Origin of the sequence: Tenacibaculum tangerinum (assembly GCF_029853675.1) — a bacterium.
GTDB classification, from domain to species: Bacteria; Bacteroidota; Bacteroidia; order Flavobacteriales; family Flavobacteriaceae; genus Polaribacter; species Polaribacter tangerinum_A.
Genome location: NZ_CP122539.1, coordinates 2,793,087 through 2,908,429, shown reverse-complemented (window position 1 = coordinate 2,908,429; position 115,343 = coordinate 2,793,087). Strand labels below are relative to the sequence as shown.

Below are 115,343 nucleotides of genomic sequence, written 5' to 3'. Positions count from 1 at the left end.
TAGTTCTAACGTAGTTTCAACGTGATTTACCGACAATCTGTAGGATTTTGGAGACTTTTTACCTAAGGATATCTTTAAGATGTTCGATCCCATTCCTCGAATATGCTTGGCAATTTCGATCAATTTAGATTCATTCGTGAATTGATATTTTCCCGCTATACCATTGGTTCCTAAGACAAAATTATAAGGCTCTAACGGAACTATGCTGTCGTATTCAACTTGTTGGCTAAAAACCGAGTTTACAGCAAACAAAAACACTATGAAACAATACTTTCTCATCTTAGTATGTGGGGTTTAAACTTTTAAAATCTAATGCTTTTTTTCTAAACGTATCAAAAGAAGGCAACTCCTTATTTGTTACGGAATACTCTTTTAAAAACTGTTTAGCTTCTTTATAAAAATTATGATGTGTGTGCCAAATAGGTTGTTTCGTTCCTTTATCGTCAATCAGCCAATACCCTACTTGTTCTCCAGTTTCTTTTTTAATTTCATTGTTGTACATCTCCCAATACAAGATAAATGGTGTACCCCATTCTAAAGCCGTTTTAATGGTCCAGATAGACCTTAAGTTTTGCATGTCATCATCATAATGTATACTTGGGCTCCCATATTCTCCAATCCATACTCGTTTTCCTACGGGCAATCCTTGTTTAGGAGATAATTGTGACTCTAAATAATCGAGTGCTATTTTAAGGTTTTTATTTAAAGATGCTTCTTCTTTATAAGGGTTGGTAGCATCGTAAGAAGAATACGACACATAATCGGGGTTTACTTTCGTAACAATACTGTTCGCTACTACTTTTGAGTCCGGTTCGTTTAACGCTTTGGCTACCAAATTTACTTCTATATAATGATACACTTCTACATTATCGTACTCCATATCTCTTTTCGCATCATCAATCGCTTTTTGTCTTGTGTGCGCCCACTGCGTCATTCCTTCAAGCGTTTTTACATTAACGGGTTTTGTTCTATCGTAATCAGATCTTAAATGCCAATCGCCTTCCCAGTTTCCTAAATAGAAAATCTTTCCTGTTCCTTCGTAGGTCTTTAACAAATGCTTTGTGAAATTGTATACTTCTTTATACAAAGCCTCTTTGTATTGTTCAGGATATCCGTTGATGAATTTTATTTGGGTGGTATCATCTTTTTTACCCATTGGCTCTGGTGTGTATTGAGAAAAACCATAAATCCAAATATGATAATACTTAAAGTCCATGTCCAATACCTCTTTTACAGAAGGTTCAAGGGTAGCCAATTTTGTTAAGGAGGTAATTTTATCGTTCTTGGGTAAGCCATAATTTTCTGTACAATATCTGGGATGCATAGAAAATTTTAAAAGGTTCGAACCCATGTTCTTAATCTCTTTCGCTGTTTCTACCAACATGGTTTCCTCTGTAAACTGATATTTTGAACCTACCGTTTGAGTACCTAGGGCAAAATTATAAGACAAAATATTTTTTTCTATATCGCTATTTTGATTGGTTTTGCTTTTATTAAATGCATTTATTGACAGGTAAACTAAACCTATTGCTACAACCAGAACTGGAACATAAAATGCTTTTGATGTTTTCATCCTTCTTTTTGATAAATTTTAATACTGCAAATTCTAAAAAAAGGAACGAAAACAAGTAGAAAAGCAATTCAACTAGGTTTAAATAGTAGTCAAAATTCAAATTGACATTCTTTTTAAACACTAATGATTCCTATAAAGCTGCACATCGCATTAAAAATTAAAATTAGAACAACCTAAAGTCTGTATATGGTTAAAAGCCTTATCAATGTACTAAATAGTATGATAGAATTAGCTCTAAAAAAGGGAACGCTATTGGTCTTCTATAAACTCTTTTGGCGTTTTTCCATAATGCTTTTTGAAGAGCGTGCTAAAGTACTTTGGATCGTGAAATCCAGACTCATAAGCAATGTCTGAAATTCTACTGTGCACTTTCTTTTTCATCAACTCCTCTGCGTGTCCTAATTTAATTTTTATAATTAAATCTGAAGGAGACATTTGAATTAGACCTTTCAATTTTCTAAACAGATTGGATCTACTGAGTCCCATTTTTTCACATAAAACATCTATTGAAAAATCTTTTTCTGTTAAATTCTCCTTAATAATAGTGATGACATTAGATAAAAAACTTTCATCTGGAGTTAGTTGCTTTTTTACTTTTTTGTCATCTAGCAAACGATTTACATTTTCTCTAGATTTTAGTAAATTATTAATAGTGGCTTTAAGAATAGATACGTTAAATGGTTTTTCTACATAAGCATCGGCACCAGTTTCTAATCCTTGTATTTTATCGTCAACATCAGCCAATGCAGTAAGCATTATTATGGGTATATGGCTTGTTTTAAAATTAGTTTTTAGCAACTTACAAAGCTCTTTGCCATCCATTTTTGGCATCATAATATCGGTAATAATAAGATCAGGATTTTTTGAAAGGGCCAACAACAAACCTTCTTTACCGTTTGAAGCTTCAATTACAGTATAGTTTTTTACCAGTTCGTTTTTGACCGCTGCTCGCAGGTCTTCATTATCTTCTACCAGTAGTATGAGTTTATTTTTAGTAATAAAGTCATAAATATTAGCGTTCGATTCTTCTTGATCATTTTCGTCTATAACATGCTTCTGACCATAATGTTCTGTGCCACTCGGTAAAATAATGGTAAATTTAGAACCGATATTCTCTTTACTTTCTAAGAGAATTTCACCTCCATGTAATTCAACTATTTTTTTAGATAGTAACAAGCCTATACCCGTACCTGGAATTCCTTTATTCGATACATTTGTACCTCTAGTGAAGCGTTTAAATATTAGTTCTTGTTGTTTTTCTGGTATACCAACACCGTTATCTATGAATTTTATTTTTAGATTTTTATCATCCAAATGAGCTTCTATGGTTATGGTACCTCCTTCATTACTGTACTTTATCGCATTAGATATCAAATTATAAAAAATTCTATTCATCTTCGCCTTATCAAACCATACTGGTATGTGTTTAACTTTTAGCGATACATCTAATGATTTTTCTTGCATAATAGGTGTAAAATCTTCAATAATTTTTGCCAAACAATCTTTTAAATCTACTTTGCTGATAAATAGTTCTAACTGGTTTTGGTCAATTTTTTGAAAATCTAACAATTGAGTAACATACTCATTTAGGTTTTGTGTATTTCTTTGAATAAGCTCAATTGATTTTTCTGTATTTTCTTGATTGGCAAGTTGCTTTACCAGCAATTGTATTAATGATACTGGGGTTCTAATATCATGGGCCACTTCAACAAAAAACTTGATTCTATTTTCATCAAATCTATTGCGAACATTGGCTCTAAAAATTCTAAAAACTAAATATCCAAAAAGAAGAAACAGTAGTATGTAAAGAGCGAATGCCCAGATGGTTTTCCAAAATGGTTTTTTTACTACGATTTCTAAAGTATAATCATTTTTACCTTTTACACCGTCTGCATTATAGCCTTTTACGTTCAGCTTATAGGTTCCTGGGGTAAGATTTGAATAATTAATTTTCTCATCGCCATAGTTTATTTGATAGTCTTTTTCATAACCAGAGAGCTTCACTTTAAATTCATTTCTTTTAGAGCCGTGGAACTTAATAGTTCCTAAATTAAAAGAGAGGGTGTTTTGATCGTAATCTAACACTAATTTCTTGGTATAATTAATGTTTTTAGAAAGCGTTAAACTATCTGGTTCTTTTCCGTTTATTTGAAAATTGGAGATGTAAATCTCTGAGATTGGCTTATCTTCTACTAAGTCTATTGGGTTAAAAATAACAGCGCCTTTTGCCCCACCAAATGCCAATCTTCCATCTTTAAACTTGGCAGAAGGTCCTATTCCAAATTTTTCTATGAACATTCCATCCTGCACACCATACTTTCTAAAAAAACCTTGTTTAATATTATACTTCCATAAACCTGAGATGGAGGCAAAATACAGGTTTTGTCGGTTGTCTTTTTTAATCGAAAAAACCGTTCCTATCGTTTTTTTAGAGTTATTACCTATATTTTCTAGTTCCTCTGTACTAAGATTGTACTTATGCAATCCATTTTTACTTCCTATCCAAATGCAGTTGTTTACATAGTCTAAATTTAAATCGTAAATTTGGTTGGAGGAATTGAAAACATCTTCTTCAATTTTTCGAACACTTGCATTGCGCTTATTGAGTTCAAAAAAACCAGAGTTAGTCCCCACGTAATTGATATTATCATACCCTTGAATTAACGATCTGACCAACCCTACAGAATAGGTGTTGATAAATTTGTTATTTCTAAAATGTGTTAGAGGAGCATCACTCGCTCCAATCCATAAATTATCATTATAGGTTTTGATTTTAAAAATAAAATTCGGAGATTTTTTAGATTCTAACGTAAAATTAGAAACTTTACCGCTGCTTTGATTTAAGGTCAATATCCCTTCTCCATACGTACCAAAGATTAATTTTTTTTGATATTCATTAATGGCCAAAACGGCGGTGTTAAATAATTTTGGGTCTTTATTGTAGTTCGTCCATCTCTTATTTTCGTATTTGCTAATGCCGTTTTCGGTACCAAACCAAAGAGCTCCAGAAGCAGATTCGTAAATAGACCTAATATTGTTATTTTGAATGCTGTTTTCATCGTTCTGTATGTGCCTAATATTGGTAAACACATTCTCTTTATCGTAAATAATGTTTATTCCATCTTCTCGAAACCCGAGCCAATACGCATTCGAATCATCTACAAAGATTTCATAAATACTATTCTGATTTATAGAGTTGTTATCGTCGGTATCGTGATTGAAGGATTTGACAGTTTCAAATTTGTCATTCAAGATAAATAAGCCCAATCTATCTATGGCTATTAAAGCATTGTTATTCTTATCAAAATCTATTTGACGAATAGCGTATGTTTTATTAGAAATTTGACTAACGGGTATATTTTTAATCTCCTGTTTATTGATAATATACAGCCCGCCTATTTCTGTACCAACCCAAATCCGTTCTTCGGCGTCAAAAGCAAAATCAATAATATCTTGATTTGATAAGTATCGTTGTTCTAAGGTTAGTGTTTTAGTGTTTTGTTGGTACTTAAATACAGAAAGGCCTTTTGATGTAGCTGAGTAAACTTTATTATTATAGAATGTTACTTTTCTGTTATTAATAAAGTTTTTGAGCTGAACATCTGTTGCCTCATGTGTTTCTAGATCATAAATTATAAAGCCCTCTGTGAGTCCGATGAGTATTTGAGAATTGTTTAGACTTGTTATTGATAAAAATTGATTTCTTTTTTCACTATATAATTCTTCAAAACTGTCGTAATCATAATGGTATTTGATTAAAATACCATTGGTACTTATTGCATACAGTTTTCCTTGAACGTTAAGAATGTCTGCAATTTCTATCCCTTTAAGTTTTTTACTATCGTTAAGGTTGTAATTTTTAATCTCTACCCCAGAATATCTGTTTATACCTTGATCTGTACCAATCCACATATAACCTAAACTATCGCGTTCAAAGGCATTTATGGTTCCGTTAATTAGACCATCTTTACTATCTAAACGAATAATTTGCTGCCCAAAAAAATTTTGAAAACAGCAAAAAAAGAAACCAAATACTAGGATATATATTCTCATTGTAAAACTTATTGTGATAAAAATAAAAATTAATTTAAACACATAAAAACTCAATGACTAATCATTGAGTTTTTAGCACTAGTAAGGTACATCTTTAAAAACGAATTACAACAATACCTTTTTTTAAGACTCTTTATCTTTTTTTGTTGGTACTTGACTTCGCAACCACCAGTCTCTATCAGTATTATATTTATACTTTAATTTTAATTTTTCTAATTCTTGCCTTAATTCCTTCTCTACTACATCGTAGTTTGCATCGTTAATTAAATTGTGCATTTCTCCTGGATCTTTTTCTAAGTCATAAAGCTCATCGATATCATTTTCTAAAAAGGCATCGACCAATTTATACTTACCAGCTCTAAGCGCTAACATATTTGGTCCTGCATAAGGGTACGCATCATCTACATAATACTCGAACATGAATGATTTTCGCCAGTCCTCATGCTCTTTACTTTCATCTAATATATTCACCATTGATTCACCTTGCATATAATTTGGTTTTTCTACTCCTGCTAACTCTAAAATAGTTGGTGCCAAATCGATATTCAAGGCATATTGATTAATAACAGTACCTGATTTAATTTTTTTAGGATATCTAATTAACATTGGGATTTTCATGGAATTTTCATAGGCAATTCTCTTATCCCAATACCCATGTTCTCCCATAAAATAGCCATTATCGCTACTGTAAATAATTACGGTATTTTCTAATTCACCAATTTCTTCAAGGGTCTGGAGTACCTTGCCAAGAGATTCATCGACCGCCAACAAAGTTTCTAACAGACTCTTAAATTTGTATCCTTTAATTGGCCAAGGTTTTGGCGCTAAAGTATCTGAGTGTACATACTCTTTCCATTTAGAATCCCAAGCCTTAATTCGCTGCCACTCCGGCTTTCCTGCGAAATTTTCTAAATGTGTATCGTACGGAGGTGTTGGCAGACTATCTTCCTTAAATATTTTGTTGTGCCTAGGAGCAGGAGAATGATTTTCATGCACCGCCTTATGCCATAGGTTTAAACTAAAAGGCTTGTTCGCGTCTCTTTTTTCTTTTAACCAGTTAACAGCTTTGTCGGTTAAAATATCTGTAATATATCCTTTTTCTTGATATTCTTTTCCATTATCATTTACTTTCGGATCGAAATAATCACCTTGTCCAATAAAGCTATACCAATAGTCAAAACCAGGTCGTATGTGTTTTTCATTTCTATAATGCGCCATGTGTATTTTACCTACATGAGCTGTTTGATAACCCGCCTTTTGCAGATGTGCATTATAGGGTTGGTAGGTTTCCCAGTCTGGGTCGACGTGTTTGTTATTTTGATTAACTCCATGTATGTGTGGATATGTTCCTGTTAAAAAACTTGCTCTAGAGGGAGAACAAATAGATTGGGTAACATAAAAATTTTCAAAAATTGCCCCTTCATCCTGCAATCGTTGCATGTTTGGCGTCTTTAAAAACGGATACCTTCCACTAGACTCTAAGGCATCAAACGGTTGGTCATCTACCAAAACAAACAAAAAATTCGGTTTTTTCTGTTCTTCTTTTTGTTTACATGATGAAAAACTTATTATTGAAACAAGCAACAGAAAAATAGTTTTATACGTACTAAATAAATTCATAATATGTTAATTGTTTTTTACCAGAATAAAATTAAAATGATGAAACAAAATGCGATGAGCATGTAAGACCAAAACCTGTAACTTTTGTAGATTGATTGTTCCTTTAAACTACTAGTTTCGCGTCTAAACTCGTCTAATGTAAATGTTAAGTTTTCTGTTTTTTCAAGTGGTGGTTTTTTAGTTGTTAAACTAACGACCACCATCACTAACATACTCCAAAAGAAATAATAAGGTACTGTGAGTAAAAAGTGAATATCTCCAAAAATTGAATGCCCATTATTTACAGTAAATATAATATTAGCGATTCCTAATAAAATTCCAGCTATCAGTCCAGAAAAAGCACCTGTTGCATTGGTTCTTTTCCAAAAAATACCTAAGATAAAAGCCGCTACAATTGGAGGTGCCATGATGGACAACATTTCTTGATAATATTTTAAGAGCGTTCCAAATTGTTTTCCAATCTGTGGTGCCCACATTACAGCAATTATTAATACTGTAATAGAAGCCATTTTACCAACTCTTACCTTTTGTTTTGAGGTACTTTCTGGTTTTATTTTACTGTAAAAATCCATTGTAAAAAGTGTGGCAACTGAGTTTAACAATCCACTTAAAGAAGAAGTTAGTGCAGCCACCATCGCAGCAATCATAAACCCTATAAGAATATTTGGTAAAAGCTCCATAATAAGATGAGGGTATACCATATCTGGTTTTGGTAAATCTGGAAATAGCTTGATAGCCATAACTCCGGGAATAATGATTAAGAACAAGGTTAGCATGGTTAAAAAACCTACTAATAATACCCCTTTTCGCCCTTCATCAACAGATTTAGCTGTGAGCACACGCTGTACCAATTGTTGGTTATTACCCCAAAAGAACATCCCTAGAATGGGAATCCCCACAATCATTCCTAACCAAGGTACCGAAGAATCGTCGTTAGGTCTCACTAAACTCATTAATATATCTCCTTCTGCAAGTAGCTCTTTTACATATTCTGCGCCTCCATTATAAGTGGCATATAACGTTAAAACAACCGAACCAATTAACAAGAAAATCCCCTGCATTAAATCAACTCTAATTGCTGCTGATAGCCCACCTGGAATCGTATACACCGCAACTACGATAGCAAATATGATTGAAAGTGTGAGTATTGATGCTTCTGGGAATACCAATTTCATAACCATGGCAGCAGCATATAAAGAGCCTGCTGCATCTAAAAAAATATTCACAATAATGGTAATTGCTGAAAAATAGTATCTAGAAGCTGTATTAAATCGTTTCTCAAGAAATTCAGGAATGGTAAATATTTTTGATTTGATATAGAAGGGCAAAATAAACCACGCAAAAAATATCATAACCAACACCGAAATCAGGTTATAATTAAACACCGCTATACCCGTACTGTAGGCATCACCTGCTTGTCCTATTAATGTAGAGCTAGAGATACTTGCTGCAAAAAGTGAAAACCCAATAACAGACCAACTCATACCACGACCTGCTAAAAAATAAGATTTCTCATCTTTACTTTTACTATACTTTATACCCAAGTACACGACAAAAAGAAAATAGAGTATAATGATTATAATATCTGCCCATGAAAGGCCATTTACCCATGCAGGGCCGTTGGTAATAAAACTATTTGCCAGCATATCTTAAGAATTTTGTTCTTCACTCAATGTGAAGCTAATTAACTCATTTACATCACAAGTTGCTAACCCAATGTACTTATCAGCACCACCATAATACACATATAATGTATCTCCAACAATCATATTTCCTGTAGGAAATACACAACCTTTATAATATCCTTCAATTTCATAATCAAATTCAGGTTCCATAATGTAATCTTTAGTTCTACCAATTACTTTCGTAGGATCATCCAAGTCTAACATCACTGCACCAACTCTATAATATCCTAGCCCCCCGTTCTCTACGCCGTGATAAAGCACTAACCAACCTTTATCTGTTTTAAGAGGAGGTGTACTACCCCCTACTTTTTCTTCCCATCCACCATCGATACCACCAATAATCATGGTGCTTGGTTCATTCCATACGAGCATATCATCACTAAAACGAATCCATACTGCAGGATTTGTAACCCCATATGCTTCACCAATCCACTCTTTCGGTCTGTGTAACATCGCATACTTTCCATTAATTTTCTCTGGAAATAAGATAACATCGCGATCATCTAAATTCGAATCTGTAATACGCCCAAGTTTTATCCACTCTTTAAAATCTTTCGTCATTGCTAGGGCAGAGTTTGCCATATTGTGTTTAATAAAATGAGGAGCGTGTTTTCCATGATCTTCAGTTAACACCTCATCATGCGCAAATTTCCAATATTGACCTGGAGGAAAAGGTCTGAATGCATACGTTACATAATAATAGTCATCAAACTTAACAATACGTGCATCTTCTATACATCCCATATCTGGTCCTTCTGCACTCGGTCCTAAGACTGGATTGTTCGATACGCGTTCAAAAACATAACCATCTTTACTTTCGGCAAGACCGAAACGAATGATATGCTCTTCATCGTCACCTGCCGCTCTGTAAAGCATGTAAAATTTATCACTGTCATAATACACCCCTGGATTGCATACTACAAGACTCTCCCAAGAATTTTCAGGATTTGGAGTTAGTATTGGATTTCCTTCAAATTTTTTAAGTTTCATATCTTAAATTATAGTAAAAATTAATTCATCTCTCACAATATTAAAATTCTGAAGACGACCAAAGGTTTTGATTCAGGTCATAGATATTGAATAAATGGTCATTATTTAAAATTGGCGCAATTCTCTGCGAAATCGTAAAGATGTATACTTATGAACAGGTAAAAAACTTATTTGCTCAATATATAAACCACAGCGAATATTTTTAGTTATATTTTTACTGCCAAATTAGTTGTTCATTTATGGAGAAATTATTTATCATAACCTGTATTCTTTTCATGTCTTGTCAAAAACCAGAAGAGAAAAATATAGCAAAACCAAATATCATTTTCATCTTATCAGACGATCACGCAACAAATGCAATTTCTGCATATAATGATAGATTTAAAGACATTGCTCCTACACCAAATATTGATAAGATCGCTAATGAAGGTGCTGTTTTAACTAATATATTTAGTACAAATGCAATATGTGGTCCAAGTAGGGCATCCATCATCACAGGAACATACAGTCACGTTAATCAGTATTATAAAAATTACAAAGGTGGTTATTTTGATGGCAATCAATGGACGTATCCAAAGGCTCTTCAAGCATCTGATTACCAAACTGCCTTGGTTGGAAAATGGCATTTAGCGTCGGAACCTCAAGGCTTTGATTATTATAAATATCATATCGACCACGGAGAGCAAGGAGTATACTGGAATCCGACTTATAGTGAAAATGGAACAAAGGTAAAAGAACAAGGCTATGCCACCAATATTACTACTGCATCTGCTTTGTCTTGGTTAAGTAAAAGAGATAAAAAAAAGCCCTTTGCTTTGTTGCTACAATTCAAAGCTCCTCACAGAGAATGGTCGCCAGACACGCAATACAAAGACTTGTGGGAAAATGAAGAAATTCCTCTACCAAAAACTTTTTATGATGACTACACAGGCAGAGAAAATACCGCTGGAGATACACATATGACCATGGACTTTTTTAACCGTAGAGATATGAAATTGACTCCTCCAGACAGTCTTACTAAAAAGCAAGTAAAAAAGTGGTTAGACTATGGTAATAAACCTGGACAGAATGTTACTCCGCATGACACCCTTTCTGGAAACAAGTTGAAAGAGTGGAAATACCAACGATATATAAAAGACTATTTGGCAACAATAAAATCGGTAGATGACAATATTGGAAAAGTTCTTAATTACCTAAAGGAAGAAGGACTGGATGAAAATACGATTATAGTATACGCATCTGATCAAGGTTTCTTTTTAGGTGAACACGGATGGTTTGATAAACGTTTTATGTATGAAGAATCAATGAGAATGCCATTTGTTATCAGGTACCCGAAAAAAATTAAACCAAATACAAACGTAAAAGATGTCATTGCGAATATCGATATTGCTCCAACCATTTTAGAAATGGCAGGAGTTGAAATTCCAAAAGAAATACAAGGAAAAAGTTTTTATTCGCAGTTGAAAGGAGAAAATAACACAGATTGGAGACAATCCATGTATTACCATTATTATGAGTATCCGTTTTGGCATCATGTTCAACCTCATTATGGCATAAGAACTGACAGATACAAATTAATTCATTTTTATTACGATGTAGATGTATGGGAATTTTATGATTTGCAAAATGATCCGAACGAATTAAACAATTTGATTAAAGACGAGTCATATCAACAACTCATTTCTAATCTTAAGGAAGAATTACATATGCTAAAAAAGGAATATGGAAACAACCTTAGTTTAACCGAATTGCGTAACATTTCAGATACTGATTTTGGCGGATTAGAATCGGGCAATAAAAAACAAGAACTAAAATAGTAAGTTTTTTCATGAAAACATATACATCTCTTTTCGCAATAGTACTCTTTAGTTTTCAAGTGGTGTTTTCTCAAAGTAACGCACCTAACATTCTTATTATTACTTTAGATGATATGAATTGGGATTCTGCAGGTATTTACGGAAATAAAATCCCTGAAATCACCCCTAATATTGACAACTTGGGTGCTACAGGATTGGTTTTTGAATACGGATATGTTCAAGCACCAAATTGTTCTCCTTCAAGAAGTGTTATTCAAACGGGTTTGTATCCTCATCAAAGTGGTGTGCGAGGTTTTTTTTATGTACAACCAAAATACGAAACGCTGCCTGAAATTCTTATGAAAAACGGATTTTACACTGGCGTTATAAATAAAGTAGCAGACTCTAGTTTAAGTCCAGATTTTGATGCTTTCTGGAATACCACCCTAGGATTTAAAGGTGCAGAAAAAAGATCTGCTAATGCCTACAGCAAATTAATGTCTGATTTTTTCGATACTACTAAAAAATCGAACAAACCATTTTACTGTGTTGTAAACATTGCCGATCCACATAAACCTTTTTTTAATGATAAGGCTTCGAGAAAAAAAGGATTTGATGTGTTTAAGCCATCTAGAATCTATACAAAAAAGGAGGTGGAAATACCTGAGTTCTTGCCAAAACACCCAAACATAAAACAAGAAGTACTCAATTATTATAATTCTGTAAGGAGAGGCGATGATTGTGTGGGAGCTGTTTTAAAAACGTTAAATGAAAGTATTTATAAAGAAAATACTATCGTAATACTTTTATCAGATCACGGAATGCCTTTGCCTTATGCCAAATCGACAACCTATCAAAACGGATTACGTGTTCCGTTTATAATGCAATGGGCGAATACCATTAAACCGGGCAACAGAAATACAAAAAATTTAGTTTCGGCGATAGACATAGCACCCACCATTTTAGATATATTGAACATAACAATTCCATCTTATTTTGAAGGGAATTCGTTTAACCCAACAACAGAGAATACCTCACCAGATTATGTTTTTGGTCAGTTTGATGAGAATGCAGGAGGAGTTCCAAGACCTTCAAGAACCGTTTTTAACAAAAAATACGGTTACATATTCAACCCTTGGGCTACTGGAAAATACGCGTTCAAATCTGCTTCAAATTCGTACACTTCCTACAAAACAATGGTAAAATTAGCTGAAACCGACTCTGAGGTGAAAAAACGTTTTAATCATTGGAAATATAGAGAAATAGAAGAATTGTACGATTATGAGAAAGACCCGAACGCATTGAACAACCTCATTAACAATCCCGAATATAAAGAGGTTGCCGCAAATCTTAAAAAAACTTTAGAAAACCAAATGAAAGCTACTGATGATTATGTTTTAGAAGCTTTCAAACAAAAAGACAACATACCATTTTTAAATACTTGGATGGAATGTCAAATTAAGGAAGCTAATCATAGAAACAAGACCCTTCAATGGAAACGATTTAAAAATAATAGCGGTCCTACAAAAAACAACTCAAAACTCTATTCCGTAAAATGAATTTATACCCACTAAAATTTAATCCTATTCCAAAGACAAAGCTTTGGGGAGGAAACAAATTAAAAAACGTATTAAATAAACCGTTCTCAGGAGAACATATCGGAGAGTCTTGGGAAATTTCAGACGTAAAAGGTGATGAAACTACCGTTGCTGAAGGTGCCATGGCAGGAAAAACTCTTAGAGAACTGATAGTAGAATTTAAGGATGAGTTTGTTGGAAATCGCGTATATGAAGAATTTGGCACTACGTTTCCGCTTTTAATCAAATTTATTGATGCAAAAACACCACTATCTATTCAGGTACATCCTCATGATGAAATTGCGAGAGAATTACACGATTCTTTCGGAAAAAATGAAATGTGGTATATTATGGATGCCGATGAAGATGCAGAAATCATTGTAGGATTCAACAAGCAATTAACTCAAGAAACGTATATAGAAGCTTTAGACGGCGGTAGCATTATGGACGTGTTAAATACCGTAAAATCGAAATCGGGAGATGCTTTTCATATTCCTACCGGAAGAGTTCATGCTATCGGGGGGGAGTTTTATTAGCCGAAATTCAACAAACTTCAGACATCACTTATCGCATTTACGATTTTGACCGAGTAGATGCAACTACTGGAAAAAAAGAGAGTTGCACAATGATTTGGCAAAAAAATCACTTGATTTTACCTTACATAACCAATACAAAACTTCCTACGAAACAAAAGAGAATATTTCTAACAAATTAATACACACCCCATATTTTACAACAAATTTTATCCCTCTTACTTCGAAAATTCACAAAGATTATAGCGCGATAGATTCCTTTATAATATATATATGTACTGAAGGGAGCTTGGAAATAACATCAAAAGAATCGAATTATTCTTTAGTAAAAGGAGAAACTATTTTAATTCCCAACTGCATCCATGAAGTTATCTTAACTCCCAATGAAAAATCTGAATTGTTAGAGGTATACTATTAAAAGTTATTGTTTTAAATTAGTTGACACAGCAAGAGACTATTTCATAATTTCTCATGAATTAAAGCTCCTATAATTGTACAACCATGGTGAAAAAATCAATTTTCTTAATTATTATAATTTTCAGTGTTTCAATATATTTTACTAATTGTAAAAACAAACCCACAAAAGTTACCAAAAGCAAAACTCCAAAAGGAATGGTTTGGGTGGAAGGAAAAGTTTTTTTACAAGGAGCAAAAGAAGCAGATACTTATGCAATGCCGAGAGAGAAACCGGCGCATAAAGTTGCTGTAGATGGTTTTTTTATAGATATCACAGAAGTAACGAATAAGCAGTTTAAAGAGTTTGTGAATGCGACCAATTATATTACCGTTGCTGAGAGAAAAACGGATTGGGAAGAGTTAAAAAAACAAGTTCCTGCAGGTACCCCGAAACCTCACGATTCTATCTTACAACCCGGAAGTTTACTATTTAATAAAAACGTAAATGCCGTTGCTAACATGCACAATTATACGCAATGGTGGACCTGGAAAGTTGGCGCAAATTGGAAACACCCAGAAGGCCCCAATTCTACTATCAATGGAAAAGAGAATTACCCTGTTGTTCATGTAGCCTTAGAAGACGCTTTAGCATATTGCAAGTGGGCAAATAGACGTTTACCTACAGAAGCCGAATGGGAATCTGCCGCTCAAGGCACAAATTACGATGCTATTTTTACATGGGGAAATAATGCAGAAGTTTTAAACTCAAAAGCGAATACTTGGCAAGGAATTTTTCCTGTTACAAATGAATCTAAGGATGGATTTGAATTTATATCTCCTGTAAAATCTTACGAACCTAATAGCATTGGTTTGTACGACATTACTGGAAATGTTTGGGAAATGACCAGCGATTTATTTCATGAACATTATTACAAACAGCTAGATATTTCCAAAACTATAGTAAATCCAAAAGGAGCCGCTAAATCGTATAGCCTTAGCAATCCGTATCAAACAGAATATGTGATAAAAGGAGGTTCTTTTCTATGTCATGCTTCTTATTGTGCAAGTTTTAGAATTTCTGCAAAAATGGGGGTTACGAAAGATTCGAGTTCCGATCATATGGGGTTTAGAACAGTTGCCACAGTAGAAATGTTATCTTCAAAATAATTTTTTCTCTAATAAACTTTAATTGTTATTGTTAGTTACAATTAAGAAGTGTAACTTTTATAACAGTTGCTGTTTGAAATTACAAACGGTATTTTTCTTTTCTTTGTATAAATAGCATATATACTTCCTGAATGACAAACCTTTCATTGTTCGTGATTCTGAAGATAAAAAATAATTTCCATGGAAATTATTTTTTACTATATTTGCGCTTGACCAACAATCATTATTAAAAACAAAAAAAAATGAAAAAAACAATTTTAGCTATTGCTTTTATGGCAATCGGAGCAGTTTCTTGTAAAACTGAAAAAAATAAAGCAGCTGTTAGCGACGAAATTAAAGAAGTTGCAAAAGCAGAGAATATCATCAATTCATACAAAGCAAATGTTGCTGAGTCAGTTGTTACATGGACAGGAAGCAAGCCTACAGGTTCTCATAACGGAGTAGTAAGTTTAGAAAAAGGAACTTTAGATATTGAAGACGGAAACGTAAAATCTGGAGAGTTTATTATTGATATGACTAGTATTACTTGCAAAGATTTAGAAGCAGGAGATGGTAAAGAAGATTTGGAGAATCACTTAAAATCAGGTGATTTCTTTGATATTGAAAAATTTCCAAGAGCTAAATTCGAAGTAACAAGCTCTGAAGTAAAAGATGGTAAAGTACACGTTACTGGTAACTTAACTCTTAGAGACGTGACTAAAAGTATAACTATTCCTGCTACTGTTACAGAAGCTGATGGTATGGCTACTTTTAAAAGTGATGTTTTTAGTATTGATAGAACAGACTTTGGTGTTACTTATAAGTCTAAAAAAATTGACGCTGCTTTAAAAGACAAGTTTATCAATGATTTAATGGACATTTCATTTGATATCAAAGCTAAAAAATAATTTTAGTTTTTAAGATTAAAATATAAAAGGGATGATTGTAGTCATCCCTTTTTTTATGCTGTTATCATTTTTTCTACTTCAAATAGTTTTTTAAAATGTTTTATAATTTTTTCTTTCACTTCTTCTTCTGGTACTTTTCTTCCTAATTCAGCTTCCATCGATGTTACTGCCTTCCCTCTAATTCCACAGGGAATTATATTATCAAAATATCCTAAATTTACATTTACATTCAACGCAAATCCATGCATGGTTACCCACCTGCTTGCTCGAATACCCATAGCGCATATTTTTCTAGCAAATGGAGTACCTACATCTAACCAAACTCCTGTTTCTCCTTCACTTCTTTCGCCTTTTAGCCCATACTCACTAATTGTTAAAATAATTGATTCTTCTAACAAACGTAAATACTTATGAATATCAGTAAAAAAATTTTCTAAATCTAAAATTGGATATCCTACAATTTGTCCTGGTCCATGGTAGGTAATATCTCCTCCTCTATTTATCTTATAAAAAGTTGCCTCTTTCTCTTTTAGCTTCTCTTCATTCAACAAAAGGTTGTTGATATCTCCTGATTTTCCTAGTGTGTACACATGAGGATGCTCTACAAACAAAAAGTAATTTGGTGTTTCAATACCGCTCTTTCCATTCCTTTTTTCTTTTTTCAATGCTATTATTTCATTTAAAAGAGTTGTTTGATAATCCCATGTTTCTTTGTAATCTTTTCTTCCTAGATCACTAATTCTTATTTTTTTATTCATAAATTGTACCGCTAAACTGCCCTACAAAGGTAGGGAAATTTAGAATTTGACTGTTATAAACCATACATACCAATTATAAAATCATGTTAAAAAAAAGTACCCTTTCTTTTTTCTTTATTTTATTCTTATCGATAGCTAGTGTATATTCACAAGAATTATGGACTAAAACTGATAAGAGTGTAATTGCTCAACAAAAAAAAGAGATCTTCAATACAGATACCACTCCTAAACAATACGTTTTGATGAGTCTAGATTTAGATGGTTTTAAACAAACATTGCCAAATTCACAATCTAAAAGCACCTCTAGCTCGAAAATCATACAGCTTCCAAATGCAAATGGAAGACTAGAGAAATTTTTAGTCAAAGAAACCTCATATTTAGCTCCTGATTTAGCTAAAAAATTTCCAATGATTACCTCTTTTTCTGCTCAAGGAATTGACACTCCTTCTTCATCTGCTAAAATAAGTATAGGAAAAGATGGCGTTCATGCAATGATTTTTTCTGAAAATGAAGGCACTCTATACATCAATCCTTACACTAAAGATTACCAAGAATACATTATTTACAAAAAAAGCAGTGTCCCAATTGTTAAAGATGAGTTTTTGTGCATGGTTGAAGATACCTTGCGAGAAAAAAATTCATCACCCAATCAGAAAAAAATGCTGATGATGGTAATTTACGAACTTACAGAATGGCTTTGGTTAGTACTGGGGAGTATGCACAGTTTCACATAAACAACCAAGGTGTTCCATCAGGAGCTAGTGATTCAGAAAAAAAAGCGGCTGTGTTATCTGCTATGAATACCACCATGACTAGAGTAAATGGTGTTTTTGAAAGAGATTTGGCTGTTAGAATGGTGCTTGTAAGTAATAACGATAATTTAATTTTCTTAGATCCTGGTACAGATGGTTTATCAAATAATAGTGCCAGCAACTTAATTGATGAAAGTCAAGAAAAATGTGATTCTGTTATTGGTAACGCTAATTACGATGTTGGTCATACATTTAGCACTGGAGTCGGAGGACTTGCGCAGCTAAGAACAGTTTGTGTAACAGGTTTTAAGGCACAGGGTGTAACTGGTCAAAGTCAACCCATTAATGACACTTTTGATATCGATTTTGTTGCTCATGAGCTTGGACATCAATTTGGAGCTAACCACACATTTAACAATTCTTGTAGTAGTAATAGAACGAATGCTACAGCTGTCGAGCCAGGAAGTGGTTCGACCATCATGGCGTATGCAGGTATTTGTTCTCCTAATGTACAGAATGTAAGTGATGCTTATTTTCACGCTGTGAGTATTGACCAAATGTGGAACCATGTTGTAGGAACTGGAAGTTGTGCTGCTTTATCAAGTACAGGCAATAATGCTCCTACAGTCAATGCTGGAAGCGATGTAAGTATTCCTAAATCTACTCCTTTCGTTTTGAAAGCGCAAAGTACTGACATCGACGGAACGGCTTCGTTGACCTATACTTGGGAACAAATTGATACTGAAATAGCCACTATGTCTCCTTTACCTACCAATACAGGTGGACCGATGTTTAGATCGATTTCTCCTTCTTCTTCTCCTACTCGATATATGCCTGCACTTTCAACAGTTTTAAGTGGCTCTAATTCTACAACTTGGGAGGTGTTACCCTCGGTAGCAAGAGAATTGAATTTTGCGGTTACGGTAAGAGATAATCATTCAGGTGGAGGAAGCTCGGCTAGAGATGATATAAAAATAACTGTGACAGATGCAGCACCTTTTATTGTTACAAACCCCAGTTCTTCTGTATCTTGGGGAACAAATTCAACTCAAACCATAACTTGGAATAAAGGCACTACAGACCAAGCACCTATTAACTGTGCTACTGTAAACATAAAACTTTCAACAGACGGAGGTCTTACCTTTCCGTTTACTCTAAAAAGTAACACCCCAAATGACGGTTCAGAAGATATTATTGTACCCGATACAAATACTACCAATGCTAGAATATTAATAGAAGCCGCAGACAATATTTTTTACAATGTAAACAACGCTAACTTTACTATTGTTCCTGCAGCTCCTACCTATTCAATAGTTAATAATACAGGCGATGTTTCTGTATGTAATATTGCTACAAATGACCTTGTTTTTGACTTTGATTACAATACTTTGTATGGGTTTGATGAAACAGTAAATATATCGTATTCAGGAATTCCTGCAAATGCAACCGCCAGCTTAAGTAATTCTTCATTGAGTAGCAGTGGAAAGTTTACATTAAATCTTTCAAACCTTACCAATGTTGTTAAAGACGATTATATCATAACAGTTACCGCTACCTCAAGTTCAATCACAAAATCAGTAGACATACTTTTAAACGTAAATGATGGTCTTTGTAACTCTTCAGGTAGTATTGCTTCACAGTTAAGTATTACTAATGTTACCTTTAACGAAATTAACAATAGCTCTACCAAAACAACAGGATATTCAGACTTTACTAACCAAAGTACCGAAGTAGTTAGAGGAGATAGTTACAATTTAACTATTACAGTTAATACCGATGGAAATAGCAATGTAAAAACAGTTGCATGGATAGACTGGAATCAAGACTGTACTTTTGACGCAAGTGAAACTTACGACTTAAGTTCATCTACTATTCCTGTCGCCGTTCCTTTAGGCATCCCTAGAGGTTCGACTACGATGAGGGTATCGACAAGATTAGATAACGACCCAAATTCTTGTGGATTGAATTTTAATGGGGAAGTAGAAGATTATACTATCGTGATTTTAGAGCCAACTTTTTCAATTTCAAACACAACGGGAGATTTGTCGGTTTGTAATAAGGCTACCAACGAGGTAACTTTCATCCTTGATTATATGGCTCTTTATGGCTTTACTGAAACTGTTAGCTTATCTTATTCAGGAATTCCTGCAAATTCAACCGCTATGCTCAATTCTGAAACAATAAGTACAAACGGTAACTTTAGCCTAACGGTAACAAACTTAAACAATGTTGCTACAGGAGATTATACAATTACGATTACCGCCAGTTCTAGTACCACTACAAAATCGATAAATATACTTTTAAATGTAAACGACACTCTTTGTAATGCCTCTGGAAATACCCTATCGCAGTTAAGCATTACTAATGTTACGTTTAATAGTATTGATAACAGTTCTACTAAAACAACAGGATACTCAGATTTCACCTCAGAAAGCACACAAGTAGTGAGAGGTGAAACCTATAACCTTACCACTACGATTAATACGGATGGAAACGATGATGCAAAAACAGTTGCTTGGATAGACTGGAATCAAGACTGTGCCTTTGACTCAAGCGAAGCCTATAACTTAACCTTATCGAATACTGTTTCTATTACGGTTCCTGAAGGAACACCCCTAGGTTCTACAATTATGAGAGTAGCAACAAAATCAAATTTAGACCCCAACTCATGTGGGTTAAATTTTAATGGTGAAGTGGAAGACTATACCATTACTATTGAAGAAAGCTTTGCTACAGACAATACTTTGTTTGATGATTTACTAACATACCCTATCCCTTCTGACGGAAAATTTACGGTAAGCTTTACCGTAAAAGACAAAGAATCTACCTTTATTAGACTTTTTGATTTTAGAGGACGATTACTTGAGACGCAAAAATTCTCAACTATTTCTAGTCAATTTAATAAAGAGGTGCAGTTGGACAAAACAGCCAGCGGACTTTACCTTTTACAAATTGAAAATGCGGGCAAACAAATAACAAGAAAAATAGTTATCAAATAAAAAATGACACTCCAAAAACAAAAAGCAACCAATTTGGTTGCTTTTTTGCTTTTACAAATTATACTTCACGGTAAACGTAGCTATTCTGGGCTGAATTACATACGAAGAATTACTCACATAAATATCATTACTACTATTTTGATTCAATCTTGTTGAATTTAACAGATTTGTTACCCCAACTTTATATTCCCATTTACTATCTTTTTTCTGATACGTAAGGTCTGCTCTTAAGAACCCATAACTATCAATCGTTTCTCCATTATTTAGCACTCTATTATACGTGTAGTTTGATGTAAATATAAATTCCTTTAAGAAAAAAGCATCAAAATTTATATAAGGACTATGCGTTGTAAAAGTATTTTCTACTCCACCAATATTCGAATTATTAATAGACACATTGTAACCAACATCAAAGTTTGGTGCCTCTCTAAAATTCGTGCTAAATTTTGAGGTATAGTTTTGGGCAAACGTTGTTGCCAATCGATTTCTTGTTTCACCTGTTTGACGATTCGTAAGTAAACTATTCGATTTTCCATAAGAAACATTTCCTCCTAATCGTAACTTAAATTTTCTAAAACTTTTTTGAAAATTAGCTCTTGCAGAGATAGACTCATCTGGAAACGCAGAGTTTATTGAACTTCTTACTTGATTTATGTCAATAAACGCTGTATTGCTCTTAATTTCATCAATTCGCTTACTGTAATTAACAGAACCAAAAACATTCGTATAGTTAAACATATTAAAGCTAAAATAATTCAGATTTATAGTGTGATATAGTGAATTTTCTAATTCTCTATTTCCTGAATACAAGCTACTGTAGTTATTAAAAACATACCCCTCTGCTAATTGATTCACATCGGTAAAACTAGTTTGCATGGTATAACTTAATCGTAAAGTCTCTGATTTTTTTAAGTTAACTTTTACAAAAGCATTTGGTAAAAGTTTGGTGAAATTATTTTCAAAAACAGACCCTAATTGTGTATTTCTTGAAACATAATTGTGAAATGTAAAACCTTGGTTAAAGGTAAAAATACCCGTTACAAACTTATAATGTACGCCTACATATAAATCATCAAAAGAAAAATCAACGTTATTTATTGTTGATGGTTCAGATATTTTATTTTTATTACCATCTAGAATTTCAAAAATACTTGAGTTAAATCGCTGATTACTAAAAGTAGACCCTAGCGTAACATTCAAATTACTTTTAGCGTTTAACACATAATAATAATCTAACTTTGCATCAAGTTTATTTGTTTTTATCCTTTTATTTTGACTTACATTAAATAAATTATCATCTCCTGGATTAGGGTTTACATTTGTTAGTGACAGTAAATTATAGAATGATAATTTTTCTAACTCTGCATTGTAAAACGGATCTTCATTTTGCCATAAATGCTGTGCTTCAAAAGCAAAAATATGGTTATCGTTTAGTGTGTAATAATAGTTTAGGTTTTGGTTAATTGAAAACGGACTTTGCTCTGAAACTTGATTAATTGGCACAATCTCATCATTAGCATTCAAATACGTTCTTAACGACACTGTTGTTTGCATCTGTTGTTGCTTAGATACTTTAGCAAAAACATCGTAATCAAATTGATTGTTAGCATTAGGCTTGTAACTAGAACTCAACTTAAACAACCCTAAATCACTTATTTGATTTGTTTGATCTTTTGTTTCTTCTGTATTAATATATTTTGTTGAAGATGGATTGTTTTGATCATATACAGGTAAATTATTTTCATTAATTACCGCATTTGAATATAAACGCTCTGTGGTTTCTTCCATATCTGTTTCATTCCCTGAATAAATGGCAAATCCACTAATATCCCACGATTTTCTTGGAGAGTAACTAAAGTTTAAAGCCCCAAATTTTGATTCTATTTCTTTCGCTCTATTATTACGTAAGGTTAAAAAAGCAATGTCATTAGACCCTACATTAAAATTTGTTCCATTATTATTTCCAAACTGTCTAAAACCTCCTGTAAACTTAAAGTAGTCTCTCATTGTAAAAGGCACTTCCCCTATATTATTTAAATCTGTGATACTATTTAAACTGTATTTAGGGCTGTAATAGAATAGTTTTGGGCGTGCTAAGTACCTATTATCTTCCATTAACATTCCCATACCTGCAGAGACTTCACCGAACCAAAAATTTTTCTTACCTTCTTTTAGTTTAACATTAATTACTACGTTGTCTTCATTATCTGTTACACTACTCATCTGCCCCACTTCGCTATGATTTTTTAATACTTGAACTTTATCAACAGCATTAGCAGGAATGTTTTTTGTGGCTAGTTTAGAATCTCCGTCGAAAAAGTCTTTTCCCTCAACCATTACTTTTTTGACTGTTTTCCCTTCTACCTCAATTTCACCGTCATCGTTTACCTCAACTCCTGGCAACTTTTGAAGTACATCTCCTAACTTTTTTTCGGTTCCACTTTTAAAGCTATCAGCATCATATACGATAGTATCTCCTTTAACTGTTACAGGCATTTTATAGGTAATATTTACTTCTTCCAAGCTATCATCACCTTCTAAAACAATATCTTTAAGTAAATTATCTTCTTTAGTTTCTAAATTAACTTCAGCAGTTTTTAACCCAATGTAACTTACTTTTATACTATAAATTGAATTTTTAGTGAGATTTAACTTATAATTTCCTTTCGCATCTGTAAAACCGTAGGAATCTAGTTTTTTAGTCGCTTTGTTAATAGCAATTACATTTGCCATTTCGAGGGGTGTTCCTACACTGTCTTTAACAACTCCTTTAAGTGTAATTTGAGCATTCGAAGTCCAAGTAGCTATGCAAATAGCTATGAATAGTATTTTTTTCATTGTGTGATTTTAGTATTGAGTAAGCTGCTTTTTAAACTATAATTAGCTCCTAGTACAAATAAGAAATAGAATGTACGTTTGATACAATGATGACTATCCTTGTATTTCTATATGAAGAGAATTACCGTCTTTGCTTTTACGTCTGTTTTTAAATCGCTCCATCATTTCTTTAGTATGCTCTTCCATTATTTTATCAAATTTTTCTTGGGTTACTTTCTTCCCTTTTTTTGGTGCTACTATTTCTATTTTTTCTGAAGGATTTAATACAATTTCTGTACAAACAATAGTTTGTTTTCCGTCTTGAACTTCTAAAATTAACCCAGGAAGCCCCCAAAACAACTTTGGTCCGTTACTAACAGGAATGTCAGGTGTGTACCACGCCACAGTTTCAATGGTAACTTCTTCTTCTTTTTCTTCGGTTTCTCCATCTGTCATAGACGTTAAAGTTCTAATTTCTTTTCTCGTTTTAATTGCTTTATAACACGTATAGTTTCCTATATTTTTTGTTTCTCCAGTCAGGTTCCAATCAAAATTTTCTAAGGTGTCTTTAATCAAAAAGCGTTTTCCGCTCACCTCTGTTTTATTGATGTATTCTTTATCGGCTACATTTTTATACAAAACATCGGTTCCACCCCCACTTCCTCCAATTCGAATTTGTATACCATCTGTTTGTACTTGCGGAGAAGACAATTCTTGATTTTGTTTGTAAGTAGATGCTGATTTATTAAAGTACAAGGTATATGTTTTTTGAAAGTGCTTCATTAATTGGGCATGTAGCTTTTTTTGAATATCTGAATTCGGAGCTCCTTTACTAGTGCTCACCTTTAAATCTAATTTTTGATGCGTTTTATAGGTAGCTTTTCCTGTAAAATTTTGTGAAAACATTGAGGTACTTAACAACAATGTTAGTAGTATGATTTTTTTCATTTGTTTCTTTTTTAATGTTCAACACTACAAATATGCTTCACCATAGCATCTTTTTGAGTTAATGAGTGTTAACGAGTGTTAACCGATATTTTTTATTCGCCTTAACACTTTATCTTTGAAAACATGAACACAAAAAAACATCGTTGGATATTATATTTAATTAGCGCTACAATTGTTATTACCATTCTAATACAGTTTTATTGGAATTATAAAAACTATCAACAAAACAAGCAACGTGTTATCAATGAAATTCAATTAAGTTTAGATAATGCTGTTGAAGAGTATTATGCCGCTTTAACTAAGCAAAACTTTTTTGCAATAGTAGAATCTGGTAAAGAATCTGACAAAGCAACTTCTAAAAACAACGTTAAAGACAAAAACATTTGGGAAAAAGTTTTCTCTTCAAAAGTTGAAAATAAAAACGACAGTATACAATTTGAAATTTCTTCTTTAAATATTAAAACTGACAACCCAAAAGAGTTTAAAGAGATGAACTCTTATTTTGGTGAATCTTTCGTTAACGATATAAGGCATGAGATTAACGACTCTACTAAAAAGATTTCTAAAATTACTCAATTTAACAAAGATCATACGTCTGGTATTCATCTTGATTCTTCAGGAATTAAAAAAGTAAAAGTTTTTAAAGGTAAGAAAGCTACTGATAGTTTAAAATTAATAAAAGGACTACAAACCATTTTTATTTCTGTTCAAAATGATTCTTTAGATCATGTGAAGCTAGATTCGATTATGAAAAAGCAATTAACAACGAAAGGCATTTCAACTCCATTTTACGTAAATCATTTTAAAAAGGACACCCTTTTTTACTCCTCAAAAAAAGAAGGAGCACCTACACTACACCTACAAAGCGATGCTAAATCTACGTATGTTAAAAGTGATGAAAAGCTAACCCTATTATATGAGAACCCCTCAAGTGAAATTCTTAAAAGAAGTTCGACAGGAATTATACTATCTCTTTTGCTTTCGTTAGCAGTTATAACAAGTCTATTTTACTTATTAAAAATTATCAATCAACAAAAAGAGCTTGCTGAAATTAAAAATGATTTAATTAGCAACATTACGCACGAATTCAAAACACCAATAACTACCGTTTCAACTGCGCTAGAAGCTATTCATAATTTTAATGCCATTGATGACAAAGAAAAAACTAAAAAATATATTTCGATTTCATCTGTACAGATAGAAAAACTACACATAATGGTAGAAAAGTTATTAGAAACAGCTACACTTGATAGTGAAAAATTACTGTTAAAGAAAGAACCTGTCAATTTAGTTGAATTGATAGAAAACAACACCAAAAAACATCAGTTTACCAATTCAGAAAAAACACTTCTATTCTCATCAAACAAGCCTGAAATAGTTACGAATGTAGATGTATTTCATTTTGAGAATGCCATTTCAAATTTATTAGATAATGCTATTAAATATGGTGGAAATAAAATAGCCATAAACATTAACCAAGTATTACATGTTATTGAAATAACGATTACTGATAATGGTAAGGGAATTGACAAAAATCAACAAGAAAAAATATTCGATAAGTTTTATCGCATTCCCAAAGGAAACACCCATGACGTGAAAGGTTTTGGAATTGGCTTATATTATACTAAAAAGATTATTGAAAAACATGGTGGTGTTATATCGCTAACTTCAAAACCAAACAACACCGTTTTTAAAATTGTTTTAAATGATGCGTAAAATTATTAAAGTGCTGTTGGCTGAAGACGAACCTAGTTTAGGGCAAATTGTAAAAGAAAGTTTGGAAACTAGAAATTTTGAAGTATTTCACGCACTCAATGGTGAAGAAGCTTATAAAATTTATCACGCCAACTCTCCTGATATTTTAGTTCTGGATGTAATGATGCCAAAAAAAGATGGTTTTACACTTGCCAAAGAAATACGACAAGAAAACAAGCATCTTCCTATTATTTTTTTAACTGCAAAATCACAAGCCAAAGATGTTGTTGAAGGTTTTGAACACGGTGGAAACGACTATCTTAAAAAACCCTTCTCTATGGAAGAATTGATTGTTCGTATTCATGCACTATTGGATAGAGTTGAATTGAAAAGGAACTACGACGCAATTCACATTGGTAATTACATTTTTAATTACACTAAACAGGTTTTGTCTTTTAATAATGATATTAAAAAATTAACTCATCGAGAATCAGAATTACTCTTTCATTTATCACAAAAGAAAAATGAAATTTTAGACAGGTCTTTTATATTGAAAAAACTATGGGGAGATGACGATTTTTTTAATGCTCGAAGTATGGATGTCTTTATTTCTAAATTACGAAAGAAATTAAAATACGACGAAAACATACAAATTGTAAATGTTAGAGGTTATGGGTATAAATTGATCTGTTAAATTGTTTATGAATTCCTTTTTTTGTGTAATTTTACCATCCTTGATTTGGCAATGCCAGCAAGATTAAAATACATTACACAGACAATTATGCACGTAGCAATTGCCGGAAACATTGGCGCAGGTAAAACCACTTTAACAAAATTATTAGCAAAACACTACAATTGGGAAGCTCATTTTGAATCGGTTGAGAAAAACCCTTATTTAGATGATTTTTATGCCGAAATGGAGCGTTGGTCGTTTAATTTACAAGTTTATTTTTTAAATAGTCGTTTCCGTCAAATACTGGAACTCCGTAAATCTGGTAAAAAAATTATTCAAGACCGAACCATTTATGAAGATGCTCATATTTTCGCACCCAACTTACACGCCATGGGTTTGATGACTAACCGAGATTTTAGCAATTACTCTTCCTTATTTGAACTGATGGAAAATCTGGTAACTCCACCCGACTTATTAATTTATTTACGTGCAGATATTTCTACGCTGGTTGGTCAAATTCACAAGCGAGGCAGAGAATATGAAAACTCTATTAGCATAGACTATTTAAGTAGGCTAAATGAACGTTACGAAGCTTGGATTAGTCAATACAACAAAGGTAAATTACTAATTATTAACGTTGATAATTTAGATTTTGTAGACAATCAAGAAGATTTAGGCTACGTAATTGATAGAATTGACGCACAAATAAACGGGTTATTTTAACTTTAAAAGACTAAAACTATAATAAAAAGCCTTTGTTTCTTATAAAGAAGTAAAGGCTTTTCATATAATTACGTTACACCTTAAGAATGCAATTTACTCTTTAAACTTAAAGAATACTTCTCTAATTTTCCTTCTCTTTAAATAAACGCATTGCTACTTTTAGAGCATACCATCATTTTAAAATAGTACCTCCCTTTTTTATAAATAGTTACACACACACCTTATTTTTTTGTGTCAAATAACCAATATTTGTGTCAAATGTTCTTAAAAATTGAACTCATTAGTTTAACAATTTACAGGAAGCTGAAAATGTAATTTTTAATTAAAAAAATAGAGTAAGCATTTAACTTAAAACTAACAACATGAAAAAATCATTTTTTTTATCTAAAGGGTTGGAAAAATTCTCAGACTTACAAATTAACAATTTAGACCTTGTAAAGGGAGGAGCTGTTTATGTTCCAGAAGAAATTTACTACCCTACGAGTGGAGGAGGTAAGCGATGTCCAGATGGGCAAATCTGGAGCGACAAACTGCAAAAATGTGTGTCGTTTATTGAAGTTGAAGAAGAAGACGCTTTGTACACAAAACTGTAGTTTTAAAAGCATTTAGTAAGGAAATTATGCACTTGTGTAATTTCCTTGTTCTAATCAATATCTAGCAATCATGAATTTCAATTCTTTAGTCTTAAAAATAGCCAGCAGATGCAATTTGAATTGCTCGTACTGTTTTATGTATAACCTTGGAGATACTACCTATAAAAAGCAACCTAAATTCATGTCACCAGAAGTGGTGGATAATCTCATTGAAAAAACTAAAGAGTATATTGAAAAATACAACAAAAAGCAATTCTCTTTTATATTTCACGGTGGTGAGCCTTTGCTTGCTTCAAAAGACTTTTTTATAGAATTTGTGAGTAAAGTAAAAAAAAATCAACACGATCTTACAAATGTTTCCTTCTCTTTTGATATACAAACTAACGGAGTTCTTTTAGACAAAAGTTGGATAAAACTATTCAAAGAATTAAATATTTCACCAAGTATTAGTGTTGATGGGACTAAAAAAGCACACGATATGTACCGTGTTGATCATAAAGGAAATGGAAGCTACGATAGCGTTTTTAAAAGTGTTAAGCTATTAAAAAGTGAAATGAATTTTGCTGATATTGCTTGTGTAGTTAACATTAATGAAAGTCCCGAAGAAATTTATAAGAGCTTTAAAGAAATGAACGCTAGCTATGTGAATTTCCTAATTCCAGATTACACACACGATAATTTTCCCTTCGACAAAAACAAAACCTTAATGGCAGATTGGTTAATCGATTTGTTTGAAATCTGGATTCGCGATTCGAAACGATTTAAAATTCCGTTATTTTTAGGCTTACTAAATTCTTTCATGAGAATTAATGAAAACGCAAAAAACGAATCTACGGTGCTGGTCATAGAAACTAATGGAGAAATTGAAGCTATTGATTCTTTAAAAGCCTGTGGACAGGGTTTTACAAAAACTGGACTCAATATCAAGGATAACAGTTTTCAAGATATAGAAAATACTTCTTTAGGTAAATTGTATTTTAATGATTTGAACACCAAACTATGTAAGCAATGTTTAGAGTGCCCTTTAAATGAAATTTGTAAAGGTGGTAGGCTCGTTCACCGTCATAGCAAAGTTAATGGATTTAACAACCCTTCTGTATATTGTAACGATTTAATTAAATTAATAGCACACCTTCAAAAGTTTTTTATTTCCTGTTATCCTGAACTACATGAAAAAGAAAATATAGAACCCATCAACCCTATTGATATTATAAACTATCTTTCAAGTTTTACCGACAATAGCAATAGCCCTTATAAAAAAGAATTGGAATTTTTTTCTGAAGAAAGTCTTGTCGCTACAGTTTAATAAATAAACGACTCCGATGTAAAGGTTAACTAATTCGTTGACAGTTTTAGTTAAAAATCTTAAAATCAATACAATGACATCCCTAAATCACGTTATTTAAGAATTTCGAAGTAAGCCTCTGGGAATTCCCTTGACTATCAAACTGCATTAAAGCAACTTTCTTTTAAATTCACTCAACAAAATTCCTGTTGCTGTCGCTACATTTAAACTTTCGGTTTGTTGTAAGTTTCCAAACCTTGGTATCGTTAAATTATTACTTACAATGTCAGCTATTTCAGGAGAAATACCATTCGCCTCATTACCCATTACTAAAATAGCTTCTTTTGGCAAGCTAGCTTTATATACGTTTTCTCCATGCATGTCTGCAGCATATACTGGTAAAGAAGACTGCTTTAAAAACTCAGGCAAATCTACATACGTAATTTTAACTCTTGTTAACGACCCCATCGTAGATTGTACGACTTTTTGATTGTAACAATCAACGGTATTTTTAGAACATATTAATTCAGAAACACCAAACCAATCGCACAAACGAATGATGGTTCCTAAATTACCAGGGTCATTAACTCCATCTAAAGCTACGATAAAACTACTTTTATCAGTTGCACTTTCTTTCGGAATTCTAAACACCCCCAATACTTTATTAGGTGTTTTGAGTGTACTAATCTTTTTGAGTTCTTTTTCAGAGATTATCGTAGCACTGATATTCTTTTCAGCAATGCAAAACTCTTCTATTGCATACAGTTGCTCTAATTCCAAAGAAGATGAAAGCAACTCACTAACTACTTTTACACCTTCTGCTACAAATAATTGATGCTTTTGCCGATACTTTTTTTGCTGTAAACTAGTTATTAATTTTATATTGTTTTTAGATAAACTCATTAAATTATTTTTAACACTCTAAAACCACTAAAAAATAGTATTTTTGGTTCTTAATACGAGGCGTAAAGTTAATGAAAAAACTTTCTTTCTTCTTTTTGTTAGTAGTCTTATTCAGCTCATGTAGCACAATTAAATACGTTAAAGAAAATGAGTTATTACTCACCAAAAACACAGTATATATTGATAGTGTAAAAAACTCAAGTGAAAACATTACCGAGCTGTTGATGCAACGCCCCAATGCCAAAGCTTTGGGTATGCCATTATCATTATACTTTTACAACTTTGGTAATCCAGAAGCACCTAAAACCCCAAGTGAATGGGGCAAAGAAAATCCAAAAACCTATAATTTTTTTAAAGATATATTTTCTGAAAAGCAAAGTATTTCTGTTGCCAAAACAGCTATTGGGTTCAATAACTGGTTTTTAAATAGTGGGCAGCCTCCAATTATTGTCGATGATACAAAAACAAAAAAAACAGTCGATAATTTAAAAGCTTACTTTCAAACCGAAGGATATTTTAGAGCAAACGTTTCTTCAAAAAAAGACACGGTTGGTAAAAAGAAAGGTGAAATAAATTACTATATCACCAAAGGAAATCCCTCTTATTTAGATACCATTAAAACTTTTATTACCTCTCCCATTCTAGATTCTTTATATCAGCTTACCAAAGACAAAAGTTACTTAAAGTCAGGAGACCACTACAAGAACGAAAATTTTATAAAGGAGGCTAATAGACTTGTAAAGTTTTTTAGAAATGAAGGTGTATTTCATTTCAACGAAAATTACATTTCGTTTGAAAATGATACGCTAACCAACTATGAAAAAACAGATGTAGATATTACCATTTCTGATAGAACGGTTCCTTTTCAAATTCAAAAAATAAAAAAGGTCAACGTCTTTACCGATTATACGTATAGCAAGCGAAACGCTGAGCATAAAGATACCGCTAGCTATGGTGGAATTGACTTTTATGCACATCGCAAGTTAAAATACAATCCGAAATATTTATCACAATCTTTGTTTATAAAACCCAATACTGTTTATAGCGATTCCCTTAGAAACCTTACCCGTACCCATTTAAGAGGTTTGAAAAATTTTAAAGCAACATCTATTCGATATAGCGAGTTAAGTGAAAACGAATTAGAAGCCAATGTATTCTTGACTCCTATCGAAAAATACACGCTAGGTTTTGAAACTGAATTATCGCGTTCTAACATTCGTAACTTTGATATTTCATTAAAATTTTCGTTAACAAATAGAAATACTTTTAAGGGTGCCGAACTTTTCAAATTCTCAACATTTGGCTCTTACTTTAGTTCAAACAACGGCCCTGGTTGGGAAATAGGTTCTGATATTTCGTTAGAAGTACCTCGCTTTATGGCCCCATTCGGTCTGCATAAATTAGTTCCTAAAAGAATGTTTCCTAGAACTAAATTCTATTCAGGTGTCGGAATTCAAAGAAACATAGGTTTAGATAAGCAAAACATATCTGTTGGTGTTGATTATAAATGGGATTACGACCAGAAAAAATCAATTCAATTAGAATTATTAAATGCACAGTACATTCGAAATTTAAATGTGACCAATTATTTTTCTATATACAATTCAGAATATCGAAAACTGAATGAAGTTGCCGAAGTTTTCAATCCTTCTTACACATTACCAAAAAACGAAGTAAGTAATTTTAATGAAATTGTAGGTTTTATGAGAAGTGTAATCGACGATACTTCTTTTGAGAACTCGAATCCAGATGAATATCAAAGTGTACTGAACATAGCTAACAGGTTTAATATTGTGACTACCGACTTTTTAATTCCTGAAATTGCTTACGGTTATACCTATAATACCCAAGAAAATATTAAAGATGCTAGCTTTTCTTTTCTCAAGATTAGAATCGCCAATTCAGGAAATATCTTGGGATTTTTATCAAACACCACCAATAGTTTAGGACAAAAAACTGTTTTTAAAATACCTGTTGCCCAGTACTTTAAAACCGACATTGAATATAAAAAATACTGGAATTTAGGCGACAACAATATATTGGCTCACAGAACTTTTCTCGGAGCAATTTTTACGTATAACAATTCAGATGTGCCCTTCTCTAGAAGTTATTTTGCTGGAGGATCTAATGATATTAGAGCTTGGAGAACCTACGATTTAGGCCCAGGTACTCGTACCCCTGTTTTAGAATATAATATCGGAAGCTTAAAATTTTTAACCAGTTTCGAATATCGCTTTGATGTTTTTGGATCGCTAGAATCTGCTTTGTTTATAGATGCTGGAAATATTTGGGATATAACAAATTCAGAACTTGTTGATAATCCTTCTAAGTTCAAAGGATTTGAATCGTTGCAAGATATGGCTATTGGAGCTGGTTTTGGACTTCGCTATGACTTTAAGTTTTTAATTGCTCGGCTCGATTTAGGTTTCAAAGCACACGAACCCTATTTGAAAGAAAATAAGTGGTTTCAAAACTTCAATTTTTCTCGTTCAATCTTAAATATTGGTATTAATTATCCGTTTTAATAAAACACTTTCTACTAAAAATTTATCGCAACTTATATAAAAAAGTGTAGATTTGTTCTTTAATTTTTGTAACACACTTCTAAATACATAAAAAATGATTACACCTGGAGTTGCCACCGGAAAACAAGTTCAAGAAATTTTTGACCTAGCAAAGCAAAAAGGCTTTGCGCTACCAGCCGTTAATGTTGTAGGGTCTAATACGATTAATGCTGTTTTAGAAACTGCTAAAGAACTTAACTCACCTGTAATAATTCAGTTTTCTAACGGAGGTGCTCAGTTCAATGCAGGTAAAGGATTATCAAACGAAAACGAAAAAGCTGCTATTGCTGGTGCAGTAGCTGGAGCTAAACACGTACATTTATTAGCCGAAGCTTACGGTATTCCTGTTATTTTACATACCGACCATGCTGCTAAAAAATTATTGCCTTGGATAGACGGTTTGTTAGATGCGAGCGAGCAATTTTACAAAGAAACAGGAAAGCCTTTGTACAGTTCTCACATGATTGATTTGAGTGAAGAACCTCTTGAAGAAAATATTGAAATTTGTAAAAAGTACCTTGCTCGTATGAGTAAAATGGGAATGACTTTAGAAATTGAGTTAGGAATTACAGGAGGTGAAGAAGACGGAGTCGACAATACTGATGTAGACAGTTCTAAGTTATACACACAACCAGAAGAAGTAGCTTATGCATACGAAGAATTAATGAAAGTTAGTCCGCAATTTACCATTGCTGCCGCTTTTGGAAATGTACATGGAGTATACAAGCCAGGTAATGTAAAATTAACACCTAAAATTTTACAAAACTCACAAGAATATATTTCAAAAACATACAACGTTCCTCATAACACGATTGACTTTGTGTTCCACGGAGGTTCAGGTTCTACTTTAGAGGAAATTCGTGAAGCTATCGGTTACGGAGTTATTAAAATGAATATTGATACCGATTTACAATATGCATTTACCGAAGGTATTCGTGATTATATGCAAGAAAAATCTGCATATTTGCAAACGCAAATTGGTAACCCAGAAGGAGACGATGTTCCAAACAAAAAATATTACGATCCTCGTAAATGGTTACGTGAAGGAGAACAAACTTTTAAAGCTCGATTAAAGAAAGCTTTTGAAGACTTAAATAATGTAAACACATTATAAATTCTTTGAAAAAGAAAACCAAACAACTAAAGATTAAACACTAAATTATGGCTTGGTTTAAACGTACAGACAAAGGAATTCAAACCCCTACAGAAGAAAAAAAGACACTCCGAAAGGCTTGTGGTATAAAACCCCAAGTGGAAAAATAATTGATACCGACGAATTAAAAAAGAATTTATACGTAAGCCCTGAAGACGGATATCATGTACGCATAGGAAGTAAAGAATATTTCGAAATCTTTTTCGACGATAATAAATTCAAAGAATTAGATGCGAAGCTATCTGCTAAAGACCCTTTAAAATTCGAGGATACTAAAAAGTACCCAGAACGTTTAAAACAAGCGCAAAAGAAAACAGGATTAAAAGATGCCGTTCGTACTGCTGTTGGAAAGTCGATGGGCAAAGACATCGTTATTGCCTGTATGGATTTTGCCTTTATCGGTGGTTCGATGGGAAGTGTTGTTGGAGAAAAAATAGCAAGAGCTATCGATTACTCAATTGAACACAAAATTCCGTTTTTAATGATTTCTAAATCGGGAGGAGCTCGTATGATGGAAGCTTCGCTTTCTCTAATGCAATTAGCAAAGACCTCAGCTAAACTAGCGCAGTTGGCAGATGCTAAAGTACCTTATGTATCTTTATGTACCGACCCCACTACAGGTGGAACAACCGCTTCTTTTGCCATGTTAGGAGACATTAACATTGCCGAGCCCAATGCTCTAATTGCCTTTGCAGGACCTCGTGTAGTAAAAGATACCACAGGTAAAGACTTACCTGAAGGTTTCCAACGTTCAGAATTTCTATTAGAACACGGTTTCTTAGATGCTATTTACGAACGAAAAGACCTAAAAAAACAGGTAAACTTGTATTTAGATTTAATACAAAATCAACCTATAAGAGCCTAACAAAAAAGCTAGCAAATGCTAGCTTTTTTGTTGCTGTTATTTTCAGTACTCACAAAGTGCCATTCCAAAAAATAATTGTACATTTGCAACTTCAATGTAAAAACATTGAGTACATAATAATCATTTAAATAATATTGGCATGTATTTAACAAAAGAAGTTAAAGAACAAATCTTCGCAAAACACGGTAAGGGAGCAAATGATACTGGTACTGCTGAAGGACAAATCGCATTATTCACGCACAGAATTAACCACTTAACTGAGCACTTAAAAAGAAATCGTAAAGATTTTAACACCGAGCGTTCGTTAGTAAGAATGGTAGGAAAGCGTAGAAGTTTGTTAGACTATCTAAAGAAAAAAGATATTAACAGATATCGTGCAATTATTAAAGAATTAGGAATTAGAAAATAATTCTACCAAAAAGAGGCGCTATAAATGTGCCTCTTTTTTATTTAAAACAACAATACATTTCTGACTAACAACCAGAAATCTACTTATAAAAAGCTCAAAATTACTAACAACAATTTTGATTTTCCATTGGAGCAACAACAACACAACAACAAACAAAAACAAATTAAAATTTACAAGAATTAATCTATGATTCCAAAAGTATTTAGCCAAGTAATAGAACTTGGAGATGGAAGAACCATCACATTAGAAACAGGAAAATTAGCAAAACAAGCAGATGGTTCTGTTGTTGTAAGAATGGGAGATACAATGTTACTAGCAACCGTTGTATCAGCAAGAACGGCAAACCCTGGTATTGACTTTTTACCGTTAACAGTAGACTACCGTGAAAAATTTGCCGCCGCAGGTCGTTATCCTGGTGGATTTATGAAGCGTGAAGCACGTCCTTCAAATGAAGAAATCTTAACCATGCGTTTAGTAGACCGCGTGTTGCGCCCGTTGTTCCCTAAAGATTATCACGCAGAAACTCAGGTGATGATTCAATTAATGTCTCATGACGAAGAGGTAATGCCAGACGCTTTGGCTGGTTTAGCTGCTTCTGCTGCCATTCAATTATCAGACATTCCTTTTGAAACACCAATTTCTGAAGTACGTGTTGCAAGAATTAACGGAGAGTTCGTTATCAATCCTAGTTATAGTCAGTTACAAGAAGCCGACATCGACATGATGATTGGTGCTTCTGCTGATTCTGTGGCTATGGTAGAAGGTGAAATGAAAGAAATTTCAGAAGAAGAAATGGCTGATGCAATTAAGTTTGCACATGAAGCAATTAAAATACAATGTGCTGCTCAGGTTGCTTTAGCTGAAGCAGTAGGTAAAAAAGAAACTCGTGAGTACGAAGGAGAAAGAGAAGATGAAGAATTGGCTCAAAAAATTCACGATGCAGCCTACCAAAAGTGTTATGATATTGCTAAAAAAGGAACTTCTAAACAAGAAAGAGGTTTGGCTTTTTCTGAAGTAAAAGAAGAAGTTACTGCCATGTTCACAGAAGAAGAATTAGAAGACTTCGGAGACTTAGTTGGAAAGTACTTTGGTAAAGCACAAAAAGCAGCAGTTAGAGACTTAACTTTAAATGAAGGTTTACGTTTAGATGGACGAAAGACCACTGATATTAGACCTATTTGGTGTGAAGTAGATTACTTACCAAGAACGCATGGTTCGTCTATCTTTACCCGTGGTGAAACTCAGGCATTAGCTACCGTAACTTTAGGTACTTCTAGAGATGCAAATATGGTTGATTCACCTACATTACAAGGCGAAGAAAAATTCTATTTACACTATAACTTCCCTCCATTTTCGACAGGAGAAGCGCGTCCTTTAAGAGGGACTTCTCGTCGTGAAATTGGTCACGGAAACTTGGCACAAAGAGCCTTAAAAGGCATGATTCCTGAAGATTGTCCGTATACGGTTCGTGTAGTTTCTGAAGTATTAGAATCAAATGGTTCTTCTTCAATGGCTACCGTTTGTTCAGGTACTATGGCATTAATGGATGCTGGTGTTCAAATGAAAAAACCCGTGTCTGGTATTGCCATGGGATTGATTTCTGACGGTGATCGCTATGCAGTATTATCAGATATTTTAGGAGACGAAGACCACTTAGGTGATATGGACTTTAAAGTAACGGGTACTGCAGATGGTATTACAGCGTGTCAGATGGATATTAAGATTAAAGGATTGTCTTATGAAATCTTAGTAAATGCCTTAAAACAAGCGCGTGATGGTCGTTTACATATCTTAGAAAAATTAACCGACACAATTGCTGTTCCAAATGCAGATGTAAAAGCTCATGCTCCTAAAATGGTGAATAGAGTAATTCCTAATGATTTAATTGGTGCTTTTATCGGACCACAAGGAAAACACATTCAAGAGTTACAAAAAGAGACGGAAACTACCATCGTTATTAACGAAGACCCTGTTACAGAAGAAGGAATTGTTGAAATTCTGGGAACCAACCAAGAGGGAATTGATAAAGTTATCGCTCGAATTGAATCGATGATGTTTAAACCTGAAAAAGGTGGTGTTTACGAAGTAAAAGTAATAAAATTATTAGATTTTGGTGCGGTTGTAGAATATACTGAAGCTCCAGGAAACGAGGTATTGTTGCACGTTAGCGAGTTAGCTTGGGAACGTACCAACAATGTAACAGATGTGGTTAATTTAGGTGATGTTTTAGAGGTGAAGTACTTCGGAATCGACCCTAAAACACGTAAAGAAAAAGTATCTCGTAAGGCTTTATTACCAAAGCCAGAAGGGTATGTGGCAAGACCACCGAGAGATAATAAAGGAAGAGACAATCGTAATCGCGATAACCGCCGAGACGATAGAAAACCAAGACAGGATAAGAGAGATAGTTAATAATTATGCTTTCTATACAATAAAAAATCGCCAAAATATTTTGGCGATTTTTTTATTTCAAACGCAACCTTTTTTGTTTTCATAGACTAAAAATTAAAAACCATTAAAATCCGTGCTATGAAAACAACATTTTTTCCAACAACTATATTTTTTCTATTCATCACAATTTTATTCAGTAGTTGTAATGATGAAGAGAACTTATCTAAAGAACTTGTTAAAGTCTCCATTTTAAATAATAAAGAGGTAACATTCACATCAATGGAAATTGATGTTACGATAACTTACCAAAGTGAAAATGAAATTATAGAACGTGGAATCGCATGGAGTACCACTCCAAATCCAACAATTGATAATAATACACTTACTGAAACAGCGAATACATTTACCTCTTTTATTACTGACTTAACTGTTAATACCGCTTATTTTTTTAGAGCATATATAACCAATAGTAACGGAACGGTATATAGTGAAGAAAAATCATTTAAAACTTTGTCTTTTGATAATACAAGATGGAAAATAACCACCGTTTATCCTGACAGTAATGATTATGAAATTGTTTCACAAGTAGATTTTTTTGAAGATGGCACCACCAAGTTCGATGAGTTAGGCACTCCGGGTGTTTACATTACTTATGGCTCTTGGTCTTTAAATGGTAACAATCTCACATATATATGGGAAGGAGAAGACGCAAATAGTTCTACTCAAGTATATACAGGTGTTATATCTGACTTACGTATTCAAGGAACTTATACCCATATACACCGTTCAGATGGTCCTTGGAGTGCTACTCCTATGTAATATTGGTGTTTTTTTCCTTTTACAACGCAACCTTTTACATTTAACTAGACTATAAAGTAAAGAGTAAAAAATTTATACGATGAAAAGACTATTATATCTATTAACAATCCTTTGTATTACTGTCTTTATTAACTCATGTTCCAACAATGATGATATCTTAGAGAAAGATGACAATCTTATAGCAGAAAACGCTTGTAAAGATTGCGAGACATATGCTGAAAGTAAAAATAATGGTGGTGGGGTATGCCTAAGTGGCGAGCGAGAAGTAGTTAAAGGAGTTTCATATCAATATGTTTTCACTATAGGAAAATCTAATCTTCCAGTAAATATAAATGAAGTGGTAGACTGGGAAATAACTTCTGGAGAAATGGAAATTTTAAATATAGTAACAATCTTAAGAGAAAATTACACCATATCTTACTGTATAGTTAAAATAGGACAAGGTTTTACAAAGGGAAGTATTAAAGCTAAATCTGATCTACATAATGTTGGTACGATAGATCGTATTAGTCATGTTCAAATGAGTATTGATTCCAAAAAATAGCTAAATATTTGTTCTATAATAAGTCCAAAATTAATTTTACTATTAATAAACTATCATTAAAAAAATTTGAAGCTAGAGAAAGTCATGAAAAATTGTACGAAAGAAAACATAGAATCTCAAAGTGTTTATTGTACAAAAGATACAAAGACACTTTATTTTCTATGTGATTAAAACACGTTCAAAAACCTCAACAAACATCCATTAAAGAGATACCATATGAAACATACATTTCTTATAAGATTGGTAATAGTAATGTTGTTATTTGGCAATTGTCAAGAACCATATCTTAAATTCAATCCACTAGCTGAGGAAGATATTATAGAAGTACCAGCCGTTATAGAGCCACAACAATCTATTAATGACCCTCAAAAATGTGGGCTTTGCAGTTCTGATCTTGAAAGTAAAAAAACAGCAACACAAATAGACGTAATTGAAATACCTGATGATTTACCTGACAACTATGATTTATCAGATGATATGCCTCCTGTTAGAAGCCAGGGGTACCAAGGAAGTTGTAGTGCTTGGGCTACTACTTATTACTTAAAAAGTTATCAAGAAAAAATACAGTATGAATATGACTACGAATCGTACAAAGATGTAATGAGTCCGGCTTTTGTATACAATCAAGCAAATGCCGATACTTGTTGTTGTGACTCTGGGTCTAGTATTTCAAAAATACTAGAAATTCTAAAAACCAAGGGGGTAAACAGCTGGGAAGAATTCCCATATTCTGATTCTCAATGTACTAATTTACCTAATGAAACACAATTAGAGCTTGCTATTAAAAATAAAATTGAGGACTATTTTTCTCTTGGAATTCCCGATACCAATACCAATCCTGAGTATACTTTAATAAACCTTATTAAAACCTTAATTTACGATCAAAAGCCTATTGTTATAGGATTAGATTGGCCCAATCTTATTTTTAAAAACCATGATACAGAAATCATTGCCTATTCTTATAGCGAAAATCCAATAGTAGATTGTGGTCATGCAGTTCTAATAGTAGGTTATGACAATGAAATGAATGCTTTTAAATTTGTGAACTCTTGGGGAACCGACTGGGGCAATGAAGGGTATGGCTGGATTCACTTTGATTTTTTCTTGCCTATAGATGATAATAGTTTTAAAAATGGTTTAACTCAAGCATTTGTAGCTTATGATGTAATAGAGGAAACTGAAGACATAGAAAGTAAGTAAGAATACTTATTTTGCATAGAAAAGCAAAATGTAGAAATAAAACAACTCACTAAAATTTGGATTTAGAAAGGTTAATTTATTTATGTAAAAAAAGAGATCTCAAGGCTCAAGCCATTCTTTACAAAGAATATAAAGACTTTCTTTTTGTGCTATCATTAAAATATTGCAAAAATCGTGAAGAAGCACAAGATAATATCCAAGATGCATTTATAGAAATTTTTAAAAGCATCCATAAATTTAAAGATAAAGGATCTTTTGAAGGATGGATGAAAAGAATTACAATTAACAAAGCTATTGACAAGTACAAGAAAAGTATTAAAACTAATACTATTATTCATGAACACAATCTATCCGAAGATATTGAAGTAACGAATATTGATGAAACTCCGCTACCTACAATATTAAAATTTATTCAAGAATTACCTAACCAGTATAGACTCGTTTTTAATTTATATGAACTCGATGATTATTCTCATAAAGAAATATCAAAATTATTATTGATTTCTGTTGGAACTTCAAAATCAAACCTTTTTAGAGCCAAGCAAATTTTAAAAAGTAAAATCGAGGAGTATAGAAAACTGCAATAAGATGGATGCGAAAAAAGATATAGGCATATTGTTAAAAGATAAGTTAAGAGAATTAAAAGATTCTCCTGATGAAATTGTTTGGGTTCATATAGAAAAAGAATTAGTTAAAGAAAAAAGAAAAAAAGGGAGAAAAGAGTTATTGGTCTTTTAATTCTCTTTTTAATCTCTTCAACCTTACTCTTTTATTATAAAAAAAACTATTGTACTTCTAAACAAAACAAGAAAACAATCATTAAAAACCAAAACATCAACTCTAACAAAGACCCTCAAACCAAAGTAAATACTCATACAATTGATAAAAAAACAGATAAGAACAATAGTAAATCGAATTCTTTTAAGAAGAAAGATACCGATATAAAATTCAGCCCATCTTTAAATTTTCAAAAGAAAAATAGCTCAAAGGTTCAGAAAAAAAGGTATTCTTCAGTTTCAAAAACTAATATGAATAACAAAGAAAACAGTACTGCTCTTGAAGAACATAAAAAAGAAATTTTCTTAAAATCGAATACTCATTTTAATTCAACCAAGAAAGAAGATACCGCTACTGTTTCTATCTCGAAAAAAAGAAAAACAGAGTTGAAAGCACCATCAAAAAAGATACTTTAATAAAAGAAGAAAGTAAAAACAAATGGAATTTAAGTGTAGTGGGCGGAATTAATTATCTAAACTCTATTACAAAAGGAAGTTCAATTGATAAAAATCTAGAAAACAATTCGATCGATCATAATTTTTCATACAACTTTGGTGTGTATTTAAACTATGATGCAAATGAAAAATTTAGTTTTCGTGTTGGAATTCATAAGCTACAAATGAATTATAGAACTACTCGTATTCTGATTGAAGAGCCTCAAATACAGCTAGGATCTCTCACCCAAATTAATGGTATTTCTACCCAATATACGGGTACTATTAATTCAATATTTAACAATGACTCTCATATAAATATTACTCAAAAAATTATTTATATAGAAGTACCAACTGAATTAAAATACAGACTTAAAAACAATCATAACTATAAATTAGATTTAATCGCTGGTTATAGCACCCTGTTTTTACAAAACAATTCAATTTATGGTGATTCTAACAACACTAAAAAATTTAAAATTGGTACTACTGATAATGTTAGTAAAGTTAATCTCTCTATGAATTTAGGTATTTCAAATCAATTTGAATTAAGTAATAATCTATTTCTTAACTTAGAACTTAATTACAAACAATACCTTAACACCTATAATAAAAACAACATGAACTTAGCTCCTTTTATGATTAACTTACAAACAGGGTTAACTTATAAAGTTCAATAATAAAACGATTGTAAACTATTACATACTGTGAAAGAAGAAAGGCTGCTAAAATATTAGCAGCCTTTAATTTAGAGTTGTTTAAGATCATTCCCCAATAATCATATAAAAATCTTACTCTATAAAGAAATCCACTACTATAACAGTTGAAAAACAAAATACCCTACTTTTTTTTCAAAAAAATTAAATAAATAAAAATATTTTTTTGCTTTTCTTTTTTTAGTTTTAGTTTTCTTTGCATTCCATTCATGAAAATACAACGAATTACATATATTTCTATAGGAACCAATCAAGGAAATAAACTTGAAAACATACAACAAGCAATTAACTTAATTGCCAATAAAGTGGGTAGTGTTTTAAAGGTAGCATCTGTATACGAAACTGCCTCATGGGGATTTCACAGTGATAACTTTTACAATACCTGTATTCGAGTTTCAACCTATTTGCCTCCAGAACAATTAATAGTTAGATTGCTTTCTATAGAAAAAGAACTTGGAAGAACTCGAAAAAACACTGATGGATATTCTGATAGATTAATTGATTTAGATATTTTATTATTTGATGACGAAATTATCTTCTCTAAAACCTTAATCGTACCGCATCCACGAATGTTAGAGCGTAAGTTTGCACTGGTTCCTTTGGTTGAAATTGCACGCAATGTAATTCATCCGATTGAAAAAAAGCATTTATATAGTTGTTTAGAAAATTGTACAGATACTTCTGAAATCAAGAAATTAGATATACAATTAAAACGACCAATTCCAATTACCGAAAAGTATAATTATATAGCTATTGAAGGTAATATTGGTGCGGGTAAAACTTCATTAGCCAAGATGATGTCTGACGAGTTTAATGCAAAAGTTGTGTTAGAACGCTTTGCCGACAATCCGTTTTTACCAAAATTTTACAACGACAATGAACGCTATGCATTTCCTTTAGAAATGAGTTTTTTAGCAGATCGTTATCAACAATTATCAGACGATTTGGCTCAATTCGATTTGTTTAAAAACTTTATTGTTTCTGATTACTATATTTTTAAATCACTAATTTTTGCTCAAATTACGTTGCATAGCGATGAGTACAAGTTATATAGAAAAATGTTTGATTTGATGTACCGGGAAATTACCAAACCCGATTTGTACGTATACCTATATCAAAATACAGAGCGTTTATTAGAAAATATTAAAAAACGTGGGCGTGATTACGAACAAAATATAGAAGCAAGTTACTTACAAAAAATTCACGATGGGTATACCAACTTTATCAAAACACAACCTGATTTAAACATTCTAATTATTGATGTTTCTAATTTAGATTTTGTAAATAATCATGATGATTACGAAACCATTATTACCAAGATTAAAAACCACAATACATAAAAGAGATGGCTTTGTAAATTACATGATTTAAAGAACAAGTTTTCTCGTACAAATAATCGCATCATTTACTACAAAAGGCATCGGCATCATTATTTCGCTTCTTGGTCTTACCTTAAATTTTGGATGCGATAACAAGTCGTTTGATATTTCGTTAATAATAATATCAGGTTTTGTATTTTTATCAATAGTAAATGAAATAGTCAAGTTTTTATCTGTATTAGCCATTTGATAAATTAATAAAGTCCCTTTAGTGGTCATAAAAGCGTTCCCATTATCATACAAAGCACCGTTTACGATAAAATTGCTTAGTTCTATAGCTGTATTTGTAAAAAATTCATAAGTATTAATAGTACGAGTAGGTGTAATCGTTAGAGATACATTTCTTTTATTATTAACTACAGTATCTTGATTTATAGAGATGTTAGAGATACGAATATTTTTATTTTCAACTTTCTTGTAATAATTAAAAGACGTATTGTACTTACTTTTTCCAGCAATCAAACCAGTACCTCCTTGTAGAGAATTTTCATTAAAATATTGTTTCGTATAACCATCTAATGTTTTATTATGACTCGCCCAATACGACGTGTTGGTATCTGAATTTTGAATAAAAACCAAACTGTTAGGTTTCTTATTTTCTTTAGAAAAACCACTATTAAAGGTGGCAAGTGCAAAAAATACAAGTGAAACGAAACCAGTGAAGGTTTGCCATCCATTTTTAGTATTTTCTCGATAAAATACAGGAAGCATATATCCAAAAAGCAATACAAGAAGAATTGCAGAGACAAACAATGTTTTTAAACCTAGTGCAATAGGAAATAATTGAATCATCGGAGCAATCATGTATATAGTAGGAACAGAAATAATTGCAAAAAGTGTCGCTTTTGATTTCTGATTTACATTCAAAAAAAGAAGAATTGCCAAAATTAGTAAAGAAGCAAAAACAGGTACAATAAAAAAACCAGCACCTGGAAGATTCTTATAAATTAAAAGATTTACAATCAATCCAACTGCTATGGGTGCAATTAGTAAGTCTTGTGCTTTTACATTCTTTACTTTATTGTACACTTTGAAAATAATCCAAATATTTAAGAAAATAAAAGCGATAATATAGTGATGTCCATTATACGTAAAGCCATGAAGCATATCGTTATATTGTGGGTGAATAATTAACAATAATTGCCACAGTCCGTATGAAATTCCTGTACAAAGAAGTAAAGATATTGAGTAAGGAATAAAACCTTTTAGCATGGCAATAGCAGAAATTTTGCCTTTGAATAAGCCTACAGAAATTAAAGCTATAAATAATAAAAAAGCAATAATTAGCATTGGCAATACCCAAGAAAAAGGATAGGTTAAAATTTTGGTTAATGGAAAATTCACGTAAATTTGGTCTGTAGCACTATCTAAGTTGGTTAAATCGGCATTTGCAAAATAGTTTAACGAACTTATAAAATAATCTGCTTGGTGCAATAACGTTCCTCTATCGAGTCTTTCGTACGAATCTTGTTCAGTATGATAATCAAAATGATCGTCGATAAAAGCAAAATTAAATCCGTTTATATTCCCTTTTTCTCTAAAAACAGTTAAATCGGTATCGTTAGGTAACTTTTTGTACACACCATACATTAGTGAATTAGCTGCAGGATAATTGGAATTTGCTTTTAAAAACTCGGTTAGCAGTGTTTTATTTTTTCCGTTAGTTTCCATTAACATATAGCTAGAACCGCCACTACCGCGAGCTTCAAAGTTTAAAACCAATCCAACATCTTTTGCCCAAGGATGTTTTTCAACAAAAGCTTGTGCCCCTAAAAGCCCTAACTCTTCAGCATCTGAAAAGAGTATAATAACATCGTTTTTAGGAACTTTATTTGCAGCTAAGTAGGCTCTTACCCCTTCTAAAATAGTGGCAACACCAGAAGCTGCATCACTTGCTCCTAGAGAAGAGTGTCCTTTAGAGTCGTAATGAGTTAATAGCAGCAGCGCTTTAGTACTGTCGGTTCCCTTAATTCTTGCAATGATATTTTCTACTGTAGTAGCAGCCCTCCACTTTTTATTAATAGCCGTTTGATATTGAATTTCAGGTTCTAGGTTTAGTTTTTTTAATTCTTGAACTAGGTATTCTTGTACTTTTTTATGTTCCGAAGAACCTGTGTAATGTGGTTTTTGAGAAATATTTTTTACATGAAATAGCGCATTATTAATTGAAAATTCTGAGGGTTTTATTTCTGTTTTAGAAGATGTTACACTAGGCAGAATATCGTTAAAACTCCAGTATACAGTTACAATAATGATGAGAACTGCAAGGTAATTTCTTGATGATTTCATAGATGGATTTTAATATTCATAAAAGTACGTAATTTATTTTGTTCAGCAGGTAAATTATAATTATCTAAAAATCAGTATATTTAGGTCTAATCAAAACGAAGTATCATGGGAATAATAAACTTTCAAGGTAAACGAAACAATCGGCCTATAAAAAAAAGAGAGCCAATTTTAGTATCAGACTATATGACTAAAAAGTTAATTACATTTCGAGAAGACCAGCCAATTGAAGATGTAATAGAGGTATTAATTAAAAATAAAATTTCTGGCGGTCCTGTTGTAAATAATAATAATGAATTGATTGGAATTATTTCTGAAGGAGACTGCATGAAGCAGATTTCAGAGAGTAGGTATTATAACTTACCGATTGATCGCAATAATACAGTAGGAAAGGCTATGGTGAGAGAGGTGGAAACCATAGATGGCAATATGAACATATTAGATGCTACGAATAAGTTTTTAGAATCTCGTAGAAGACGCTTCCCTATTGTAGAAAATGGTAAGTTAGTGGGCCAGATTAGTCAAAAAGATGTGCTTATAGCCGCAATGAAACTCAAAGGAAATACATGGAAATAGTTAATCTTGCTTAACCAACAAGTACATTTCATTTTCTAATATCAAGTAGCCTTGGTCATAGACATAAAAATACGTATTGCCTGTTTTTGTGGTGTAGATTGACGTGATAAATTTAAAATCAAAACCTTTATCAAAAAGCTTTCGTCTGGTTACTTTGGTTTTACCAGAGCTGTTGAGTTCTGACAGAATTTTGTAGTTTTTTCGCAAACGATTGTTCGTGTTTCTAATTAAATTTTTACTTTCTTTATTCACTTTGTTATTATAGGCATTGCGACAGTAATCTGAACAGAATTTTTTATCAACTCTACCCATTACCTTGTCGCCACATTCCAAACACTTTTTATCGCTCATACCCTGTTCTTTTTAGTTCATACCAGTTTACATCTACTCCCTCATGCACAAATTCATTTACAAATTCGAGTCCTATTTTTTGCAAAACTTTATTCGAACCAATATTTGCTACATCGGCAGCCCCATAAATGATGTCATAATGTAGTTTATTGAACCCAAAATCTAAGCAAGCAAAGGCAGATTCTGAGGCATAGCCTTTATTCCAATAGCGTGGAATAAACCGATAGCCAATATCAATAAAATTAGTAAAACCGTTTAGCGATTCTTTTTTTCCTTGATTCAGTTTTAAACCAGACCAACCTATAAAGTCACCAGAAACCTTTTCTATACAGGCAAATCTACCAACGCCCCTTTTTTTATACTGCTCTTTTATAAATGCTATGTTGTCTTTCGCTTGTTTACGTGTTGTAATCGGTTTGTTGCCTAGGTATTTATGAACCTCTGGGTTCGAGTCTAACTCAAACATCCCTTCCAAATCACTTTCTTGAAGCTCTCGTAAAATTAATCGTTCAGTTTGTAAATAAAATTTCATGATGTAAGTATTTGATTTCAAATATATTAAAAATAATTAAACAATTACATTCATTTACAAACGAAAACAAATGATTACTAACCGATTTTAAGTTGCATGCTGTTTCATCTTTGCAATGTCAATTCGATAGAATGACAAAGTCTTAACTGTTTAACATTAAAACAAATATTATGAATGCACTAAAAAACAGAGTACAGTTAATTGGGAATTTAGGAAATACTCCAGAAATTATCACGCTAGAGAGTGGAAAAAAACTAGCAAAATTCGCAATTGCTACCAATGAAACGTATAAAAATAGTCAAGGAGAAAGAGTTACAGATACGCAATGGCATAATGTGGTGGCTTGGAATAAAACAGCCGAAATTATAGAAAAGTACTTAGAAAAAGGAAAAGAAGTGATGATAGAGGGGAAACTTACTTCTCGCTCTTTTGAAGATAAAGAAGGGAATAAACGTTATATAACAGAAGTAGTTTGTAATGAACTTTTAATGTTAGGAAACAAGTAGTGGGAGAATTGCAATTACCATTGAAAAGAAATTGAAAAAGAAAAATTAAAACCAGTAGCGTAAATAGTTGCTGGTTTTTTTGATTCAAGGCAAAATAAAACGCTGTAAAAGCTAATTTATTTTAGTGTTGTAATAATTAATGAGATTTCAGTTTAAGGATTATTCAATTCTTTGCAAGGTGTCAATATTTAGATTTGGTTTTGTTGAATGATGTTTTAAAATGTGTGTAGTTTTCTAATTCAATTAAATGGGTATCGCCTCGTTTAATCAAAGAAATTTTTGTTTGTCCTGTAGATTACCGCTACCCTTTCTCTAGGATAAGAAATTAATTCTGAACTACCACCTTTAGCGAAGTCGAAAGGTCTTTCTAGAATACTGACATGAACTAAAAACAACCTTTTTGGTTGCTGAGCGTAGCCTAAGTAAGGTTGTTTTTTTATTGGTTAATAACTACGGGATAAACTTAAATAATTAAAAAAGAAAAACAGTACAAGCACATATAGTTTTAAGAAGTGATTACCAGACTTTTTGAACAGTTTATTTTTTAGATTGATTATTTACTTCATTTAAACTAACTTGGTTACCGTTAAATATAAATTATTAAAACTGATTTATATTTGTAGAAAGAAGTTATGTGTAATATAAAATAAACCGAAAAATTTGCCAATAGTATGAAAATAAACTCAAGAGAAAAATCATATAGCTCTAATCCACAAGCTTTATCATTTATAAATCATATCAAATCGAATGAAAGTAAACTTGAGTTTGTCGAGTCAAGTTTATATTATGATTTTCCAATATTTAAGGATTTTGACGGTGATATACTAATATCACAACTGCTAATAATTTCCAAAAGTCACGGAATAATCTTAGTATCATTCGATGATTCGAAAGATACCATAAATAGTGTTGATGGAGAATTTTTAATCCAAGAAATAGAACAACTACATTCTGTAATTTTTAGTCGATTATTAAGAAACCGAAATTTAAGAAAATCTAAAACTGAACTTCTTTTCCCTATCACCTCCTTTATTTTCAACACCAACCTAATCGAAGATAGTCAATTAGAAGATTTACATTGTATATCGAATTTCACAAGTCTTGAAACTTTTCTTGAAGACCTAAACCATTATTTTATTGATAATCAAGAATATATAGAATTAATTGCAACTATTGAAGGAGCAAATGGGCTTCTAAAACCTAAAGAAAGACCTAATCTTACAGAAAATAAAATCAAAGGCTTAACCGCTACAGAAATAGAGAAAGAAATAAACACTTTTGATGAATTTCAAAAAAAAGCTTTCATGAATGAGATCATTGGACCTGAAAGAATTCGCGGATTAGCTGGTTCTGGAAAAACTGTAGTTTTAGCTTTAAAAGCAGCCATCACTCATTTAAGAAAACCAGATGCCAATATTGTTTACACTTTTTATACAAAAAGTTTATACCAGCATATTCAGAGATTAATAACTAGATTTTATAGACAGTATGATGATAAGGATCCTGATTGGAGTAAATTAAAAATTGTACATGCTTGGGGTAATGCTACAAATACTGGGATTTATTATGAAACTTGTGAAAAGAATCAAGTTCCTTTCTTCTCTTTTTCAAAAGCTGCTGCTCAAGACCCCTCACATCCTTTTGATTATGCATGTAAGACTTTATTAAAATTAGAACAATTAGAAAAAGTTTATGATTATATGTTTATTGATGAAGGTCAAGATTTTCCAGAGTCCTTTATTAAATTATGTTTAAGAATCTGTAATGAAGGTAGAATAGTATGGGCATATGATGAGTTACAAACAATTTTTCAGGTAAAAACACCTGGTATAGAAACAGTTCTTGAAGGAACTGAATATAAAGGGCTTGAAGAAGATATAATTCTTTATAAATGTTACAGAAACCCCAGAGAAGTCTTAGTTACTGCTCATTCAGTTGGTTTTGGTATATATGGAGATATTGTGCAAATGCTTGATGAAAAAGACTATTGGAACGATATAGGGTATAAGCTAATTCAAGGTGAATTTAAAGAAGGTCAAAAAATAATTATTAAACGCCCTAAAGAGAATTCTTTAGAAACCATTTCAAAATATTTTACAAAAGAAGAAATAGTTAAATTTAATTACTATGAAGATTTTCCATCAGAATTAACAGAATGTGTCAATAATATTAAAGATGATTTAAATAAAGGTTTATTACCAGACGATATTTTGGTGATAGTAGTAGATGATAGAAATGCAAAATCATATCTCAATAATATTCAGCAATTACTTGCAGCAGAAAAAATAAAATCCAATAACATTCATGCTGACAAATTCAGTATTAAAGATTTTGCTATTCCAAACCATGTAACACTAAGCACAATTCATAAAGCAAAAGGGAATGAAGCTTATTCAGTTCATGTAGTAGGTATTGATTCTTTGTACTCCCTAAAACCCTCTATTCGTGAAAGAAACCTTATGTTTACAGCAATGACTAGAACAAAGGGATGGTTATCACTTAGCGGTGTTGGGAAAGCTGCAGAAAACTGGACAAAAGAGTTAAATATAGCTTTAGATAAACTACCTAACATAGAATTCATCTATCCTAGCCAAAAAGCTCTGAGTATAATGAAGAGAGACATAGAAGCCAAGGCAACCCGAAAAAGTAAACAAGCTAAAATGCTAGATGATTTATTATCTGAAATGTCTCCCGAAGAAATAAAACAATTTTTAGAACAAAGAGAGGTTAATAAAAATAATAAGTAAGAGATGTCGTTTGCACAAGGAAAATTTGAAGCAGAGCTTAACGATATCGAAAAATTATTCAGAAAAATTGATTTTTTTGAAGAAAGAAATTTTTACCCCAACGATGATTTTGATCCTTCTATATATAGAAAGAAAAGTTATATAGATAATTGGAAATCTTTAATTGCTGATAATATTTACAGCTTTATGCTAACAGATAATTCAATTTTAAATTTTAAATTGAATGCTGATAAAAGACATATTAGTTTTACCTTTTATGAATGTCCTTTTGAATGTTTATCTTACAAGGAATATTTAGTAGATAATGATATTGAGATTACTTATGAAAATAAAACCTTCATTGACTATTATGAGGTATACTTACATCAGTGTGAGAGAAAAGAAAATCCGTTAATGGTAAGATATGACTTTGATGAGAAATCTTATTATCAAGGGCTACATCCAGTTTCTCATTTACACATTGGTCATAAAAATCAAGTAAGAATAGGGCTAAATAAAATTCTTACCCCAAAGGCATTCACTAGCATTATATTGAGACAAAATTATCCTGCTTATTGGAAAACAATCTTAAAAAGCAAAAATGACTGGAAAAATTCTTTTATCCAGGAAAAATTGAGATTAGTTGATATAAATCAAGATAACTGGCAAACTTTAGACTCATCTGAATTTCATTTATCGTAAATCTTCTTTCCAATTTCAAAATAACAAATAAGAAAGATTAACGAAAAACCCAAAAATAGATACTATTTTTGGGCTTTTATATTCAATTACCCTAACTCAACCTTCATGTTTAAATACAACCATTTGGTAGGAACATCTAACGATTTTCCGTTTACCAGTTTGTCATAATCAATACCCCAATCGAATAAGTTTACTTGCCCTTGTAATACCAGTTCAGTAGACATACTCTCGTAAGCATTTCGAATTCCAGTGGCAAATAACTTCACTTCTTTTTCAACTCCTTTAATCGATAACATACCATTGATTTGATACCAATCTACTCCCATCACAAAAACATTGGTGGTTCTAAAGGTTATGTTTTCGTTGCCATCACCAATAAATACTCCTTTGGTTTTGATTCTTGCCGTTAAATCAGCCTCATCACCTCTACATGCTCTGAATGAGTTTGGGTCTACGGCAAAGGAAATACGCATGCCTTCTAACGGATTTCCAGCATCCATCCTTACAGGAATAGCTACTTCTAAATCGGTTACTTTTCCTCCAAACGGCGTACTGCAATGTCCGTGTGTTACAAACATATTGATCGTCTGATTTTCTACAGCTTTGGTTTCCTCCTTTTTTTCTTTTGTCGTAGCTGTTGAAGCACTAGTAGCAAAACCGCTAATTAAAAGTACAGTTAATAAGGCCACAACTAACAAAATTCTATTTTTCATGGTGTTCATAATATTCGTATTTTAAAGTTTTTATCAAAACTATTAGAACCTGCTGTTAACAATGTCAATCAATTGTCAAAAAAGTGTAAAAAAGCTTTAATCAGTATACTTTTATTTAAATTTACATTCAAAAACTACTTAAAGTCTATTTTTCTAACACGTAAAAATGTCACAAAAAACTCAACTTAAAGAAGTCGCCAAATTATTTTTCAAACTAGGTTGTATCGCTTTTGGTGGACCTGCAGCACATATTGCCATGATGGAAGATGAGGTTGTTAAAAAAAGAAAATGGATGACTCAGCAACATTTTCTAGATTTAATGGGAGCTACTAATTTAATACCAGGACCCAACTCTACGGAAATGACCATGCATTGTGGACATGAAAGAGCTGGTTGGAAAGGCTTAATTGTAGCCGGATGTTGTTTTATTTTTCCTGCCGTAATAATTACTTTAATAGTAGCGTGGTTATACCAAGAGTATGGTCAGCTTCCTAAAGTTGAGCCTTTTATTTACGGAATAAAACCCGCAGTAATCGCAATTATTGTTATGGCTGCTTATCGACTAGGTAAAAAAGCAGTAAAAAATACATCTCTAGCTATTTTAGGCTTAGTTACCTTAGTTGCCTGCCTTATAGGCGTGAACGAAATAGCCGCTTTGTTTGGCTGTGGTTTACTTGGTGCATTGCACTATTTTTTCAACCAAAACCGTAATAATCTAACTAGTGTACTTCCGTTTTTTGTATTTCAAGCTGGTGAAGCGCTTCAAACCAACAATCTGAAAATTTTATTGACCTTTTTAAAAGTTGGTGCCATTTTATATGGAAGCGGTTATGTGTTATTTGCCTTTTTAGATGCAGAATTGGTGGCTAACGGATGGCTTTCAAGACAGGTGCTAATAGATGCGGTTGCTGTAGGACAAATAACGCCAGGTCCTGTTTTATCTACCGCTACCTTTATTGGCTGGCAAATGAATGGAATAACTGGTGCACTTGCAGCGACGGTCGGAATATTTTTACCATCTTTCTTTTTTGTTTTAGTTTTAAATCCGTTGATTCCTAAAATGAGAAAATCGAAGCTTATAGGCGCTATTTTAGATGCGGTAAATGTAGCTGCCGTTGCCTTGATAATTGCTGTATGTATTGAAATGGCAAAAGATACCGTAACTGATTGGCGTACTATTGTTATTGCGTTTATAAGCCTAGTAGCCGTTTTCTATTTAAAAAAATTAAACAGTGCTTTTATCGTTATCGGAGGTGCGCTGTTAGGATATATTTTAACTTATTGGTAAACCTTATAATATGATTCCTTTTAACTTACCTTTGTCAAAAATAATTTGATGCAGTTTTCAGACCTACAACTTAGCAAATCTATCGTAAAAGCACTTTCCGAAGAAAGACACCATACGCCCACCTTAGTACAACAAAAAGTAATTCCTTTGGTACTCGACAAAAAAGATGTAATTGTAGCTGCGCAAACAGGTACAGGTAAAACCGCTGCATTTGCCCTGCCTATCATTCAAGAGCTTTCTAAAGAAGAAGATGTTGAGAAAAGAGCAAAAAAAATAAAAGCACTGGTTGTAAGCCCTACTCGCGAATTGGCAATTCAAATTCAAGAAAATTTTAAAGCATACAGCAAATACACTAACCTAAGAACCACGGTTATTTATGGTGGTGTAGCTACACAACCGCAAAAAGACGTGTTAGAAAAAGGCGTGGATATTTTAATCGCTACCCCAGGTCGTTTTATCGACTTACACCAACAAGGAAGTATTGATATCCGTCAGCTAAAAACATTGGTACTCGATGAAGCCGATTTAATGCTCGATATGGGGTTTATTGAGGATGTGCAAAAGATTGAAGAACTATGTCCGCGCAAAAAACAAACCCTATTGTTTTCGGCAACGATGCCAGAAAAAGTGAGTGACCTAGCTAAATCGATGCTACGCAATCCTGAAAAGGTCGATATTTCACCTGCGGAAACTACCGCAACAAACATAGGCCAATTACTATATTACACTCCTAAAAAACATAAGGTCGATTTGTGTTTGCACCTGCTACGCAATACCATAAAAGGTCGTATTATTATCTTTCGTCGTACCAAATTTGGAGTTGATAAACTCGAAAAAACATTGCAAAAAAATGGCTACAAAGTAACCAGTGTACATGGCGACAAATCGCAAAACTTACGCAATCAGGCTATCGAGGACTTTAAAAACAATAAAGCCAACATTTTAATTGCTACCGATGTGGCTGCTCGTGGTATCGACGTTAGTAAAGTAGATGCGGTGATTAATGTTGACTTACCCAACATTCCTGAAACCTATGTACACAGAATTGGTAGAACCGGTAGAGCAGGCAAATCTGGAATTGCCTTTTCGTTGTGTAGCGCCGATGAAACTTCGTACATTAAAGCTATTCAAGAATATATAAATCGTTCTATAAAAATTATAGAAGACCATCCGTTTCCATTAGCCAAACCGAAGCCTAAAAAGCAACCCAACACCATTAGTAAACACAAGAAAGGAAGAAAATCAGAAGCCTCTAAAAAGAAGAAAAAACGCTGGTATTAAAATTTTTTATAAAAAAAGTACTACAAAATAGTGCTTCATTTATTTATTAATCGTAATATTGCAATATAATAATGAATTAATGGGGCTTACCAAATCAGAAATATTTACAGAAGAGCAAAATCAGTTAGCTAGTATTGCCAAAGTACTTGGGCATCCTGCACGTATTGCTATTTTGCAGTACCTGTTTAAATTGAATTCTTGCGTGTGCGGCGATTTGGTAACTGAAATCGGTTTGGCACAACCCACTATTTCACAGCATTTAAAAGAATTAAAAAAGATGGATATGATTAAAGGGACTATTGAAGGAACCAGTGTTTGCTATTGCATCAATCCAGAGAAATGGAAAGAAATTAAAACCTTGCTATCTTCTTTTTTAAATCTTGACAGCAATAATCAAAGCTGTTGCTAAAAAAAATTTGAATCTATTAATCGCAATATTACAATAAACAACAAAAACCATGAAACTATCAGAAATCAAACAACATTTAAGTACGTTAAAAACCATCGCTTTTCAATTACCTGACGGAAGTTTAGTTCCGAATCATTTTCACGTAACAGAAGTAGGAAAAATTACAAAAAACTTTATTGATTGTGGGGGTACTATTCGAAATGAAGAAGTGGTAAACTTTCAATTATGGAATGCCAATGACTACGATCATCGTTTACATCCAGAAAAATTAATCCATATTATTGAGCTGTCAGAAAAAGTATTAAACATTCCTGATTTAGAAATTGAAGTAGAATATCAAGGAGGTACTATTGGCAAATACGGATTGGATTTTGATGGCACGAACTTTTTACTAACAACCAAACAAACGGATTGTTTAGCCAAAGATAATTGCGGAATTCCTACTGAAAAACCCAGAGTGCGTTTATCAGATTTACAAAAACAACCAGAAGCTTGTTGTACACCAAACTCAGGATGCTGCTAATATGAAAACACGAACCTCACCCCTATTCTCTGAACTAACACAGACAGTATCGAATTTGCCTGCTGTTTCAGAAGCGCGAAAAAAGGTTTTACAACCGCTGGTAAACTATATTCAAGATAAATTAAAGAACAATCAAGCCATACATTTAAACTTTATTTGTACACACAATTCTAGGCGCAGTCATTTATCACAAGTATGGGCACAAACTATGGCGTATCACTATAAAATACCCCATGTAAACACCTATTCCGGTGGAACAGAAGCTACCGCTATGAATGCTAACGTTGTAACTACTTTAATTGAAAACGGATTTCAAATTCAGCAATTATCGAAGAAGCCCAATCCTATTTATGCCGTAAAATACTCTGAAAATCTACCTGCAATCATAGGTTTTTCAAAAAAATATGATGATGCTTTTAATCCAACCTCAGCGTTTTGTGCTATCATGACGTGCTCGCAAGCAGATGAAGGGTGTCCTTTTATAGCTGGCGCTGACACTAGAGTTCCTGTTACGTATGAAGATCCTAAATTGTTCGACGGAACTTCTTCTGAAAAAGAAAAATACTTAGAACGTAGTTTACAAATTGCTGCTGAAATGCAGTATGTGTTTTCTTCTTTACTACACTAGTCGTATAAAGGGGTATAAAAAAATCTGTGATGCTGTTTGAAAAGATTCCTCCTTTAAGTTGAAACTCCAACCAAAGGGAGGGTTCTTACTCGAATAGCCAAGGTAACCTCAATAGAGATTAACCTTTATATTTCATGGGTACATGCACCACTTTTTTGGTTTCAAAGAAATTTTCTTCAAAAAAGTCTGGTAAATCATAAATAGTGGCTTTCGGAAAGTTCGCAAGTTCTTCCGTAAGATCACCTCCTTTTAAGTATAAGATTCCGTTTTTAAGCACATGGTTTTGCTTTTTATGCACTTTATTTTTCACCCAACGATGAAAGGTTTCCATTTGTGCCACTGCTCTACTTACAATAAAATCATATGTATCATCTACTTCTTCCACACGTCCGTGCGTAGTTTTTACGTTTTCTAGCCCTAAACCTTCAGCAACTTCATTTACTACTTTAATTTTTTTTCCGATCGAATCAACCAAGTGAAAGTGCGTTTCAGGAAATAAAATAGCCAATGGAATTCCTGGAAAACCACCACCTGTACCTACATCCATTACCTTGGCTCCGGCTTTAAAATCCATAACTTTAGCAATTCCTAACGAGTGGAGTACATGACGTAAATACAACTCATCAATATCTTTACGAGAAACGACGTTAATTTTTAAGTTCCAATCTTGATACAATTCTTGCAACTTAGAAAATTGTTCTAATTGTGTTTCCGATAAATTATTAAAGTATTTTTTTATAAGTTCCATGAAGTGATTTTTTCCGTTGCAAAAATAAAAAACTAATTGGTATTGTTAATTTTTATACAAAAGATATTAATCTGATTAAAAAGTTAACCTTTAGCTGTAACTATGAACCAAAAACGCTTATTTTTGTCATATAAACAAACAATAAATGAAGACAATAAACTTCTCAAGAATAGACAAAGCTAAGTTTTTTAGAACTTTAAATAAAAGAGTAAACAACTACTTTAAAGAAAATGACATTAAACGTACAGGTAACTGGAAACTATATTCAAAAGCTATCATTATGCTAGCAATGTTTATTGTTCCGTTTGTACTAATTTTAACCGTTGATATGTCGCAATGGATAAAGTTAGCTCTTGCCGTTTTAATGGGTGTTGGAATGGCTGGAGTAGGAATGAATGTAATGCACGATGCCAACCACGAATCTTTTTCTAGCAAAAAATGGGTAAACAAACTTTTTGGAAGCAGTATTTATATTTTAGCAGGTAATGTGTATAACTGGAAAGTGCAACACAATGTATTACACCATACATACACAAACATTCAAGACCATGATGAGGATATGGATGCAGGTAGAATTATCCGTTTTTCAAAACACACACAATGGTTATGGATACACAAATTCCAAAAATATTACTCTATCTTTTTATACGGATTGCTGACTATTAATTGGGCTATTACTACCGATTTTAAACAAATGCGCAGCTATTTAAAGCGTAAATTATCCTACGGTGAGTTTCCAAATCCAGCCAAGGAGTGGACTAAATTAGTCGTTTCAAAAGTAATTTATTATGCACTATGGGTCGTATTACCCATCGCAGTAATGAATATCGCTTGGTGGAAAGTATTGATTGGCTTTTTTGTAATGCATTATACGGCAGGAATTATTCTAAGTGTCGTTTTTCAATTAGCACACATCGTTCCTAAAACAGAAACTCCTTTACCAGATGAAGACGGTAACATGAAAAATACTTGGGCTATTCACCAATTGTATACCACAGCAAACTTTGCTCCTAGAAATTGGTTTATCAACTTTTATACAGGTGGATTGAATCATCAAGTAGAACATCATATTTTTCCTAACATTTCTCATATTCACTATGATAAGTTAGCTAAAATCGTAAAAGAAACTGCTAAGGAATTCAATCTTCCTTATAATGAGTATAAAACGACACGCAGAGCAGTTATTGAGCACTTTAAACACTTAGCTGAATTAGGAAAAAAACCGCAACTAGCATAAATCAACAAACAACATAACAACACAATGTCAAACGCACTATCAAACAGAATTCAAAGTTTACCAGTATCGCAAACTTTAGCCATGGCTGCGAAAGCAAGAGAGTTAAAAGCTGAAGGTAAAGACATCATTAGTTTAAGTTTAGGAGAACCCGATTTTAATACTCCCGATTTTATTAAAGATGCTGCTATTGAAGCTATTCAACAAAATTACAACTCATACACCCCAGTTGATGGATATGTAGAGTTGAAAGAGGCTATTTGCGAAAAGTTTCAACGCGATAATAACTTGGTTTATGCTCCAAATCAGATAGTAGTTTCTACAGGAGCAAAACAATCTATTGCCAATGTTGCTCAGGTATTGTTAAACCCAGGTGATGAAGTGTTGTTACCCGCACCTTATTGGGTGAGCTATTCTGCCATTGCCACGTTGTGTGAAGCCAAATTTGTCGAAATTCCTTCTACTATCGAAAATGATTTTAAAATCACTCCAGCACAATTAGAAGCGGCTATTTCACCAAAAACGAAGATGATTTTCTTTAACTCGCCGAACAATCCGAGTGGAACGATTTATAACGAAGAAGAATATCGTGCCTTGGCTAAGGTCTTAGAAAAGTATCCAAATATTTACATTTTATCAGACGAAATATACGAGCACATTAACTACGGAACAAAGCCGTTTAGTTTTGCGGCTATCGAAAGCATGTATGACCGTACCATTACGGTGAACGGTTTGGCCAAAGCATTTGCCATGACCGGATGGAGAATTGGATACCTTGGTGCGCCTGCATGGATTGCCAAAGCCTGTACAAAAATGCAAGGTCAAATTACGTCGGGAACCAACTGTATTGCCCAACGCGCTGCCATTACAGCTGTAAAAGCATCGCCTGAAAAAGTACAGTATATGGTTGATGAATTTAAAAAACGTAGGGACTTAGTGTTGCAATTATTAGGAGAAATTGACGGATTCAAATTGAATGTGCCTGAAGGTGCTTTTTATGTATTTCCTGACATTTCTGATTTCTTCGGAAAAACCATTAAAGGAAAAACAATTGAAAATGCCAACGATTTTTCTATGTTATTGCTAGAAGAGGCAAACGTAGCCACTGTTACTGGTGAAGCTTTTGGTGCACCGAACTGTGTTCGTTTATCGTATGCAGCTTCTGAATTACAATTACGAGAAGCTATTCGAAGAATAAAAGAAGTGTTGAGTTAGGTAACTTCAATAATTAATCATAAAAAAATCCGTAAGACTTTCTTGCGGATTTTTTATGTTCTAGAATGGAACTTTTAATTTTCGAACTTTTTTCTTTTTAGGTTTCTTTAAATACAATGCTTTCTTGTTATAATCAATAAAGGCTTTTCCGGCTTCTAAAATATCTGCTCCTATAATTCCATCTACCTCATCAGCATCGTGTTGTTGTAAAGCCGTATTTACATGCGTTAAATCAAACAACACCAAATCACATTGAGCGGTTTTCCACTTTCCTATTTTTAGCAAGTTATTTTCTGATTTTTGTGTTTCCATATCAGTAGCACCTGCACCTGCGGCTTTTACTTCACTTTCTTCAGAAATAAGCTTAAAACGCTCTATCAAATCGAGCCCAACACACGAATTAGAAGCACCCGTATCTAAAATAAATCTGCCTCTTACTCCATTAATTTCTCCGTCTAACTCCAAATGATTCGTCACCATTTTTTTAAGTTTTATTTTAATGTATTTCTTTTTTCGTAATACTTTTTTCAAACTTGCCATTTCTTGTACTTTTGTCATCGCAAAGATACAATAATACAATGTCACCTTCAGCCTTAGCGAAAGGTCTTTCTTTAAAAAAATATGATAACAGACACTCATACACACCTATATTCTAGTCAGTTTGATGAAGACAGAAAAGAAATGATGCAACGTGCCAAAGAAGCAGGAGTTTCTCGTTTCTTTATCCCTGCTATTGATAGTTCGTATACCGAACGTATGCTTGATTTAGAAAAAAACTATCCAAACGATGTGTTTTTAATGATGGGCTTGCATCCTACTTCGGTAAAAGAAAATTACCAAGAGGAATTGGCGCATGTAAAGGAATGGTTAGACAAGCGTGATTTTTATGCGATTGGTGAAATTGGTATCGATTTGTATTGGGATACATCGTTTTTACCCCAACAACAAGAAGCTTTTCGCACCCAAATTCAATGGGCAAAAGAAAAAAAGTTACCAATTGCGATTCACTGTCGTGATGCTTTTGATGAAATTTTTGAAGTGTTAGAAACAGAAAAAGGAAGTGATTTATTCGGAATTTTTCACTGTTTTACAGGAACTCTTGAACAAGCTGAAAAAGCAATTTCATACAACATGAAATTAGGAATTGGTGGGGTAGCTACTTTTAAAAACGGAAAAATTGACCAGTTTTTGCATGAAATAGACATCAAACATATTGTGTTAGAAACAGATTCTCCGTACTTAGCTCCTACTCCATACCGAGGAAAGCGCAATGAAAGCAGCTACATTACCCAAGTTGTGGATAAGTTAGTAGATATTTACGGGGTAACTTTCGATGAAATTTCGGAAATTACCACACAGAACTCTAAGGATGTTTTTAGTGTTTAAAAAAATAGATATGAAAAAAATCGTACACATTTTAGTGCTATTGATAGTAGCTGAATCATTTTCTCAAGAATACAGAAAAAACTGGTCTGACGGACAATTAACATGGGATGATTTTAGAGCACTACCCTCTAATGAAAAAACCTCTTCTTTATTTTATACTCTTAATTATGCTTCAGATGTGAAAGTGATTGATAATGTAAAATATATGGGTGTTTTTGCGAATGCCTACATAAACAAGTCTTTGTCTTTTGTTAAAAATGATTTTAAAGACACCTTTCATTTAGACTATAACCAAGTAATTTTTAACTTACTTGAACTTAACAAAAGAAAATTTCAACTAGAAATTTTCAACGTAAAAAACATTTATCAAATCAACTCTTTATTAAATGATGCTAGTGACATGCTAAATGAAGAAGTTGCACATTTTCAAAAAGAAAGTAACTACGGTATCTCTTATGATGTCACAAAAAAGTGGCTCTTGAAAACTGAAGAAGAGCTGAGAAAAACTAGCAACTATATAATTCCAAATTATAGAAGAAGTCATTGGTCCTATGGCATGTATCTTGGTGTTGATTTTGGAGCTTATAATAATCCGTTTAAAGAATCTTTAAACAATACCCTTGCTTTTGCTATGGGATTAGAGGGAGCTTATAAAAAAGTTACACTAGGCTTAAATCTCTCTTTAACCAACAGTAAAGTTAAAAAAGACATTATAACTAATAATTTGTCAATACCTCAAGGTGATAGAGTCTCAATTATTAATTTGAATGCTACATTAGGATACCCAGCCTATGAAAACGAAAAGATAAGAGTCTTTCCTTTTATTGGTTATGGTGTCACTACTTTTGGTGAAACAGGTGATAAAAAAAGCAAAGAAGAAACCACAAGTGCTAGTAGTATTTTTGGTATAAACTTAGATTTCAAGGAAAGAAAAAAAGTAAACTTTACTCCTTCATTTCTTAATCTCAGAGAAGAAGGAAATGGCTTTATAAGAACCCGTTTTTTTATAAGCAATACGAACGTTAATCCTGATTTAAAAGGCTATAGTATTAATGTTGGAGTAGCCTATGGTTTTGAAGCTCGATCGATATCTATTAAACAATAACTAAAATTGAACCTACAAACTGCATACTATAAAACTCCTATCGGTATTGCTAAAATAGATGGCGATGATAACGGAATCCAATCGATTTCTGTATTAGACGAGGATGCTTTGACTTTAGTTAATACTCAAAAAGAAATTCCACCTAGTTTACAAAATTGTGTTCGACAATTGGATGAATATTTTGCTGGAAAAAGAACAGTTTTTGACGTGCAATTGAATCCGCAAGGAACAACCTTTCAACAATCGGTTTGGAAAGAGCTATTAAACATTCCTTTTGGAAGCACCAGAACGTATTTAGAACAAACCAAACAGTTAGGTGATGTAAAAGCCATTCGTGCGGTAGCTTCAGCGAATGGTAAAAATCCTATTTGGATACTTATTCCGTGCCACAGAGTCGTAGGTTCTGATGGCTCGTTAACAGGATATGCAGGCGGTATTTGGCGTAAAAAATGGTTGTTAGAGCACGAAAGTGGAACAAAACAGCAAACCTTGTTTTAAGTTCTTTAGTTTAACTTACTTTCAATTTCTCTTAATGAGATTCCGAAACAAGTTCAGAGTGACTATCATAAATTCAAATTCCGTTTTTCGATAAAAAATTTCTTTAACAAAAAACTGCACTCTTCTTCTAAAACACCCGATATTACTTTTGTTTTTGGGTGTAATTTTGTTTGTAAAACACGAAACCCTAATTTTGGTTCACTAGCTCCGTACACTATTTTACCAATTTGTGTCCAGTAGCTTGCTCCCGCACACATTTGGCAGGGTTCTAAGGTAACATACAACGTACAATCCTTTAAATACTTTCCACCTAAAAAATCTGCCGCAGCAGTGAATGCCTGCATTTCGGCGTGTGCTGTTACATCATTTAATCGCTCTGTTAAATTATGCGCCCTCGCAATAATTTGATTGTTAAAAACGATTACGGCACCTACCGGAACTTCTCCTTTATCGAAAGCTACCTCAGCTTCTTGCAAGGCTTTTTTCATAAAATAAGTATCGTCAAACGGATTCATGAGGATAAGTTAATGTTAGCTTTTAAACAAATGTAGCTAAAATTTGTTTGTACGAACTCACAGTAAAATACTTATTTTTACCAAAATTTACGATTTGATTTCAATCCATACTTCTGAAAACAAAAAAGTCTACTTTGCTTCCGACCAGCATTTCGGAGCTCCTACCTCTGATGCTAGTTTTCCTCGTGAACAAAAGTTTGTTGCATGGTTAAACGAAGTTCAAAAAGATGCAGCGGCTGTTTTTATTTTGGGTGATTTATTCGACTTTTGGTTCGAGTATAAAACGGTGGTTCCGAAAGGGTTTGTTCGTGTTTTGGGCAAACTTGCTGAGCTAAAAGACAGCGGTATTCCGATTTACTTTTTTGTTGGAAACCACGATTTATGGATGCGTGATTATTTTGAAAAGGAATTAAACATTCCTGTATATCATTCTCCTCAAGAATTTAAAATCAACAATAAATTGTTTTTAATTGGTCATGGCGATGGATTAGGTCCAGGAGACAAGGGATATAAGCGCATGAAAAAAGTCTTTACATTTCCTTTATTCAAATGGCTATTCCGATGGTTACACCCCGATTTAGGCATGCGATTAGGACAGTATATGTCGGTTAAAAACAAACTGATTTCGGGTGATGAAGACGCTAAATTTTTAGGAGAAGACAACGAGTGGTTAGTTCAATATTGCAAACGAAAACTAGAAACCAAACACTACGATTTTTTTGTATTTGGGCATCGACATCTTCCATTAAAAATTCAACTTAAAGAAAACAGCACTTATATAAATACTGGAGACTGGATACAGTATTTTACCTATGCTGCTTTTGAAAACGATGAATTAACTTTAAAAGAATATCGTAAATCGTCTTAAAATAGACTGGTTATTAGTACTATTAGCAAATAGTAGTGGGTAAATCGATACAAAGACATGAAAAATATGTGTACATATATATAATTTATAAATATCTTCTGCGTTTTTACCTTTAACCATACTTTAACATCTGTTATTTTCTTATTATTGTAGCTTTGTTTCATAAAAATTCTAACTTATTTCAATTACTATGGATATAGATGTAAGAGCCATCAATGAAAAAATAGAGAGAGAGAGTGCTTTTGTAGACTTATTGACTACAGAAATGAATAAAGTAATTGTAGGTCAGAAACACATGATTGAACGATTACTGATTGGACTTTTAGGAAACGGACATATACTGTTAGAAGGTGTTCCTGGACTTGCAAAAACATTAGCAATTAACACACTTTCGAAAGCAGTTGATGGTAGTTTTAGCCGTGTTCAATTTACTCCTGACTTACTACCAGCCGATGTGGTAGGTACTATGATATACAATGTAAAAGAAAATGATTTCTCTATTAAAAAAGGACCCATTTTTGCCAACTTTGTATTAGCCGATGAAATTAACCGTGCCCCTGCCAAAGTACAATCTGCTTTGTTAGAGGCCATGCAAGAACGCCAAATTACTATCGGTGATGAAACTTTTAAATTAGATGAGCCTTTCTTAGTAATGGCTACACAAAACCCCGTAGAACAAGAAGGAACTTATCCGTTGCCAGAAGCACAAGTAGACCGTTTTATGCTAAAGACTGTAATTGATTATCCAAAATTACAAGATGAGCAACTTATCATGCGTCAAAACTTAAACGGAAATTTTCAAAAAATAAACCCTGTTATTTCCATCGACCAAATTATCAAAGCACGCAGTGTGGTTAATGAGGTGTATATGGATGAAAAAATTGAAAAGTATATTTTAGATATTATTTTTGCAACACGTTATCCTGAAAAATACAATCTAGAAAAATTACAACCCCTAATTAGCTTTGGCTCTTCTCCTCGTGGAAGTATTGCCTTGGCAAAAGCTGCAAAATGTTATGCTTTTATTAAAAGAAGGGGCTATGTAATTCCAGAAGACGTGAGAGCCATCGTTAACGATGTGTTACGCCACAGAATAGGTATTACCTACGAAGCTGAGGCCGAAAACATTACATCAATAGATATTATTAACTCAATAATAAACGAAGTCCAAGTCCCCTAAGAGAAAAAATTTTTCAGATAGCTAACTACTACTACTTTAATCAATACGAATAACCCCCAATTAGCTATATATGAAATTCAAATTAACAACGTACAAAACATTAAAAGGAACAAAAAAGATTTTAGAATTAAAGAAGAGAAAAAACACAGAAGCTATTATTTATCAAGACGATAAACCTAGTTATTACGTAAACTGCTTTGATTTAAAAACCGAATCAAATGTAATAATGAATAGTTTGGTGTTATGCCAGCAAAGAAAAATGCAAGAAGTTATTAAAGAAATTGGCGAAAAAAACAACGTGAATTTATCAATACAAGAAGCACCTTTTTTAGCTTTTGAAAAAAGTGTAGAATATACAGAAATGGACTTACCTCCATTGCCTGAATCTTGGTTAAATTAATGGAAACAAAAGAATTATTAAAAAAAGTTCGGAAAATTGAAATAAAGACACGGAAACTGTCTAATCATATTTTTGGAGGAGAATACCATTCTACTTTTAAAGGTAGAGGTATGACTTTTTCAGAAGTGCGTCAATATCAATACGGAGACGATATTAGATCTATAGATTGGAACGTTACTGCTCGTTACAACGAACCGTATGTAAAGGTTTTTGAAGAAGAACGAGAACTTACCATGATGTTAGTAGTCGATATTTCTGGTTCCGAATTTTTTGGTACTTCTGAACAATTTAAGAAAGATACTATTACAGAAATTGCTGCTACATTGGCGTTTTCTGCAATTCAAAATAACGATAAAGTTGGTTTAATCTTATTTTCAGATCAAGTCGAACTATACATTCCTCCTAAAAAAGGAAAAAGTCATGTATTACGAATTATACGAGAGCTTATTGAGTTTCAACCTAAAAGCAAACAGACGAATATTAGTGAAGCTTTAAAGTTTTTATCGAATATCATGAAAAAGAAAGCTATTGTTTTTATGCTTTCTGACTTTATGGATGACGGGTATGAACGTACCTTAAAAATTGTTGGAAACAAACACGATGTAACAGGTATTCGAGTATACGATAAGCACGACGAAGAAATTCCTAATTTAGGAATGGTTTCTATGATCGATGCCGAAACTGGAAATACACAATTGGTAAACACGAGCGCTAAGTCGGTTAGAACACATTACAGAGCCAATGCTTTGCGCTTAACCGATTATTTTGAAACTACGTTTACCAAAAGTGGTGCAGGAACTATTCATACCAGAGTCGACGAAAGTTACGTACGAAAATTACTAGGTTATTTTAAACGAAAAGGATAAAAGCAAACCATGAAACACAAACTACTTTATATCTGCTTGTTTTTAACTTCTTTTACCTTTGCTCAACAACCTCAGGTAAAAGCGGCAATTGATACTACCAATATTAGAATTGGCGAACAGTTTCAATATAAAATATCTGTTAATGAAACCGAAAATGTGATTATTCCTGCATTAGAAAACCTAAAAGGATTAGAAGTTGTAGATTCATTAAAGATAGATACTATTGAAAACAAACTCGTTAAAAAATATATTCTTACTGGTTTTGATAGCGGAGCATTTTATATTCCCAGACAGCAAATATTTATTAGAAATCAAGCCTATTTAACCGATAGTTTATTGGTTAACGTCGCTACAGTTCCTATCGATACTACTAAAGTTAAAAAATTCCCTATTAAAGGAATTAAGGGAGAACCCTATCAGTTTGATGACTTCAAACAGTATTTATGGTGGATAGTAGTAGGCGTAGTGATTATTGCATTACTGCTCTACTTCTTTGTTTTCAAGAAGAAAAAAGAAGCAATAGAAGAAGTTTTCGTTCCTGCACTGGCTCCTTACGAAGAAGCAATGCTGAAATTAGATGAGTTAGATAAAAAATTACTTTGGCAGAATAACCAAGTTAAAAAATATTACAGTGAGTTAACCGATATTATCAGAAGTTATATTGAGCGAGAATTACATATTCCTGCTCTAGAAAGCACAACCGATGAACTAATAAACGTGCTAAAAGATTTTAATGATATTGATTCAATTGATACTTCTAAAGAAATTATTGACAAATTAAAAGGATTGTTACAAGAATCTGATTTAGTAAAATTTGCAAAATCAAAACCTTTAGCTCACGAAATAGAGGAAGATCGAAAAGACGCAAAATTAATAATTGATAATTTAAAACCTAAAAAACAAGTCGAAGAAGATGAAGTGGAATAATTTTGAGTTTCATAATCCTGAATTTTTATGGTTGCTAATTATAATTCCACTATTAGCATTCTGGAGTTTTTATACCCGAAAAAAAGATAGTGCACAGCTCAAAATACCCAGTACCAAGGGTTTTAAAATAAAAGGTTCTATACTACCAAAACTCAAACCTTTACTATACCTCTTAAGATTATTGGCACTAACTTGTTTAATAATTGCGTTAGCACGTCCTAGAAATGTAGCCGTTAGTAAAAAAACGAAAACGAACCGAGGAATCGATATCGTAATGGCTGTTGATGTTTCTGCCAGTATGCTAGCAAAAGACCTTAAACCAAATCGATTAGAAGCTTTAAAAAGAGTAGCAACCGATTTTATTAATCGACGCCCTAACGATCGTATCGGTATTGTTGTGTATGCTGGAGAGAGTTTTACCCAAACACCTATTACTAGCGATAAATCTATCGTAAAAAGAACCATTTCAGAAATTAAATGGGGACAGTTGGATGATGGTACGGCTATTGGTATGGGACTCGGTTCTGCTGTGAATCGATTGAAAGATAGCAAAGCCAAAAGTAAAGTCATTATTTTATTAACCGACGGAGTAAACAACACTGGTTTTGTAGACCCAAAAACAGCGACAGAACTGGCTAAAGGTAGCGGAATTAAAGTGTATACTATAGGAATTGGAACTAATGGAATGGCACCTTTCCCGTGGGCAAGAGACCCTAGAACTGGAAAAATTTCCTTTAAAAACCAACAGGTTGAAATTGATGAAGACTTGTTAAAACACATTGCTAAAGAAACCAATGGAAAATATTTTAGAGCAACGAACAACACTACGTTAAAAGAAATTTATGACGAAATTGACAAGCTAGAAAAAACAAAAATAGAAGAATTCAAATATTATAATTATTCAGAAAAGTATCGCTTTTTAGTATTCTTAGCTGGCATCTTTTTGCTCTTGGAGTTCACTCTAAAAAATACAGTATTTAAAAGCTTTATTTAAGGTAAGTTGTAAAGTTACCAAGTAAAAAGTTAAAAAGTTCTCTAAGCAATTATAGCTTTCAAACTTTTTAAACTTTAAACTTTTAAACTAGAAAAAATGTACAAACTAGAAGAACCAAATTATTTTTATCTCTTTGCAATTATTCCTGTAATAGTTGTGGTTTTCCTATTCGTTTTATGGTGGAAAAAGCGAACTCAAAAAAAGTTTGCTAATCCTGTTCTTTTAGCTAAAATAGCACCTAATACCTCAACCTTTAAATCGGTATTAAAACTTGTTTTTTTCTTGTTAGGATTGTCTTTTTTAATTATATCTTTAATGAATCCTAAAATGGGAACGAAACTAAAGACCGTAAAAAGAGAAGGTGTTGATGTAGTATTTGCTTTAGATGTTTCCAAAAGTATGCTGGCAGAAGATATTGCTCCGAACAGATTAGAAAAAGCAAAACAAATTATTTCAAAGACTATCGATAAACTAGGAAGTGATAGAGTGGGAATTATTATTTATGCAGGTAATGCCTATCCACTACTTCCTATTACCACCGACCATGCGGCAGCTAATATGTTTTTACAAAATGCAAATCCCGACATGGTTTCGAGTCAAGGTACTGCAATTAACGAAGCGTTAAACTTGGCAAACACCTATTATGATAACGACGAGCAAACCAATCGCTTTTTAATTATTATTTCAGATGGTGAAGACCATCAAGAAGAAACCAAACAGGTTGCTCAAAACATCGCTAACGAAGGAGTGAAAGTATATACTGTTGGTGTAGGAACTGAAAAGGGAGGGCCTATTCCAATCAAACTAAATGGCGCACTTATTGGTTATAAAAAAGATAGAATGGGAGAAACCGTAATTACCCAAAGAAAACCCGATGTGTTACAAGGAATTGCGGATGCTTCTGATGGACAATATTTTGATGGTAATAAAACAGAAAATCCAGTAGAAGCTATTGAAAAAATTATTGGAAACGCACAAAAAAGTGAGTTTGAAACAAAACAATTTTCTGATTATAAAGACCAATTTCAGTGGTTTGTAGGCATTGGACTATTGTTTTTAATTATCGATATGTTTTTGTTCGATAAAAAAACCAAGTGGTTAAAGAAAGTAGATTTATTTAATGAGGAGTCATAGACTCTGTTAAGTAGTAATGTGGTATAGAATGAAAAGTTTACAAAATTTAGTGTTCATTATAGTTATGGCAGCTTCTGCACTAGCCAATGCGCAGCAAGACTCGCTTAAATTACAGCGTGAAGCACGTGCTTTACTAAGAGAAGGAAACAAACTATACAATAAGCAACAATTTAGCGATGCTGCTATTGCATATCGAAAAGCTTTGGGTAAAAATAGCAAATATGAAAAAGCAAGCTATAATTACGGAAACACCTTATATCAAGATAAGAAATACAAAGAAGCCGTAGAACAGTTTAAAGTAACTACCGAAACATCAAAAGATAAAATGGCTCAGGCGGAAGCTTACCATAATATTGGCAATGCCATGATGGAACAAAAACAATACGAACAAGCGGTTGAAGCCTTTAAAAATTCCTTACGTAGAAATCCGAATGACGATGAAACTCGTTATAATTTAGCTGTTGCTCAAAAAGAAGCTAAGAAGCAACAACAAAATCAGAAGGATAACAAGGATAAAAATAAAAATCAGAAAGACCAACAAAAACAAAACGAAGAAGACAAAAAGAACGACCAAAATAAAGATAAAAAAGGCGACGATAAGGATAAGAAAGACGATCAACAAGATCAGAAAAATGACGATCAAAAAAATCAACAAAAACCAAATCAAGACCAAAAAGACAAACAAAATCAACAACCAAAACCTCAGCAAGGAAAAATGACTCCAGAACAAATGAAGCAGTTATTAGAGAGTTTAAATAATGAGGAAAACAAAACGCAAAAGAAAATGAATACCGAAAAATCAAAAGGAAGAAAAGTAAAACAAGAAAAAGACTGGTAATTTTATCATTTTTAAAATCTTACTTATTTTTAGACATTTTTTGAAAATTAACATGAAGTTGAAAACATACATATCAGTACTAGTTATTTTAATAACCTCTGCCATTAACGCACAAGATGCTGCGTTAACGGCTACCGTTAGCAAAAACAAATTAGGTGTAAATCAACGATTGCGTATTGAATTTTCAATTAACAAACAAGGAGCTGACAATTTTAAAGCACCTAATTTCACTAACTTTAAAATAGTAGGCGGACCCAGTCAGTCGGTGAGTCAATCGTGGATAAACGGTAAAGTTTCTTTTAATCAATCGTACACTTACATACTGCAACCCAAAAGAAAAGGAGAGTTTACCATTCCTTCTGCCAGCATTGAAATTGAAGGAAAAACACTTAGCTCCAACCCTGTAAAGGTTATTGTATTAGATGCGGTAGATATTCCTAAAAACCCAAACGACCCAAGTTATATAGCAGAACAGAATATTCATTTAGTAGCCGAAATTTCTAAATCTCAACCGTATATTGGAGAAGGAATTTATGTAGAATACCGTTTATACTTTAGCGACAATGTTGGTATTTACGACAATGCTATTACAGAGGCACCACAGTACAACGGATTTTGGAATCAAGAAATTAAACGAAACGGAATGCCTGTTAAAACGGGCACCTATAACGGAGAGAATTATCGTTATGCTGTTTTACACAAAGCCTTGTTAATTCCTACAACTTCAGGCAAACTTACTATCGACCCTATGAAAATGGATATTGTGGTAGCAGTTCCTACTGGTAGAGCCGATTTCTTCGGAAATGTGATTACACGTCAAGTTCGTAAGGAGTTCTCTTCTGCAAAAAAAATTATCAACGCAAAATCCTTACCTCTTAAAAACAAACCTGAAGATTTTACAGGAGCAGTTGGTGAATTTTCTTTTGATGTTTCTTTAAGCAAAAACACCTTAAAAGCGAATGAATCATCACAAATCAAAGTCTCAGTAAGTGGAAAAGGAAACTTAAAACTATTTGAACTTCCAAAAATTGAAACGCCTAAAGAACTCGAAGTTTATCAACCAGAAAGAAAAGAAAACGTTCGCATTACTGGCACTGGTTTATCTGGTTCTGTTACCGATAATTACACGGTTGTTCCTGAATTTAAAGGAAAGTATAAAATTCCAAGTACCAGTTTCTCGTACTTCAATCCGAAAGAAAACGTATACCAAACCATTAGCACCGATGACTTATATGTAGATGTTTTAGAAGGAAAAGAAATTCCGACGAATTCAGATCTTAACGCAGTAGCAAAACAAGCTGTAAAAGTTACTGGAAATGACTTTAGATACATTCAAACAACTACCGATTTACAAGCTGTAAAAACGGATGATTTCTTTAAATCTATCTTATTTTACATTCTTCTATTGCTACCCATTTTAGCAATTCCAATAGGAATATTCATAAAAAAGAAAAAAGAAGAACGTGAGGGTGACGTGTTGGGCAACAAGCTGCGAAAAGCCGATAAACTGGCTAAAAAATACTTATCAGAAGCACAAAAACAATTGGGTAACAAAGAGGCTTTTTACGAAGCTTTAGAAAGAGCCTTACACAACTACTTAAAAGCTAAATTAAGAGTTGAAACTTCAGATATAAGTCGTGAAAAGATTACTGATTTGTTATTAGATAAAAATATTGATAAAGAAGTAATTCATCAGTTTATTGAAGTATTAAATCATTGTGATTTTGCTCGATATACTCCAATAACCAATGTGCAAATGAAAGAGGAGTACGAAAAAGCGAAACAAGTAATAACGCAATTAGACAGACAATTATAATGAGAACAATCACTATACTTTTATTCTTATTTGTGTCAACTATTACGTTAGCACAAAATGCCAACGACCTTTTTGTAAGTGCAAATTCTTTATACAAAGACGGAAAATATGAAGAAGCTGTACAACTATACGAACAAATAGAAAGCAAAAAACTAGTTTCGACAGAACTGTATTACAATTTGGCAAACTGTTACTACAAACTAAATAAAGTAGCACCTGCCATTTACAACTACGAAAAGGCACTGCAACTAAATCCTTTAAATGAAGATGCTAAAAACAACTTAATTATTGCAAAACGTTTAACTCTTGATAGAATTGAAGCCTTGCCGAAATCGGTCTTTCAAAAACTAAACGAAAACTATTTACAAAAATTTACATACAATACGTGGGCTGTAATCGCCGTTGTATTTTCCTTAATTGCATCTATCTTATTTTTAATATTCTATTTTTCCTACACTCCAACCAAAAAAAGAATCTTCTTTACTGCCAGTATGATTTCTTTTTTTCTATTAACAACCTCTTTAGTAATTACCTACACGCAGTATAATTATACTCAAAATATTATTGAAGCTATTATTTTTGACGAAGAAGTATCTGTTAAAAATGAACCTACAGAAAATGCTAACGAAATTTTCACCTTACATGAAGGAGTTAAAGTAAATGTGTTAGATGCTGTAGATAATTGGAAAAAAATAAAACTTATAGACGGGAAATTAGGTTGGGTTAATGCTGAAAGTTTACGGGAATTATAACAATTAATACCTATTTTTTTCTTTAACTATATCGTAAAAACAGGCGATCAGACAATAGCATTTATATTTTAAGAAATTTTTCTGTATTGATAATTAGAACACAAGGTTTTTAAACGCTACTTCTGAAGCAATCGATATAGAATTTTTACCTATTACCTGTTTTTTCTCTTATTAATAATTATATTTAGCAATTATTAAAATAAAGTTCATGAAAAATTTGTTTTCAAATATAAAAGGAGATTTATTTGGTGGTATTACCGCAGGTATTGTTGCGCTACCGCTAGCGTTGGCCTTTGGTGTTTCATCAGGGCTAGGGCCAAGTGCTGGTTTGTACGGAGCCATTTTTATCGCCTTTTTTGCAGCTCTCTTTGGTGGTACTAATACTCAAATATCAGGACCTACTGCACCAATGACCGCTGTGAGTATGGTGGTAATTGCTAGTATTTTAGCTGTAAATGACGGAGATGTTAACAAAGCTTTACCCGCTATACTAACTGTTTTCTTATTAGCTGGTTTAATTCAAATAGGTTTAGGATTATTAGGATTGGGTAAATACATTCGTTATATCCCCTACCCTGTAGTATCTGGGTTCATGACAGCCATTGGGGTAATTATACTGGTTACTCAAATACTACCTTCGCTAGGATACTACCCTAAGGAAGACAAGCAATTTGTAGAACAATTCAAACCTCAAGCAGAGGAGCTAATCTTAGAAAATATTTTAAAAGAAGAAGCTGGAGAAGGCATTTTGGTTTTAGAAGATTTTAAGGAAACTATAGATCGTGCTGAGGGAATTACAAAAGCAGATATTTTAAAAGAAAGCAAGACCCTTGCCGGAAAAGAAGCTTCAGGTGTATTAGGTACGCTCAAAGTACTTCCTAGAGCACTAAAAAATATTAACTGGTTAGAACTTCTATTGGCATTGGGTACCATTCTAATTATTTATGGTTTTAAGCGTATAACCACTGCGGTACCCAGTACATTAGTTGCTTTGGTGGTAATGACAGGTATTTCTATAGGTTTTGGATTGAATTACCGCCCTATCGAAGAGATACCTGGTGGTTTTCCGGTTCCAAATATGGAAATTTTTACCCGATTTAGCATCTCAGGCATTGCTCCTTATATATTTACTGCACTCACCTTGGCACTGTTGGGGGCTATTGACTCTTTACTTACTTCGGTAGTGGCAGATAACATGACCAAAACAAAACACAAGCCCAACAAAGAGCTGGTAGGTCAGGGAATAGGAAATAGCATTGCTGCAATCTTTGGAGGAATTCCTGGTGCAGGAGCAACGATTCGTACGGTAGTAAATATTAATTCTGGCGGAAAAACAAAATTATCGGGAATGATATCTGGGGTAATGCTATTAATAATTTTATTAGGATTAGGTCCCATTGCCTCAAAAATTCCTGCAGCTGTATTAGCAGGTATCTTAATTACTGTTGGTATTGGTGTTATGGATTATAAAGGTTTAAAAGCCATTCCTAATTTACCGAAAGACATGAAATTAGGCCCTTTAAAAGTAAGTTCTGAAGTAATTATAATGCTGGTTGTTTTAGTATTATCAACTTTTTGGAACTTGGTTTATGCTGTAGGAATAGGTTTGGTAATCGCTTCGCTAATGTTTATGAAAAAAATTGGTGATTTAACTGCTCATCACTCTGATGTAAAGTCACTAAAAGAAGAACAATGGGCAGACGAAAAAGATTTTCCGAAGGAATTAATCGAAGAAGTATTCATTAAACACTTAAAAGGTCCGTTATTTTTTGGTTCAACGAGTGATTTTTTAGCCTTGTCCAAGCAAATTCCAACTACGGCATCTCATGTAATTATTCGTGTAGACAGAATGCAATATATAGATCAATCAGGTTTATATGCTTTGGAAGATGTCCTGGTAGATTTGGAAAAAAATGGAATAACTGTTTTATTAGTAGATGTGCTTGATCAACCTCGATATATGATGGAACGCATTGATATTATTCCTGATTTGATTCCTGAAGAGCATATTTTCGATACCTTTCAGGAATGTCTTGAATGGGTTAAACAAAATGTTAAAGACAAAAATTAAAAATTTCAATTATGAAAAACACGTATTACCATCAGCTTTTAGTCAATAACAAAGAATGGGTTAAAGAAATGACTGATAAAGACGAAAATTATTTCGAAAATTTATCAAAAGGTCAAAAACCACCCGTTTTGTGGATTGGTTGTGCAGACAGTAGAGTGCCCGCAAATGAAATTACAGGAACGCATCCTGGCGAACTATTTGTGCATCGTAACATAGCCAATATGGTTGTGCATACAGACATGAACATGTTGAGTGTTTTAGATTATGCCGTAAATCATTTGAAAGTAAAACACGTTATTGTATGTGGTCACTACGGTTGTGGTGGGGTACAAGCAGCTATGCAAAATAAATCGTTGGGCTTAATCAATAAATGGGTTCGAAATATTAAAGAAGTATATAAAGACAACTACACTGAACTTAAGAAAATTGACGACGATAAAAAACGTTTCGATAGGCTTGTAGAATTGAATGTAAAAGCACAAGTATACGACTTAGCAAAAACCTCAATCATACAACAAGCATGGAAAGACGATACTGGATTGGAAATACACGGTTGGGTATACGACTTGAAAGACGGGGTTATTAAAGACCTAAAGGTTTCTATGGACAGTGCAGCTCATTTAGATGATATCTTTACCTTAGATTTAGACTAAGTTACACAGAAATATAAAAAACTAAAGTGTGAACTTTAGTTTTTTATATTTCTGAATGTTCTGTATTTTGCTCTTCATCTTTAATTATAGAAGGAAAGATGGTTGGAGCAATTTTTTTTACCGGTTTATATAAAATAGATTTATCTAAGGTTTCTTGCTTCACAAAAGGAATAGTGTCGTTCATTTTTCCGAAAAAAATAAAAATCACGCTCAAAATCAGTCCTATTTTTAAGGCACCAAATACACCACCTAAAATCTTATTGAGTATTCCTAGCGAAGCAAAATCAGCAATTTTGGTCAAAATTTTACCCAAGAGTGCTATAATGACAATTATCACTACAAAAGTTATAGCAAAAGCTGCTAAAGAAACATATTTTTCATCCCATGTTACACTGTTTTTTAACCAATCTCCTATAAAGTAAGAGAAATGAATGGCTCCATAAACCCCAGCTACAAGAGCTACCAAAGAAGCTACCTCAACAAACAAACCCTTCATAAGGCCGCGAACAAATCCAAAAAGTAATAAGGCTGCAATAATAATATCAAATGTATTCATATAACTTGTAGTAAATAATGATATAGCACAAAAACAAAAACCGTGATTATGTTTGTAGATGTAACACAAATATACACAACTCATTCATATCTTTGCAATCTCAAAAAGTAAATAAATGACCCAGACAGCTAACTTAAAAGAAAAATGGAATTTCGTAATTACTGAGCTATCACAGCAATTTGCAGATGGCGACGAACTAAATATCGATGCTATTATTTACTTAATTGGCGTGCAAGAATTAGGACAAGGACATCGGAAATTTAAAAAAGATGAGAAAGTTAACCTTATGCATATTGCCATTTGCAAACTACTAGAACCTTATGGGTATTATGAGTTTGATTTTTTTGATAAAGACGGTTGGCCTCATTATAAAACAGTTACCGAACTACCTAATTTAAAACCCGGAGAACAGTCTGTTCTAATGAAAGAAGCCATTATTAATTATTTTGAAGAGATTGACTTTTTTAATTAGGTAACACTCAGTTTTCGAATCATTTTTGACAATAGTTTTGGAAAAAAACGTTTAACATACACTCCCAATTTTTCTTTTGCCCCAGCAATATATACTTCTTGCTTTCTATTTTTTATTGCTTTTAACATTAATTCGGCAAATCTATCTGGATGAATTCCGTTGGCAGTAGCTGTATCCATTTTATTTTGAGGTGTTCCACTTCCTGTCAACGCATTTTTAGATACGTTCGTGGTTACAAAACCCGGACAAACTAAAGTAACAGCAACATTATCTTTATGATGCTCTGCTCTTAAACTGTCAAAAAAACCATGCAAAGCATGTTTACTTGCTGCATAAGTAGAGCGCAAAGGAGTTCCTATTTTACCTACAATACTAGTAGTTACTACAAAATGACCCGACTTATTTTTAATGAAATGAGGCAACACTGCCTTTGTTAAAGCTACCGTTCCTAAATAGTTGATATCTATCAAACGTTTATCTACAAAAATAGAAGTATCTTTTACCAAAGAGCGTTGACTTATACCTCCATTGTTTACTAAAACATCAATTCTACCAAAAAATGAAATTGCTTGCTTGGCTTTACTTTCAAGTTTCGTATACTCTTCTAAATCTAATGGTAAAACCTTTACTTTTTCAGGAAATTTACATTTCTCTTTTACTTCATTTAAAACGTGTTCATTTCTCGAAGATATGATTAGTTTTGCTCCATAATCAGAGAGTGCTATTGCCAATGACTTCCCTATTCCAGAGGAAGCACCTGTTATCCAGAATATTTGCTCTTTTAAATTCATATAATTCATACAGTTATAAAAACATTTCTAAAGTACATAAGAAAAAATAAAAGTGGTACACTTCTTGGATAGAAGTTTGTAAATGACTAGTTTTAAAACCTTATTAATAATCCTTTTAAAATATTATGATGAAAAAATTACTGGCTCTATTAATATTTACCACATCCCTTGTAAATGCACAATACACTGTTAAAGGTACGATGACCCCACCTGATAAAGGAGACTGGGTTATTTTATATAAAATCGAAGGAGCAAAGCAAAAATTTATTTTAAATACCACCATCGAATTAGACACGGTTGTTGTAGGTGGCCAGGAGCAAGTTTTAGGAAAATTTAGTTTCAAATTACCAAATACAGCTACCCCTGGAGCCTATCGAGCTACTTATAGAAATTCTGGTGCAGGTTTTATTGATTTTTTATTCAACAAAGAAAATGTCGAATTCGTTTTTAATCCGAAATATCCCGAACAATCTGTACTTTTTACTAGCTCTAGAGAAAATAAGGTTTATAGAGAATATCTTCAAGCATATAATGCTGTACAAAGAAAAGTAGACTCTTTACAAGCTGCATATATACAAACAGGTTCAAAAGACATTAAAAAAGAATATAGAAAAGAATACAAAGAAGTTGAAGAGGTGCAAGAAAATTATGAAAAAAAGTCACAAGGAATGTTGGCCAATAATTTCATAAGAGCCTCTCGCAGATACAATTCATATAACCCTCATGACAATATAGAAGATTACTTATCTGCAACTACCGACAACTTTTTTGAATACATCGATTTGAAAAGTGACGAATTGTACAACTCTTCTTTTTTAATTGATAAGGTTAACGACTACGTTTTTTATCTAAGTTTTGCAGAAGATAAAGGAATTCAACAAAAACTCATGAGAAAAGCGATTGTGAATGTAATGGATAAAATTTCTTCTAAAAGATTACGAAAAGCAGTTATCGAATATTTAATTACTGCACTTACCGACAAGCGCAACGGTCCTGCAGTTGACTGGATGTTTTCAGAGTATTACGACAAACTTCCTTCTGAAGATCAAAATGCTGATTTTAAGAAAGAAAAATTAGATGTATTACTTGCCACTGTAGGTAGAATTGCTCCTGATTTTTCTTGGAAAGAAGATGATTTAAACTATAAACTATCTACACTGGATGACGGTGATAAGTACTTGTTAGTTTTTTGGAGTACTGGTTGTCCTCACTGTACAAAAGAAGTTCCTGAGTTGTATGAATTCATGCAAGATCATGAAGAAGTTTCTGTAGTCTCTTTTGGTATAGAGAGCGATGAAAATAAATGGGCTGAATTTGTAAAAGCCCTGCCTAACTGGCATCATGCAGTAGGTACGCATCCAGAAAATAAATGGGAAAATGAAACAGTAAGAAAATACAACTTATTAGGTACACCTACGTATTTTGTATTAAACAAAGAAAAAAGAATTATTGCCATGCCAGATCATGTAGAAGATGTTGAAAAATATTTTAATCAAGAAGAGTAATTCCTAAACAAAAATATAGCATTGTAAAACTCGGCAATTAGTGTCGAGTTTTTTTATTCCTAAAAATATAAAAAAGCATCTTTAATATGCTCAATAGTAAATTTATGCTGCTCTTTAATAATGGCGATAATATCAAATCGTATTTCTACATCTAAATTACGTTTTGTTACATAAGCATCTACTGCTGTAACTAATAATTTTATTTTTTTTGGATTTACAAAATCTTGCGGATTACCGAAATATGCAGTCGATCGTGTTTTAACCTCAACAATAGCGAGTACACTTCCTTTCTTAGCCATAATGTCAACCTCTGCCTTTTGAAATCGATAGTTTTTTTCAACGATAACATATCCATTTTCAATGAGATAGTCAATCGCCAACTGTTCACCTTTTTTACCTAGTTCATTGTGTTGTGCCATTTAAAAACTTATATTTGAGTAACCTTAAATGTATTACCATGAAAAAAAACATTGGAAAAATGGATAAAAGTATTAGAACTTTTATCGCATTAATCATCGCCGTGCTTTCTTATTTTGACATTATTACTGGAGTTACTGGTACTATTTTACTTGTTGTAGCTATTGTAATTTTAATAACGAGCTTTATAGATTTTTGTCCGCTGTATACCACATTAGGTATAAACACCTGCAAGACTAAAAACGATTAATGAAACAGCACTGAACATTGTTTACTAGTGCTAATGGATAGTTTTACTCTCCTACCAATTATCAATGCTCTATTATCAGCCTCATGACCCGCAGGAAAATCAAAAAGTACAGGAATATGTTTCGGAACAACCTCTAAAATTAAATTTTCTACAGAATCCCCCCATAAAGTTGTATTTTTTTTAATTTTAGTCATATTACCCACTACAACCGCCTTTACTTTTGTAAAATATCCTGCGCGCTTTAGGCTTTGCAGCATTCTATCTATTGAATATTTATACTCGCCTATTTCTTCAATAAATAAAATTTTTCCATTGGTAGAAATTTGACTATCTGAACCTAGCATAGATGCCAAAATAGCAATGTTGCCACCTACCAACTCACCCGAAACCTCACCTACTCTATTGTATTTTGAGGCAGGGATTTTGTACGCTAATTTTTCTCCAAACAATGCTTTTTTAAAAGTAGCAATGGTCTGTACAAGATTTTCTGGTTCTTCTTCCATACTCGTTCCCATCATTGCGTGCAAGGTTTCTATGCCTAAATTATGAATATGATTGTGAAAAGCGGTAATATCAGAATAACCAATAATCCATTTAGGGTGCTGTTTGAACTTCGTAAAATCTAGCCTATCTAAAATCCGCACCGAGCCATATCCCCCACGAGCAGCCCAAATTGCTTTAATGCTTGGATTATCAAGAGCCTCTTGAAAATCTTGACAACGTTCTTCGTCTGTGCCGGCAAAATGATGGTTTTGATTGAACAAGTGTTTACCATACACCACTTCTAATCCCCAACTTTCCAATAACTTTCTTGCTTTATCAATAGTATGCTTACGATTCTTTAAGATTCCTGCAGGAGCAACAATGGCTACTGTGTCTCCCTCTTGTAAATATGGTGGTGTAATTCGTTTCATAGTGTCATTCTGTGCATAAACCGATATTAGTATCAGTAAAAAAAATAAAGTCAACATTCTTTTTTCCATAAACAAGTGCCGTTTCTTGGTTTTAAAAGTATACATGCTACCAAATGTACCCATTTTAAAGCAGTATAAAAAATTGCTTTTTCGTACTTTTGCGGTTTAATTTTAGTAGAAAAACATGAGTACACCAAAAAGATATACCATTACAGCGGCATTACCTTATACAAACGGACCTATTCACATCGGTCATTTAGCAGGGGTATATGTTCCTGGAGATATTTATGCACGCTATTTACGCCAAAAAGGAAAAGATGTGGCGTACATCTGTGGTTCTGATGAACACGGAGTTGCCATACCGATGCGCGCCAAAAAAGAAGGTGTTACCCCTCAAGCTATTATTGATAAATATAACGGAATCATTAAAAAATCATTTGAAGATTTTGGAATTTCTTTTGATAATTATTCGCGTACTTCAGCAGAAATTCATCATAAAACAGCCTCAGATTTCTTTACGAAACTGTATAACGATGGAGAGTTTGTTGAAGAAGTTACCCAACAGCTATACGATAAAGAAGCAAATCAGTTTTTAGCCGATCGTTTTGTAATAGGTACTTGTCCTAAATGTGGAAATGAAGAAAGCTATGGAGATCAGTGTGAAAAATGTGGTACCAGTCATAATGCCACCGATTTAATCAACCCTAAATCGGCAATTACAGGAAATGTTCCAACACTAAAAGAAACCAAACACTGGTTTTTACCTTTAGATAAGCACGAAGCTTTTTTGCGTGATTGGATTTTAGAAAGTCATAAAAATGACTGGAAACCCAACGTATTAGGACAATGTAAATCGTGGATTGATGACGGATTGCGCCCTCGTGCCGTAACCCGAGATTTAGATTGGGGAATTCCGGTTCCTGTTGAAGGTGCTGAAGGAAAAGTGTTATACGTATGGTTTGATGCACCTATCGGATATATTTCTTCTACTAAAGAATGGGCTGAACGAGAAGGTAAAAACTGGGAAGACTATTGGAAAAAAGACGATACCAAATTGGTTCATTTTATTGGTAAAGATAATATTGTATTCCACTGCATCATTTTTCCAGCAATGCTCAAAGCACACGGTGATTTTATTTTACCAGAAAATGTACCAGCAAACGAGTTTTTAAACTTAGAAGGAAACAAACTATCTACTTCTAAAAACTGGGCAGTTTGGTTACACGAATATTTAGAAGAATTTCCAAATCAGCAAGACGTGTTGCGTTATACCCTAACAGCCAATGCACCCGAAACTAAAGACAATGATTTTACTTGGAAAGATTTTCAAGCAAAAAATAATAATGAATTAGTGGCAATTTTCGGAAACTTTATCAACCGTGTTGCTGTTTTAACAAACAAATACTACAATGGGCAGATACCAACTGCAGGAGAATTGTTAGAAGCAGATGAGCATGCTTTAGAGCAACTAAAACAATTTCCAGACATCATCGCCAAATCTATTGAGCGTTACCGTTTTAGAGAAGCCTCACAAGAGCTTATGAATTTAGCACGTTTAGGAAATAAGTATTTAGCCGATGAAGAACCTTGGAAAGTAATTAAAGTTGATGAAGAACGTACTAAAACCATCATGAATGTTGCCTTACAAATAGCAGCAGGATTAGCCGTGTTATCAGAACCTTTTTTACCTTTTACCTCAGCAAAATTAAAATCAATTTTAAACATTGACAACACACTTACTTGGAATGATATTTCAGAAAAAGAGCTGTTGTTACCAGCTAATCATCAAATTAATAAAGCGGAGTTATTGTTTTCTAAGATTGAAGATGCTACTATTCAGGCACAGTTAGATAAATTAGAAGCTACTAAAAAAGCCAATGAGGCTGAAAACAAAATAGTGGAACCTCAAAAGGAAACCATAGAGTTTGATGATTTTACCAAAATGGACATTCGAGTAGGAACTATTGTTGCCGCTGAAAAAGTAGCCAAAACCAAAAAATTACTAAAACTTACGGTAGATGTAGGCATCGATACTCGTACCATTGTTTCTGGAATAGCGGAAAGCTTTCAACCAGAAGACATTGTTGGTCAGCAAGTATCTGTGTTATGTAATTTAGCTCCGAGAAAACTTCGTGGTGTAGAAAGCCAGGGTATGATTTTAATGACCGATACTCCTGATGGTAAATTAGCCTTTGTCCAACCTTCAGAAAAAGTAAATAACGGAACGTTTATTGCCTAAATAAAACATTTATTATATTTGAAACCTCGCAATAGTATTGCGAGGTTTTTTTTAAAACTCTGAACAACAAAAAATGAAAAAGAATCGTATTCTCTTGCTACTTCTAGTATGCATATGTAGCTCTTTATTTTCCCAAGTAGAAATTGCTAGTTTTAATAACAGATTAAAAACCAATAGCTCATACATAAAAGATATTTACGCAATAGTAAACAAGCAAGATCATTCTTTTACTATTTTTTTTGCTGATGCTAAAAATGTATATACTTATAATTTTAATGATTTATTTTCTCTAAAAAATGAATTCATATTTGAAAATAAAAGAAGAAAATACAAAGATATAATTGGATATAGTTTTCTTAAAAATAGAGATTGTAAACTATATCTTAAAAATGAAAAAAATCATTTTTTAGAAATTTTATTTTCGTCGGAATACTCTATTGCCAAAGAGTTCAAACCTCTTACAGATTACGAAACCTATTTACAATCGATAAATTTAAACAATAAATTTTACCTTATCACGGGGTCAAAAGAAGTTAATGGATTGTATATCTACACTTTTGATGGAGATAAGCCTACGAGGCACAAAGTCAATTTAGAAAATATAAACCTACTATCATCTTCTGGAGGAAAAAAAGAATTAGTTCCAATTTTAATGAAATCATTACCTCTAATTAAATTAGATCAAGACACCCCTAATTCCATAGAAATTTCTTCAAAGCAACAAAAAATGTATGTTCAAGATGAAACCATTATTTTTACTCTAAACAACAACTCGGAGTTCACACAAATTGTCAAAATAGATTTAAAAGATTTTGCTGCCTCTTCTTTTAAAATAAAAAGCTCACAGGAAAAAATAAAAAGACATAAAAAAAAATCAAATTCGTATTTACTTAATGACAAGCTCATTTCTCTTACTTTCTCTAAAGAAAAACTTAGTTTCAATATTACTGATGTAACAAACAGAAAAATTATAAAAGAGTTTTCAGTGTTAAAAACAGATACTATTAAATTTAGAAATTCTCCTATTACAACAGATACTAACAATTACAAAAAATACAATGAGTTAAAAAAAACTGAGAAATTTTTTAATACCATGAGAAACGCGAATCCAGCTATCAGTGCCCTGTTCAGCAAGGGTAAATACTATATAACAATTGGAGGATCTTTAGGTCCTGTTTTGAAAAGTTACGGAGGAGGCAGTTTTGGTTCTAGCAGCACTTTCACATTACCCAATGGTTATTCCGTTTCTATTTCTAACAATATTGGCACCAGCTTTTATCATTACACAAATTCAGATGAATCTCAGTTTATAAAATTTTCAAGCATATTGGATGAAAACTTTTCTCACTTAAAAGATGAAAAAAATATGAATGCTTTTGAAAAAATCAACAATCATTTAGATTCGAAAAAATCTAATTCCCCTTTTTCAAATCTTTCATTAGTACCTTTTAAAGGTGACAAGTTTAATCCTATCAATGGAATATTTAAATACAAAGACTTTTATATTTTAATTGATTATAATCAAAAACAAAACAACTTTAAACTATTAAAATTCACAAATTAAAAAGTCAACTATTATACTTAAAAACTAACAATTCATAATTTAAAATAATATCACACATTCTTTAACCATCCCACAATACTTAAGCGAGGTCTTGTCAATGCTACTTTTACTTCATGCTCGGTTACATCGCTTTTAAAAAAAGCCACACGACCACCAACAGGCAAAATAGTTTCTGTATTTTCTTTAGCATACAATACCAACTCACCTCCATCGTTCATATTCCAATTTTCATTGAGGTACATAACAAATGAAAACAACCGTCCGTTATCACTTTTAAACTGATCGACATGACGTTTGTAAAAGCTGCCTACATCATAATAAGCATAGTGAAATTCAAAAGCATTGATACTTGTATAACAGGTTTTGTTGAGATATTCAGAAAACTCGTTTATTTTCTGAATAAACTTTTTCTCTAAATCATTTGTTGTTTTTTCATGAATCCAACAAATAACATCTCGTCGTATTGCTTTATCTTTTGTATAATCGGAATCTTTTCCAATACCCGCTCTGTACATAATTCCTTCCTCATAATGTTGTATCAAATTATTCCGAAGTCCTGCGATTATATCCGCAGAAAAAAAATCATCACAAACTCCAAATTCGTTGGAGATTAGGCCAGTAATCAATCGTTCATACTGTTGCCTATGCAATTCATTTAGCGTTGTTTGCATGCATAAAACTACTATTAAACCAACTGCGAAAGGTAGTCTAAAAACATATAGATTGTACACCCCCGAATAAAAATTTATATTTGCTTTATTTTATGAATATCGTATCCTTTATTGGTACCCATACCAACCTGACTTCTACTGCCATTCAAAACACCATTGAACTGCTAAATGAGGATTGCACCATTCCTTTTATTGCCCGTTATCGGAAAGAAAAAACAGGAAACTTAGATGAAGTTGAAATCGGTAAAATCGTACAATTTAAAGAGCAATTTGAAGCTTTAGAAAAACGAAAAGCAGCCATCTTAAAAGCTATTGAAGAGCAAGGTGCTTTAACCAACGAATTGAAGACTAAAATTGAAAAAACAAACGATTTAACCGTCTTAGAAGATTTATACCTTCCCTATAAAAAGAAACGTAAAACCAAAGCAGAAACGGCTCGTAAAAACGGATTAGAACCCTTGGCAAAAATGATTATGAGTCAACGGGTTAACGATTTGGAATACACCGCTTCAAAGTATATAAACGACGAAGTTGATTCTGAAGAAAAAGCCTTAGAAGGTGCGCGCCATATTATTGCGGAATGGATTAACGAGCGTACCGATATTCGAAACAATATTCGCTATCAGTTAGAACGTTTTGCCACCATTAGTACCAAAGTAGTTAAGACGAAAAAAGACGAGGAAGCGGCTCAAAAGTTTAAAGATTATTTTGATTGGGAAGAAAACCTAAATCGCATCCCTTCACATAGATTGTTAGCTATTTTACGTGCCGAAAAAGAAGGTTGTATTCGTGTAAAAATTAACATTGACCACGAACGAGCTTTGCAAAAAATGGAAGACAGAATTATACGTTCGCAAAACGAATGTGCCGAACAAATTGAATTCGCCATTGCCGATGCTTACAAACGCCTATTATTCCCGGCACTCTCAAACGAAGCTTTGACTATTGCCAAAGAAAAAGCCGACGAAAGCGCCATCACCGTTTTTGCCAAAAACCTACAACAATTACTCTTAGGCTCGCCATTGGGTGAAAAACGTATTTTAGCCATCGATCCAGGATTTAGAACAGGTTGTAAAGTGGTTTGTTTAAGTGCACAAGGAGATTTACTACATAACGAAACTATTTTTCCGCATGCACCGCAACATCAAGCTAAAGAAGCAATGCATAAAATCAGTTCTTTAACCGATGCTTATAAAATTGAAGCCATTGCCATTGGTAACGGTACAGCTTCAAGAGAAACGGAACGATTGGTAAAGCGCATTCATTTTAAAAACACGGTAGAAGTTTTTGTGGTAAGTGAAGCAGGAGCTTCGATATATTCTGCCTCAAAAATTGCACGTGATGAGTTTCCTAACTACGATGTAACTGTTCGTGGTGCCGTTTCTATCGGACGCCGATTAGCCGACCCGCTGGCTGAATTGGTGAAAATTGAAGCCAAATCGATTGGTGTGGGGCAATACCAACACGATGTAGACCAAGCACAACTCAAAAAATCGTTAGATACCGTAGTAGCGCATTGTGTAAATAAAGTAGGTGTTAATATTAATACCGCCAGTACTTCTTTATTGAGCTATGTTTCAGGTATTGGACCTAAATTGGCTGAGAATATTGTGAATTATAGAAATGAGCATGGCGCTTTTACCAGTAGAGCTGCCATTAAAAAAGTACCTCGATTAGGAGGAAAAGCGTTTGAGCAATCTGCTGGTTTTTTACGTGTTAAAAATGGAGATAATCCACTAGACGATTCTGCGGTTCACCCTGAACGGTATTCATTAGTAGAACAAATGGCTAAAGATGCTGGTAAAAAAGTACGTGATTTAATTGGTAATTCACCTGCTTTAAAACAGCTAAAACTACAGCAGTATGTAACCGATTCTTACGGATTACCAACACTGCAGGATATTGTAAAAGAGTTAGAAAAACCAGGCTTAGATCCTCGTGAAAAAGCTAAAGTATTTAGTTTTAATGAACATATTAAAACCATTGACGATGTACGAACGGGTATGATACTTCCGGGAATTGTAAATAATATTACCAATTTTGGTTGTTTTGTAGATATTGGTATTAAAGAAAGTGGTTTAGTACATGTATCTAACCTTTCTGATACCTTTGTAAAAGATATAAATGAGCATGTACGTTTGCATCAGCATGTTCAGGTAAAAGTTTTGGAAGTGGATGTCGCAAGAAAACGTATTCAGTTACAATTAATTAAATAAGAGTCAGCTAATGAATTAACTGACTCTTATCTTGAGAAAACTATATAAATACACAGGTGGGGAAATGTGTCACTTTTTATTTTTTGACAAAAATCAAGGTATCTGTTTCAGTTCCACTATTGCTCAATGCTTGTAGCTTTACTTGAGAAGCTGAGATAGAGATTACCTCCCATTGATCGTCGTTTAATTCTTGAAGTACTTCGTTAGAAGTAAACTCTAGATAAAATTTAGAACTACTGGTTAAAGATTTCCACATGCCAGCATCAGTTGTAGTACTGCTTATGGCTTTCACTATACCCGAAGTTTGGAAAAGAAAAGTATACCCTTCAAAATTCGTAGTTTCATCTATCGTATTATCGAGGTACTTCTCTATATACCATTCGCTATTTGTTGCTGTAAGTACTTCGCTTAAATCATCTCCAGTTGTTGTTGCATTATTACAAAAACTTTCAAAACGGAGGCGGTCATCACCTAAGCGTAAATCTACTTTTACCTCTCCTTCGTAATCACTAATTTCATGTAGGTACCATGTTTTATTGAACTTTTCGAAGTTTGGAATATTGATGGTAACTTTAATCTCATTTCCTTCTCCAGAAGTTTCCCAACTACCTTCAAAGATATCTCCGTTCTTAATTATCTTAACGGTATTATTCGATCTAAAGTAAACTGTAGTTCCCACATAATAATCTTCAAATTCTTGACCACCTATTTCAAGTTTGTCTATTCTCCATTCTTCACATTGCGCAAAAATATCTATTAGTTGATTTGTGGTACAGTCGTCACAATCATCATCGTTATAATCGTTATCATCATCTTCATCACAAGTGTTTTTTGCTGCTTCGATAGCCTCTTCTAGTTCTTGCATATTGTTAATATAAATGTATGTGTCTCCATTTAAAATTACCTTAAACGGAAAATCTATCGTAACTGCGGTGTAATCTTCTAAATCTTCGATTAACTCGTGCATTTCTTCATCATTATTTACGGTGATGGTAAGCACCACTTCATAATTTGCATTAAACACAGATGCGGTAAGGGGGTAATTGAAGTCTAAACATTCTATATCGTCATCTTCTTCATTTTCTCCTTTACAGTTTTGAGATAAAACTGCTAACTCTTCATCAGAATTTACTGTTTTTACAGTATAATCGCTCAATATTACTTCGATAGGATACGAAATAACGATAGAGTCGACATCATCATCAAAAAGATCAAAAATATTTTCAATCTCTTCGTATCCATTCTCATCATTTACCGTTACTTCTTTCGAGTTTACAGTAACGGTTACTGGTAACTTTACACTTAAACAACTAGCCTTATCTATAATATTATCGTGAGAACCATCTTTTGCAACCGTGTTCTTCATTAGTGTAGCTACTGTAGTATTTGCTACCAATGCATTTTCAATCGGGGGATCTATTATTTGAATTTCTTCTGTTCTACATGAAGAAAGAAATAACACAATACCTAATAAGAAAAAAGGGATTTTTAAAAGCTTCATAATTTCTATGTTTTTTATTCGTTTTAGTTTGACTTGTTTTTGCAACTGTCTTTATTATAAAACAACTAACTTTAATTATCTCCCAAAAAAATATTTTTTATACCTTTCTAACAACTTAAAACCTTATTTAAATTTGTCTAAGCCCCTACATAAAACTATTTGTGATAAAAAGCGTTTTTCGTTGCTATATGAAAAATACGCTCAAGAACTTGGTAATTTTTTATATTATAAATACGGAAGTACTTTAAATCCCGCCGATAGAGTACAAGATGCTTTTATAAAACTTTGGGAAAACTGTGCGAAAATTCTTCCTGAAAAAGCGAAGTCTTTTCTATTTACCGTAGCTAATAATTTGATGCTGAATGCTGTTAAGCATCAAAAGGTAGTTTTTAAATATCAAGAAGTAAAGCCTAAAGACTATACGAATGAATCTCCTGAGTTTGTGCTTCGTAAAAAGGAATTTTTAAAACGTTATGAAAAAGCTTTATCGAATTTAAAAGAAGAAGAGCGTGTTGCCTTTATGCTAAATAAAATAGATGGAAAAACGCATAAAGAAATCGCTGAAATAGTAGGAGTTACCAAAAAGGTTGCTGAACACAGAATTTATTCGGCATTTAAAAAATTAAAAAACCAACTAGAAGAGTTTAAATAAAATTTGGGATTTTTATAAAGTAAAGTGTTTTATTAATACAGACCATCATTAATGGAGAAAGATTATTTACTACAAAAATGGTTACGCAATGAGTTAACCGATGAAGAACAAGCAGCTTTTAATACTTTAGAAGATGCCCCACTTTGCGAGGAAATTATTGAAGAAAGTAAGCGATTTAGGGCTGACAAACACATTGCTATTCCTTCTTATGACAGCTTGCAAAGCCGCTTGCTTAACAAAAAAGAAAAAAACGCTAAAAAATGGGTGTCAGTTATTTACAAAGTTGCTGCAATATTGGTAATCGGATTAGGTGTTTTCTATTTTTTTAACACGAAGCAACTCCATACCTACACCACAAAACATGCCGAAGCCAAAACAATTACACTTCCTGATAATTCTGTAGTAGCATTAAATGAACGCTCTCATTTAGAGTACAATTCTAATACGTGGAAACAAAAAAGAGTTCTCAAATTGCAAGGAGAAGCTTTTTTTGATGTTGAAACGGGAACGCATTTCGATGTAGAAACTCCCAACGGAACCGTGCGTGTTTTAGGAACTGAATTCAATGTGCTTGATAGAGACAGTATTTTTACAGTTTCTTGTTATGAAGGATTGGTACAAGTTCGCTATAAAAATAAAATCACAAAATTACCTGTTGGAAAAGAGCTTCGTATTGTTAAAGGGGTAGCGCAAAATACGCAAACAATTTTAGCACAACCAAAATGGTTGAAAAATATGAGTGCTTTTGATAATGTATTGCTAACTGATGTGGTTAACGAACTTGAAAAACAATACAATGTTAAAGTACAGTTCAACGTAAAAAATAGTAATTTGTTATTTACAGGTGCCTTCGCAAACAACAACCTTGAAAGTGCTCTAAAATCTATCACACATCCATTCAATTTATCCTATAAAATTCAAAAAAATCAAACGATTATTATTTGGGATGAACAACAGTAAACACTTCTTTTTTTACTATTCTTTTGCTCTTTTGGTTTCAGCTTATTGGCACAGAAAGAAGCTGATAAAAAGCCTCTTGTAATCCTCTTGAATCAAATTGCTAGCGAACACGGTGTTCAATTTAATTACAATAGCGACTTAGTTAAAGAGTTTTTTGTAGACCCTATTCCAACAGAACTTAGCTTGGAAGACAAACTCAAAAAACTAGCAGCACAAACTAATTTAACTTTCACTCGTTTAGATGCACAAATTATAGGAATTTCAGCTCCCATATTGGTTTGTGGTTACTTAAAAGATGTAACGAATAATACTCCTTTAATTGGAGCTACTATACAAGCAACTACTAATTATACTATTACTAACAATGAGGGGTTTTTTGAGCTTAAAGTTGGTCATATCTCTGAAAAAATACACATCCGTTTTATAGGCTATCAAACAATTGATAAGCTGGCAAGCGATTTTGCTTCTGAAAAATGTACTACCGTTTATTTAAATGAACACCATGAGTTTATTTCTAATATTACTATAAACGGATACTTGATTAAAGGAATTGACAAAACTAGTAACGGTTATACTACAATCGATTTTTCAAAATTCACATTACTTCCTGGTTTAATTGAAACTGATGTATTGCAAACCGTACAGGCCTTACCCGGTATTCAAAGCGTAGATGAAACCGTTTCAAACATTACCATTAGAGGGGGTTCGAACGATCAAAACCTCGTTTTGTGGGATGATATAAAAATGTATCAAACTGGACATTTTTTTGGACTCATCTCTAGTTTTAATCCGAAAATTACACAAACTGCTCAGGTAATTAACAACGGTACAGATGCTTCTTATTCTAATGGAGTTTCGGGAACCATCAGTATGAAAACCAACGATAAATTACAAGAAATATTTAACGGAAGTTTGAGCCTAAACTTTATCAATGCCAATTTTTTTGCAGATGTTCCCTTGGGTAAAAAATCTTCACTTCAACTAGCCGCTCGTAGATCTATTGACGACTGGATAAAAACCCCAACATATCATAATTATTTTAAACGCGTTACTCAAAGTACAGAGATAGAAAACAACGATAAAAATGTTGCAAATTCTAATCAAGAATTTAACTTTTACGACACCTCGTTACGATGGTTATTTATGCCCACCGACAAAGATATTATTCGTTTAAATTTTATTTTAATTGATAACAGCTTAACTTTTGATGAAACTGCCATTTTTAACTCTACAACAGAAACTAAACAAAGTAGCTTGTCACAGCAGAGTATTGCTGGTGGTATTCATTATCATCGAAAATGGAATTCGAAATTTAGTACAACTCTGCATATTTACGAAACCGACTATACGTTAAAAGCCGTTAATGCTAATATTTTAGACGCACAACGTTTTCTACAAGAAAATATAGTTTCTGAAACAGGTGTTAAACTCCAAGCAAACTACCTTAAAAACAAATGGAAATTCAATGGTGGTTATGATTTTGTGGAAACTCAAATAACCAATCTTAACGATGTTGACAATCCTAGGTTTGTGAGGTTATATGCTAATGTTATTAGAGAACATGCTGTTTTCGGACAAACCCAATATCAAAATTCAAATAACAATATTATTCTAAAGCCAGGGATTAGAATTAATTACATCGAAAAATTTAACACTTTTCTTATCGAACCAAGACTGAGCATTCACAAAAAACTAAGCAACACATTTTCTTTAGAAGTTTTAGGAGAATTAAAGCATCAAAATGTTTCACAAATTATCAACTTCCAGAATGATTTCTTAGGCATAGAAAAACGCAGATGGCAATTATCAGATAACGATAGCATACCTATCATTAAAAGTAAACAGGCTTCATTGGGAGTTACTTATAAAAAGAAGCAATGGCTTTTAGATGCAACTGCTTACTACAAAAATGTTGAGGGGATTACAACCCAAAGTCAAAGTTTTACCACCAAATACGAGTTTCATAAAAACAAAGGAAGTTATGATGCTTTTGGTGTTGATTTTTTAGTACGTAAAAACTTTAAAAGGCTCAACACTTGGTTAAGTTATTCTTTTATTGAAAATACGTACTCGTTTGATGATTTAGTAGAAAAACAGTTTCCTAGTAATTTTGACACCACACACTCTATAACTTTAGGAAGTACCTACACCACCCGATTACTTAATTTTTCGCTAGGATTGAATTATACTTCTGGTAAACCTACTTCTCAACCCATAGTGGGTAATGAAATTGTTGATAATGAAATTAATTTTGGTGATGCTAATAGTAACAGACTAAGTAGTTATTTAAGAGCAGATGCCTCGGCTATGTACAAAAAAGAAATAACTGAGAGTACAAGTGTAGATATTGGTGTTTCTGTGTGGAACTTATTTGATAAAAAAAATACTATTAACAACTATTACAAAGAAGAAAACAATACTGCTCAAAAGTATGCTCGTTACTCATTGGGTATTACTCCAAACTTTTTATTACAATTAAATTTTTAGTTGCTTAAGAAAGTAAAAAAAGCGGTATGAATTAGAGTTCATACCGCTTTTTTTAATGCTTTAAAATTTTTTAATTATTAATGATCCAAGAAACATAATACAACTGACCAATTTGTCCTGATCCAGGAGCTACATAATATTCTTTTCCAAATAAATTAGTTCCTCCCACCTTAATTCTCGATTTAATTGAAGGTATTCGGTAGTTCAATTGAGCATCAATAACAGTTCTTTCAGGAATATCTCCTTTTACGAAATTTGAAACCCATCTGTATTTATCTTGCCATCTAGCACTTACTCCAAAACCAAAATTATTAAACAAGTTTTCATTACCTAATTGTGCTTTCACCGTGTGTTTTGGTGTATTAAAGTTAGGTTCAAATAGTCCATAATCTTTATCCTCGTATTTAAAATCGATAAAGTTATAGTTCAGACCAAAATCAAAATTGCTAAACAACTTAGTATGCATTCCAAAACCAAAACCGTACGATTCAACCTGTGAATTGGCATTAGTGGTGATTGTAAAATCGCGAACCAAGCCCGTTGAAAAAGCATAATATGCTGCGGTATTCATTACAATTACGCCATCTTCCACGTAAGAAAACCTATTTTCAGGTAATTCCAATTCTTCTGCTGTTGCTTGTCTATTTCCGTAGGGGTATACTTCACCTCCGTTAGGTACTGTAACATCTTGATAAAAAACAAAATTATCATGTTTGCTGTAGAAGGCGTTCATATCTATATCTATGTTTGTTTCATTATTTAAACGAAACATACTTCTATATCCTACTTCAAATGTTTTTACTACTTCAGGAACCAACTCGTTGTATTGTGTTTCTATATAAGTATCTCCTGTATAAGTATCTGTATCGAAGTAAACACTTCTAGTTAATAGTGAGTTGTTGAGAAGTTCTTCTCCTTTTACCTCTCTGGTGTCAAATACGTATCCACCTAGCTGTTCGTCCCACCTTATGTAATAGCTATCTGGGTAAGAAATACGGCTTAGGTTATCTGCTACAGCTCCTACATTTGTTTTAATTTGAGAACTAAAAAACATATACTGCTCTTGTATACTAGGATTACGGAAACCTGTTTGATATGAAGCTCTTAACACATGGTTTTTCTCTTCTCCTAAAGCATAATTTAACGCAAATCTAGGTGAATAATTACCTTCAAAATTATCTGACTTATCGTAACGTATAGATGCCGTTAGCTTTAACCTTTCTTCAAAAAGCTTCTTTTGAAATTGAGTGTATGCTCCATACTCTTCTATATTTACTGCCTCTTCTTTATCGTTAAATAGTGTTCCTTTTGATTCAGGGTTGTAATTTCTATAAGAGGCTCCTATTTGTATATCTGCCCAATTATTTAGTAAACTTTTAAAGTTATAATTTCCATCTAAATGTGTGTAAGAACTTTTTTCATAAATTTTACTTCCACCATCTGAGATTAATGTTTTTGTTATTCTATCAAACTCTGTATTAAAAGCACTTGTATTTGGTACTAATCTATTCCTATCAGCAAAAGCTCTTGCTTCTTCTATTGATTTTCCTTGATTATATCTCTGATCGTAAAAATCAATTGCATAATCAAACGAGTTAGCAGCGTTATTTAAAACACCTCCTGTTCTTGTTAAATCGTAAGAGTTTCCTGAATCATTTTCTGTATAGTAACCTCTAACATAAAAGTTATTTCCTTTAACCTCTAACTTGTGTTGCCCAATATAATAACCTCTTTGTGCTAACCTGCTTATGCCTTGAAAGAGATTATCTCGTAACGACAACCTTGAAGTGAATTGTATTTCTAAAGACTCATTTTTAAACGGCCTGTAGTATAAAGCACCTGAGAATCTAGCATTTCTAGACGTAAAATCATTTTTAATAAGCTCTGCTTCTGTATAACCCGTTTTTCTTAAAAGAGTACCCCATGGTATATTCTCATCTAATAAGATCAAATCAATGTAAGACTCGTCTCCGTAGGTATTTACTCCGTTGTAGTTTGGTGTAGAATTTACTGTACCTTCTATGAGTTCGTTGGTATCAATTTCTTTATTTCTTAAATCATTTGCATGCCATTCTTCTGTTTCAAAATATGAGAAATTCACTTTAGCTGCAAAAGCTTCGTTAAACTTGTATCCCATTCTTACCGCAACATCATAAAAAGGATTGTTTCCTCCTGTTTCTTGACTTGTATACCCACTTTTAATCATGGTGCTAATACCTGTATGATTAAAAGGGTTTTTAGTATTCAAAAGCATAATACCATTATAAGCGTTAGCTCCATATAAAGCCGAAGAAGCTCCTGGTAGAATTTCTACACTTTGAATATCTAATTCAGAAACTCCCGAAAAATTCCCAGTACTATAACTCAACGCTTGTGCAGCGGTATCCATACCATCGACCATTTGCACAAAACGGGTATTGGCAAAATCTGCAAAACCTCTGGTATTTATAGATTTGAATCCATAACTGCCTTCTCTAGAATTAACTCCTTTTAAGTTAGCCAAACCATCATAAAAGGAATTAGAGGTATTTTTTCTTATATCTGAAAGACCCATTCTTTCTATTGTCACCGGAGATTCTATAATTCTTTCAGGAACTCTTGATGCCGAAATAACCACTTGATCTAATAATAAGTTTTCTTTTAAAACTACATTTACCTTTTTATCAAAAGAGGTAATAGTTACTTCTTCTGATCTAAAGCCAAAAGCAGAAACTACTATTGTTTGAGGTAATGTACTACTTGACAAAACGATTGAAAAATTACCTTCTTCGTCAGACGAAGCAATATTTTCTCCACTTGAAATTCTTGCATTATAGAAGGGTTCTAAATATTCATCGTATACTGAACCAGATATTTTTACCTGTGCATAATTTGTAATAGCAGCCAAGGTAAAAACAATCATTACTAATTGTTTTTTTAACATTTTAAATTTAATTGATTTTTATTCTTCTAATGAAAAGTTGATAGGGAAACCATACTTTACAGCTACACGTTTCCCGTTATTTTTTCCTGGTTCGAAGCGTGGTAATTTAGATACTACTCTTTTTGCTTCTTCATTAAGAATTTCTCCTCCTTCAGGACCTAATGTTTTTATGTTAGTTACATACCCATCTTTGTCAATAATAAATCGAACCCAAACTTCTCCTTGAATTTTATTTCTTACAGCCTCTCCTGGGTAATGGAAATGTTTATTAATATGCTTAACCATTTCTATGTTGAAACAATCTAGCCTTTCATTTTTCTTTACTCGCTTACACTTATCAAAAGCGGGTACTTTTTCTACGTAAAATAGTTTTTCTGCTTTTGATAATTCTTCTTTCGACAACTTCGCAGTTAGTCTTGCTAAGTTTTTTTTATAATCTGAAGTTTCTTCTATTTTGTCTACTCCTGTTAACTCCATACCTTCAGAAACTGAAACCTCATTAACATTTAAAGTATTAACAGAACTTATAGCTTGAGCCTTTTCTTTTCTCAACACCCTCTTCTTAAGGTATCTCTTTTTACTAGCAGATATTTTAACTTTAATCTGTCTATCTCCTTTTTCTTTAGAATTTTCAACTGGCTCAATAGTACATTTTGTAATGCTATTGAGATCAACTATAGATTCATCTGGGGATTCGCATACTTCTTGTTGAGCATAAAAATTGATAAACGACAACAAAAAAACTACTACAAAGTACTTTTTCATATATAAATAAAATATACAATTAATAAATTATACTATTTTACGATTAAATTCAGTCGAGGGGGAGTAATTGATGGGCAAATGTAGGCTTTTTTTTAAAAAGTTCTTCAAAAAAGTATATAAATATATTTAACACTAACCTGTAGTATAAATACCTTATCTTTAAAACAATAGAAACAGGTTTTTCTTATGCATTTATTTTGTGCTTTTTCAAAATTTCTACCGTTCTATAGCTTATTTTTTATTAAGATTTCTAAGAAACTAATCTCATAGCACTTTTTCGACTTTATCTTATGGAAAAAACCAACATTCTATAAACATCTTTTGTGGATACTACTCGTTTGCACTTAGCATTATTGACAAAATGATATAACCAATACATTGAAATATTTACGGGTTTCTACTCCTTTATATCAGAAAGACTATATAAAAAATCTTCTAGTTTTTTCAATTCTTTAGGTGGGTTCCCAGCATCAAACGTACTTGAAACATACTCTTTGTCTCCTATTTTAATAGTAAATTCTGCATGCAAAGCCCCGTCTGTAATCCTTTTCTCTGTTGGTGCTTTTAAAGTACTTATTTCTTCTAAGTTTAGCTCGTTAACAATGCTCTTAGCCTCTTCTAGCTGCTTCTTAGTTACTTTCTTAGTTCCTTCTTTTTGATACGTCTTATACGATAATTTATGACCCTCGAGTACTAATTGTACTAAACTTCCTCTTGTTTGGGCTTCATATACTATTTTATCGAACTCTTTTATGTTGTTTTGTGCTGCACAGTTCATCATTAACAAAAATACTATTGGAACTATTATTTTTAAATTTTTCATTATTCTTAGTTTTAATTTGTATACTAAAAAGACGTTCTTTTCTATAAAGAACGTCTTAATATATAAAATTCGTATAAAACGGCTTAGTCTGCCATGGTAGCTCTAAATCCTCCTGGAGCAAATACTGCATCCATTCTCGCTTTTTGACCTTGTGTAAACATGTACATACAATTATCACTAGAATAATCCATATAGTTCATGGTCATATTAGCAGTTCCACACTCAATAGTTGGATAAGAAGGACATCCTCTACTTGGCCCACCAGCATCTGGAGTATCTGCAACAAAATCAGTTGCACCACATCCACCGTCACCCCAAATGTGACGTAAGTTTAACCAGTGACCTACTTCGTGAGTCGCAGTTCTTTGGTTACGACCAACAAAACTGTGAGCTAAAACTACACCATCAGTAGACCAGTTACCTCCTGGAAATTGTGCATATCCTAAAATTTGACCTCCTCTATATGGTATAACATTTACAATCCAAATATTTAAAAATTCTTGCGGATTTACTACGTTACTACCTCCTCTAGAAGAAAACTTCATTGAATCGTCTGGACTCCAGCTTCTTTTCTTTTTGTTTCTTACTCTGATTACATCTTCAATAACAAAATCGATATTAACATTAGCCTCAACTCCTGCAAACTCAGCTGGCATAGATCCTCTATTCGGATTTTGCATATTAAAGTCTTCATTCATTGCATCAATTTGACCTTGTAACACAGATAATGGTAAGTTTTCATCAGATCTTCTATAAATTACATGAAAAACTACAGGAATTTGTATTTTCCCGTTTACTAATTTAGAAGCTACTTCCCCGTTTTTAACTTTTTGAATGTAGTTTGCTGTAAAGTTTTCAATACTCTCCATCTTACTTTTTAAAGTAGGATCATTTGCCATGTTTGCTTGTAAAACATCATCGGCAAAACACTGCTTTTCTGCTTTTTGAAGAACAGTTGCATCTGGTTCAGGTTCTAAATTCGGGTTTTGTTCATTTGTTTGGCAGCCTACTAGAATTCCAGCGGCAATAGCCATGGTAAGAAAAATTCTTTTCATTTTGTGAAAATTTAAAAAATTAGTTATTTGTTTTGTTAAAAAACTAAAAACAACTCTTTAAATTAAAGAATTTGCTATTTTTTTATTGAAATAATAAAAATTTTGAAGGGTTTTTTAACGACACGCAATATATAACTTTTAATATGTAATCAAAAAAAAATATCTTTTTGCAAATACACTCATAACTATCTAAAAATCAGCACCAAAAATTATTTCAAAAAATATTTTTAATATATTATTTTCAAAAAAACACTTTAAAAACATCCATTATGATAGTTTATTAACGTTTTTTTTAATATTTTTCAATCCTTTACATCAGAAATACTTTGTGAAATTTTTCATTCTTTTTTGACGGGATTCCTGCATCAAACATACTCGAAACAGTCTCTTTTCTCCTATTTAATTGATGAACTCTGCATACAAAGCCTCGTATGGAATTCTTCTTTTGATTGACATCTTATGAAGTACTTATTTCTTTATTTTTTCTAAGTATATTTCATTAACGATGCCCTTTACACCTTGCAACTGCTGTTTAGTTAGCTTCTTATCTTTGATATACTTATATGATAATTCATGTCACACTAATACGAATACTACTTTATCAAACTCTTGTATGCTGTTTTGTGCGGTACAGAGTTTATCTATCTTGCTTTAGTTTGTATACTAAAAAAGACGCTCTTTTTAGTAAAGAGCGTCTTAATATATATAAAATTCGTATAAAACTTAGTCTGCCATGGTAGCTCTAAATCCTCCTGGAGCAAATACTGCATCCATTCTCGCTTTTTGACCTTGTGTAAACATGTACATACAGTTATCACTAGAATAATCCATATAGTTCATAGTCATATTAGCAGTTCCACACTCAATAGTTGGATAAGAAGGACATCCTCTACTTGGTCCACCAGCATCTGGAGTATCTGCAACAAAATCAGTTGCACCACATCCACCGTCACCCCAAATGTGACGTAAGTTTAACCAGTGACCAACTTCGTGAGTTGCAGTTCTATCATCACGACCAACAAAGCTGTGAGCTAAAACTATACCATCAGTAGCCCAGTTACCTCCAGGAAATTGTGCATATCCTAAAATTTGACCTCCTCTATATGGCATAACATTTACAATCCAAACATTTAAAAATTCTTGTGGATTTACCACATCGCTACCTCCTGAAGAAGTAAATTTCATTGAATCGTCTGGTCTCCAGCTTCTCTTTTTATTATTTTGAACTCTTATTACATCCTCGATAACAAAATCAATATTTGCATTTCCTTCAACGGTAGCAAATTCAGCAGGCATCGCTCCTCTGTTAGGGTTCTGCATGTTAAAATCTTCGTTTAAAGCATCAATTTGACCTTGTAATACTGATAATGGTAAGTTCTCACTTGCTTGACGATAAATTACGTGAAAAACAACTGGTATTTGAATTTTTCCATTTACTAACCTAGAGGCTATCTCTCCATTTTGAACCTTTTGAATATAGTTGGCTGTAAAGTTTTCAATACTTTCCATCTTACTTTTTAAAGTAGGGTCATTCGCCATGTTTGCTTGTAAAACATCATCGGCAAAACACTGCTTTTCTGCTTTTTGAAGAGCAGCTGCATCTGTTTCTGGTTCTAAATTAGGGTTTTGCTCATTAGTCTGGCATCCTACTAAAATTCCTGCGGCGATCGCCATGGTAAGAAAAATTCTCTTCATTGTTGTAAAATTTAAAAAATTTAATTGTTTACTTAAAAAATTAGCTATTCTATTTGTTAAAAAACTAAAAACAATATTTTACTTAAATGTTTTGTTAATTTTTCGATATTTCAACAAAAAATTAAAAGTTTTTTTTAACGTCATGCAATATATAATTTTCAGTGTTTAATCAAAAAAAAAATTAATGAATTAAAAATCAAGGCTTAACCCTTTAAACATCACTAGCGAAGCCGTTTTACAAAAAATATTATAAGTGTGATATCCCAATAAAAAATCAAAAAAAACGTCAATTATGACACTTTTATTAACATTTATTTAAGTTTTCGACAAAAAAAAGACACCTATAATAGGTGTCTTTCAAACTTAGAATATTGTCTTTTTATTTTAATTTTTTCTTAACTGCAACTTCAGTGTAAGCTTCAATCACGTCTCCTTCTTTAATATCGTTATATCCTTTTATTTGGAGACCACAGTCGTACCCTTTAGTTACTTCTTTAACATCGTCTTTAAAACGTTTTAATGAAGCTAGTACACCATCGTGTACAACGATTCCGTCTCTAATAATTCTAACATTAGCATCTCTGGTAATCTTTCCAGTCATTACCATACACCCTGCAATGTTACCTATTTTAGAAATTTTATACACTTCTCTTATCTCAACATTACCAATAACTTCTTCTTTCATTTCAGGAGATAACATTCCTTCCATGGCGTCTTTTAAGTCGTTAATAGCATCATAAATAATTGAATATGTTCTAATATCAACTTCTTCTCTATCAGCTACAGCACGGGCATTTCCTTGAGGTCGAACATTAAATCCAACAATTATGGCGTCTGAGGCAGTTGCTAATAGCACGTCAGATTCGGTTATCGCTCCTACTCCTTTATGAATAATGTTTACTTGAATTTCTTCTGTAGAAAGTTTTTGGAATGAATCTGTTAAGGCTTCTACCGAACCATCTACATCTCCTTTTAAGATAATGTTTAATTCTTTAAAGTCTCCTAATGCAATACGACGACCAATTTCTGCAAGGGTAAGTGTTTTTTGAGTTCTAACAGATTGCTCGCGTTGCAATTGAGATCGTTTTGCAGCTATTTGCTTCGCTTCACGTTCGTCTTCAAACACATTAAATTTATCACCTGCTTGTGGCGCTCCGTCTAATCCTAAAACCGACACTGGTGTAGAAGGGCCTGCTTCTTTTACCTTTCTACCTTTATCATCAAACATAGCTCTTACTTTACCACTATGTTTTCCTGCTAAAATATAATCTCCTATTTTTAGCGTTCCTGATTGTACTAGTATGGTAGACACATATCCTCTACCTTTATCTAATAAAGCTTCAACAACAGCACCAGTTGCATTCTTATTAGGGTTTGCTTTTAACTCTAATACTTCAGCTTCTAATAAAACCTTTTCTAGTAGTTCATCGACTCCTTGTCCTGTTTTTGCAGAAATCTCTTGAGATTGAATATTTCCTCCCCAATCTTCTACTAATAAGTTCATCGCAGAAAGTTGGGTTTTAATATTATCTGGATTCGCGTTAGGCTTATCTATCTTGTTAATAGCAAAAATGATAGGCACTCCTGCTGCTTGTGCGTGCGAAATAGCTTCTTTAGTTTGTGGCATTACATCATCATCAGCCGCCACTACGATAATTACTAAATCGGTTACTTGAGCTCCACGGGCACGCATTGCCGTAAAGGCTTCGTGACCTGGTGTATCTAAGAACGCTATTTTTTGGTCTCCAACATTTACAGAGTATGCTCCGATATGCTGTGTAATACCTCCCGATTCTCCTTCGATTACGTTAGCATTACGAATGTAGTCTAACAACGAAGTTTTACCGTGATCTACGTGTCCCATTACGGTTATAATTGGAGCACGAGTTACTAAATCTTCTGGCTTATCTTCTTCCTCTTCTATTGCTTCTTCTACTTCGGCACCAACAAATTCTACGGTATAGTTAAACTCATCGGCAACAATTTGTAATGTTTCAGCATCTAAACGTTGGTTCATTGTTACCATCATTCCCAACATCATACAGGTTGAAATAATTTGTGTAACAGGTACATCCATCATTGTAGCAACTTCGCTTACGGTAACAAATTCTGTTACTTTTAGCACTTTGCTTTCTGCTTGTGCAGCTTCTAATTCTGCTTCATTTTGTTGACGGTGAGCATCTCTTTTATCTCTACGGTATTTTGCTCCTTTTCCTTTTTTAGATTTACCTTGAAGTTTTTCTAAGGTTTCTCTAACTTGCTTTTGGATTTCTGCTTCTGTTAGTTCTTCTTTCGGAGCTATATTTTGTCTTCTTCCTCTTTGTTGACCTCCTCGATTTCCGCCTCTTTGACCTCCTCGGTTATTGGTTGCTTGAGGTTTAGCTGTGCCTGTACCTCCTCCTGGCTTACTAATTCTCTTACGTTTCTTTTTATCTCCGTCAGTTTTATTAGGCTCTGCTTTTTTCTTTTTTGGTCTTTCAAATTGCTTTAAATCTATTTTACGACCAGTAAAATTAGGACCGTCTAATTTTTTATACTTGGTCTCAATTTTTTCAGCATTTTGTGGAGTAATTTCAGTTTCTTTCTCTGATTTTTTTTCCTCCTTTACCTTCTTTTCAACAGTTTTTTGAACTTCTTGTGGTTCTTTTTTCGCTTCCTTTATAGTAGGCTTAACTGTTTTTGTATCTTTCGATTGTTTATTCTCTTTTACAGGCTCTGGTTTTTTCTCTTCAACCTTTGAAGGTACCTCAACTTTTTTAGTTTCTTGAACTGGTTGTGCAGGTTGTTCCTTTTTTGGCTCTTCTACCTTATCATTATTTTTTGTAGGCATTGGTTTTTCTTCGATAACTTTGCCTGTTTCGACATCAATCTTGCCTACAGTTTTGAGTTCTAACTTTTCTGCTTTGGCTTTTAAAACTTCTTGCTTCTTAGCTTCTTCCTCTAATCGTTTTCTTTCTTGCTCTTGTTCTAATTGCTGACGAATTGCCTCTTTCTCTTTTCTCTTTTCTTCACTTACTTCTTTAGAGGCCACCTTCTTAGATTTATCAGTTTGAAAACCATCAAATAAAATTTGGTATTCTGTGTCTGATATTTTGGTAGTAGGACGAGCTTCTATTTCATAGCCATTTTTAGCTAAGTGTTCTACAGCTCTATCTAAAGAAATGTTAAGTTCTCTTAAAACCTTATTTAGTCTTAATTTTTTGCCTTCAGCCATATATTATTTTATACTTTTTTATTGAAAAAACACACTTTATACTTGCTGGTATAGTTATGTTTTTTTTCTCTTATTTGCTAGATTTCACATTATATGCAGGAAACTAGCTTCCTTATATTTTATATTAGTCTTCGAATTCTTCTCTTAAAATTCGTTGAACATCTAAAATTGTTTCTTCTTCTAAATCGGTTCTTTGTACTAACATAGATACGTCTTTTTCTAACACACTTTTTGCTGTATCTAAACCAATTTTTTTGAATTCTTCAATTACCCAAGCTTCGATTTCATCTGAGAATTCTGTTAATTCTACATCTTCTTCTTCCATTCCTTCTCTTTGAACATCTATCTCGTAACCTGTTAATTCGCTAGCTAAACGAATATTAACACCAGCTCTACCAATTGCTTTTGATACTTCTTCTGGTTTTAACAACACATTTACACGTCCTTTTTTGCCATTTTTCTCTTCTTCATACAATTCAATGTTTACAGAAGTTACTTTGGCAGGGCTTAACGCTCTTGCAACGAATAGCTGTTCGTTTTTAGTGTAATTGATAACATCTATGTTTTCGTTTCCTAATTCACGAACTATTCCATGAATACGAGAACCTTTTACACCAACACAAGCTCCGACTGGGTCAATTCTATCATCGTAAGAGTCTACCGCTATTTTTGCCTTATCTCCAGGTATTCTTGCCACCCCTTCGATTGTAATTAAACCATCAAAAACTTCAGGAATTTCTTGTTCAAATAATTTTACTAAGAACGCTGGCGAGGTTCTAGATAAAATAATAGCAGGTTTATTTCCTCTTAATTCTACCGATTTTATTACACCTCTAACGGCATCTCCTTTTCTAAAGAAGTCAGAACGAATTTGTTCACTTTTTGGTAAAACAATTTCATTTCCTTCATCATCTAACAAAATTACGGCATTATGACGAATATGATGTACTTCTGCACTATAAATTTCTCCTTCTAAGTCTTTAAATTGTTTAAAAACATTGGTGCTATCGTGCTCGTGAATCTTCGAAATTAAGTTTTGACGCAATGCTAAGATTGCACGTCGACCTAAATCGATAAGTTTTACTTCTTCTGAAACATCTTCTCCAATTTCAAAATCTGGTTCTATTTTTCTTGCTTCTGAAAGTTCAATTTCTTCATTATCGTCTTCAGACATTCCATCTGCTACTACTACTCGGTTTCTCCAAATTTCTAAATCTCCTTTATCTGGATTGATAATGATGTCAAAATTTTCGTCTGAACCAAACTTACGTTTTAAGGCTGCACGAAATACTTCTTCTAAAATAGACATAAGCGTTACCCTGTCTATACTTTTATTATCTTTAAATTCCGAAAATGATTCAATTAACGCAATATTTTCCATTTCATTATCTAATTAAAATATGATCTTCACTTTTGCTTCTTTAATATCTTGATACGCTAGTGTTTTTGTTTTTTCTACCGTATGCTTTCCTTTGCCTATTGGCTTGGGCTCTCTAGTTTTCCATAACAGGGTAATTGTTTCTTCTGTTACCGCTGTTAATGTTCCTTCAAACTCTTCTGTTGCCGTTTTAACTTTTAAAATTCGATTGATGTTTTTTTTATACTGTCGCTTTACGGTTAATGGCTGTGCGATATCAGGTGTGGTAACCTCTAACGAAAAATCTTCTTCTTCTCGATCTAAGTTATGCTCAATATTTCTACTAATGCGAATGCATTCACTCAACGGCACTCCCGAGTCTCCATCTACTATGACCTTTATTTTATTGTCTGCTAAAAACTGCAAGTCTATCAAAAAAAGAGACTCGTTTTCTTGCAAGGCTTCTTGTAATAATTCTTTAACTCGTTCTTGATTCATCTTAGGTATAAAAAGAGGGGACATTCGCCCCCTTCATCTATCTTATTAATAAATTTGCTGCAAATATAGTAAGTTATTCATTAACATACAAATATCTTTTTTGTTTACATTTTTTTCGTATATTTAGAATACTATGTCTCTTTAAATCTTTTTTTTATGAAAAAAATACTAATCCCAACCGACTTTTCAAAGCCTTCTGAATACGCCTTAAAATTAACTGCCGAAATAGCAAAGAAAGCAAATAGCGAAATTCATCTTCTTCATATGATTGAAGTTCCTACTGGCATTGTAGATATGAGAGCTGGAACTAACTTTAGTATTCCTGAAAGCATGGTATATATTAGAAAAATTCGTGACAAGTTACTTGATTGTAAAGAGCAATTTTTTTCTGGAAATAATAACGTTAAACACGCTATTAGATTTCAAAATCCTTATACTGGAATTAAGGATTATTCTAAAAAAAACAATATAGATCTCATTGTAATGGGTGCTAAGGGTCATACAGATTTAGAGGAAATTCTTATTGGTTCTAACACCGAGAAAGTTGTAAGAAATTCTGAAACTCCGGTACTGGTTACGAAAAAAAATAGAGGCAAGTTTACGCCTAACAACTTTGTGTTTGCCTCAAGTTTTAAACCTCATAAAACCAAAGCTTTTGAGCGTTTTTTAGATTTTGCACGCAATTTTAACAGTACCATACACTTATTAAAAATAAACACTCCGCAAAAATTTGAAAGCACCGAAGAAACCAATCTACGTATTCAGAATTTTATTAAAAAATATAACTTAGAAGATTACTCAATTAATGTGTATAATGACTCTTCTATTGAAAGAGGAATTTTAAACTTTTCAAATAAAGTTAATGCAGACCTTATTGCATTGGCAACTCATGGAAGAAGTGGGTTGTCTCATATTTTTAACGGAAGCATTACAAAGAATTTATCGAAAAACGCTATAAAGCCTATGCTTACTTTTAAAGTTTAGGGAGCACCTTTTAAAAGAGTAATTAGTGAATAAAAAGTTAAGTGACCCTCTATCCTCATAAAGGGTATAAACTTATTCATTTTGCTGCTTTTATTGCCAATATTCTTTAACCCAAGGGGCTGCTTTCACATATCGATACCACTTTCCTCTACCGCCTTTTATGGCTTTATGTGGATTGATTTCTCCATGAAAAATAATAATCTTTGCTCCTTCTGGAATAACTGGTGTTTTCCAAAAAGCTAAAGGAAACCTAGATACACAATCGTATTTAAAGCTAGGACACCATTCTTTTGGCCAATATTGTAAATGCCCCTTATCATGAATACTATGCGTTAAATACTCTTGTTCATTTCTATGCTGTTTTCGTATCTCTTCAAAATTCTCTAAAAAATCATCAAAAACATAGCCATGCTTTCCTATTTCAAATCTATAAACCGACGAGTTTCCTGTGATTCGCCAACTTCTCCAACTATGGTCTTTAATAATTCTAAAAGTTCCCTCTATTTCAAAGAAACAATCTATATTATCAACAATAACGATGTCTAAATCTAAAAAAAGTGCCGTTCCCTCTAATCCGTATAAATCTTGTTTTAGAGTGGTTAATTTTTTCCACATTCTTTCAGGAATATCGGTACGTATATTCATTTCAGGAATGTCGTAGCAATCTACTTCATCAATAATTCCGTTTGCATCATCAGTAAAACACACCATTTTAAAATCGTATGTTAAATTTCTTTTTACCATTGAATACAACCTATTTACGTACTCTGCCCCGTAGAGCGTACCCCATTTCATACAAAAAATATACTTCTGGCCCATGTTTGTCATCCTTACTTTATTTTAAGCAAATCTCCTTTCTATAATTTCTAACAATCTATTCTCATATTCTTCTTTGGCAGACCAATCATAATCGGGTTTGATCATTTTTTGAATGAACTTTTTTGCTTCTTTCTCTGTTTTAAAAGTATTGAGTTGAGAAACTACTCTGTTAAAATCATTTTGATCTCCGTTAAATAAATGTTTTACGAAGGCTATTCTATCGTTTAAATCAATCTGAATTATTTTTTGAAAATGGTCATTCAATGTTTTTTTCGTATCTGCTTTGGTAAATAAATCGGCCATTACATCTACCGAAATCGTGTCTTGTAACTCATCTTCTAACGTTGGTGTTTTTCGTTCTCCAACATCTTTAACATCATCTTTTACATCTTTAGTCGTACCACGTAGCAAGTCTTCTAATTCATCAAAAGGCTGTTCTATAATTTCTTCTACTTTTTTTACTTCGTGTTCTTTTGCAGATTCGTCTGATTCCTCTTGTAAATCTTCGTCTAAACGATGTATAATTATTTCTTCCTCTACAAGGTTATCTTCTATTTCCTCTTCTATAAACACCTCTTCACTTACCTTTTTATCAAACACACCTTCTTCAACCTCCTCTTTATTTGCATGATTTGTTGCTTTGTTTATTGTTGAAGTAGTTTCTTTTAAAAGTTCTTTTTCTCTTTTTTCTTCAGCCAGCAACATCTCATTTAACAACGCCTCTTTTGTTTTTGTAGGATTAGGAGTTGTGTTCATATACTCTTCTACATACGCTAAAACCGAAAGCTTTTCATAAACCTCGTAAGCCTTTTCTTTTAAGGCAAACACATCTTCTTTATTTTTCATTCGTAAGATACTGTGTGCTAAACTGGTTAAATCTGATGCTAGTTTTTTGTGCATAAGTTGTTGTTTAATTTGATTTTTTGCTGTTAAATTTTGATAAATTTGTTCTTTGTTCGAAAGTAAGACAAAAATCAATAATTAGAGCTTAAAATTACAAAATGTTTCTTGAAAATACAGTAAATCATACAGAACAATTTGGTTGGATTGAGGTAATTTGTGGCTCGATGTTTTCGGGAAAAACCGAAGAATTAATCCGCAGACTCAAACGAGCACAGTTTGCAAAACAGCGTGTTGAAATCTTTAAACCTGCAGTAGATACTCGATACGACGAAGATGAGGTGGTATCTCATAATAAGAATAGTATTCGTTCAACACCTGTTCCTGCATCTTCTAATATTCGCTTATTAGCGAACGATGTAGACGTGATAGGTATAGACGAAGCACAATTTTTTGATGATGAGATCGTGGCTGTTTGTAATGATTTAGCCAATAGGGGAATTCGTGTTATTGTAGCTGGGTTGGATATGGATTTTAAAGGAAACCCGTTCGGACCCATGCCAGCGTTAATGGCTACTGCTGAGTACGTTACTAAAGTACATGCCGTTTGTACACGTACAGGGAATTTAGCACATTACAGTTATCGAAAAGCAAAAAACGACGATCTCGTGTTTTTAGGAGAAACTCAAGAATATGAGCCTCTGAGTAGAGCTGCTTATTACAAGGCGATGAAAGAACAACAAAACAAGATTAAAGAAGAACGTAACAATGAACAATAATCATGTTACCGTATTAGAAATTGATTCGCATGCGGTGCTACACAACTTAGCTTATTTTAAGCAAAAATTACAGCCAAAAACAAAGATTTTAGCAGTTGTAAAAGCCTTTGGTTACGGAAGTGATGCAACAGAAATCGCAAAAATAGTACAAGACCACGTCGATTATTTTGCCGTTGCTTATTCTAATGAAGGAATTACGTTACGTGAGGCAGGAATTACAACGCCTATTTTAGTACTTCACCCTCAACTTCAAAATTTAAAAGATATCGTTGCGTATCGACTAGAACCTAACTTGTATAACTTTAAAATTTTTGACGCGTTTTTAAAACTGGCTGATGAAAAACCTTTAATGAACTACCCTATTCATTTAAAGTTTAATACAGGTTTAAATCGGTTAGGATTTTGGCATACCGATGTACCTAACATTATTACAGAATTAAAAAAATCAAACAATGTAAAAGTTGAATCCATTTTTTCTCATTTAGCTGCTAGTGAAGATGCAAATGAGCAAGAATTTACGATAGGGCAAATTAACAACTTCGCCTTTATTGTTAGGAAAATATACAAACATTTAGGGTATAAGCCCATGATACATATTTTAAATACATCAGGTGTTATTAACTACTCAAAAGCTCAATTTGATATGGTTCGCCTAGGAATAGGATTGTATGGCTTTGGAAACGATAAAAAAGAAACTTCAAAACTTAAAAACACCCACAACTTAAAGTCTATCATTTCTCAAATCAATATCATTAAGCCAGGAGAAACCGTTGGATATAACAGAGCTTTTGTAGCGAGTAAAACTACAAAAAGTGCTACCATACCTATTGGTCATGCCGATGGTATTTCGAGAAAACTAGGAAATAAAAATGGTTTTGTTCTTATCAATGGGCAATCTGCCCCTATTATAGGAAATGTATGCATGGATATGATAATGGTAGATGTAACAAAAATTAATTGTAATGAAGGAGATGAAGTTATCGTTTTCAACCACCAAAAACATATCGAATATATGGCTCACAAATGTGAAACCATTCCGTATGAAATACTTACTGCCCTATCACAACGTATAAAAAGATTGGTAAAACGCTAATTTTTTTATACTTTTCAGTTCAATTAACTAATAAACATTAAATATATGGGAATGCTCAAAGAGTTTAAGGAATTTGCAATGAAAGGCAATTTAGTAGATATTGCTGTAGGTTTTGTAATGGGGGCCGCTTTTAAACAAGTAGTTACCTCTTTTACTGGAGGAATTGTTTCTCCTTTAATTGGACTTATTTTCAACACTGACTTCAAAAACTTAAAATATGTGATAAAAGAAGGGGTTACTGACGAAGCCGGTAAAGTAATAGGAGAAGTTGCGGTACTATACGGTGAGTTTTTAACGAACGTGATTGACTTTATTATTGTTGCTTTTGTCATGTTTATGGTTGTAAAAGCAGTCAATGCAATGAAGAAAAAAGAAGAACCAGCACCAGAGGCTCCAACAGGACCAAGCCAAGAAGAATTATTAGCTGAAATTAGAGATTTATTAAAGAAACAATAAAACAATTTAAATTACGAATTTTTAATCGTTAGTTTACAATAATTCAATACTAAAAAAGCTCGCAGTGCGAGCTTTTTTTAGTATTGATAGTTCACAGCTATTAATCTGTAACTATTTGGTGTTTAAAAAGGAATAATTAAAAATTTATAATTCTTAATTCAAAATTGTATTAAACATGTTTTCCTTTATTCCAGCCATGTTTTCCTAAATAGTGCTCGCCACTTTCAACTGCCCCATCCTCAATACTTGTTCCCATAGAATCATTCCACCTGTTCAAATATCCGAACAGAGAAATTACTCCCAACATCTCCACTATTTCACCCTCGTTCCAGTATTTATATAACTCTTCTTTAATTTGTGCATCTACCCTATTAGGAACCATCGAAGCTGCTAATGAGAAGTCTAGTGCAGCACGTTCAGCATCAGAAAAAGCAGGATGCGTTTTATACTCCCAAATATTATCTAATTGTTCTTGTTCTGCACCATAGCGCTCAGCAGCACGAATAGCATGGGCTTGACAATAACGACAACCCGTAGCATTACTACTTACCCAGGCAATCATACGCTTTAAAGCAGAGGTTACACGACCATGATTCGCCATGACCGCTTTGTTCAAATTAATAAATGCTTTTGAAATCTCTGGTCGGCGCTGCATCGTTAATACCGAATTAGGACAAAAACCTAGGGTTTCGTTATAAAAATCAGCTAATTGTTTGGTTTCCGCATCGTGATTCGGATCTAAAGGAGTTACTAATGGCATCGTTTTATTTTTAAAATTTTTAATACTAATTTTTTACAGTAAGTTTGTGCTACTATACACGAATATAAGTCGAAATGTAAACCGACTTACTTACGCAATAAACAAAAAATATCAAGATATGGCAACAAATACAGTAACAACGGTTTGGAAAGAAAAGATGCAATTCGAAAGTGATAACCCTAGCGGACATCGCATAGTTATTGATACTTCTGAAGAGTTTGGAGGTAACAACAGTGGTTTGCGCCCAAAAGCCATGATGCTTTCATCGTTAGCTGGTTGCTCTGGTTTAGACATCGTACCCATGCTCGAAAAAATGCGTGTAAAACTTGATGATTTTAAAATGGTAGTTACTGGTGAGTTAACCGAAGAACACCCCAAATATTATCACAAAGTGTTGGTAGACTATCATTTTTATGGAAGTGATTTAGACCAGAAAAAAATTACCAAAGCTGTAGATTTATCGATAGAGAAATACTGTGGTGTTATGGAAATGTTCAGAAAATTTGCCGAGGTAACTACCGCTGTTCACTTCCACAACAACTAAATTCCTTATAAAAATTGCTATGCGCTGGACACTAAAACCGAAACCAGATCTTACTAAAGTAAAACAATTAGCTAAAGAATTAGCCATCGATACAACCTTGGCTACAATTTTAGTGCAACGTGGTATTGAAACCTTTGAAGAAGCAAAAAAGTTTTTTCGCCCTTCATTGAACGATTTACACGATCCTTTTTTAATGAAGGATATGAAAATTGCCGTCACACGTATTGAAAATGCGATTGCCAATAACGAGAATATTTTAGTATATGGTGATTACGATGTTGACGGTACGACAGCTGTTTCTTTACTAGCCTCTTACCTAAAAACAATTCACCCTAATATAGCCACCTATATTCCTGACCGGTATGAAGAGGGTTATGGAGTTTCTTTTCAAGGAATTGATTTTGCTGAAGACAATAATTTTTCGCTCATCATTGCCTTAGATTGTGGTATTAAAGCCATTGATAAAGTTGAGTACGCTACAAAAAAAGGAATCGATTTTATTATTTGCGATCACCACAAACCTGGAAGTGAAGTTCCAAAGGCAGTGGCTGTGCTCAACCCGAAACAAGTAGACTGTAACTACCCTTATAACGAACTGTGTGGTTGTGGTGTTGGTTTTAAATTGATTCAAGCACTGGCTTCCAAAAGAAAGCAAACAATTGAAGATTTAGTTCCGTATTTAGATTTAGTTGCCACCGCAATTGCTGCTGATATTGTTCCGATGACAGGTGAAAATCGAATCTTGGCTTACCACGGACTAAAAGTTATCAATTCAACCCCTAGAAACGGTATTAAGGCTATTATTCATCAATTACAAAAAAAAGAGCTTACCATTACCGATGTTGTTTTTATCATTGCTCCACGAATTAATGCTGCAGGAAGAATACAACACGGAAACTACGCTGTTGAACTGTTAACCGAAATGGATTTTGAAGCAGCAGTTAAATTTGCCGCCGCTATTGAAAAGTTCAATTCCGATAGAAAAGAGCTAGATAGAAGAATTACTCAAGAAGCTTTGTTACAAATTGAAAACAATAACGAACAAGAAAACTATACCACTGTTGTTTTTGATGCAACTTGGCACAAAGGAGTAATAGGTATTGTGGCTTCTCGTTTAACAGAAACCTATTACAGACCAACGTTGGTATTTACCAAAAGTGGTGAAAAATTGGCTGCCTCTGCTCGCTCCGTAAAAGGGTTCGATGTGTATAACGCCTTAGAGCAATGTTCAGCGTATATCGAACAGTTTGGCGGACATAAATATGCGGCTGGTTTGACTTTACTCCCTAAACAGTATCAAAATTTTAAAAAGAAGTTTGAAGAAGTAGTTTCAACAACCATTGATAAAAACTTACTAACTCCAGAAATTGCTATTGATGCTGAAATAGAACTCTCAGAAATTACTCCTAAATTTTTCCGAATTATTCAACAAATGGCACCTTTTGGACCGCAAAATATGAAACCCACTTTTGTCACTACTGCCGTAAGAGATAATGGTTACGGTAAACAAGTAGGAACTGACAATAGCCATTTAAAACTGAACATTATTTATGGCTCTGATAAAAAAACATACAATGCCATAGGCTTTGGACTCGGAAAAAAAATAACCTGTATCCAAAACGATTTTGACATCGCCTATACTGTAGATGAAAATACGTGGAATGGGTACACTTCTATTCAACTACTCTTAAAAGATGTAAAATAATATTTTATTTAGATTTATTCTAAATAAATTTTATATTTGTTGTATATTCATGATAATTATGGAGGCAATAACCAAAATATACGACAACAACATCGGCATTTCTTTTCATTGGAAAGAAAACAACTCAAACTTAGTTCAATTGATATTTAGAGACATAGGCTTTCATCTAACTGAGCAAGAAATAGAATTATTTTTAGATAAAGTAACTGATTCTAAACTTCAACAAAATTGTGCGACTTGTAGTAAAGACAAAGGCCGTAGGTCTATTTTACTTCAAACCCCTTCTAACAAAGTTAGCTTAGCAGTATCTTCTGCTGAACTATGGCAAATTGACGACCTTTTAAGAGGTACTTTATTTCAGTTAAGAATGAATCATTATTTGAATGGTTTGTGTAAAAATTAAAAGGCTTGCAGAATTTGCAAGCCTTTTTAGTTATTTATCTTCTTTAATTAAGTACATATAAACTGGGTAGTGATCGCTATACCCGCCGGTATATCTTCCGTAAGAAAAACTCCTGAAAGGATACCCTTTAGAACGTCCAGTATTTTGAATTAAAAAACGTTTGTTAAAAATTCCAGACTTAAACATCTTGTAAGTAGAAAAGTCTTTTTCTCCTTTATCTAGTATTGGAGAAGTAAACATAATCTGATCGAATAAATTGATATTGTCTCGATATCCTAAAGTATTGAATCCACGACGAAACATATCTTCATACGGATTATAAATATCTCCTTCTTTTACATTCTTTTTTTTAGTTTTTGTTTGTAAAACTGTTTTAAAGCTTGAGTTTATAGGGTCGTCGTTAAAATCACCCATAATCAACACTTTTGGGTTCGGATCATTCTCTTTAATTTTTTCTATAATCTGCTTTACTTTATAGGCTGCTTTTTCACGTAAGGGTCTGCTCTTAGCCTCTCCACCTCTTCTTGAGGGCCAATGGTTCACAATAACATGCACCAATTCATCATCTAAATATCCTGAAACCAATAAAATATCACGCGTATATATTTTTCTGTTTTGGTCGTAAATATTAGGATTGAATGCTTCAAAATGAATGGGTTTAAAATAACGTGGCTGGTACAATAAAGCGACATCAATTCCTCTCTTGTCTGGTGAATCAAAATGAATGATACTATAACGCTTCTTTTGTAACCTTTCAGAAGCAATTAAATCTTCCAACACCTTTTTATTTTCAACTTCTGCTACACCTAGAATTGCTGGACTGGTTTTGGCTTTTTCTGCGCCTAATTGAGAAATTACCTCTCCTAACTTATCTATTTTATCCCAATACACCTCTTCCTTATCTCCTTTCATTTCCATAATAGGACTCGCTTCATCATTTTTTTCAGGATCATTTTCAGTGTCAAAAAGGTTTTCCAAATTGTAAAAACCTACAGTTCTTATTTTATATTTTTTTTGATTTTGTTGCGCTTGCGTAGTAAATGCTACAAAAACAAACATTAAAAAAACAATTGTACTTCTCATTTTATAAATTTTATGCGGCAAAAGTAAAACAAAAATCAAACCATAGTTGCAAAATTGTTTAATATATAACAATTAGTTAATGTTTAGAAGGTCTTTTTTTTGTAGTTTTGCCTCCCTTTTCCGAACTTTCGGTTTAGGGAGTTAACAAATTCAAATATTTTATAAACAATCATTTATGAGAAATTTCACAGTAACAATATTGTTGTTGTTTTCTGGCTTGTTTGCCTTGAACGCACAGAATATTGTAAAAGGAGTGGTTTTAAATGGCGACTCTGAAAATCCGATGCAAGGTGTTTCCGTAAGTGTAAAAATTGCCAATATAGCTACCACTACAGATGCTACAGGTGCTTTTACACTCAAAGGTTTGTCCGACGGAAGGCAAATTGTAACGGTATTATTAAATGGGTATGAAACCCAAAATTTCCCAGTAGAATTAGCTGGAAAAACAATCGATTTAGGTACCATTTTTATGTACGAAGACTTGTCTGTAGACCAAGACTTAAGTACGATTACTATTAGTGACGATGAGTTAAATGACGATGCCAGTGCTGCCGATAACATTTCTGGTTTGTTACAAGCATCTAGAGATGTGTATTTACGTACTGCTGCTTTTGAGTGGAGTGGTTCATTTTACAGAGTACGTGGTTTGGATTCTGAAAACGGTAAAGTTTTAATTAACGGAATTGAAATGAACAAACTGTACAACGGAAGACCACAGTGGAGTAACTGGGGAGGTTTAAACGATGTACTGCGCAACCAAGAGTTTAGTAACGGATTAACGCCTTCTAACTATACATTTGGTGGGGTGTTAGGATCTACCAATATCAATACGCGAGCTTCTGAATATAGTGAGGGCGGTCGTATTTCGTATGCAGCTTCTAACAGAAGTTACAATCACCGCTTAATGGCAACATATTCATCTGGTTTGTTAGCCAACGGATGGGCAATAACAGCTTC

Annotated in this window: 103 protein-coding genes and 1 pseudogene (2 of these 104 cut by a window edge); 69 read left to right on the top strand and 35 right to left on the bottom strand. The window is 33.0% G+C overall.

What is annotated here, in order from left to right; translation table 11 throughout:
• The 6 genes from P8625_RS12975 to P8625_RS12950 form a co-directional block, all read right to left on the bottom strand.
• Nucleotides 1–279, bottom strand: partial view of a hypothetical protein gene (locus tag P8625_RS12975; RefSeq protein ID WP_279650871.1) — the 5' portion only. The gene continues 918 nt to the left of window position 1, outside the view; 279 of the gene's 1,197 nt are visible here — the first part of the coding sequence; the start codon lies at nt 277–279; its stop codon lies beyond the left edge, outside the window.
• 1 nt (nt 280) lies between these two features.
• Nucleotides 281–1,573, bottom strand: a complete 1,293-nt coding sequence (locus P8625_RS12970) for a hypothetical protein (protein ID WP_279650870.1) — start codon at nt 1,571–1,573, stop codon at nt 281–283.
• Between the two features lie 249 nt (nt 1,574–1,822).
• Nucleotides 1,823–5,626, bottom strand: coding sequence for a hybrid sensor histidine kinase/response regulator transcription factor (locus P8625_RS12965; RefSeq protein WP_279650869.1), 3,804 nt, complete (start codon nt 5,624–5,626; stop codon nt 1,823–1,825).
• Between the two features lie 123 nt (nt 5,627–5,749).
• On the bottom strand, nt 5,750–7,246 hold the full coding sequence (locus P8625_RS12960; RefSeq protein WP_279650868.1) for a sulfatase family protein: 1,497 nt from the start codon (nt 7,244–7,246) through the stop codon (nt 5,750–5,752).
• Nucleotides 7,247–7,263: 17 nt separating this feature from the next.
• A complete protein-coding gene (locus tag P8625_RS12955) occupies nt 7,264–8,892 on the bottom strand; it encodes a sodium:solute symporter (protein WP_279650867.1) in 1,629 nt (542 codons plus the stop codon).
• A 3-nt stretch (nt 8,893–8,895) separates the two neighbouring features.
• Nucleotides 8,896–9,921 carry a glycoside hydrolase family 130 protein gene (locus P8625_RS12950; protein ID WP_279650866.1) on the bottom strand — a complete coding sequence of 342 codons (1,026 nt, stop codon included), beginning with the start codon at nt 9,919–9,921 and terminating at the stop codon, nt 8,896–8,898.
• A 239-nt stretch (nt 9,922–10,160) separates the two neighbouring features.
• On the opposite strand from P8625_RS12950, the gene P8625_RS12945 reads away from it, so the two are divergent.
• From P8625_RS12945 to P8625_RS12925, 6 genes are all read left to right on the top strand, one after another.
• The gene (locus P8625_RS12945; protein WP_279650865.1) at nt 10,161–11,738 is read left to right on the top strand and encodes a sulfatase family protein; all 1,578 of its coding nucleotides are present in this window, start codon (nt 10,161–10,163) and stop codon (nt 11,736–11,738) included.
• 11 nt (nt 11,739–11,749) lie between these two features.
• Complete coding sequence (locus P8625_RS12940; protein ID WP_279650864.1) at nt 11,750–13,276, top strand: sulfatase family protein; 1,527 nt, start codon at nt 11,750–11,752, stop codon at nt 13,274–13,276.
• On the top strand, nt 13,273–13,830 hold the full coding sequence (locus P8625_RS16270) for a type I phosphomannose isomerase catalytic subunit (RefSeq protein ID WP_322790486.1): 558 nt from the start codon (nt 13,273–13,275) through the stop codon (nt 13,828–13,830). The genes P8625_RS12940 and P8625_RS16270 overlap by 4 nt, the downstream gene beginning before the upstream one ends.
• A gap of 82 nt (nt 13,831–13,912) precedes the next feature.
• The gene (locus P8625_RS16420; RefSeq protein ID WP_407704745.1) at nt 13,913–14,245 is read left to right on the top strand and encodes a hypothetical protein; all 333 of its coding nucleotides are present in this window, start codon (nt 13,913–13,915) and stop codon (nt 14,243–14,245) included.
• A gap of 83 nt (nt 14,246–14,328) precedes the next feature.
• The gene (locus tag P8625_RS12930; protein ID WP_279650863.1) at nt 14,329–15,390 is read left to right on the top strand and encodes a formylglycine-generating enzyme family protein; all 1,062 of its coding nucleotides are present in this window, start codon (nt 14,329–14,331) and stop codon (nt 15,388–15,390) included.
• A 242-nt stretch (nt 15,391–15,632) separates the two neighbouring features.
• Nucleotides 15,633–16,277 (top strand): YceI family protein, encoded by a 645-nt coding sequence (locus tag P8625_RS12925; protein ID WP_279650862.1) that lies wholly within the window; start codon nt 15,633–15,635, stop codon nt 16,275–16,277.
• Nucleotides 16,278–16,330: 53 nt separating this feature from the next.
• Here the strand turns inward: P8625_RS12925 and lipB are convergent, their stop codons facing one another.
• Nucleotides 16,331–17,035 carry a lipoyl(octanoyl) transferase LipB gene (lipB, locus tag P8625_RS12920; protein WP_279650861.1) on the bottom strand — a complete coding sequence of 235 codons (705 nt, stop codon included), beginning with the start codon at nt 17,033–17,035 and terminating at the stop codon, nt 16,331–16,333.
• Nucleotides 17,036–17,118: 83 nt separating this feature from the next.
• Here lipB and P8625_RS12915 point away from each other — a divergent pair, with 83 nt between their 5' ends.
• Together P8625_RS12915 and P8625_RS12910 are read left to right on the top strand one after the other, a co-directional pair.
• Nucleotides 17,119–17,769, top strand: coding sequence for a hypothetical protein (locus P8625_RS12915; RefSeq protein ID WP_279650860.1), 651 nt, complete (start codon nt 17,119–17,121; stop codon nt 17,767–17,769).
• Nucleotides 17,727–20,786 (top strand): GEVED domain-containing protein, encoded by a 3,060-nt coding sequence (locus tag P8625_RS12910; RefSeq protein ID WP_279650859.1) that lies wholly within the window; start codon nt 17,727–17,729, stop codon nt 20,784–20,786. The genes P8625_RS12915 and P8625_RS12910 overlap by 43 nt, the downstream gene beginning before the upstream one ends.
• Before the next feature lie 51 nt (nt 20,787–20,837).
• On the opposite strand, the gene P8625_RS12905 is transcribed toward P8625_RS12910, so the two are convergent.
• Nucleotides 20,838–23,624 carry a TonB-dependent receptor gene (locus tag P8625_RS12905; RefSeq protein ID WP_279650858.1) on the bottom strand — a complete coding sequence of 929 codons (2,787 nt, stop codon included), beginning with the start codon at nt 23,622–23,624 and terminating at the stop codon, nt 20,838–20,840.
• Between the two features lie 93 nt (nt 23,625–23,717).
• A complete protein-coding gene (locus P8625_RS12900; RefSeq protein WP_279650857.1) occupies nt 23,718–24,551 on the bottom strand; it encodes a GLPGLI family protein in 834 nt (277 codons plus the stop codon).
• A gap of 123 nt (nt 24,552–24,674) precedes the next feature.
• On the opposite strand from P8625_RS12900, the gene P8625_RS12895 reads away from it, so the two are divergent.
• The 5 genes from P8625_RS12895 to P8625_RS12875 all read left to right on the top strand — a co-directional run bounded on the left by P8625_RS12895 (nt 24,675) and on the right by P8625_RS12875 (nt 29,541).
• A complete protein-coding gene (locus tag P8625_RS12895; protein ID WP_279650856.1) occupies nt 24,675–26,267 on the top strand; it encodes a sensor histidine kinase in 1,593 nt (530 codons plus the stop codon).
• Nucleotides 26,257–26,940: a response regulator transcription factor gene (locus P8625_RS12890; protein ID WP_407704744.1), complete on the top strand. Its 684-nt coding sequence runs from the start codon at nt 26,257–26,259 to the stop codon at nt 26,938–26,940. The genes P8625_RS12895 and P8625_RS12890 overlap by 11 nt, the downstream gene beginning before the upstream one ends.
• An 87-nt stretch (nt 26,941–27,027) precedes the next feature.
• Complete coding sequence (locus tag P8625_RS12885) at nt 27,028–27,642, top strand: deoxynucleoside kinase (RefSeq protein WP_279650855.1); 615 nt, start codon at nt 27,028–27,030, stop codon at nt 27,640–27,642.
• Nucleotides 27,643–28,004: 362 nt separating this feature from the next.
• Nucleotides 28,005–28,235: a hypothetical protein gene (locus P8625_RS12880; RefSeq protein ID WP_279650854.1), complete on the top strand. Its 231-nt coding sequence runs from the start codon at nt 28,005–28,007 to the stop codon at nt 28,233–28,235.
• Nucleotides 28,236–28,305: 70 nt separating this feature from the next.
• Nucleotides 28,306–29,541, top strand: coding sequence for a radical SAM protein (locus P8625_RS12875; protein WP_279650853.1), 1,236 nt, complete (start codon nt 28,306–28,308; stop codon nt 29,539–29,541).
• Between the two features lie 147 nt (nt 29,542–29,688).
• Here the strand turns inward: P8625_RS12875 and P8625_RS12870 are convergent, their stop codons facing one another.
• Nucleotides 29,689–30,423, bottom strand: coding sequence for an RNA methyltransferase (locus P8625_RS12870; RefSeq protein ID WP_279650852.1), 735 nt, complete (start codon nt 30,421–30,423; stop codon nt 29,689–29,691).
• A gap of 71 nt (nt 30,424–30,494) precedes the next feature.
• Between P8625_RS12870 and tamL the strand changes: the two genes are divergently transcribed.
• The 13 genes and pseudogenes from tamL to folK all read left to right on the top strand — a co-directional run bounded on the left by tamL (nt 30,495) and on the right by folK (nt 43,635).
• Entirely contained in the window at nt 30,495–32,948 is a 2,454-nt protein-coding gene (tamL, locus tag P8625_RS12865; protein ID WP_279650851.1) for a translocation and assembly module lipoprotein TamL, read from the top strand.
• Between the two features lie 94 nt (nt 32,949–33,042).
• Entirely contained in the window at nt 33,043–34,101 is a 1,059-nt protein-coding gene (fbaA, locus tag P8625_RS12860) for a class II fructose-bisphosphate aldolase (RefSeq protein WP_279650850.1), read from the top strand.
• A 47-nt stretch (nt 34,102–34,148) separates the two neighbouring features.
• A pseudogene (gene accD / locus P8625_RS12855) lies at nt 34,149–35,005 on the top strand (acetyl-CoA carboxylase, carboxyltransferase subunit beta).
• A 139-nt stretch (nt 35,006–35,144) separates the two neighbouring features.
• The gene (gene rpsO / locus P8625_RS12850) at nt 35,145–35,414 is read left to right on the top strand and encodes a 30S ribosomal protein S15 (protein ID WP_099215837.1); all 270 of its coding nucleotides are present in this window, start codon (nt 35,145–35,147) and stop codon (nt 35,412–35,414) included.
• A 186-nt stretch (nt 35,415–35,600) separates the two neighbouring features.
• A complete protein-coding gene (locus tag P8625_RS12845) occupies nt 35,601–37,826 on the top strand; it encodes a polyribonucleotide nucleotidyltransferase (RefSeq protein WP_279650849.1) in 2,226 nt (741 codons plus the stop codon).
• A gap of 117 nt (nt 37,827–37,943) precedes the next feature.
• Nucleotides 37,944–38,624, top strand: a complete 681-nt coding sequence (locus P8625_RS12840; RefSeq protein WP_279650848.1) for a hypothetical protein — start codon at nt 37,944–37,946, stop codon at nt 38,622–38,624.
• A gap of 79 nt (nt 38,625–38,703) precedes the next feature.
• Nucleotides 38,704–39,168 carry a hypothetical protein gene (locus P8625_RS12835; protein ID WP_279650847.1) on the top strand — a complete coding sequence of 155 codons (465 nt, stop codon included), beginning with the start codon at nt 38,704–38,706 and terminating at the stop codon, nt 39,166–39,168.
• 216 nt (nt 39,169–39,384) lie between these two features.
• Nucleotides 39,385–40,368, top strand: a complete 984-nt coding sequence (locus tag P8625_RS12830) for a C1 family peptidase (RefSeq protein WP_279650846.1) — start codon at nt 39,385–39,387, stop codon at nt 40,366–40,368.
• Nucleotides 40,369–40,424: 56 nt separating this feature from the next.
• On the top strand, nt 40,425–40,955 hold the full coding sequence (locus tag P8625_RS12825) for an RNA polymerase sigma factor (RefSeq protein ID WP_279650845.1): 531 nt from the start codon (nt 40,425–40,427) through the stop codon (nt 40,953–40,955).
• A gap of 1 nt (nt 40,956) precedes the next feature.
• A complete protein-coding gene (locus tag P8625_RS12820) occupies nt 40,957–41,106 on the top strand; it encodes a hypothetical protein (RefSeq protein WP_279650844.1) in 150 nt (49 codons plus the stop codon).
• A gap of 290 nt (nt 41,107–41,396) precedes the next feature.
• Entirely contained in the window at nt 41,397–41,561 is a 165-nt protein-coding gene (locus tag P8625_RS12815) for a hypothetical protein (protein ID WP_279650843.1), read from the top strand.
• Nucleotides 41,543–42,259 (top strand): outer membrane beta-barrel protein, encoded by a 717-nt coding sequence (locus P8625_RS12810; RefSeq protein WP_322790522.1) that lies wholly within the window; start codon nt 41,543–41,545, stop codon nt 42,257–42,259. The genes P8625_RS12815 and P8625_RS12810 overlap by 19 nt, the downstream gene beginning before the upstream one ends.
• Before the next feature lie 245 nt (nt 42,260–42,504).
• The gene (gene folK, locus P8625_RS12805; protein WP_279650842.1) at nt 42,505–43,635 is read left to right on the top strand and encodes a 2-amino-4-hydroxy-6-hydroxymethyldihydropteridine diphosphokinase; all 1,131 of its coding nucleotides are present in this window, start codon (nt 42,505–42,507) and stop codon (nt 43,633–43,635) included.
• A gap of 27 nt (nt 43,636–43,662) precedes the next feature.
• Here the strand turns inward: folK and P8625_RS12800 are convergent, their stop codons facing one another.
• Nucleotides 43,663–45,963 (bottom strand): M20/M25/M40 family metallo-hydrolase, encoded by a 2,301-nt coding sequence (locus P8625_RS12800; RefSeq protein ID WP_279650841.1) that lies wholly within the window; start codon nt 45,961–45,963, stop codon nt 43,663–43,665.
• A 105-nt stretch (nt 45,964–46,068) separates the two neighbouring features.
• Here P8625_RS12800 and P8625_RS12795 point away from each other — a divergent pair, with 105 nt between their 5' ends.
• Entirely contained in the window at nt 46,069–46,536 is a 468-nt protein-coding gene (locus P8625_RS12795; protein WP_279650840.1) for a CBS domain-containing protein, read from the top strand.
• Here the strand turns inward: P8625_RS12795 and P8625_RS12790 are convergent, their stop codons facing one another.
• The gene (locus tag P8625_RS12790) at nt 46,537–46,887 is read right to left on the bottom strand and encodes a hypothetical protein (protein ID WP_279650839.1); all 351 of its coding nucleotides are present in this window, start codon (nt 46,885–46,887) and stop codon (nt 46,537–46,539) included.
• Nucleotides 46,877–47,419, bottom strand: coding sequence for a GNAT family N-acetyltransferase (locus P8625_RS12785; protein WP_279650838.1), 543 nt, complete (start codon nt 47,417–47,419; stop codon nt 46,877–46,879). Before P8625_RS12785 ends, P8625_RS12790 begins: the two co-directional genes overlap by 11 nt.
• A 170-nt stretch (nt 47,420–47,589) precedes the next feature.
• Between P8625_RS12785 and P8625_RS12780 the strand changes: the two genes are divergently transcribed.
• The 3 genes from P8625_RS12780 to P8625_RS12770 all read left to right on the top strand — a co-directional run bounded on the left by P8625_RS12780 (nt 47,590) and on the right by P8625_RS12770 (nt 51,353).
• Nucleotides 47,590–47,925: a single-stranded DNA-binding protein gene (locus tag P8625_RS12780; protein ID WP_279650837.1), complete on the top strand. Its 336-nt coding sequence runs from the start codon at nt 47,590–47,592 to the stop codon at nt 47,923–47,925.
• 671 nt (nt 47,926–48,596) lie between these two features.
• Nucleotides 48,597–50,672, top strand: a complete 2,076-nt coding sequence (locus P8625_RS12775) for a DEAD/DEAH box helicase (RefSeq protein ID WP_279650836.1) — start codon at nt 48,597–48,599, stop codon at nt 50,670–50,672.
• Nucleotides 50,673–50,675: 3 nt separating this feature from the next.
• Nucleotides 50,676–51,353 (top strand): DUF2290 domain-containing protein, encoded by a 678-nt coding sequence (locus P8625_RS12770; RefSeq protein ID WP_279650835.1) that lies wholly within the window; start codon nt 50,676–50,678, stop codon nt 51,351–51,353.
• An 86-nt stretch (nt 51,354–51,439) separates the two neighbouring features.
• Here the strand turns inward: P8625_RS12770 and P8625_RS12765 are convergent, their stop codons facing one another.
• Nucleotides 51,440–52,066, bottom strand: a complete 627-nt coding sequence (locus tag P8625_RS12765) for a YceI family protein (RefSeq protein WP_279650834.1) — start codon at nt 52,064–52,066, stop codon at nt 51,440–51,442.
• Between the two features lie 166 nt (nt 52,067–52,232).
• Here P8625_RS12765 and chrA point away from each other — a divergent pair, with 166 nt between their 5' ends.
• The 5 genes from chrA to P8625_RS12740 all read left to right on the top strand — a co-directional run bounded on the left by chrA (nt 52,233) and on the right by P8625_RS12740 (nt 56,195).
• Complete coding sequence (gene chrA / locus P8625_RS12760; protein ID WP_279650833.1) at nt 52,233–53,354, top strand: chromate efflux transporter; 1,122 nt, start codon at nt 52,233–52,235, stop codon at nt 53,352–53,354.
• A gap of 48 nt (nt 53,355–53,402) precedes the next feature.
• Nucleotides 53,403–54,635 (top strand): DEAD/DEAH box helicase, encoded by a 1,233-nt coding sequence (locus P8625_RS12755; RefSeq protein ID WP_279650832.1) that lies wholly within the window; start codon nt 53,403–53,405, stop codon nt 54,633–54,635.
• Between the two features lie 79 nt (nt 54,636–54,714).
• Complete coding sequence (locus P8625_RS12750; RefSeq protein WP_279650831.1) at nt 54,715–55,044, top strand: ArsR/SmtB family transcription factor; 330 nt, start codon at nt 54,715–54,717, stop codon at nt 55,042–55,044.
• A gap of 49 nt (nt 55,045–55,093) precedes the next feature.
• Nucleotides 55,094–55,567, top strand: a complete 474-nt coding sequence (locus tag P8625_RS12745; RefSeq protein ID WP_279650830.1) for a DUF6428 family protein — start codon at nt 55,094–55,096, stop codon at nt 55,565–55,567.
• A 1-nt stretch (nt 55,568) separates the two neighbouring features.
• Nucleotides 55,569–56,195: a low molecular weight phosphatase family protein gene (locus P8625_RS12740; RefSeq protein WP_279650829.1), complete on the top strand. Its 627-nt coding sequence runs from the start codon at nt 55,569–55,571 to the stop codon at nt 56,193–56,195.
• Nucleotides 56,196–56,313: 118 nt separating this feature from the next.
• Here the strand turns inward: P8625_RS12740 and rsmG are convergent, their stop codons facing one another.
• Nucleotides 56,314–56,943 (bottom strand): 16S rRNA (guanine(527)-N(7))-methyltransferase RsmG, encoded by a 630-nt coding sequence (gene rsmG, locus P8625_RS12735; protein WP_279650828.1) that lies wholly within the window; start codon nt 56,941–56,943, stop codon nt 56,314–56,316.
• A 145-nt stretch (nt 56,944–57,088) separates the two neighbouring features.
• Between rsmG and P8625_RS12730 the strand changes: the two genes are divergently transcribed.
• Nucleotides 57,089–58,180 (top strand): fatty acid desaturase family protein, encoded by a 1,092-nt coding sequence (locus tag P8625_RS12730; protein WP_279650827.1) that lies wholly within the window; start codon nt 57,089–57,091, stop codon nt 58,178–58,180.
• A 24-nt stretch (nt 58,181–58,204) separates the two neighbouring features.
• On the top strand, nt 58,205–59,392 hold the full coding sequence (locus P8625_RS12725; protein WP_279650826.1) for a pyridoxal phosphate-dependent aminotransferase: 1,188 nt from the start codon (nt 58,205–58,207) through the stop codon (nt 59,390–59,392).
• 60 nt (nt 59,393–59,452) lie between these two features.
• On the opposite strand, the gene P8625_RS12720 is transcribed toward P8625_RS12725, so the two are convergent.
• The gene (locus tag P8625_RS12720) at nt 59,453–59,932 is read right to left on the bottom strand and encodes a retropepsin-like aspartic protease (RefSeq protein WP_279652961.1); all 480 of its coding nucleotides are present in this window, start codon (nt 59,930–59,932) and stop codon (nt 59,453–59,455) included.
• Nucleotides 59,933–60,013: 81 nt separating this feature from the next.
• On the opposite strand from P8625_RS12720, the gene P8625_RS12715 reads away from it, so the two are divergent.
• The 3 genes from P8625_RS12715 to P8625_RS12705 are packed head-to-tail and all read left to right on the top strand — an operon-like array spanning nt 60,014 to nt 62,381.
• Nucleotides 60,014–60,778 (top strand): TatD family hydrolase, encoded by a 765-nt coding sequence (locus P8625_RS12715; RefSeq protein ID WP_279650825.1) that lies wholly within the window; start codon nt 60,014–60,016, stop codon nt 60,776–60,778.
• Between the two features lie 10 nt (nt 60,779–60,788).
• A complete protein-coding gene (locus tag P8625_RS12710) occupies nt 60,789–61,883 on the top strand; it encodes a hypothetical protein (RefSeq protein WP_279650824.1) in 1,095 nt (364 codons plus the stop codon).
• 6 nt (nt 61,884–61,889) lie between these two features.
• The gene (locus tag P8625_RS12705; protein ID WP_279650823.1) at nt 61,890–62,381 is read left to right on the top strand and encodes a methylated-DNA--[protein]-cysteine S-methyltransferase; all 492 of its coding nucleotides are present in this window, start codon (nt 61,890–61,892) and stop codon (nt 62,379–62,381) included.
• A gap of 65 nt (nt 62,382–62,446) precedes the next feature.
• Here P8625_RS12705 and P8625_RS12700 read toward each other — a convergent pair whose 3' ends face one another.
• The gene (locus P8625_RS12700) at nt 62,447–62,896 is read right to left on the bottom strand and encodes a nucleoside deaminase (protein ID WP_279650822.1); all 450 of its coding nucleotides are present in this window, start codon (nt 62,894–62,896) and stop codon (nt 62,447–62,449) included.
• Between the two features lie 94 nt (nt 62,897–62,990).
• Between P8625_RS12700 and P8625_RS12695 the strand changes: the two genes are divergently transcribed.
• The 12 genes from P8625_RS12695 to can all read left to right on the top strand — a co-directional run bounded on the left by P8625_RS12695 (nt 62,991) and on the right by can (nt 75,395).
• On the top strand, nt 62,991–63,764 hold the full coding sequence (locus P8625_RS12695) for a UDP-2,3-diacylglucosamine diphosphatase (RefSeq protein WP_279650821.1): 774 nt from the start codon (nt 62,991–62,993) through the stop codon (nt 63,762–63,764).
• A 190-nt stretch (nt 63,765–63,954) separates the two neighbouring features.
• Nucleotides 63,955–64,944: an AAA family ATPase gene (locus tag P8625_RS12690; protein WP_279650820.1), complete on the top strand. Its 990-nt coding sequence runs from the start codon at nt 63,955–63,957 to the stop codon at nt 64,942–64,944.
• Nucleotides 64,945–65,014: 70 nt separating this feature from the next.
• On the top strand, nt 65,015–65,344 hold the full coding sequence (locus tag P8625_RS12685) for a hypothetical protein (protein ID WP_279650819.1): 330 nt from the start codon (nt 65,015–65,017) through the stop codon (nt 65,342–65,344).
• Nucleotides 65,344–66,210, top strand: a complete 867-nt coding sequence (locus P8625_RS12680) for a DUF58 domain-containing protein (protein ID WP_279650818.1) — start codon at nt 65,344–65,346, stop codon at nt 66,208–66,210. Before P8625_RS12685 ends, P8625_RS12680 begins: the two co-directional genes overlap by 1 nt.
• Before the next feature lie 9 nt (nt 66,211–66,219).
• The gene (locus P8625_RS12675; RefSeq protein ID WP_279650817.1) at nt 66,220–67,137 is read left to right on the top strand and encodes a hypothetical protein; all 918 of its coding nucleotides are present in this window, start codon (nt 66,220–66,222) and stop codon (nt 67,135–67,137) included.
• On the top strand, nt 67,124–68,131 hold the full coding sequence (locus P8625_RS12670; RefSeq protein WP_279650816.1) for a vWA domain-containing protein: 1,008 nt from the start codon (nt 67,124–67,126) through the stop codon (nt 68,129–68,131). The genes P8625_RS12675 and P8625_RS12670 overlap by 14 nt, the downstream gene beginning before the upstream one ends.
• Before the next feature lie 96 nt (nt 68,132–68,227).
• Complete coding sequence (locus tag P8625_RS12665; protein ID WP_279650815.1) at nt 68,228–69,265, top strand: VWA domain-containing protein; 1,038 nt, start codon at nt 68,228–68,230, stop codon at nt 69,263–69,265.
• Between the two features lie 28 nt (nt 69,266–69,293).
• Nucleotides 69,294–70,103 carry a tetratricopeptide repeat protein gene (locus P8625_RS12660; protein WP_279650814.1) on the top strand — a complete coding sequence of 270 codons (810 nt, stop codon included), beginning with the start codon at nt 69,294–69,296 and terminating at the stop codon, nt 70,101–70,103.
• Between the two features lie 52 nt (nt 70,104–70,155).
• Complete coding sequence (locus P8625_RS12655; protein WP_279650813.1) at nt 70,156–71,919, top strand: BatD family protein; 1,764 nt, start codon at nt 70,156–70,158, stop codon at nt 71,917–71,919.
• On the top strand, nt 71,919–72,671 hold the full coding sequence (locus tag P8625_RS12650; RefSeq protein ID WP_279650812.1) for a tetratricopeptide repeat protein: 753 nt from the start codon (nt 71,919–71,921) through the stop codon (nt 72,669–72,671). Before P8625_RS12655 ends, P8625_RS12650 begins: the two co-directional genes overlap by 1 nt.
• Before the next feature lie 208 nt (nt 72,672–72,879).
• Nucleotides 72,880–74,742, top strand: a complete 1,863-nt coding sequence (locus P8625_RS12645) for a SulP family inorganic anion transporter (RefSeq protein ID WP_279650811.1) — start codon at nt 72,880–72,882, stop codon at nt 74,740–74,742.
• An 11-nt stretch (nt 74,743–74,753) separates the two neighbouring features.
• Nucleotides 74,754–75,395, top strand: a complete 642-nt coding sequence (gene can, locus P8625_RS12640; protein ID WP_279650810.1) for a carbonate dehydratase — start codon at nt 74,754–74,756, stop codon at nt 75,393–75,395.
• Nucleotides 75,396–75,438: 43 nt separating this feature from the next.
• Here the strand turns inward: can and P8625_RS12635 are convergent, their stop codons facing one another.
• Entirely contained in the window at nt 75,439–75,951 is a 513-nt protein-coding gene (locus tag P8625_RS12635) for a CvpA family protein (protein WP_279650809.1), read from the bottom strand.
• Between the two features lie 115 nt (nt 75,952–76,066).
• On the opposite strand from P8625_RS12635, the gene P8625_RS12630 reads away from it, so the two are divergent.
• Nucleotides 76,067–76,423, top strand: a complete 357-nt coding sequence (locus P8625_RS12630) for a hypothetical protein (protein WP_279650808.1) — start codon at nt 76,067–76,069, stop codon at nt 76,421–76,423.
• Here P8625_RS12630 and P8625_RS12625 read toward each other — a convergent pair.
• Nucleotides 76,420–77,214: an SDR family oxidoreductase gene (locus P8625_RS12625; protein ID WP_279650807.1), complete on the bottom strand. Its 795-nt coding sequence runs from the start codon at nt 77,212–77,214 to the stop codon at nt 76,420–76,422. The genes P8625_RS12630 and P8625_RS12625 overlap by 4 nt on opposite strands.
• A 125-nt stretch (nt 77,215–77,339) precedes the next feature.
• Here P8625_RS12625 and P8625_RS12620 point away from each other — a divergent pair, with 125 nt between their 5' ends.
• On the top strand, nt 77,340–78,719 hold the full coding sequence (locus P8625_RS12620) for a TlpA disulfide reductase family protein (protein WP_279650806.1): 1,380 nt from the start codon (nt 77,340–77,342) through the stop codon (nt 78,717–78,719).
• A gap of 59 nt (nt 78,720–78,778) precedes the next feature.
• On the opposite strand, the gene P8625_RS12615 is transcribed toward P8625_RS12620, so the two are convergent.
• Nucleotides 78,779–79,138, bottom strand: coding sequence for a YraN family protein (locus tag P8625_RS12615; protein WP_279650805.1), 360 nt, complete (start codon nt 79,136–79,138; stop codon nt 78,779–78,781).
• 38 nt (nt 79,139–79,176) lie between these two features.
• Here P8625_RS12615 and P8625_RS12610 point away from each other — a divergent pair, with 38 nt between their 5' ends.
• Nucleotides 79,177–79,386: a YgaP family membrane protein gene (locus P8625_RS12610; RefSeq protein WP_279650804.1), complete on the top strand. Its 210-nt coding sequence runs from the start codon at nt 79,177–79,179 to the stop codon at nt 79,384–79,386.
• Here the strand turns inward: P8625_RS12610 and P8625_RS12605 are convergent.
• A complete protein-coding gene (locus P8625_RS12605) occupies nt 79,383–80,369 on the bottom strand; it encodes a S66 peptidase family protein (RefSeq protein ID WP_407704741.1) in 987 nt (328 codons plus the stop codon). The two genes, P8625_RS12610 and P8625_RS12605, sit on opposite strands and share 4 nt — an antisense overlap.
• A 115-nt stretch (nt 80,370–80,484) precedes the next feature.
• Between P8625_RS12605 and metG the strand changes: the two genes are divergently transcribed.
• Together metG and P8625_RS12595 are read left to right on the top strand one after the other, a co-directional pair.
• A complete protein-coding gene (gene metG / locus P8625_RS12600; RefSeq protein WP_279650802.1) occupies nt 80,485–82,539 on the top strand; it encodes a methionine--tRNA ligase in 2,055 nt (684 codons plus the stop codon).
• Between the two features lie 73 nt (nt 82,540–82,612).
• Nucleotides 82,613–84,103 carry a hypothetical protein gene (locus P8625_RS12595; RefSeq protein ID WP_279650801.1) on the top strand — a complete coding sequence of 497 codons (1,491 nt, stop codon included), beginning with the start codon at nt 82,613–82,615 and terminating at the stop codon, nt 84,101–84,103.
• A gap of 50 nt (nt 84,104–84,153) precedes the next feature.
• Here the strand turns inward: P8625_RS12595 and P8625_RS12590 are convergent, their stop codons facing one another.
• A complete protein-coding gene (locus P8625_RS12590; RefSeq protein WP_279650800.1) occupies nt 84,154–84,774 on the bottom strand; it encodes a 2OG-Fe(II) oxygenase in 621 nt (206 codons plus the stop codon).
• 92 nt (nt 84,775–84,866) lie between these two features.
• On the opposite strand from P8625_RS12590, the gene P8625_RS12585 reads away from it, so the two are divergent.
• On the top strand, nt 84,867–86,990 hold the full coding sequence (locus tag P8625_RS12585; RefSeq protein ID WP_279650799.1) for a Tex family protein: 2,124 nt from the start codon (nt 84,867–84,869) through the stop codon (nt 86,988–86,990).
• Nucleotides 86,991–87,066: 76 nt separating this feature from the next.
• Here the strand turns inward: P8625_RS12585 and P8625_RS12580 are convergent, their stop codons facing one another.
• Nucleotides 87,067–88,491 carry a hypothetical protein gene (locus tag P8625_RS12580; protein WP_279650798.1) on the bottom strand — a complete coding sequence of 475 codons (1,425 nt, stop codon included), beginning with the start codon at nt 88,489–88,491 and terminating at the stop codon, nt 87,067–87,069.
• A gap of 133 nt (nt 88,492–88,624) precedes the next feature.
• Between P8625_RS12580 and P8625_RS12575 the strand changes: the two genes are divergently transcribed.
• The 3 genes from P8625_RS12575 to P8625_RS12565 are packed head-to-tail and all read left to right on the top strand — an operon-like array spanning nt 88,625 to nt 92,590.
• The gene (locus P8625_RS12575) at nt 88,625–89,143 is read left to right on the top strand and encodes an RNA polymerase sigma factor (RefSeq protein ID WP_279650797.1); all 519 of its coding nucleotides are present in this window, start codon (nt 88,625–88,627) and stop codon (nt 89,141–89,143) included.
• 51 nt (nt 89,144–89,194) lie between these two features.
• A complete protein-coding gene (locus tag P8625_RS12570; RefSeq protein WP_279650796.1) occupies nt 89,195–90,103 on the top strand; it encodes a FecR family protein in 909 nt (302 codons plus the stop codon).
• Nucleotides 90,104–90,148: 45 nt separating this feature from the next.
• Nucleotides 90,149–92,590: a TonB-dependent receptor gene (locus P8625_RS12565; protein ID WP_279650795.1), complete on the top strand. Its 2,442-nt coding sequence runs from the start codon at nt 90,149–90,151 to the stop codon at nt 92,588–92,590.
• A gap of 70 nt (nt 92,591–92,660) precedes the next feature.
• Here P8625_RS12565 and P8625_RS12560 read toward each other — a convergent pair whose 3' ends face one another.
• From P8625_RS12560 to rimP, 8 genes are all read right to left on the bottom strand, one after another.
• Nucleotides 92,661–95,513, bottom strand: coding sequence for a TonB-dependent receptor (locus P8625_RS12560; RefSeq protein WP_279650794.1), 2,853 nt, complete (start codon nt 95,511–95,513; stop codon nt 92,661–92,663).
• Nucleotides 95,514–95,531: 18 nt separating this feature from the next.
• Nucleotides 95,532–96,278: an energy transducer TonB gene (locus tag P8625_RS12555; protein WP_279650793.1), complete on the bottom strand. Its 747-nt coding sequence runs from the start codon at nt 96,276–96,278 to the stop codon at nt 95,532–95,534.
• A gap of 397 nt (nt 96,279–96,675) precedes the next feature.
• A complete protein-coding gene (locus tag P8625_RS12550; RefSeq protein ID WP_279650792.1) occupies nt 96,676–97,101 on the bottom strand; it encodes a hypothetical protein in 426 nt (141 codons plus the stop codon).
• A gap of 83 nt (nt 97,102–97,184) precedes the next feature.
• Nucleotides 97,185–98,156: a zinc metalloprotease gene (locus P8625_RS12545; RefSeq protein ID WP_279650791.1), complete on the bottom strand. Its 972-nt coding sequence runs from the start codon at nt 98,154–98,156 to the stop codon at nt 97,185–97,187.
• Between the two features lie 723 nt (nt 98,157–98,879).
• Nucleotides 98,880–99,851 (bottom strand): zinc metalloprotease, encoded by a 972-nt coding sequence (locus P8625_RS12540; protein WP_279650790.1) that lies wholly within the window; start codon nt 99,849–99,851, stop codon nt 98,880–98,882.
• A 379-nt stretch (nt 99,852–100,230) separates the two neighbouring features.
• Nucleotides 100,231–103,065, bottom strand: coding sequence for a translation initiation factor IF-2 (infB, locus tag P8625_RS12535; RefSeq protein WP_279650789.1), 2,835 nt, complete (start codon nt 103,063–103,065; stop codon nt 100,231–100,233).
• Between the two features lie 124 nt (nt 103,066–103,189).
• The gene (gene nusA / locus P8625_RS12530; protein ID WP_279650788.1) at nt 103,190–104,446 is read right to left on the bottom strand and encodes a transcription termination factor NusA; all 1,257 of its coding nucleotides are present in this window, start codon (nt 104,444–104,446) and stop codon (nt 103,190–103,192) included.
• A gap of 12 nt (nt 104,447–104,458) precedes the next feature.
• Nucleotides 104,459–104,920 (bottom strand): ribosome assembly cofactor RimP, encoded by a 462-nt coding sequence (gene rimP, locus P8625_RS12525; RefSeq protein WP_279650787.1) that lies wholly within the window; start codon nt 104,918–104,920, stop codon nt 104,459–104,461.
• Nucleotides 104,921–105,076: 156 nt separating this feature from the next.
• Between rimP and P8625_RS12520 the strand changes: the two genes are divergently transcribed.
• On the top strand, nt 105,077–105,904 hold the full coding sequence (locus tag P8625_RS12520) for a universal stress protein (protein ID WP_279650786.1): 828 nt from the start codon (nt 105,077–105,079) through the stop codon (nt 105,902–105,904).
• 90 nt (nt 105,905–105,994) lie between these two features.
• On the opposite strand, the gene P8625_RS12515 is transcribed toward P8625_RS12520, so the two are convergent.
• Together P8625_RS12515 and P8625_RS12510 are read right to left on the bottom strand one after the other, a co-directional pair.
• Nucleotides 105,995–106,648 (bottom strand): glycosyltransferase, encoded by a 654-nt coding sequence (locus P8625_RS12515; protein WP_279650785.1) that lies wholly within the window; start codon nt 106,646–106,648, stop codon nt 105,995–105,997.
• Between the two features lie 96 nt (nt 106,649–106,744).
• Nucleotides 106,745–107,623 carry a hypothetical protein gene (locus P8625_RS12510; protein ID WP_279650784.1) on the bottom strand — a complete coding sequence of 293 codons (879 nt, stop codon included), beginning with the start codon at nt 107,621–107,623 and terminating at the stop codon, nt 106,745–106,747.
• A gap of 101 nt (nt 107,624–107,724) precedes the next feature.
• Here P8625_RS12510 and P8625_RS12505 point away from each other — a divergent pair, with 101 nt between their 5' ends.
• Genes P8625_RS12505 through mscL form a run of 3 tightly spaced genes read left to right on the top strand, consistent with a single transcriptional unit; the run spans nt 107,725 to nt 109,891 of the window.
• Nucleotides 107,725–108,342, top strand: coding sequence for a thymidine kinase (locus P8625_RS12505; protein ID WP_279650783.1), 618 nt, complete (start codon nt 107,725–107,727; stop codon nt 108,340–108,342).
• Nucleotides 108,332–109,435: an alanine racemase gene (gene alr, locus P8625_RS12500; RefSeq protein WP_279650782.1), complete on the top strand. Its 1,104-nt coding sequence runs from the start codon at nt 108,332–108,334 to the stop codon at nt 109,433–109,435. The genes P8625_RS12505 and alr overlap by 11 nt, the downstream gene beginning before the upstream one ends.
• Before the next feature lie 51 nt (nt 109,436–109,486).
• Nucleotides 109,487–109,891, top strand: a complete 405-nt coding sequence (gene mscL, locus P8625_RS12495; protein WP_279652960.1) for a large-conductance mechanosensitive channel protein MscL — start codon at nt 109,487–109,489, stop codon at nt 109,889–109,891.
• A 169-nt stretch (nt 109,892–110,060) separates the two neighbouring features.
• On the opposite strand, the gene P8625_RS12490 is transcribed toward mscL, so the two are convergent.
• Nucleotides 110,061–110,651, bottom strand: coding sequence for a carboxymuconolactone decarboxylase family protein (locus P8625_RS12490; protein WP_279650781.1), 591 nt, complete (start codon nt 110,649–110,651; stop codon nt 110,061–110,063).
• Nucleotides 110,652–110,769: 118 nt separating this feature from the next.
• Between P8625_RS12490 and P8625_RS12485 the strand changes: the two genes are divergently transcribed.
• Genes P8625_RS12485 through P8625_RS12475 form a run of 3 tightly spaced genes read left to right on the top strand, consistent with a single transcriptional unit; the run spans nt 110,770 to nt 113,303 of the window.
• A complete protein-coding gene (locus P8625_RS12485) occupies nt 110,770–111,195 on the top strand; it encodes an OsmC family protein (RefSeq protein WP_279650780.1) in 426 nt (141 codons plus the stop codon).
• Between the two features lie 19 nt (nt 111,196–111,214).
• Nucleotides 111,215–112,900, top strand: a complete 1,686-nt coding sequence (gene recJ / locus P8625_RS12480) for a single-stranded-DNA-specific exonuclease RecJ (protein WP_279650779.1) — start codon at nt 111,215–111,217, stop codon at nt 112,898–112,900.
• A 58-nt stretch (nt 112,901–112,958) separates the two neighbouring features.
• Nucleotides 112,959–113,303: a DUF6686 family protein gene (locus P8625_RS12475; protein WP_279650778.1), complete on the top strand. Its 345-nt coding sequence runs from the start codon at nt 112,959–112,961 to the stop codon at nt 113,301–113,303.
• Between the two features lie 30 nt (nt 113,304–113,333).
• Here the strand turns inward: P8625_RS12475 and P8625_RS12470 are convergent, their stop codons facing one another.
• Nucleotides 113,334–114,386 carry an endonuclease/exonuclease/phosphatase family protein gene (locus P8625_RS12470; RefSeq protein ID WP_279650777.1) on the bottom strand — a complete coding sequence of 351 codons (1,053 nt, stop codon included), beginning with the start codon at nt 114,384–114,386 and terminating at the stop codon, nt 113,334–113,336.
• Nucleotides 114,387–114,561: 175 nt separating this feature from the next.
• Between P8625_RS12470 and P8625_RS12465 the strand changes: the two genes are divergently transcribed.
• A protein-coding gene (locus tag P8625_RS12465; RefSeq protein WP_279650776.1) for a carboxypeptidase-like regulatory domain-containing protein crosses the window boundary here: on the top strand, nt 114,562–115,343 show its beginning. It continues 1,978 nt past the right edge of the window; the window shows 782 of its 2,760 coding nt (coding positions 1–782); its start codon is at nt 114,562–114,564; the stop codon falls past the right edge of the window.

What these genes read in the sequence shown, in the direction of transcription:
- P8625_RS12970 (WP_279650870.1), bottom strand. Translation starts at nt 1,573, where the DNA reads ATGAAAACATCAAAAGCATTTTATGTTCCAGTTCTGGTTGTAGCAATA.
- P8625_RS12965 (WP_279650869.1), bottom strand. Translation starts at nt 5,626, where the DNA reads ATGAGAATATATATCCTAGTATTTGGTTTCTTTTTTTGCTGTTTTCAA.
- P8625_RS12960 (WP_279650868.1), bottom strand. Translation starts at nt 7,246, where the DNA reads ATGAATTTATTTAGTACGTATAAAACTATTTTTCTGTTGCTTGTTTCA.
- P8625_RS12955 (WP_279650867.1), bottom strand. Translation starts at nt 8,892, where the DNA reads ATGCTGGCAAATAGTTTTATTACCAACGGCCCTGCATGGGTAAATGGC.
- P8625_RS12950 (WP_279650866.1), bottom strand. Translation starts at nt 9,921, where the DNA reads ATGAAACTTAAAAAATTTGAAGGAAATCCAATACTAACTCCAAATCCT.
- P8625_RS12945 (WP_279650865.1), top strand. Translation starts at nt 10,161, where the DNA reads ATGGAGAAATTATTTATCATAACCTGTATTCTTTTCATGTCTTGTCAA.
- P8625_RS12940 (WP_279650864.1), top strand. Translation starts at nt 11,750, where the DNA reads ATGAAAACATATACATCTCTTTTCGCAATAGTACTCTTTAGTTTTCAA.
- P8625_RS16270 (WP_322790486.1), top strand. Translation starts at nt 13,273, where the DNA reads ATGAATTTATACCCACTAAAATTTAATCCTATTCCAAAGACAAAGCTT.
- P8625_RS12930 (WP_279650863.1), top strand. Translation starts at nt 14,329, where the DNA reads ATGGTGAAAAAATCAATTTTCTTAATTATTATAATTTTCAGTGTTTCA.
- P8625_RS12925 (WP_279650862.1), top strand. Translation starts at nt 15,633, where the DNA reads ATGAAAAAAACAATTTTAGCTATTGCTTTTATGGCAATCGGAGCAGTT.
- lipB (WP_279650861.1), bottom strand. Translation starts at nt 17,035, where the DNA reads ATGAATAAAAAAATAAGAATTAGTGATCTAGGAAGAAAAGATTACAAA.
- P8625_RS12915 (WP_279650860.1), top strand. Translation starts at nt 17,119, where the DNA reads ATGTTAAAAAAAAGTACCCTTTCTTTTTTCTTTATTTTATTCTTATCG.
- P8625_RS12910 (WP_279650859.1), top strand. Translation starts at nt 17,727, where the DNA reads ATGGCTTTGGTTAGTACTGGGGAGTATGCACAGTTTCACATAAACAAC.
- P8625_RS12905 (WP_279650858.1), bottom strand. Translation starts at nt 23,624, where the DNA reads ATGAAAAAAATACTATTCATAGCTATTTGCATAGCTACTTGGACTTCG.
- P8625_RS12900 (WP_279650857.1), bottom strand. Translation starts at nt 24,551, where the DNA reads ATGAAAAAAATCATACTACTAACATTGTTGTTAAGTACCTCAATGTTT.
- P8625_RS12895 (WP_279650856.1), top strand. Translation starts at nt 24,675, where the DNA reads ATGAACACAAAAAAACATCGTTGGATATTATATTTAATTAGCGCTACA.
- P8625_RS12890 (WP_407704744.1), top strand. Translation starts at nt 26,257, where the DNA reads ATGATGCGTAAAATTATTAAAGTGCTGTTGGCTGAAGACGAACCTAGT.
- P8625_RS12885 (WP_279650855.1), top strand. Translation starts at nt 27,028, where the DNA reads ATGCACGTAGCAATTGCCGGAAACATTGGCGCAGGTAAAACCACTTTA.
- P8625_RS12880 (WP_279650854.1), top strand. Translation starts at nt 28,005, where the DNA reads ATGAAAAAATCATTTTTTTTATCTAAAGGGTTGGAAAAATTCTCAGAC.
- P8625_RS12875 (WP_279650853.1), top strand. Translation starts at nt 28,306, where the DNA reads ATGAATTTCAATTCTTTAGTCTTAAAAATAGCCAGCAGATGCAATTTG.
- P8625_RS12870 (WP_279650852.1), bottom strand. Translation starts at nt 30,423, where the DNA reads ATGAGTTTATCTAAAAACAATATAAAATTAATAACTAGTTTACAGCAA.
- tamL (WP_279650851.1), top strand. Translation starts at nt 30,495, where the DNA reads ATGAAAAAACTTTCTTTCTTCTTTTTGTTAGTAGTCTTATTCAGCTCA.
- fbaA (WP_279650850.1), top strand. Translation starts at nt 33,043, where the DNA reads ATGATTACACCTGGAGTTGCCACCGGAAAACAAGTTCAAGAAATTTTT.
- rpsO (WP_099215837.1), top strand. Translation starts at nt 35,145, where the DNA reads ATGTATTTAACAAAAGAAGTTAAAGAACAAATCTTCGCAAAACACGGT.
- P8625_RS12845 (WP_279650849.1), top strand. Translation starts at nt 35,601, where the DNA reads ATGATTCCAAAAGTATTTAGCCAAGTAATAGAACTTGGAGATGGAAGA.
- P8625_RS12840 (WP_279650848.1), top strand. Translation starts at nt 37,944, where the DNA reads ATGAAAACAACATTTTTTCCAACAACTATATTTTTTCTATTCATCACA.
- P8625_RS12835 (WP_279650847.1), top strand. Translation starts at nt 38,704, where the DNA reads ATGAAAAGACTATTATATCTATTAACAATCCTTTGTATTACTGTCTTT.
- P8625_RS12830 (WP_279650846.1), top strand. Translation starts at nt 39,385, where the DNA reads ATGAAACATACATTTCTTATAAGATTGGTAATAGTAATGTTGTTATTT.
- P8625_RS12820 (WP_279650844.1), top strand. Translation starts at nt 40,957, where the DNA reads ATGGATGCGAAAAAAGATATAGGCATATTGTTAAAAGATAAGTTAAGA.
- P8625_RS12815 (WP_279650843.1), top strand. Translation starts at nt 41,397, where the DNA reads ATGAATAACAAAGAAAACAGTACTGCTCTTGAAGAACATAAAAAAGAA.
- folK (WP_279650842.1), top strand. Translation starts at nt 42,505, where the DNA reads ATGAAAATACAACGAATTACATATATTTCTATAGGAACCAATCAAGGA.
- P8625_RS12800 (WP_279650841.1), bottom strand. Translation starts at nt 45,963, where the DNA reads ATGAAATCATCAAGAAATTACCTTGCAGTTCTCATCATTATTGTAACT.
- P8625_RS12795 (WP_279650840.1), top strand. Translation starts at nt 46,069, where the DNA reads ATGGGAATAATAAACTTTCAAGGTAAACGAAACAATCGGCCTATAAAA.
- P8625_RS12790 (WP_279650839.1), bottom strand. Translation starts at nt 46,887, where the DNA reads ATGAGCGATAAAAAGTGTTTGGAATGTGGCGACAAGGTAATGGGTAGA.
- P8625_RS12785 (WP_279650838.1), bottom strand. Translation starts at nt 47,419, where the DNA reads ATGAAATTTTATTTACAAACTGAACGATTAATTTTACGAGAGCTTCAA.
- P8625_RS12780 (WP_279650837.1), top strand. Translation starts at nt 47,590, where the DNA reads ATGAATGCACTAAAAAACAGAGTACAGTTAATTGGGAATTTAGGAAAT.
- P8625_RS12775 (WP_279650836.1), top strand. Translation starts at nt 48,597, where the DNA reads ATGAAAATAAACTCAAGAGAAAAATCATATAGCTCTAATCCACAAGCT.
- P8625_RS12770 (WP_279650835.1), top strand. Translation starts at nt 50,676, where the DNA reads ATGTCGTTTGCACAAGGAAAATTTGAAGCAGAGCTTAACGATATCGAA.
- P8625_RS12765 (WP_279650834.1), bottom strand. Translation starts at nt 52,066, where the DNA reads ATGAAAAATAGAATTTTGTTAGTTGTGGCCTTATTAACTGTACTTTTA.
- chrA (WP_279650833.1), top strand. Translation starts at nt 52,233, where the DNA reads ATGTCACAAAAAACTCAACTTAAAGAAGTCGCCAAATTATTTTTCAAA.
- P8625_RS12755 (WP_279650832.1), top strand. Translation starts at nt 53,403, where the DNA reads ATGCAGTTTTCAGACCTACAACTTAGCAAATCTATCGTAAAAGCACTT.
- P8625_RS12750 (WP_279650831.1), top strand. Translation starts at nt 54,715, where the DNA reads ATGGGGCTTACCAAATCAGAAATATTTACAGAAGAGCAAAATCAGTTA.
- P8625_RS12745 (WP_279650830.1), top strand. Translation starts at nt 55,094, where the DNA reads ATGAAACTATCAGAAATCAAACAACATTTAAGTACGTTAAAAACCATC.
- P8625_RS12740 (WP_279650829.1), top strand. Translation starts at nt 55,569, where the DNA reads ATGAAAACACGAACCTCACCCCTATTCTCTGAACTAACACAGACAGTA.
- rsmG (WP_279650828.1), bottom strand. Translation starts at nt 56,943, where the DNA reads ATGGAACTTATAAAAAAATACTTTAATAATTTATCGGAAACACAATTA.
- P8625_RS12730 (WP_279650827.1), top strand. Translation starts at nt 57,089, where the DNA reads ATGAAGACAATAAACTTCTCAAGAATAGACAAAGCTAAGTTTTTTAGA.
- P8625_RS12725 (WP_279650826.1), top strand. Translation starts at nt 58,205, where the DNA reads ATGTCAAACGCACTATCAAACAGAATTCAAAGTTTACCAGTATCGCAA.
- P8625_RS12720 (WP_279652961.1), bottom strand. Translation starts at nt 59,932, where the DNA reads ATGGCAAGTTTGAAAAAAGTATTACGAAAAAAGAAATACATTAAAATA.
- P8625_RS12715 (WP_279650825.1), top strand. Translation starts at nt 60,014, where the DNA reads ATGATAACAGACACTCATACACACCTATATTCTAGTCAGTTTGATGAA.
- P8625_RS12710 (WP_279650824.1), top strand. Translation starts at nt 60,789, where the DNA reads ATGAAAAAAATCGTACACATTTTAGTGCTATTGATAGTAGCTGAATCA.
- P8625_RS12700 (WP_279650822.1), bottom strand. Translation starts at nt 62,896, where the DNA reads ATGAATCCGTTTGACGATACTTATTTTATGAAAAAAGCCTTGCAAGAA.
- P8625_RS12690 (WP_279650820.1), top strand. Translation starts at nt 63,955, where the DNA reads ATGGATATAGATGTAAGAGCCATCAATGAAAAAATAGAGAGAGAGAGT.
- P8625_RS12685 (WP_279650819.1), top strand. Translation starts at nt 65,015, where the DNA reads ATGAAATTCAAATTAACAACGTACAAAACATTAAAAGGAACAAAAAAG.
- P8625_RS12680 (WP_279650818.1), top strand. Translation starts at nt 65,344, where the DNA reads ATGGAAACAAAAGAATTATTAAAAAAAGTTCGGAAAATTGAAATAAAG.
- P8625_RS12675 (WP_279650817.1), top strand. Translation starts at nt 66,220, where the DNA reads ATGAAACACAAACTACTTTATATCTGCTTGTTTTTAACTTCTTTTACC.
- P8625_RS12670 (WP_279650816.1), top strand. Translation starts at nt 67,124, where the DNA reads ATGAAGTGGAATAATTTTGAGTTTCATAATCCTGAATTTTTATGGTTG.
- P8625_RS12665 (WP_279650815.1), top strand. Translation starts at nt 68,228, where the DNA reads ATGTACAAACTAGAAGAACCAAATTATTTTTATCTCTTTGCAATTATT.
- P8625_RS12660 (WP_279650814.1), top strand. Translation starts at nt 69,294, where the DNA reads ATGAAAAGTTTACAAAATTTAGTGTTCATTATAGTTATGGCAGCTTCT.
- P8625_RS12655 (WP_279650813.1), top strand. Translation starts at nt 70,156, where the DNA reads ATGAAGTTGAAAACATACATATCAGTACTAGTTATTTTAATAACCTCT.
- P8625_RS12650 (WP_279650812.1), top strand. Translation starts at nt 71,919, where the DNA reads ATGAGAACAATCACTATACTTTTATTCTTATTTGTGTCAACTATTACG.
- P8625_RS12645 (WP_279650811.1), top strand. Translation starts at nt 72,880, where the DNA reads ATGAAAAATTTGTTTTCAAATATAAAAGGAGATTTATTTGGTGGTATT.
- can (WP_279650810.1), top strand. Translation starts at nt 74,754, where the DNA reads ATGAAAAACACGTATTACCATCAGCTTTTAGTCAATAACAAAGAATGG.
- P8625_RS12635 (WP_279650809.1), bottom strand. Translation starts at nt 75,951, where the DNA reads ATGAATACATTTGATATTATTATTGCAGCCTTATTACTTTTTGGATTT.
- P8625_RS12630 (WP_279650808.1), top strand. Translation starts at nt 76,067, where the DNA reads ATGACCCAGACAGCTAACTTAAAAGAAAAATGGAATTTCGTAATTACT.
- P8625_RS12625 (WP_279650807.1), bottom strand. Translation starts at nt 77,214, where the DNA reads ATGAATTTAAAAGAGCAAATATTCTGGATAACAGGTGCTTCCTCTGGA.
- P8625_RS12620 (WP_279650806.1), top strand. Translation starts at nt 77,340, where the DNA reads ATGATGAAAAAATTACTGGCTCTATTAATATTTACCACATCCCTTGTA.
- P8625_RS12615 (WP_279650805.1), bottom strand. Translation starts at nt 79,138, where the DNA reads ATGGCACAACACAATGAACTAGGTAAAAAAGGTGAACAGTTGGCGATT.
- P8625_RS12610 (WP_279650804.1), top strand. Translation starts at nt 79,177, where the DNA reads ATGAAAAAAAACATTGGAAAAATGGATAAAAGTATTAGAACTTTTATC.
- P8625_RS12605 (WP_407704741.1), bottom strand. Translation starts at nt 80,369, where the DNA reads ATGGAAAAAAGAATGTTGACTTTATTTTTTTTACTGATACTAATATCG.
- metG (WP_279650802.1), top strand. Translation starts at nt 80,485, where the DNA reads ATGAGTACACCAAAAAGATATACCATTACAGCGGCATTACCTTATACA.
- P8625_RS12595 (WP_279650801.1), top strand. Translation starts at nt 82,613, where the DNA reads ATGAAAAAGAATCGTATTCTCTTGCTACTTCTAGTATGCATATGTAGC.
- P8625_RS12590 (WP_279650800.1), bottom strand. Translation starts at nt 84,774, where the DNA reads ATGCAAACAACGCTAAATGAATTGCATAGGCAACAGTATGAACGATTG.
- P8625_RS12585 (WP_279650799.1), top strand. Translation starts at nt 84,867, where the DNA reads ATGAATATCGTATCCTTTATTGGTACCCATACCAACCTGACTTCTACT.
- P8625_RS12580 (WP_279650798.1), bottom strand. Translation starts at nt 88,491, where the DNA reads ATGAAGCTTTTAAAAATCCCTTTTTTCTTATTAGGTATTGTGTTATTT.
- P8625_RS12570 (WP_279650796.1), top strand. Translation starts at nt 89,195, where the DNA reads ATGGAGAAAGATTATTTACTACAAAAATGGTTACGCAATGAGTTAACC.
- P8625_RS12560 (WP_279650794.1), bottom strand. Translation starts at nt 95,513, where the DNA reads ATGTTAAAAAAACAATTAGTAATGATTGTTTTTACCTTGGCTGCTATT.
- P8625_RS12555 (WP_279650793.1), bottom strand. Translation starts at nt 96,278, where the DNA reads ATGAAAAAGTACTTTGTAGTAGTTTTTTTGTTGTCGTTTATCAATTTT.
- P8625_RS12550 (WP_279650792.1), bottom strand. Translation starts at nt 97,101, where the DNA reads ATGAAAAATTTAAAAATAATAGTTCCAATAGTATTTTTGTTAATGATG.
- P8625_RS12545 (WP_279650791.1), bottom strand. Translation starts at nt 98,156, where the DNA reads ATGAAAAGAATTTTTCTTACCATGGCTATTGCCGCTGGAATTCTAGTA.
- P8625_RS12540 (WP_279650790.1), bottom strand. Translation starts at nt 99,851, where the DNA reads ATGAAGAGAATTTTTCTTACCATGGCGATCGCCGCAGGAATTTTAGTA.
- infB (WP_279650789.1), bottom strand. Translation starts at nt 103,065, where the DNA reads ATGGCTGAAGGCAAAAAATTAAGACTAAATAAGGTTTTAAGAGAACTT.
- nusA (WP_279650788.1), bottom strand. Translation starts at nt 104,446, where the DNA reads ATGGAAAATATTGCGTTAATTGAATCATTTTCGGAATTTAAAGATAAT.
- rimP (WP_279650787.1), bottom strand. Translation starts at nt 104,920, where the DNA reads ATGAATCAAGAACGAGTTAAAGAATTATTACAAGAAGCCTTGCAAGAA.
- P8625_RS12520 (WP_279650786.1), top strand. Translation starts at nt 105,077, where the DNA reads ATGAAAAAAATACTAATCCCAACCGACTTTTCAAAGCCTTCTGAATAC.
- P8625_RS12515 (WP_279650785.1), bottom strand. Translation starts at nt 106,648, where the DNA reads ATGGTAAAAAGAAATTTAACATACGATTTTAAAATGGTGTGTTTTACT.
- P8625_RS12510 (WP_279650784.1), bottom strand. Translation starts at nt 107,623, where the DNA reads ATGCACAAAAAACTAGCATCAGATTTAACCAGTTTAGCACACAGTATC.
- P8625_RS12505 (WP_279650783.1), top strand. Translation starts at nt 107,725, where the DNA reads ATGTTTCTTGAAAATACAGTAAATCATACAGAACAATTTGGTTGGATT.
- alr (WP_279650782.1), top strand. Translation starts at nt 108,332, where the DNA reads ATGAACAATAATCATGTTACCGTATTAGAAATTGATTCGCATGCGGTG.
- mscL (WP_279652960.1), top strand. Translation starts at nt 109,487, where the DNA reads ATGCTCAAAGAGTTTAAGGAATTTGCAATGAAAGGCAATTTAGTAGAT.
- P8625_RS12490 (WP_279650781.1), bottom strand. Translation starts at nt 110,651, where the DNA reads ATGCCATTAGTAACTCCTTTAGATCCGAATCACGATGCGGAAACCAAA.
- P8625_RS12485 (WP_279650780.1), top strand. Translation starts at nt 110,770, where the DNA reads ATGGCAACAAATACAGTAACAACGGTTTGGAAAGAAAAGATGCAATTC.
- recJ (WP_279650779.1), top strand. Translation starts at nt 111,215, where the DNA reads ATGCGCTGGACACTAAAACCGAAACCAGATCTTACTAAAGTAAAACAA.
- P8625_RS12475 (WP_279650778.1), top strand. Translation starts at nt 112,959, where the DNA reads ATGGAGGCAATAACCAAAATATACGACAACAACATCGGCATTTCTTTT.
- P8625_RS12470 (WP_279650777.1), bottom strand. Translation starts at nt 114,386, where the DNA reads ATGAGAAGTACAATTGTTTTTTTAATGTTTGTTTTTGTAGCATTTACT.